The organism is Desulfacinum infernum DSM 9756, assembly GCF_900129305.1.
Classification (GTDB): domain Bacteria; phylum Desulfobacterota; class Syntrophobacteria; order Syntrophobacterales; family DSM-9756; genus Desulfacinum; species Desulfacinum infernum.
On record NZ_FQVB01000009.1, the window covers coordinates 56,649 to 154,688 of the forward strand.

Below are 98,040 nucleotides of genomic sequence, written 5' to 3' on the forward strand. Positions count from 1 at the left end.
CCGAACAGGAGCACCTTCCCGCTCCGGGGCCGCAGCAGCCCTAGGAGGATTTTCAAAAGGGTCGTCTTGCCGCCTCCGTTGGGACCGATGACGGCCGCAAAATCCCGCTCCTCCAACCGCAGGTCCACACCTTCCAGGACCCGGTGGCCGTTGTAGGAAAAAGAGACCCCACGGAGGCTGGCCGCTTCCTTTGTCGGTTGGGAGTTCATCGAAGGGCCTCCCGGATACGGCGGCTTGCGGCACGCAGGTTTTCCGCCCAGTCTTCGGCCAATGGATCCAAGGTTACGAGCTCGGCGCCCACGGCCTGGGCCACCACGCCGGCCGAGCGCGACGAAAACTGGGGTTGCACGAAAAGCGCCTTCACGCCCAGGGATCGCGCCTCGTCCATGAGCTTCTTCAGCTCCGGAGCCCGGGCTTCCTTGCCTTCCAGCTCGATGGCCAACTGCTTCAGGCCGTAGGCGTCGGCAAAGTAGCCCCAGGACGGATGAAACACCACAAAGCGGTTGGCCTGCCCCACGTCCCGGAACCGACGCTGGAGTTCCAGATCCAGATCCACCAGATCCAGGGCGAACCGTTTGTAGTTGGCTTCATAGAAGCCCGCATGCTCCGGATCCAGGTCCGCCAGGGCCTTGAAGACGGCGCGTGCCTGTAGCCCCGCCAGATGGGGCGCCAGCCACACGTGCGGGTCCGGAAAGCCGCCGTGGTCCTCGGGATGGGAGTGGACCGTCTGCCCTTCCTCCTCGTGCACGTGGCGTGGCAGGCTTCTTTTGTGGATCTCCCGGTCGGTCGCCACGATGCGGAGCTCGGGGAAGGCGGAGCGGATCCGGGGAAGCCAGGCCCTCTCGAAGGGAACTCCCACGGTGAAGTAGACCGCGGCCTGGGACAGGGCCTTCATCTGGGCCGGGGTGGGTTCGTAGACGGCCGGGTTGGCCCCCGGCGGAACCAACACGGACACTTGCACGCGGTCGGAAGCGATGCGCTGGACGAAGTATTTCTGGGGGAGGATGCTCACCACCACGCCCATGCGCTCGCCGGCGGATCCTCCCAGGGAGATGGAAAAGAGCGCCGCCACCACCACGAGGGGGCAGGCAATCAAAAGCACGGTTCGAAGCCTCACGCATTTTCCTCCTGCATCGGGCGATTTTTCTCATGCTGAAGTTCTGCCAAATATGCAACTCAATTGCATGTTTGGACAAGGGTGTCAAGCGCATAGGCGGTTGCGATGCAACATGCCGGGATCCATCACAATTACCTATTTGAGCTGCCCGCCCGCGCTGAATAACCTGAAACGCCAAGAACAGGGGATGCGGCCGGGCGCGGCCGGCCCCCGACTGGCTAGGAGGTTGTCTGAGAACGCCGCGGACGACCTTTTTCCTCGTAGCGCAGCCCTTTAGGGCTGCGGAGGAACCCCCGGCCGTCGGATAGGCCATCGCGTATTTTCTTTCGCTTCATGGGGTTACGACGGTCCTTTCCCGCGGGGCTGAAGCCACGCGGCGACGAGGAGGACCAAAATTCCTCGGCCTTGTAAGTCGGAAAGGCATTGTCAGACAGCTAGAAGGGTTTGTTCGGTATGTGGAGGGGGATGGCTTCCAAAGTGCTCAACCGGAATCCGGGGCGCTGGATCTTTGCCGCCGTGCGCGTGGGCCTGGGGATCACCTTCCTGTGGGCGGGCGGGGTGAAGCTTCTGGATCCTTCGGGCTTCGCCGACACCATTTCCCACTATGAGCTGGTTCCCGACTGGGCCCCGGGGCCGGTGTCCGTGGGGCTTCCCTTGCTGGAAGTGGCGGCGGGGGCGGGAGCCCTTTGGAACGCGGCATGGAGTCTTTGGATCATGGCGGGTCTTCTCGTCCTCTTTATCGGCGTCCTGTGGTTCGGGATTCTTCAGGGGCTCGCCATCGACTGCGGGTGTTTTTCGGCCGATGAATTGGCGTCCCAGGAATCCCTCCGGCAGGCGTTTTACCGGGACTGGCTGATGCTCGCCATGCTCGCGGCGCTTCTCCTGTGGAAGCGATGGAACGGAAAGAATCGTTGGGTGGAGGAAACGCGAAAGGAGTCGGTATGAAACGAACGGTTCTTGTGTTGGTGGGTTTTGTGGCGTTGGGTTGGCTTGCTGCTCCGGTACGGGATGCGCGCGCATGGGGCAAAAAGGAGTTGGAAACGGAGAAGGTCGCCGTTACCTTCCACCGGGAGGTGGAACGGGGCGGCTATCAAGTGGTGACCACGGAGGAGCTCAAGCAATGGATGGACCAGGGGCGAGAGATGCTCATCGTGGACACCATGCCCTATGAGGCCAGCTACAAAAAGCAGCATATTCCCGGTGCGGTCCAGATGGAATTTCCCATCCCGGAGATGGAAAGTCTGGATCCGGCCCAAAGGGACGCTCTCACCGAGCTGTTGGGGCCGGAAAAGAACCGGCTGATCGTCTTCTACTGCGGCTTCACCAAGTGCACGAGAAGCCACAATGGGGCCATGTGGGCGGTCAAGCTGGGCTACACCAACGTGTACCGGTGCCCGGGCGGGATCAAGGGCTGGATGGAAGCGGGTTACCCCGCGGAGAAGGTGCGGTAGAAGGCCGGCGACCGGAACCGTCGGTTTCGGGTGCCAAGGATGATTCACCGCTCCTGAGGGTTTCCTATAGGCTTCCCAGCCCTTACTTTGAACGATGCGTATGGGGATGCATCCCAAGGAGCCTGTCCGACAACGCTGGGGGTGACCGGTTTTTCTCGTAGCGCAGCCCTTTAGGGCTGCGGAAGAGGGGCGGGCCTTGCCGTGCCCTTTCGGGAATCTGAAGTGACGCGGTTGAGCCTTCGGCTCCGACCATGGGAAGGACGTAGGGATGAAGACGCGTAGCGCCGGCACGGTCTCCGATCTTCCGGAGCTTTTCCGCAAAAAATCGGAAAATCTCTACCGGCACCACCGGTGGTACTGTTCGGAAGCGGTCCTATTGACCTTTAACCGGGCCTTCGGCTGCGAACTTCCCGATGAAGTGGTGGTCGGCCTGGCCTCGGGCCTGCCGGAAGGGCTGGGGGGGAGCGGCTGTGTGTGTGGGGCCGTGAGCGGCGCGGCGGTGGCTCTAGGGCTGGTGGTGGGCGCCGCTAAGGGACTTAGGAGCCGCAAGGACGTTCGGGCGGCCGTGGCCGAGCTTCACGAACGGTTCAAGGAACAGTTCGGAGCCACCTGCTGCCGCACGCTAACCCGAAAGGTTCGCCACGATCCGAAGCTCCACTTCGACCACTGCGCGGGGGTGACCGGTGCTGCGGCCGAGTTGGCGGTCCGGATTCTCCTGGAACAATGGCCGGAATTGGCTCGCCGTGCGAACAAAGGCTACCTGCGAAAGACCGAAGGCGCCCTTTCCGGCCGACTCAAAAAAGCCGCCCTGCTCCTTCCTTGAGGGACAAAATTCCGGGAATGCCCTCTGCACCTTCCCGCAAAGGATTTCCACGGGAAACAACCTCCTGGTCCGGCGACTCTTTTGCCGGATTCTTTTATCATGACGGGATTAGCGGGCGTGGATCAACCCCGCCCCTACCCAGCAGGCTCCTCTCATTTCGTAGGGGCGGGCTTTACGCCCGCCCGCGCCAATCCCTCGACGAGAAAAGACGTCCAGTCTATAGGAAACGCGGCCTCGGCCGTCCGTGATGGGGTTTATATGAAAGAGCAGTGCTTTCGGTCCATTGCAGGAACGACCTTGGCCCGGTGCGTTGCGGGCAGGGCACGAAACCGAACCAATGTCTGTAGGAACGGTGCAAGCCTCGAGGAGGGTATCCTGTTTCGATAGGGATGGTGGCGACCCCGGTTAACCGTGGTTGTGGGCCTTCAGGTGGGCTTCAAAAGAGGCGCACAGGGGCGAGGGCTCTCGGCCCCGGCGTTTGACCAGAAAAAACGGGCGCTCCATGACCAGGCCGCGGAGGGGGACGATGGCCAGAAGCCCGTGGGCGGCATCCTCGGCCACCGCCTGCCGGGACAGGATGGACACCCCGATGCCCGCCTTGATGCTCTGACGGACCGCCTCCGTGGTTCCCATCTCCGCCACAACCTTGAGACGCCGGGGTTCCAGCCCGTGCTGTTCCAGGTAGTGGTAGGCCACCATGCGGGTGCCCGATCCCCGGTGACGGGCGATGAACGGCTCTTCCGCCAATTCTTCCACGGCCACCTCCCGGCGCCCGTTCCAACGGTGCCCTTTGGGAACCGCCAAAACCAGCTCGTCGGAAAAGATCTGCTGGAAGTCCAAGCGCCGGTCCTTCCATTGGGATCCCACCAGCCCCAATTCGTGGCGGCCGTCCAGAACCCCCTCCGCCACTTCCGCGGTGCTGGCGATGTGCACCCGGATCTGCACCTCCCTGTGTTTCTCCTTGAAGGTGCCGATGAGGCGCGGCAGGATGTAGGTGCCTGGGATGGTGCTGGCCCCCACGGTGAGCTCCCCCGCCAGGTGGCCCCGGTAGGCCGCCAGCGCCTGGAGCGCCTCGTCTTTCAGTGCCAGGATCTTACGGGCGTATTCGTAAAGGATGGTGCCCGCCTGGGTGGGAAGGACCTCCCGGCCCAAGCGGTCCACCAGCCGTTCGCCCACCAGCTCTTCCAGGGTGCGGATGTGTTCGCTGATGGTGGGCTGGGACAGGAGAACCGATTCCGCCGCCTTGGTGAAACTTCCCAGTTCCACCACTTTGCAAAAGACTTCCAAGCGCCGAAGATCCATGATGGCCGTTCGCCTCAATCGGAATGATCGATAAATGAAATCGGTCCTGTATATACGCGAGTTCCCTGGCCCGTCAACCACTTCCAACGTCTCCGGGCCTTGAGATCGCTTGGGCTTTCAATGCGACGCCTTACCCTGTTATGGTGTCCCAAAGGTCAATCCAAAAGGCAGATCGGGATCTTTCAACTCTTTTCCAAAGCAAAGGCTGCAAACCAGGGAGGTGCGCCGTGTTTCGAATGCCCGAATACCATCCGCCGGACTTTTCCGATCCGCTTTTCGCCGAGGCTCCCCTGGTCGCCTTCCGGGAAGTGGCGAAGGCCGGAGTGGCACCCGAGGGCTACCATGCCACGTCGGTCTTTCCGGAATACTTCCACGTGGAACCGGGCCGCTGGGAGCTGCTTCGGGAGTCCCGCATGGACTGCGTGGTGGTGCAGCGACCGGACGGGTGCCTGGACGTGGTGGAGTTCCGGCGGCTTCAGCCGGGGGATAGGGTGGCCGTGGGCCGCGGGGAGAACGCCGAGGAGGGCATCTATGTGCATGCGGATGCCTTTCAGGACATGTCCGCAACCGGGGACAAGTTCGCCTTCCGCACGCGCCTGACCCGTGAGACGTCCTTTTCCATCGACTACGATGAATTCTACGACCTGCTTTCCTACGAGCGGGATCACGGCACCATCGTCTGGGTTTTGGGACCCGCCGTGGTCTTTGACCAGGACGCTCGAAGCGCCTTTGCCTCCCTCATCCGCCACGGGTACGTGCACGCCCTGCTGGCCGGAAATGCCCTGGCCACCCACGATCTGGAAGGGGCCCTTTTCGGGACCGCCCTGGGCCAGGAAATCTATTCCAAGCGATCCGTGCCCTTGGGCCACTACCACCATCTGGACGCCATCAACCGGCTGCGGGAGGTGGGTTCCATCGAGGAGGCGATCCGGCGGGGGATGGTGAAAGACGGCGTGATGCACGCGGCGGTGAGCCAGGGAATCCCCGTGGTGTTGGCGGGCTCCATCCGGGACGACGGTCCGCTTCCCGGCGTCATCGCGGACGCCTATGAAGCCCAGGACCGCATGCGGGACCAGGTGCGCCGGGCCACCACCATCGTGGCCCTGGCCACCCAGCTCCATGCCATCGCCACGGGCAACATGGCTCCGTCCTATCGCGTGCTGGAAGACGGCACCGTGCGGCCCGTCTTTTTTTACACGGTGGACATGTCGGAGTTTGCCGTGCAGAAGCTAGCCAACCGGGGGTCCCTCACCGCCCGGTCCATTCTCACCAACGTGCAGGATTTCGTGGTCACCGTGGAACGCGGCCTCCGCCGCCGGGAAGAAGGTTAGGAGCCTGTCCGAGAACGCCGCAAACCGTCACTCCCGCGCAAGCGGGAGTCCATAAGATGCCGGAAATTCTGGATCCCCGCTTCCGCGGGGATGACGGATGGACGTTGCAAGGGGCAAATAAGCCATTGTCGGACAGGCTCCCGGGGGGTGAGGTTTTCGAGTGCGTTGTGGAACGGCCTGCTCCACCGGCCATCGCCGACCGGGCCTGCAAACGGCCTTTGGGCTCACGCCTGACTCTTCAACCGTTATCCGTTACCCGTTACCCGTCACTCATCACTCATCACTCATCACTCCGCCCAAATCCGGGTGCCCGCCCTTCCTTCCACCGCCGCTTCGATGGCGTCGATGGACGTGATGACGGCTTCTTTTCCCGTGGCCCGGACGAACTCCACGGCCGCTTCCACCTTGGGCCCCATGGACCCTTGCGGAAAATGGCCCTCCCGGGCCAGCCGTTCGGCTTCCTCGGCGGAAAGACGCTCCAAGAGCCTCTGTTCGGGCCGTCCGTAATGGACATAGGCGCCGGGGACGTCGGTGGCGATGCAGAAAAGATCCACGCCCACCTCCCGGGCCAGCCGGGCGCTGGCCAGGTCCTTGTCGATCACCGCATCCACGCCGGCGAAGCTCCGCCCTTCCCGCACCACGGGAATGCCCCCTCCGCCGCAGCAGATCACCACGAAGTCCATGGCGATGAGCCGCTGGATCTCGCGTCGTTCCACAATATGGAGCGGCTTGGGTGAAGCCACCACCCTCCGGTATCCCTTGGCCGTCTTTTTCACCGGAAAAGGCAGCTCGGGCACCACCTCTTCGGGATAGACCGGCCCGATGGGCTTGGTAGGGTTGCGGAAGGCCGGATCCTTCGGGTCCACCACCACGTAGCTGATGAGGCTCACCAGGTGCTTCTGGGTGACGATCCCCAGGTCCATGAGGGCGCTGTCCAGGGTGGATTCGATCATGTAGCCGATCTGTCCCTGGGTCTGGGCCACCAGGATTTCCAGGGGCAGCCGGGGCACGTGGGGGCAGCACTCCTGCTGCAGCAGAAGATTTCCCACCTGGGGGCCGTTTCCGTGGGTGATGAGGATCCGGTGAGACTCGCACAGCCGGGCGATCTGACTCATGGGAACGCGGAGGTTTTCGAACTGCTCCTCGATGGTTCCTTCCTGGCCCTTTCGAATGAGGGCGTTTCCGCCCAGGGCCACCAGCAGGACGGGCTTGGGAGGAGTGGACGGGCTCATGGGTTGGGCTCCGATTCGAAAAGGGACGGCAGTCGGCGCTTCAGGGCCTCTTCCAGCGAGGGACTTCCGTGATCCCGGTATTCGTAGCGCACCCGTACGGTGGGATGTTTCAGGGTGACGATGCGGGTGAGCTGGATAGGCGTGGCGAAAAGAACCAGGTCGCAGGGAACGGCGTTCAGGGTCTTTTCCAGGTCCGCGATCTGGCGCGGGCTGTAGCCCATGGCCGGAACCACGGGGCCCATGTGCGGGTAGCGTTCGTAGGTTTCCCGAAGGCTTCCCGCCGCATAGGGCTTGGGATCCACCACCTGGGCGGCGCCGAAGGTTTGGGCCGCAATCATGCCGGCTCCCGTGGGCATTTCGCCGTGGGTGAGGGTCGGGCCGTCCTCCACCACGGCCACCCTCCGTCCCCGGATCTTCTCTGGGTCCGAAACGAGCACGGGGGATTCGGCCAGGAGGATCTCCGCCTGCGGGGCGATCCGCTCGATGTTTTCCCGCACCTGCCGAATCCCTTCGGCTGGAGCCGTGTCCACCTTGTTGATCACGGCGATGTGGGCCATCCGCAGGTTCGTCTCGCCGGGATAGTAGGTGAGTTCATGGCCCGGCCGGTGGGGGTCCAGGAGCACGATGTGCACGTCGGGAAAGTAGAAGGGGGTGTCGTTATTTCCGCCGTCCCAGACGATCACGTCTGCTTCCCCTTCCGCCCGGCGAAGGATCTTTTCGTAGTCCACGCCCGCATAGACCACGATGCCCTGGTCCACCAGGGGCTCGTACTCCTCGCGCTCCTCGATGGTGCACCGGTGCCGGTCGAAATCGTCGTAGGAAGAGAACCGTTGCACCTCCTGGCGGCGGATGTCCCCGTAGGGCATGGGATGGCGAACGGCCACCACCCGCAATCCCCGGTTTCGAAGGATTTCGCACACCTTGCGGGTGGTCTGGGACTTGCCGCACCCGGTCCGCACGGCGCACACGGCCACCACGGGCTTCGCGGACCTGAGCATGGTGTAGGTGGCGCCGATCAGGATGAAGTCCGCCCCTTCCGCCATGCAGATGGACGCCTTGTGCATCACTTCCACGTGGGGCACGTCGCTGTAGGAAAAGGCCACCAGGTCGATCTTGTGGCGGCGGATGAGTTCCGCCAGTTCCTCTTCCGGGTGGATGGGGATGCCTTCCGGATAGCCCGGGCCGGCCAGTTCGGGCGGATAAAGGCGTCCTTCGATGTCGGGGATCTGGGCCGCCGTGAACGCCACCACCCGGTACCGGGGGTTGTTGCGGAAATAAACGTTGAAGTTGTGGAAGTCCCTGCCCGCCGCCCCCATGATCACCACCTTTTCCACCATGGCCGTCGCCTCCTTGCGGATGAGTTCGGATCTGCCCCATCTTAACGGCCCTGGGAAAGGGGAATCAACACGGCCCGTTTGCCCGGTCCCGCTTTTCCGGCTATGGTGGCGGAAAGGATTAGAGGATTAAGGATTAAAGGATTGAAGGATTAAGGGGGCATGCGTATGGGGTGTGGGCAGCGATACATTACCCACCCGTCACTCATCCCTCATCACTCGTCACTCATTTCACGGCTCACGGACCACGGACTACGGACCACGGACTACGGACTACGGACTACGGATTACGGATCACGAACTACGGGAGGACGCGATGAAGACGCTGTTGGGCTTGGTGGCGTCACCGAGAAAGCATGGAAATTCGGAACTTTTCATCAAGGAGCTTTTCCGCAACCTTCCGGACGGATGGCATCTCAGGATGCTTCGGCTTCCCGAACTGGACATCCGGCCGTGTATTGCCTGTTACCAGTGCCTGTTCGGGGAGATGCGCTGCGTGCAAAAGGACGATATGGAGCTTTTCCTGGGGGAACTGGCCGCGGCGGACGCGGTGGCCCTGGCCGTTCCCACCTACTTTCTGGGGGCCAACGCCAGCCTGAAGCGGGTTCTGGACCGGGGCTTGAGCTTCTACGCGCGCATGGACGATCTATGGGGGAAACCGGCGGTGGGCGTGGCCGTCGCCGGAGTGCCCGGCCTGGAAGGCTACACCAAGCTCATGGTGGACAGCTTCCTGAAGCTCATTTTGGCCGATCACCGCGGATCCGATGTGCTCTACGGGGCCCTTCCCGGGGAGATCTTCCTGGGCGAGGCCGCCAAGGCCTGCGCCCGGCGCCTGGCGTCGGCGCTCACCGACGGGGCTGCCGCTGACGTGGTGCCCCGGTGCCCCCTGTGCGGCGGAGACACCTTCCGCTTTCTGCCCCGGAACGATGAAACCCCGTCGGGGTGGCAGCGGGTCCGCTGCATGGTCTGCAGCAATGAAGGGACGATTGGCTGGGAAGGCGGTTCGCTTCGCGTGGAAACCCGGCGGGGACTTCACCCGCTCTTTCTCACCTACGAGGATGCCAAGGCCCACCTGGAATGGCTCCGCACCATGAAGGACGCCTTCCTGGCCAAGAGGAAGGAACTGAAGGAGATCACCCGGCCCTACACGGCCGTGGGCCAATGGGTTCGACCGGAAAAGACGAAACGGGAGGAAACATGATGACGCAGGCTCAGACGCAGAACCTCAAGGCATGCGATCCCCAATGGACCCGGATCGGCTGGATAGGCACGGGGGTCATGGGGGCGGCCATGTGCGCCCATCTTCTCAAGGCCGGCTATTCCGTGGCGGTCCACAACCGTACCCGGGAAAAGGCGGTGCCCCTCCTGGAACAGGGAGCCCGCTGGGTGGAGTCCCCGGCCGAAGCCGCCCGGGAAGCCCACGTGGTCCTCTCCATGGTGGGTTTTCCGGAAGACGTGTGGGAGGTGTACCTGGGGAAGGAAGGCGTCCTGCAGACCGCCCGGGAAGGCACCGTGGTGGTGGACATGACCACCACCGAACCCCATCTGGCTCAGGAAATCCACAAGTACGCCAAAACCAAGGGCGTCTATGCCGTGGATGCCCCCGTTTCGGGAGGCGATGTGGGCGCCCGGGAGGGGACCCTTTCCATCATGATCGGCGGCGATCCGGAGGCGGTGGACGTGGTTCTGCCGCTGTTTCGAATCCTGGGGAAGAATATCGTCTACCAGGGGCCCGCCGGTGCGGGGCAGCACACCAAGATGTGCAACCAGATCGTCATTGCGGGCACCATGATCGGGGTGTGCGAAAGTCTCCTCTACGGTGCCCGGGCGGGGCTGGATCTGGAAACCATGCTTCAGTCCATCAGCCGGGGAGCGGCGGCTTGCTGGACCCTGGACAACCTGGCCCCGCGCATCCTCAAGAAGAATTTCGACCCCGGCTTTTTCGTGGAGCACTTCATCAAGGACATGGGTATCGCCCTCAAGGAAGCGGAACGCATGGGCTTGTGCCTCCCCGGCCTGGCCCTGGTCCATCAGCTCTACCTGGCCGTCAAAGCCCAGGGCCACGGTAAGAAGGGGACCCACGCCCTCATGCTGGCCCTGGAGCAGCTGGCCGGGTCACGCCCCTGATGTCAGGCGTCCCGGAGACCTCTGAGGAGCCATTTTTTCATCGGGCATCTCAGGCGTGAATGCCTCGCGGGCGAGGATAAACGCCGCCCCTACCTGAAAGGTCAGTCCGCTCTTGTAAGGGCGGGCTTTATGCCCGCCCGTCGGGACTGCACCCTGAGAAAGCATCGTCCAATCCGGGCACGCTTGTAATCACGACTGGATGTTATCTGGGAAATGCGGAAATGCGACCTTGTTCCGTACGTGCGCGTGGCCAGCTTCCCGAAGGGGCGTTTCATCCTTCATTGTCACGGGCTCCCCGTGATGGGGGTTCTGGTGAAGGACAAGCGCGAATGAACGCGAACAGACGCGAATCGTTTTAATTGAAGGAGCGGCCTTGGCCGCCATTCGGATCGCCGTCAGGCTTCCTCCTGGCGGGAGTCGCTTCAGCCGTACAAGGCCTGGTGGACGGCCCGGGCCAGCTGTTCAATGGTGTAGGGCTTGGCGAGACATCCCGAGGCTCCCAGCCGAAGAATTTCTTCAATTCGTGCATGATCCGCATAACCGGTCACAACCAATGCTTTCTGGTTCGGATAGGTTTTGAGGATTTCCCGGTAAAGCTGGTCCCCTCTCATCCCGTTGCCCAGCATGAGATCCAGCAGGAGCAGGTCCGGGGCTTCCCGTCTGAGGTGTTCCAGGGCCCGGGCCCCGTCGTCCACCGAGGTGACTTGATAGCCGAGTTTTATCAAGGCCTTTTCCGCCAGAATCCGTTGATCCTCCATGTCTTCCACGATGAGGACCTTTTCCCCCCGGCCCGAAAGGGTCTCCCTATCGGTTGAGGGTTCCTCGCGGGAAGGAGGTTCCTTCTCCGGCAGGTAAAGGGAGATGACGGTTCCTCGGCCCACCTCGCTTTTCAGGTCAATGAACCCCCCCATGTCCTTTACGGCATGCCACACGATCGGCATGCCCAATCCCGACCCGCTCCGGCCCATCTTCTTCTTCGTGTAGAACGGTTCAAATATGCGCTTCAGTTCCTCACGGGGAATCCCCATCCCCTCGTCTGAAACACTGAGAACGACGTAGCGCCCCGGTCTTACGGTTTCATAACCCTTCCGGGGTTCTGTGAGCTCCACGCGGGTGGTTTGTATGGTCACGCTCCCGGAACCCTCGATGGCTTCCGCGGCATTGCGGACAAGGTTGGCCAAGGCTTTGCTGAGGTGCACGACCGACCCGATGCAATAGGCTTCCCCTATTTGCTCTTCGCGGCGGAAGCGCACGGAGGGATGGAGCCGGCGAAGACTCTTGAATTCGGCGGAGGCCATGAAGGAGTCCACCAGGTCGTTCACCTCGATGAAGTCCTCGCCCTTGACGCCTCGGCGGGCCAGGGTGAGAAGGTCCAGAACAATGATCCCCGCCTTTCGGCTTGCGTCCCGAATGGTCACGAGGGGTTCGTAAAAGGGATGTTCCCTGTCGATTTCGCTCAACAGCATGTCCGGATAGCCCACAAGAGATGTAAGTAGATTGTTTAAATCGTGGGCCACCCCGCTGGCCACAAGCCCTACGATTTCCATTTTCTTAGCCCGATCCAGCTCGGTTTCCAGTCGCTTCTGATGCCGGAGATCCATGGCCGCTTCCAGCAGGTGCGGACGTCCTCGGAAGGACAGCTTCGCAACGCTTCTCAAAACGGGAATCGGTTCCTCACCTTTGCCGGGGAGAACAGATTCCGTTTCCAGGCTCCACGAGCCTTCGTCCAGGGCGGGACACCCACCGTCGGGCGACGGACAAAACAGGGCTTGGCAGGGAATGCCGGCTGCTTCTTTGCGTGTTCGCCCGATGAGTTCAAGTGCTTTGGAATTGGCCCAACTGAGGGTTCGCGTTTCCCGATCGATCAGGAACAGGGCGACCGGGCTGCATTCCAGGATCTCTTGGATTTCCGATTCCATCCGGGTCCGCTGCTCGATGGCCTGGTCCAAAGTCTCAATGAGGCGGTCAAGGGATGCGGAAAGAAGCCCGATCTCGTCCCGTGGGCGTCTGGGATCGGAGCGGGCTTCCATCCCGCGGATCGGGCTAGCCTTCTCCACCAAGGCGAAGAGTCTGCGGAAAAGCTTGTGATCGATGGAATGCCAGAAAAGAAACCCCGCGAGAAGCACCACGATCAGCAGCGAGAACGCATAGATGGCGAGAGTTCTCCTTGCTTGTTTGTGGATGATGCGAGGGATTTGGGTTCCTATGGAGCAGACGGGTTGGTTGCACAGATCGCGAAAAATGACCCGCCCGGAGTATTCTTTATCATTCTGGTCCAAAAGCTTTCTCGCGAACTCCTGCTGTCTTGCCCCGTCGGCAGGACTGTGCAGGGAGAAGTGCAAGCGCTTGTTGGTGTTTTTGGCAACCACATCCAGGACTTGACCGTCGAGAGGACGGAGGAAGACGACCGCCCCGCGGATGGGGCCGTCCGCAGTGCTGGTGAGGATGGGACGGGAGGCGGCAAGGAAAGCGTGCTCTTCGAAGGCCAGAATGCCCCGGATGTTCCCGTTTCCGTGCTCGTGGCGGTAGAGTTCCGGATGCGATTGTATATGAGCGAGGAAGGAGTGGGACAGCATGATGCGAGTGACCGAGTCCAAGTCAACCGCATAATAGTACCGCAGCGACCCGGACGCGTCGAAGAAGAGAATCGCCTTCACATGAAGATTGGCCAAGGTCTCCGGGGTCAGGTTGGATTCCACGTAGTGGCGGTTCAGGTCTTCGATGAACGCATAGGTGTCGTCCCAGATGGCCCAGTCCCCCGTGAGCCGGCTGAGCTTGTTCAGCTCTTCCTCCATGGAGCTCTCGATGGTCCGCAGGGTGTCCTGCGCGTATTGGTGCTCTATCTTGTCCAGCTCTGCAACGAAAGTGAGCCGTGCCATGGCGAAAGCACCGCCGAGCACTGCGATCGCAACAACGAGGAGAAGGAAGAAAATTCGGCTTCTTAGCATAGGATCTCCAGTCAGAAAGAGGGAGTCGCCAGTACAATCGGTCCGCACGCCAAGAGCCTTGAAAGAAATGTTTTTCATCTTACCCGGAGGCAAGGGGGGCGAGCACAGGAGGACGCGGCCTTGATTTTTGGTGGGCTGTGCACCATCTTCTCTAAGAAGGTCCAACGCGTTCATCAATCCACTGAGTCTTTCGGAAGGCGGGAGGTGAAGGATCATGTTACGTTGCGATGCATGCGGCGCCACGGTGAACCGAGACGAACAGTATGAACATGCCGGTCAGACCTTGTGCGAGGACTGTTATCTGGATCGCATGGCCACCCCCAAGGTGTGCGATCCCTGGGCGGTTTACAGCGCCAAGAAGACGGGCGAAGGCCAGGGGGGTCTGACGGAACTCCAGGAAAAGATCCTGAAGCTCCTCAAGGAAAGAGGCCCGGTGCCGCTGGAAGAGATCGAGGCGGAACTGGGGATCGACGAGAGCGAATTCCGAGCCAACTTCGCCACGTTGCGCCATCTGGAGCTGGCCAAGGCCACCAAGGTGGGCGATAAGGTGTGTTATACGCTTTTTTCGTGAGGTTAAAGGGGAAAGGCTAAAGGTGAAAGGGCGGGGGCGGTCGCTTTTACGGGAGGCCATCGGCCATGCGTTGCAGCTTGCGCCCACTGGTTTCCCGGAAGGCCCGAAACCTGTAGGGGCGAAAGATTTTTCGCCCCTACAGCCGGGCGTTGCCTCGAAATCCGCAGAGATTCTCCTGGAATTGGCGAATTCGACGCCCATCCCAAAGGGTCCTATTGGCTCTTCTCTGTTTTTTCTGGCGGCGCGTCGGGAACCAGCACCCGGGTGCCGTCGGCTTCCGTTTCCACCCGGAATCCGAAGACCTGCACCAGGTCGGCAAAGCTCCTTCCGAAGACCAGTTCCATCTGGGAACGGGGTATGTTGAGTTTTTCCGCCACGAAGTTCCGGAAATGGTCCTCGTAGGCCAAAAGCTCCAGCACCTGGTCCACCGTTTGCCCCCGCGTTTCCTCCAGGGCCTTGAAGGCGGCGCTGAGCTTTTCGAAGGCGCATTGCCGATCGTGTTCTTCCAGAAGGTCCCACAGGATCTCCACTTCCGAAAAGATGTCCCTGCGGGTCAGGTAGGGCTGGGCGGTCAGCTCTTCCCCCGGCTTGGGATCCCAGCAGGCCTGAGCTCGGCACTGCAGGGGCCGGTCCGCATAGATGGTGCATTCCTGGGTGTCCCCGTCCAGGAAGAGGCATTCGCGGCCGCCCGGCTTTTCCCGCAGCTTGATCCGTTCGTCCAGCAGGAAGAAGAGCTCGTCCTTGAAGGGCGAATGGACCGGCTCTCCGCGCCGAAGCGTGTAAAGGGCGTCCCAGGGGATCTTCCCCTCCCGCAGCAGGCTTAAATCTTCCACGTGCAGGGTGGGGCTTCCGCGGCGGCAGCACTCCCCGCACATGAGGCAGCTGGGCAGGATCTCCCGGGCGTGGGTTTCCGCCAGCTCCAACACCCGCTTCCAATCCCGCACCTTTTCCGCCCCGCACAGCCTGTGCCACTTCTGCAGGATCGTCTGAAACTCGGGATCCCGGTCCAGCTGCAGAAGCACCCGTTCCTTGGGAACGGGGTTGTCCGGGTCGTCCGTGAGTTCTTCGGCGTAGCGAAAGACGTTTTCCCGAAACTGCTCGATATTCCACAAGGCGGGCGAATGGCCTTCCCCGCCTCCCGGATGGCGCCTGGACTCTCGATCGCTCATGGTGCTCTCGTCTCCTTCATGGGGATTCTTTCGGCCGGGCTGCGACCGAAGGGCTTCTTCATAGCAGGCCGGGCCGAAGGGGCCAAGGGCTTTTCGGAAAGGGAGATTTCCGGTTGTGGCGGAGCCGCGCCCGTGGTAAGGTCTAACGCCTTAATAACTAACGAAAAGTCGATCGACAGCCAACGAGGAGGTCCGGTCCATGCGCTACAGCAGGTATTTTGTGCACACGCTCTTCGAGGTTCCCAAGGAGGCGGAAACCCCGTCCCACATCCTGCTGCTTCGGGGGTCCTACATCTATCCGGCGGCGGCGGGCATCTATTCGCTCCTTCCTCTGGGGCACCGGGTGGCGGAAAAGGTGAAGAAGATCATCCGCGAAGAGATGGACGGCATCGACGGAATGGAAGTGACCATGCCGGTGCTGAACCCCGCGGAGCTGTGGAAGGCCACCAAGCGCTACTACGACATCGGACCGGAGCTCTTCCGCATTCGCGATCGGCGAAACCGCGAATTCGTCCTGGCCATGACCCACGAGGAGATCGTCACCGACATCGCCAAGAAATTCCTGCGCTCCTACCGGGATCTTCCGGTGATGCTCTACCAGATCCAGACGAAGATCCGCGACGAAGCCCGCCCCCGCGCGGGACTCCTGCGGGTACGTGAATTCCAGATGAAGGACGCTTACAGCTTTCATCCCGACTTCGAGGACCTGGACCGCTACTACCCGCGCATCTACAACGCTTATCTTCGCGTCTTCGCCCGCTGCGGCCTCCAGGCCGTGCCCATCGAGGCGGACACGGGCATCATGGGAGGGACCGGATCCCACGAGTTCATGCTGGAATCGCCCCACGGCGAAGACCAGTTCGTGGTGTGCGCGACGTGCGGCTACCGGGCCAACACGGAAAAGGCCGTGGGTGTGAAGCCCGTCGTGGACGATCTTCCCGCGGATCCGCCGGCCATGGAACGGGTGGCCACGCCGGGGGTTAAGACCATCGCCCAGCTCATGGACTTTTTCGACACCTCCGAAGACCATTTCCTCAAGACCGTGGCCTACGAAGCGGACGGCGAGCTGGTGCTGGCCGTGGTGCGGGGAGATTTCGACGTGTCGGTCACCAAGCTGGCCAACCACCTGAAGGCGGTCCACCTGGACATGGCCTCCGAAGAGGCCCTGGAAAAGGAAGGGCTGCACGGCGGGTTCCTCTCCCCCGTGGGCCTGGATGGCAAAAAGATCCGCGTGGTGGTGGACACATCCGTGGGCGAGCGCACCCTCTACGTGGCGGGCGGAAACGACGTGGACGTGCACCTCAAAAACGTGGTGGCGGGCCGCGATTTCACCATTACGGACCGGGCCGACATCGCCGAGGTCCGCCACGGGGACGGGTGTGCCCAGTGCGGCACCGGAACCCTGGAGATCCGGCGGGGCATCGAGCTGGGCCACACGTTCAAGCTGGGCACCAAGTACACGGCCCCCGACACCATGGACGTGACCTTCCTGGACGCCGAGGGGGAAAACCGCCGGGTGGTCATGGGCTGCTACGGGATCGGTGTGGAGCGGCTCATGGCTTCCGTGGTGGAGCGCTGGCACGACGAGACGGGCATCATCTGGCCGGTGACCATCGCCCCGTTCCAGGTGGTGGTTTCCACGCTGGGCAAAAAGGCCGATGTGGACGCCACGGCCGAGGAGATCTACCGGGAGTTGGGCGAACGCTGGGAGGTGCTCTACGACGATCGGGACGAATCCCCGGGCGTGAAGCTCAAGGACGCCGATCTTCTGGGCATTCCCGTTCGGGTGGTGGTGAGCCAGCGGGGCCTCAAGCAGGGCACCTTCGAGGTGAAGGTGCGCCAAACCGGCGAGGTCCATTTCTTCCGCCGCGAAGAGCTTTCCGGGGCCCTGGAACGGATCCTCGGGGAACTTGCCCCGACCCTGGACGGCCTGCCCTTCATGGACGAGAACGTGTGAGGGACCCGGCAACCAGGGAGAAGAACGCGTTGGAGAGTGCAGGCCCAATGGGCGGGCGTAAAGCCCGCCCCTACAAGAGTCGATTGATCTATCGGGTAGGGGCGGGGTTTATCTCCGCCCGATAACTGCGCGGTAATGGAGAAGCCCAGGTGGGAAATCGCTACGTTTACGTTGATGTAGGGGCGAATCACGATTCGCCCTCGCCATGAAAGGCCCATGAAAATGGAAAAAAGTCGCGAAAACCCATCGGGAGGTGACGGCGTGGCGGCATCGGACCCGGTCTTGCTGACCATGGGGGAGATGAGGGTTTTGCGCTTCGTTCTGGGGCCTTACCAGGTGAACGCCTACGGCCTGGTCTGCCGCGAAACCGGTGAGACGCTTCTCATCGACGCGCCCCGGGGGATCCTGGCCGCCCTGGAGGATGTTCTTCCCAAGGCGGTGGTGCTCACCCACGGACACGGGGACCACACGGAGGGGCTGGCGGAACTGGTACACGCGCTGGCCGTCCCGGTCTTCTGCCATGGGGAAGACGCCCCCCGCGTTCCCGTCTCCGGCCTGAAGCCGCTTGGGGACGGCGACTCCCTTTCCGTGGGATCCCTCACCGTGCGGGTTCTCCACACTCCGGGCCACACGCCGGGGAGCCTCTGCCTTCACAGTGGAAACGTCCTCTTTTCCGGCGACACCCTTTTTCCGCGAGGCCCCGGGCACACGGACAGCCCCGCCGCTTTTCGCCGGATCCTCCAATCCCTGGAAGAAAAGATCTTCGTCCTTCCCGTGAGCACCCTGGTCCTTCCCGGCCACGGCCCGCCCACCAACGTGGGCATGGAACGGGATGCCTCCCGGGCCTTTCTGGCGCGGGGCCTTCCGGAAGATCTCTGCGGAGACGTGGACTGGGGCCGCTGAAACGGGGCTTTGGCCCCCTATTCCGGAAGCACCACGCGGTGAAATCCTTCCGCATAGGTGTAGGGCGTGCCCTCCGCCAGCCTGCGGCACCGGTCTTCCACCCACCTTCGGATGTCCGCCACGGGATGCTGGTTCCACTGGCTGGCGTGGCACTGCAGGGCGGCGATCTTGGTTTCGAACAGATCGGAGATGTCCACCCGGTGGTTGATGTCTTCCGCCGCCCAGAACCACACCTCCCGCACCTTGTGGGGTTCCAGGCCTTCGGCCAGAAGGTCCGGGTAGGCCAGATGGTCCCGGGCGTAGGGGAAGAGGGCGTCCATGACCACCTGGCCCACGATCCGATGGTCCCGGTGCCAGAGGTACCGGCGGTAGGGGTCGGAAGAGAGCACCAGCCGGGGGCGGAAGGTGCGGATCCAGCGCACCAGTTCCTTTCGGAATTCCGGGGTGTCTTCCAGACCCTGGTCCGGATGGTGCAAGAAGATCACCGGCCCCACCCCCAGGGTGTCCGCAGCGGCCCGCTGCTCCTTTTGTCGCATCCGCGCCAGCTCGGCGGGATCCATGTTCCGATCGCTGGTTCCCTTTTCTCCGTCCGTGCAGATCACGTAAGCGACCGTCTTTCCTTCCCGGGTCATTCGGGCGATGGTTCCCGCCGCCCCGAAATCGGGATCGTCGGGATGAGCGGCAATCACCAGCACGTCAACAGGTTCCATCATCGTCGGTTCCTCAGAGTCTCACTGCCATCCCACCTGGGGAAGATTTAAGCCATGTTCCGGTGCCTCGCCCGTCCACGGGACCGAGGCTTCCTCCTTCATTTCATAAAAGCAGGCCTCCAGCCTTCGGGCGGCTTCCCGCCACCGGTAGGCCACGGCTGTCGCCCGGATGCGCTCCCGGTCCGGGACGACTCCCTGCCCCGCCAGTCCCCGGCGGATGCCCCGCGCCAGGGATTCCGGAGCGTTGTCCGGTGTGAGCAGGGCGGCTCCGCTGTCTTGGGGGATCTCCCGCAGCACGCCCACGGGCGGTCCCACCACGGGAGTGCCGCAGGCCATGGCCTCCAGGATAGCCAGCCCGAAGCTCTCATAGAAGGACGAGACCACGAAGAGATCCGCGGCGTTGTAGTAGAAGGGAAGATCTTCCTGTTCCACCCGTCCGAGAAAGGAGATGCGGCAACCCGGCGCCAGCTCCTCCGCCCGATGCGTCATCTCCTGCCAGGAGGAACCGTCTTCCTCGGGATCTCCCCCCACCACCAGGAGCCGGATGGGTCGGGGGGAATTCACAAGCCCCACCGCCCGGAAGAGTCGCTCCAGGCCCTTGATCGGGTCGAACCTCCCGACGAAGAGAAGGACGGCCTCCTCGGGCTTTAAGCTTAAGCGCCGGCGGCAGGCCGGCCGGTCCAGAGGCCGGAAAAGGCGTTCGTCCACGCCACAGGGGATGACCACCGTGCGGTCCTCCGAAACCCCATACTGTTCCCGCAGGGCCTCCCGCTCCCGATTCGTGGCGGCGATCACGCGGGTGCTTTTGCGGGCCACGCGCCTTTCCGCGCACAGCCTGCAGGGAGAATCCACGCTTTTCCCCAACGCCCGTCGCTTCAGCTCACTCAGAGTGTGGAACATGGCGGCGTGGGGCGCCTGGAGCCGTTGGGAGGCCTGAAGGCCCGCCAGGGCGGAAACCCAGTAGTGGCTGAAGATCACATCGTAGGGCCGCTCGCGCAGGCCGTGGCGGAAGACGGCTTCGGCGAAACGGTCGGCGATCTTGCGGACCCGGTCCGGGTCGTTTCCATGGGCGGGGGGCGCAGGGACTCGGATGCCGCGCACGGAGCCACCCGTTCGGGAACCCTGGGCGGTCGGAGCCTGGCGGACAACCTTCGAAGGGGCCTCTTCCGGGGCCGTGGTCCCGGCAAAAATATCCACATCGTGTCCCAGGCAGGCCAGGGCTCGAGAGATCTCCCGGATATAGACGCTCATCCCGCCCGTGTCCCGGCGCCCCAGGGGCCCCGTGGGGCTCGAATGGGCGCAGATCAGAGCGATGTGCAGCCTTCCGCCGCCGCTATCCTTCTCCGAATCCCTCATCTTTCCGTTCCCGCGCATCTCCCTGTCGTGACAGCCTCGAACGTTCAGCCGAGCAGGTGGATTCGAACCCGAACCAGTTGAATTTCCCGGCCTCCCAGTCGGAACTTGTAGATTTCGTCGCCCCGGAGGAAATCGTAGCGCCTGCGTCCCAGTTCCACGGCGTCTCGGATGGTGAAGACCTTGCTCACCAGCCCCGCGCTCACGGCGCCGTAGGCCGCATCGTAGCCGTTGTTATACAGGTAGATGGTGCGGCCGTCATCAAAACAAAGGGTGGCGGCCACGGGATCGCCGTTGAGCTCCAGCACCGAAAGGCGCACCATGCCCTCCCGGCTCAGGGCGCGGCACAGCTCTTCGAAGTAGGCGCGCATGGGCGGCGTGAGAAACCCGGCCTTGTCCTTTCGGTTGCTCTTGAAAAGCTGAAAGAAGACGGGAAGGGCCCGCTCCACGTCGCCCGGATGGGTGTGGACGCGAAAGGCGGTCGCTCCGGCCTCTTGGAAACGGCGGAGTTTTCGGCGCACTTCATGGCGCTGCTTTCCGGAAAGACTTTGGAGATAGGCGTCCCAGGTGTCCGGAAGGTCCATCTCCACGGTGACGGCTATCGGCTCAACGGAAACCTCCAAACCTTGCCGGCGCGCCGTTTCGGCCAGGTGGGTGTGTACGAAGGATTCCGGGCGAACCGGCCCCAGGTCCAGGATTCCAATGCCTTCCCGCCGTGCCGCTTCCAGCAATAGCGACGCGGTCTTCATCTCTTCCCCCGGAGCCACCACGGCGTCAAAATAGTCGAACACGTCCGGATCACCGGCAAAGCGCCCCTCGTTTCCCGCCTTCATGAGGGGCAGGACGCCGCAGAGGGATTTCCCCTCCCGGGCCGAAACCGTGAAGATCTCCGCATCCGTTCCCAGGGTTTTCTTCCAGGCGTCGATCCAGGCCGGCGTCACGAACGGATTGGGCCAGCCAATGCCCAGGCTGTTTCGCTCTTTCCACAACCGCCGCAACTCGTCCAACAGTTCCGCTCTCCTTTTTCCTCTTACCGTTTGAGCCGATTCCCCCGGCCTTGTTCAAAAACGCTGGGGATGGCCGCTGTCCTCACTTATTTCCTGGGGAACGAAGCCCCGCTCCTCCAGGCCATGAGAGCCATTGGCGTTGATCGGTGTTCATTCGCGGTTTTCTTTTCACCGAAGCCGCCATCGGGGCCCGTGCGGGGTGTCTTCCACCACGATGCCGCCCGCGGCCAAGGCGCCCCGCAGAGCGTCGGCGGTCTTCCAATCCCGCCGATTTCTGAGTTCCTGCCGCAGTTCGAGCAGCCGTTCCATCACCGGAGCCAGGACGGCCGTCTTGTCCTCTTCCAACAGGGCGAGCTTCTGGGCCAAAGCCACCACCCATTCCCGGAAGATTTCACGGGCCTGGCTCACATCCCCCGGGGACAGGCCCCTTTCATGGGCCCGCCAGAGAAGCCCGTCCAGGGTCAGGAGGGCGGCGGCCGCACCGTGGGGGTTGCGGACGTCCAGGCTCTCCCGAAAGCTCGATTCCAACCGCCGAAGCCGGTCCCGGAAGGGTGCTTCCTCACGCAGTTCAGGGGGCCTTCCTTTCTCGTCGTCCCCTCGGAATTCTCCCTCCCGAGGAGCGGCACACGTGCCTTCGGCGTCCAATTCCGGTCCTTGTCGGAGAACTTCCAGCCTGAACGTGTCGCCCGATGAAAAGATGCGTTCCGTGGGCTGGGGCGACGGTCCGTAGGGCGGCCGCCGGAGCGTGAACTTCCCCACTCCGTGCACGGTCCCCCTGCCCGCTTCCAAGTCGAGCAGCACGGCCGTGTGTTCGTCGATCCCCAGCACGGTCACGTCGTCCGGGAGCATGGCCTCCAGGGCCCGGAAACGTTCCCGGCCCATGTAGCAGAAGCGGGTGTCGTGAGTGCCTCCCTCCGCGTTGTTCCAGTGCGGAACCGCCACGGCCCGGATCCCCAGGGTTCCCAGGATATCCAGGCCCGGCGCCCAGTGAAGATCTTCGCCCACCTTGTAGATTTCGTAGACGGGAAGGGTGTGCACGCCCAGCGTGAGGGCGGCGGCGCTGGCGGCCGTGAGCACTCCTCCCTTGAGCAGGCAGTTCCTGAAGATCTCCGGAACCGGCGTGCCGTCCCACTGGCGCACGGCGTAGGTGGGACTTCCCGGCCCCACCAGGATGTAGTCCGCCGCCCGGAGCCGTTGGAGCGCCTGCGTTCCTTCCGGGGTTTCCAAGGCATCCCGGGATTTGATCGACACCACCTCAAGCGGGTATCCTACGTGCCGGGAAAAGTAGTCCCGGGCGCGCCGGGAGATTTCGTCCGCGTTGAGCTGGAACCCGGCGGGCGTGTCCAGGAAGACGGCCAGAGGGCGGGGACCGCAGCGGCGCAGAAGGGCCTTATGCACCTCCACCATGGAGGAGGTCAGTTCTCCCGAGCCCATGAGGGCCAGTATTCCTTCGGCTTTCGCAAGACCCGGCCGGGGCCGGACGGATGAGGCCATGCCTTTCTTCCCTTTCCACCACGGAAAATGCGACACGAGGCAAGAACAATAGCAAATCTAAGGATTTTTCAAAAGGACGCCACCCCATGCAGGATCTGGAAGCGGTGATTTTCGATTTCGGAAGAGTGATTTCGGCCCAGAAGCCCGAATCCCTTTTTCGAAGCTATGAAGAGGCTCTGGGAATTCCGCAGGGGACCCTCAACACCATCATGTTCGACCATCCCGCCTGGGAGGAGGCCCTGCTGGGGCGGATCACTCCGGGCGAATACTGGAGGCGGGTGGGGCCGGAACTGGGACTCGCCACGCCGGAAGCCGTGGAGGCCTTTCGTCGCCGGTACGATGCCGACGAGCGGCTCAACGAGGATGTGGCCGCCATCGTTCGTGCCCTCCACGGCCGCCTGCCCTTGGCGGTCCTTTCCAACGCGCCGCTTGGGCTGGAAAGATGGCTGGATCGGTGGGGCCTTCTTCCCCTTTTCGACGTGGTTTTCTGTTCCGCCAACGAAGGCGTTCGAAAACCCTTTGCGGAAGCCTACCAGCGGACGCTGGCACGGCTGGGAGTTCGCGCCCAAGGGACCCTCTTCGTGGACGACGCCTGGGAAAACGTGGAAGCCGCCCGCAATCTGGGCCTCCAAGTCCACCACTTCCAGAACGCCGGTCTCCTGGCCGAGGACCTTCGCTCCCGGGGGCTACTATCTTGGATCGACGCGGGAAAACCGCTTCGCCGAAATTGACAAGGCCGCCCCATCGGGGTTAATCGAATTCCTATCCAGAGCTCCAAAGCACCTGCTTGAATCGGCGATTGTAGGGGCGAATAATCATTCGCCCCTACAGGGCAATGGCATGGCGCGAGCCCGTGGAACGTCAAAGACCTTAGGATCCGTGGTGCGAGGCTTCAAGATCGGCGTTACCAAGTGGTTTCGACAAAATACAAACATTCGAACCGTCTGGCAGCGGAACTACTGAGAACACGTCATCCGAAGCGAAGAATCCCTTCAGGAAATCCGCGAATACATTCGAGACAACCCGATCCGCTGGGCCTTGGATCCTGAAAATCCCAATGCACTGTCGTAGGTTGGCAAAGAGAAGGTTCAAAGCAGGGGTGAGGATGGTTTGCCTGGAGGTCATTTCCACCGATCGAAGGGAGCATCCGGAAAGCAAAGCAGGATAGAAAGGAGGTGTTATGAGTCGGTCGGCCAAGTCCTTGGGAAGCCTCTTGCTGGTGGTGGTCTTCGGCGCGCTAATCTTGGGATGTGCCACCACATCAGAAACGGGAACATCGGGATTTTCCGTCAAGAAGCTGACCATTCCCGAAACAGTCAGCACCAAGTCACCCTACCCGGCCGTCATGCACTGTGTAGGCCTTGAAAAGGTGGACATTCTCCAAGGGCATTTTTTCTGGAATGGAGAGGGGCCTTATGCCTATGAACCCACCCGCGTCGATCCCCAGTCGGGTGAGGTGGTCTTCATGCTTCACACAGGTAGACCGGGTACCTACCGCATAACGGGCTATGTATCCTTTTGGGACAAGGCGACCTCGAAGGTGGGAAAAACGAAACCGGTCTCGGCGGGCTTTGTCCTCGCAAGGTGACACCAAGGCCCACCCCCATATCTCCGCGGCCTGCCTTTTGGCCAACCGGATTGAGCAGCCGAATTGCCATGGCCTTCAAAACGGCTCTTATCCCCTTGACAAAACAGGCGCTCGATTGGATGGTGCCTGCACTTCCAGGCCCGCGGGCGCGAGGGCCTGGAAATCGGGGGCAAGGCGTTTTCGTAGGGGCGGGCTTTATGCCCGCCCGTGAAGACCGCACAATCAAAAGGAATCGTTCAATTCAGTTATGTTTTACGCCGGGGGCGGATCATCCTCCGCCCCTTTTTCGATGGAAGGATGCCACAAAAGGGAGGCCGTGAAGGGATGAACGTTGCTTTGGGGATTCGGCGGGAAGACAAGAACGAGTGGGAACGGCGGGTGCCTCTCACCCCGGACCAGGTGGGGAGCCTCATTCGGGACCACGGCCTATCGGTGATCGTGCAGCCTTCGGAACTCCGGGTCTTTCCGGACGACGCCTACCGGGAGGCAGGGGCCCTGGTCCAGGAGGACCTCTCCCCGTGCCGGATCGTTCTGGGCGTCAAGGAAATGCCCGCCTCCCTCTTTCGCCCGGGGACCCTCTACGTCTTCTTTTCCCACACCATCAAGGGCCAATCCTACAACATGCCCATGCTCCGGGCCCTCATGGGCGCCGGGGCCCATCTCATGGACTATGAGCGGATCGTGGACTCCGCCGGGCGCCGCCTGGTGCTTTTCGGCCGCTACGCGGGCCTGGCCGGCATGATCGAATCCCTCCACGCCTTGGGGCGTCGCCTGGCCTGGGAAGGATGCGATCCTGGGCTCAATCCCTTCCTCTCCGTTCAGCAACCCTACCGATATGAAACCCTGGAAAACGCCCTGGGCCGCCTCAAGGAAGAGGCCGCGGCGGCCCTGGAAAAGAGCGGAGTTCCGGAAAGTCTGGGGCCTGTGGTGATCGGCGTGCTGGGCTACGGGAACGTGGCGCGCGGCGCCCTGGAAATCCTGGACTCCTGCTTTCCAGTCCGCCGATGGAAGCCCCGGGATCTCCTTTCCGGTGCGGTGGCCGACGCATCCCGCCGGATGCTCCACGTGGTGGTCTTCGGGGAAAAGGACACGGTGCGGCGTTCCGACGGCGGCTCCTTCGACCTGCAGGACTACTACGCGCATCCCGAAAAGTACCGGCCGGCCCTGGCGCCCTACCTTCCCCACTTAACCGTGCTCATCAATGCCATTTACTGGGATCCACGGTATCCGGTGCTGGTGACGGCGGAAAACCTCCGGGAAGTCTATGCCCATCCGAAGGCCAAGCTCCAGGTTATCGGCGACATCACCTGCGACATCGAAGGTTCCATTGCCGTGACCCGGAAGGCCACCAGTCCGTCCGATCCCTGTTACGTCTACGACGTGGAAACGGATGGCTTGCTGGACGGCATGGAAGGCGGCCGCGGTCCGGTCATCATGGCCGTGGACAACCTGCCGTGCGAATTCCCCAGGGAGGCGTCGGAAGATTTCGGAAAGGCGCTGATGCCGTTTCTTCCAGAGCTTTGCCGGCTGGACCTGAACGATCCCGGGGCGCCCGCCGCGCTCCCCGACCCGCTCAAGCCGGCCCTCATCGTCCACCGGGGAGAGCTCACGCCCGACTATGCCTACCTGAAGCCGTTTCTGGCCTAAGGGCTTGTCCGAGAATCCTCCTCCGGCTCAAGAGGCCGGGGAATTTCCGTCCTCTTCGTAGCCGCGGGGCTTCAGCCCCGCGGAAAGGTCCATCGTAACTCCATGAAATAACAGAAAATACGCGATGGCCTATCCGACGGCCGGGGGGTCCTCCGCAGCCCTAAAGGGCTGCGCTACGAGGAAAAAGGTCGTCCGCGGCGTTCTCAGACAGGCTCTTAGAAGGCTGCCCGAGATCGCTGTTTTCCCGGGAGCGCGGGCGTCTCGCCCGCTACTTGTGCGGGCCGGAGGCCCGCGCTCCCAGCGGAAAGAACTTTCGGACACATTGTCGGACACCCTGGGCCCGGCGGCCGGGAATTACGCACGAGAGGGATCGACATTTCGGGGAGGGGCGGGGGTTATCCCCGCCCGCCAAGCGCACGGTGACAAAAACCGGGTTGTCGCCCATTACGGACGGGGCCGCGGCAACGAAGGATGAAGCGCACCCTGAAAAGCAGGCCCTCGTGGGGGCGAATGACTATTGCTCCTACAGGCCGCGTTTCATGAAAAGGGATCGCTCCGGCTGAGTTTTTCCGATGGCTGCAGGGATCGGGGGGCCGCCTTCGGTCGGTTTATGGACGCAAGGAACGCACCACCTGGTAGGCCCACGAGACGGCGTCCAGGTCCATGCCGGAAAAGAGGCCGCTGGTGGTTCCGAAGATCCATCCGGTTCGGTCGGGAACCGATTCCAGGAGAGCGGTCACGTGCCGCTCCACCTCCTCCCGAGCGGCCTCTCCCGTGAGCCATGCGGGATCCAGGTTGCCCCACAGGCACAGTCGGTCTCCGTATTCTTTCTTGACGGCGGCAAGATCCATGTCCGAGCGGGGATCCAGGCAGTGCAGCCCGTGGATGCCGGTATCCGCGAGGTCTCCCATGAGCAGATTGAGATTGCCGTCCGAATGGAAAAAGACGGTCAAACCCGCATCCCTTGCGGCGGACGTCGCCCGCGAAATCCATGGGAAATAGCTCTTTCGAAGGCGTGCGGGAGAAACGAAAGGACCCTTGCCGTAGGCGATGTCATCGGCCAGCACAAGACCGTGGGCCCCCTGCTCGGCGGCATGGCGGATTTGGGCCAGAGCCTGTTCCAGGGAATTCTCGAAGATTTCCCGGACGGTCTCGGTTTCCCTCTCGAAGGCCGTCAGAAAGGGCATCCACCCCAGGACCCGGCATCCCCACCCGAAGGGACCGTTTACTGTGACGAAAACGAAAAGATCCGTCTCCCGGACCCAGCAGGGAAGGTCCGGCCAGGGCGTCTGAACCTGCCGGGTTCCGAGTCCGCTCGGGTCCGCTGGTGATTCCGGAGGCGGCAGGCACACCAGGTCCGCGCCCAGGTGATGCAGCAGGGCCCGCCGCCTTGGAAAACCAGGCGGAAGCGACGGTGCGAAGGCGTCGGCCAGGGCCTCGTCGATGCAGAGCTCCCCCACGGGCAGGCGGTCCACGGGCTCACAGCGGACGGCCCGTTCCACACGGTGTCGGGACGTCACGGCAGGGGCCTCCCGTTCGAAGCCGCCTCCCTGTATTTCGGCGCCTCGTTGGCGATGCGTTCCATGAGAGGATCCAAGGAAGGGAGTGCGTCCAGGTTCCGCACCACCTCCACCACCGCCCGCCTTGCGGCCGGATCCAGGACGGGTCCGGTGAGCCGGTGGAATTTTTCTTCCAAGGCTTCGTTGGACATGGGGTGATCCGGATCTCCCAGGGGATCCACGATGGTCTTTTGGAAGGTCGCTCCGGAGCCGGTTTCCACGGTAACCCGGGCGGGGGTGTGGGCGGGAAAGAGGGCGTCCAGCGATTCGTCCCGGCCCAGTTCCACCCGGCGGGCGAAATGGACGACCGCCGCATCGCCCAGGGTCTCTTCCCCCAGGGGCAGCAGAGCATCCCTTCCCCGCACGGCCGCCACGGCCAGGCAAAACGGTACGCTGTACTGGGCCGATTCCAGGGACGGCGGGTCGGGGTAGTTGTTCAGTGTGAGCGCCCGGCCGAAGGTGGCCACCCGCACCCGGCGGATCCGCTCGGCGTCCAGGCCGTGCTCGTCCATGATCTCGCACAGAGCGTCCACGGCGCTGTGGATCCAGCGACAGCAGGAATAGGGCTTGAAGTAGGTCCTTTCGATGGCGAAGGATTCCTTCAGTTTCGATCGGATCCGCACCGCATCGTAGTAGGCCGGGTGGTCCAGGATGTCGGTGGGGCCCGTGTATCCTTCCACGGCCAGATCCAGCGCCACCAGGCCCGTGAAAGTGGCCCAGGGAATGCCTTCCTTCACGCTGTTTCCCATCACCTTGCTGTATCCCGCGGCGGAAAGCCCCGGAGACTGCACACCGGCCACCGCCATGGCTTCCGCCACGTGGTGCGGGGTCAGGCGGCGGAGTCTTCCCGCAGCCGCCACCACTCCGTAGGCGGCCCAGCGTCCCGTGGACAGGGTGTCCAGGGCCGCGAAGTCCCGTGCGGCCGCCACGCGAACGGCCACCTCGTAGCCCACCACCACGGCCGCCAGAAGTTCCTTTCCCGAAACCCGGGTTTCCTCCCCCACCGCCACGGCCGCCGGGATGATGGCCGCTCCGGGGTGCCCTCCGGCCGCCCGGTGTCCGTCGTCCAGGTCCAGGGCACTGGCAGCGGCGCTGTTGGCCATGGCCACGGCGGGCGCCGGGTGCTTCAGGCCGTGGAACCACACGGTGGCCTGGCCCGAAACGGAATAGCGGTCGAAGACGCGCCGGACGGCCCGGGCCGGCAGGCTGGAGACTCCCGCCGCCGCGGAGCCCACCAGGTCCAGCACGCACCTCTTGGCCGCATCCAGGGCGGACGCCGGAAGGGCGTCCGATTCCAGGTTGATGGCGAAATCGGCTAGAACGTCGGTGGTTCTGGTTTCAGATGCCGGTTCCGGCCCCATGGTCTTCCACCTCTTTTTGAACGGTCATGCCCCGCCTTTTAAGTTCGCTGAGCAGGACGTCCGGTGGCACGTCCCGGGCCGGGTTGAGCAGTCCCCGCCTGGTGATGGTGCAGTTCAGGATCAGTTGCGCTCCGATGGCGGCCGTGTAGCCCACGGTGCGGTTCATGGCGAAAAGCCCCGTTTCCAGGTCCCGGTAGTCGATGAGCCAGTAGGAGACGCGCCGGGGTTCGCCGTCCTTCAAACCCCAGGCTCGGGCGAGCAGGATCACCACGTCCCGTTCGTCGTCGGCGAAGGTGAGGCGCGGAGTCAGGTGATGGACCAGGAACTGGCGCGGCGACACGCTGCATCCCCCCACGTCCACCGGGGCGTCTTCCAGGAAGCCCAACTCGGACAGGGCGTTCACGAGGGCGTTGTGGCCCGGCCATCGCAGGGCGAACCGCCCCATGGCCCGAACCTCACGGCCCAGCCCGAAGGTGTCCATGTAGGCCACGGCGTCCCCGTTGGGATAGGCCTCCAGGGTTCCCAGCCCGGGAACCTCCACCGTGTGACCGTATTCGGGCCAGAAGACCTTTCCTTCGGCCACGCGCACTTCCCGGCCGTCCGCCAGGAATCGGGCGGGTCGCTTGTAGGCCTTGAGGACTCCGTCGAATGTCCAGCTGATCTTGTAGCGCAGGGGATTGTGGTCGGCGCACGCCGGCTCGGGCACCCCGGCCCCGTAGGAATGGAGACCATGCACCTGGTCCAGCTCTTCCAGGGCCAGCCGGCACAGCACCAGGTCGATCCCCGGATCCATGCCCATCTCGGGCAGAAGGGTGACGCCCGCCGATCGGGCTGCCTGGTCCAAACGGACGAGATCCCCCGTGTAGCTGGAACTGACGAAGTGCACGCCGCACACCACGGCCGCTTCGGCCACCTTGAACCCGAAGTGGGGCGGCAGCATGCAGATGACCGCATGGGGCCGGACGGACCGCAGGAGCCGCTCCAGGTGCTCCGTGCTGGTGGCGTCCAGATGGACGACGCTGGTCTTCCGGTAGCCTTTCCGCCGGATGTGGTCTTCGGCGGCCTCGGCGTTCATGTCCGCCGCGACAATCTCCCGGACCTGCTCCGATCGTTCCAGATCGTGGAGCACCGCCTTTCCCTGCAGGCCCACCCCCAAAACCAGGATCTTCATCGTAGGAACCTCCGCTGCCGTCCAAGAAATAGCGAGTGATATGGTTTCCTGTTTCCGCGATGGAGGTCAGATGTTTCGAAGCCGCGGATCCAGCGCATCCCGCAATCCGTCTCCCAGCAGGTTGATGGAAAGGATGGTGAGCATGATGGCCAGGCCCGGGAAGGTGACGAGCCACCACGCGTCCGTGATATACACCCGGCCTTCGGCCAACATGCGCCCCCAGGTGGGCGTGGGCGGCGGGGCGCCCATGCCCAGGAAAGACAGGCCGCTTTCCCAGATGATGATATTGGCCACGCGCAGGGTGCCCAGCACCAGCAGGGGGGAGATGACGTTGGGAAGGATGTGCCGAAGCAGGATCACCCGGTTCGGAGTTCCCACGGCCCGGGACGCCTCCACGAACTCCTTTTCCTTGAGCGACAACACGCTGCCCCGGATGGTCCGGGCGTACGTGACCCAGTCCGAAATGCCCAGCACCAGGATGAGGTTGAAGAGGGAAGATCCCAGGACGGCGATCACGGAAATGGTGAGCAGCATGAAAGGATAGGCCATGAAGACATCGGCGATGCGCATGATGACGCTGTCCAGCCTTCCCCCGTAGTAGCCGGAGATGAGGCCCAGCACGATTCCCAGAAGCTCCGCCACCAGCACGGCGCTCAGCCCCACGGTGAGGGACACGCGGCTGCCGTGGAGGATGCGGGCCAGGATGTCCCGGCCCAGGTTGTCCGTTCCCAAGGGATGCTCCCAGCTTCCGCCCTCTTCCCAGGCGGGCGGCTGGAGCCTGGCGAGCAGATCCTGTTCCAAAGGGTCCACGCCGTAAAAGAGGGGAAACGAAAGGCTGGTGAGCACGATGGCCAGGAGTAGAATCCCTCCCACCAGGGCGCTGGGACGCCGGGCCACCTCCCGGGTCGTTTCCCAAAGGAGGCGGAGTCGCGGCTGGATTTCTTCCGTGAAAGCCGTGGGGAATGTGGCGTTGGCGCTGTTCATTTTTCCTCGAGATAACTGATTTGGGGGTCCAAATGGACGTAAAGCAGGTCCACCAAAAGATTCACCACCACAAAGATCACCGCCAGGACCAGCACGCACGCCTGCACCAGCGGGTAGTCCCGGTTGAAGATGGCCTGCACCACCAGCCGGCCGACCCCCGGCCAGGCAAAAACCGTTTCGATGATGACCGTACCTCCAATGAGGAAGCCGAACTGCATGCCCGCCACGGTGACCAGGGGAATGAGGGCGTTCTTGAGGGCGTGCTTGCCGATGACGAGCCGCTCCTTGAGGCCCTTGGCCCGGGCGGTCCGCACGTAATCCTGGCCCAGGACTTCCAGCATGACGGACCGGGTGAGCCGGGCGAACATGGCCATGAGACCCATGCCCAGGGCCAGGGACGGCATGACGAGATGAGCCCAGGACCCGCGTCCGGACGTGGGAAGCCAGCCCAGTTTCACGGAAAAGAGCAGAATCAGCATGATTCCCAGCCAGAAATGGGGCATGGAAAGCCCCAGGAGCGCCCCCAGCATGCTGCCCATGTCCAGCAGGGAATTTCGCCGCACCGCCGACACGATGCCGATGGGTACTGCCACGCTCAGGGCGATCACCATGGCCGCCACCGCCAGCTCCAGGCTGGCCGGCAGCCGCTCCAGGATGAGCTCCATGGCGGACACATGGTAGTAGAGCGATTCGCCGAAGTCACCTCGGACTGCGTTGGACGCAAAGCGCAGGTATTGGACGGGGATGGGATCGTTGAAGCCCAACCGTTCCCTCAGCTCCTCGATCTCCTGGTGGGAGGCGTCGGCGGGCAGCATGAGCATCACCGGGTCTCCCGACAGGTGGATGAAGAAGAAGCTGATCATGGAGATCCCCACCATGACGTAGACGGCGTGCCAGAGTCTTTTGAGGATGTAGCGTCCCATGGAGGTCAAAGGTCAAAGTTAAGGGTTAAAGGCAAAAGGCAAAAGGTAAAAGGCAAAAGGTAAAAGGTTAAAGGTTAATGGTTAATGGTTAGATGGGTTGAGGGTGAAGGGGACGAGGGAAAAGGTTCAGGCACGGACCCCTTGGGTAGGGGCGGGGTTTATCCCCGCCCGCTAGCCACGCGGTGTAAGAGACACCCGAAGAAAAAACCGCTCAGTCTAGGGGAAAGGAACAAGGCGTGAATGGACGGTGAAGCGAATGGCTTGTTCCTTTCCCTTTTCGCCTTTAACCTTTCCTCCTTCCCCTTTCCCCTCCCTACTTCTTGGGTTGGGCGTAGCGCATGTTCAAAAAGCCATCCCGGCGGCCCTGGTAGTCCACGTCGTTGGCCACCCCGAACACCTCCGGAATGACGTACAGATAGACCCACGGAGCGTCTTCATACAGGATCCGGTCGATCTCGTTGTAGACCTTGGCCCGGTCGTCCCGGTTCATGATGGTCCGGCCCAGGTCCAGGAGCACGTCCACGGTGGGGTTCTTGTAATAGTAATCGCGGCTCTTGGAATGGAAGAGCGAATACATGTAGCGGTCCGGCTCGGGCGCATCGTCCCACCAATAGATGTACATCTGGTGCTGGCGGCCCTTGTAGCGTTCCCACATGACAGCCCGCTCGAACGGTTCCAGCTTCACCTGGATCCCCACCTTGGCCAGATCCGCGGCGATGGCTTCCGCCTGTTCCTGGATCTGGGACATGTAGGTGGGGTAGGCCAGCCGGGCTTCGAAGCCGTTGGGATAGCCCGCTTCGGCCAACAGCGCCTTGGCCTTTTCCGGATCGTAGGGGTACGGCTTCAGATTGGGATTGGCGCCGAAGGTCCGGGGGCTGATGGGGCCGGCGCACAGGATGGCCTTGCCGCCGAAAAGGGCCTTGTTGATCAGTTCCCGGTTGATGGCGTAGTTGACCGCCTGGCGGACCCTGACGTCGTCAAAGGGCTTGTGGTAGGTGTCCAAGCCCAGGTACGGCATGACCCCCATCTGGGGGGTGAGGTAGGCCTTGCCGGATTCTTCGATCTTCTTTCGCTGATGGACCGGCACGCCGGCGATCACGTCGGCTTCGCCCGTAAGGAGCGCCGCGATCCGGGACGCCTCTTCCGGAACGCCCTTGAAGATCACCCGCTTGTAGGCCGGCTTGGGCCCGTAATAGTTTTCGTAGCGCTCCAGAACGATCTCTTCTCCCCGGACCCATTTCACCAGCTTGTAAGGGCCGCATCCCACGGGTTTCACGTTGTATTCCGTATCGCCCACTTCCTGCACGTACTTGGGCGGCACGATGGGCAAATAATAACCCAGGATGTAAAGGCCCGGCGCATAGGGCTTGTGGGTGCTGATGGTGAAGGTGTAGTCGTCCAGCACCTTCACTTCCTTGAAGGCGGACATCTTTCCCTTGTGGGGGCATTTGATGTCGGGGTTGAACACCCGGTCGAAGGAAAACTTCACCGCATGGGCCGTCACAGGCTCCCCGTTGTGGAAGGTGACGCCTTTCCTCAGGGTGATCTTCCACGTGGTGTCGTCCACCTTTTCCCACTTTTCCGCCAGGGCCGGCTTCACGCTGGCGTCTTCCTGGGGATGGAACAGGGTGTCGTGGATGTTGTAGCAGACACTCATGGTGGTCTGGATGGAGCTTTGCATGAGATCCAAGCCCACCGGTTCCGCTTCCTGCACCACCACCAGGGTGTCGGCGTCCTTCGCCTGAAGGGGCGTCGAGCCCACACCGAACACCACGGCCAGGGCCAGAACGGCCAAGAGCACTCGTTTCATCACCTTCCTCCTCTCGTTTGTGGTTTTTGGGAAACCCAACAATCCCAAAAAAACCGTTTCCAGACAAGTGGCCGGGAGACGGCCCGGCAGGCGGCCTCAGGCCGCTCCGGACCAGGACGGTTCCCACAGCCTGCCCTCCCCGTGGAGATGGCAGGCCACGCGACGACCATCGCCCATGTCCCGCATGGGCGGTTCTTCCCTGGGACACACGTCCAGGCGCCGGGGACACCGCGGGTGAAACCGGCACCCGGAAGGCGGATGGAGGGGGCTCGGCACATCGCCCGCGAGCACGATCCGTTGCCGCCGCCGTCGGGGGTCGGGCACCGGCACGGCGGAAAGAAGCGCCTGGGTGTAGGGGTGGAGCGGTTCCCGGTAGAGGGCGTCCGCCGGGGCCAGTTCCACGATCTTCCCGAGATACATCACCGCCACCCGATGGCAGATGTAGCGGATGACGCCCAGATCGTGGGAGATGATGACGAGGGAAAAGCCGGCTTCCCGCTGCAAGCGTCCCAGCAGGTTGAGGATCTGGGCCTGGACGGAAACGTCCAGGGCGGAAACGGGTTCATCGCCGATGATGAGGCGGGGCTTCAGGATGAGCGCCCGGGCGATCATGATCCGCTGGCGTTGGCCTCCGGAAAACTCGTGGGGGAAGCGGTGCATGTGCTCCGGAAGGAGCCCCACGCGCTCCAAAACCTCCTCCACCGCCCGCCGCCTTTCGGCCCGCGTGCCCATCTTGTGGGTCAGCAGTGGTTCTTCCAGGATCCGGGAGACCGTGAGGCGCGGGTTCAACGATCCGTAGGGGTCCTGAAAGATGATCTGCATCTCTCGGCGAAGTGCCTTGAGTTCCCGGTGCTCCATTCGGAAGATGTCGCGGCCGCGGAAGAAGACCTCTCCCGACGTGGGTTCGATGAGCCGAAGGATGGTTCGTCCCGCCGTGGACTTGCCGCATCCGGATTCCCCCACGATCCCCAGGGTTTCGTGGTTCTTCAGGGAAAAGGAAATGCCGTCCACGGCGTGCACCGCCCCCTTCACGCGTTGCAGCCATCCCTTTCGCACCGGAAAATGCTTCACCAGGTTGCGCACTTCAAGCATGGGCGCCTCCGTCGATCATCCAGCAGGCGGCCCAGTGCCCGGGCCGAACTTCCATCAGATCCGGCGCACGGCTCCGGCAGATCTCGCCGGCGATAGCACATCGGGGATGGAAAGAACAGCCCCGGGGAAGGTCCGTGAGACTGGGGACCACCCCGGGAATCTCGTAGAGCTCCCCGTCGGCCATGGACATGTCCGGGCTGGGAATGGCCTGCATGAGGCCCCGGGTGTAGGGGTGCAGAGGATGGTCGAAGAGTTCCAATGTGTCCGCCCGCTCCACCACCCGGCCCGTGTACATGACCGCCACCTCCTGGGCCATTTCGGCGATGACCCCCAGATCGTGGGAAATGAGGATGATGGCCGTGCCCATCTCTTCTTTCAGTTTTTCCATGAGGTCCAGAATCTGGGCCTGAATGGTCACGTCCAGAGCCGTGGTGGGCTCGTCGGCGATGAGCAGCTTGGGTCGACACGCCAGGGCCATGGCGATCATGACGCGCTGGCGCATGCCTCCGGAAAGCTGAAACGGATATTCCCGCACCCGCGATTCCGGTGCCGGTACCCCCACCCGTTCCAACATGCCGATGGCCCGCCTCCAGGCTTCCTTCCGGGAAAGGCCGCGATGGACCCGGTAAACCTCCGCCAGCTGATCGCCCACGGTGAAGACGGGATTGAGGGCCGTCATGGGTTCCTGGAAGATCATGCTGATCTCGTTTCCGCGGATGGAGCGGAGTTCCTCCAGGGAAAGATCCAGCAGGTTGCGACCCCGAAAGACGATGGCGCCTCCGTCGAAAAAGGCGGGCGGCATGGGAAGAAGGCGGAGGATGGAAAGGGAAAGGACGCTCTTTCCACATCCCGATTCGCCCACGATGCCGAGCACTTGACCTTCGTGCACGTTCAGGGAGACCCCGTCCACGGCCCGGGCGATGCCCGCCGGGGTTTGGAAGCAGGTGCGCAGGGACTGGATGGTGAGAAGGGCGTCGTTGTTCATCATTGGATTTTGGCTTCGGAAGCCTCTTGTCCTCGCAGCTCGCCGATCGGTTGACCCCTGGTGTGAAACGGGACCAACAACCATCCGGGGCCTTTGCATGGGCAGGGTGTCCCGACCTGCGCATCTCCCCGGCCTGAAAGGGAGCCGGGAGTCATGGCCGACGGAAAGTCCCCGGTCCGCGCCGTGTTGGGGATGGCCGTCGAAAAAAGTGATATTGGGTCTTGAAGCGACCCGGCCATAGGGGCACGATTGGACCGACAGGTCAAGGTGTTTTCCGAAATATTTCACTTGACACAACCCGAGCCCTGATTCTACATAGCAGAATCATCTATTGCAAGGCGTAATTTTCCACCCCCACCGAAAGGGTCGAACGATGAAGCCGAAAGTGACCATCGTGGAAGATCCGTCCCGGGCGTTCATCAATTCCCTGTCCCGAGGCATGGCGGTGCTGGAGGTCCTCTCCCAGGCGTCCAGGCCCCTCAACCTCACGGAATTGGCCGAAGCCGTCGGGCTCAACAAGGTCACCGTCTCCCGGTTCTGCTACACCCTGGTTCGGCTGGGTTATGTGCACCGCAGCAAGCGAAAGCGCTACAGCCTGACCCCCAAGATCCTGGGACTGGGCTACGCCGCCCTGAGCCAGATGGATCTTCGCCAAGTGGGGGAGTCCAACCTTCGGGAGTTGTCCCGGGAATTGGGCGAGACGGTGAACATGGCCATCCTGGACGGCGGCCAGATCCTCTACGTGGCCCGCTACGTCACGGAACCCATCATGCAGCACCCGCTGAGCATCGGCGCTCGCCTGCCCGTCTACTGCACGTCCATGGGAAAGGCCATCGCGGCCTATCTTCCCGAAGACGAGCTGCAAGAGGTGCTTGCCGAGCAGTCCTTCGCTTCCCTGACCCACCGCACCATCGTCTCGGTGTCGCGCTTCAGGGAAGAGCTCGCCCGGGTGAGAAACGACGGTTTCGCCGTAAACGACGAAGAGCTTTCGGTGGGCCTGCGCTCCATCGCCGCTCCCATCCTTCGGGACGGCTACCCGGCGGGGGCGATCAACGTGGCGGTGCCCACCACCCGGTACAGCCTGGAGCGATTGGTTGGCCAGCTGTCGGGCCCGCTGCTCCGAACCGCTCGGGCCATCTCCGAGCTGCTGGAAAAGCAGGTTTCCGTGGCCCGGGTGTGACCCCCTGAGAAAGGCAGCTCCATGGAGAAACTGATCATCACCGTGGCTCCCACCGGATCGCTACCCTCTCGGGCCAAAACCCCCCACGTCCCCATCACGCCCAAGGAAATCGTGGAGTGCGCCGTACGGTGCGAATCGGCGGGAGCGGCCATCGTGCACGTGCACGTGCGCGATCCCAAGGATGAATCCCCGTCGCCGCGGTTTGATCTCTTTCAGGAAGTCATGGAGGGGGTGCGGTCCCGGACCCGGCTCATCACCCAGATTTCCACGGGTGGCCGTGCCGGCATGGGCTACGAGGAGCGAAGTGAGCGATTGAAGCTCCGCCCCGAAATGGCGAGCCTCACCACCGGTTCCGTCAATTTTCCCAACGCCGTCTATGCCAACGGCCCGGACCTCATCGACAAGCTCGCCGCCGACATGCAGCGGTACGGCATCAAGCCGGAAATGGAGATCTTCGACACCAGCATGATTGCCAACGCCCTGGATCTGGCCCGGCGGGGGCTGGCGACGCCGCCGCTTCATTTCAACTTCGTCATGGGCCTCAAGGGGGCCATCCCGGCCACGCTGGAAAACCTGGTGCACCTGAAAAACAGCATTCCTCCGGATGCCACCTGGACCGCCTCGGGCATCGCCGCCGCCCAACTTCCCATGAACGTTCATGCCATCCTGGCCGGCGGCCACGTGCGGGTGGGCCTGGAGGACAACATCTACTACCGCAAGGGCGAACTGGCCTCCAACGAGCGGCTGATCGAAAGGATCGTGCGCCTCGCGGGGGAGCTGGGCCGGGAAGTGGCCACGCCGGACGAAGCGCGGGCCATCCTGGGCCTGAACGGGAAGGCCCAGGCCGCCGCCTGAAGCGCTCCGGCGTTCTTCACCAATACCCCAACGTTCATGGCCCGTTTTACGCTAGCCCGAATGGACGAAAGAGTGGACCTGGCAAGGGCCTTTTGCGGGAGCGCCGCAAGGCGCGATCTTCTTTGCGTGACCGCGCGGTTGTTGGATTTCCGGCCATCCTCATGGCGGTTTGCGCCGATCCTGCAGATTGCAACTCGGGCTTAGTCCGTTCTTCCATAGAAACCCCCATCACGCGGGGCGTGACTATGAAGAATGAAACGCACCTTTGGAAAGCAGACCCCTGTAGGGGCCAATGATTATTCGCCCCTACAGGCCTTGCGCACGAACAGGACAAGGTCGCGTTCCGTATAAATTTTCTATCACCACGGGATAGGCGGACGGGGATAACCCCCATCCTCACCCAACAGCTTCGACTGCCTTCGTAGGGGCGGGCTTTGGGCCCGCAAGAACCGCATGAGGGGGAGGAATCGTCCCATTTGGAATCGCATCGTCCTTTTTGTTTACGCGTATTGTAGGGGCGAATGACCATTCGCCTACAGGTCCTTTGCTCCTTTGTGGGCCTCAATAGAGCGATTTTCGTCTGGTTTCTGGGGCGCCGCGCGCCTGGCGGGCGTAGCCTTTCCATGGGTCTTGGGTTTTCCCTAACCGGCCGCCCGGGAAAAAACGGGGGCCGCAGCCGAAAAGGAGGCGAACATGCGTTGGAAGGGAACGTGGACCGTTGTGCTGGGGTTGGCTTTGGCCGGGCTTTTGGCGGTCGGGACCGTCCAGGCGGAGGACGTGATCAAGATCGGCGTGGTGGGCCCGCGGACCGGGCCGGCGGCGGCCACCGGAAAGGCCTTTGAGGAAGGCATCGCCCTGGCGTTGGATGTGATCAACGGCCAGCAGGGCGGCGTCCTGGGAAAGAAGGTGGAGGTGGTCTTTGAAGACACGGGCGGTACGCCGGAAAAGGCTGCGTCCGGCTTTGAAAAACTCATCACCAAGGACCAGGTGGTGGTGACCGTGGGCGAAAGCCATTCGTCCTGCGCTCTGGCCGAAGTGCCCATCGCCGACCGGTACAAGCACCCCCTCATCATTGCGGAAGCCTGGGCCGACGACATCACGGCCAAGAACTCCCGGTACGTCTTTCGGGCCGGTCCGTGCAACAGCGGCGTGGTGAACGACAACATCCTGGGCTTTGTCAAGGACTACGGGTTCAAGCGGGTGGCCATCGTGGCGGAAAACACCGACTGGGGCCTGGGAATCAAGAAGCTGGCCGAAGACGGCCTGAAGGCCATGGGCGTGGAATACATGACCGTGGAAACGGAGCGAAAGAGTCAGGACCACTACACGGAACTCAACAAGATCGCCAAGTTCAAACCGGATCTGGTTCTGGCCTTCGTTTACGGCTTCGGCGTGCACTACTTCATCGCCCAGGCCAACGAAGTGGGGCTCTTCCCCCAACAGGCGCTGATCCTGGAAGGCGCGGGTCCCCCCAGCCTGTGGCCCGAATTCTGGCAGAATGTGGGCGATGCGGGCAACCTGGAGCTCTTCGTCTCGCGGATGCACGCCAAGGTGGAATTCAACGAGGTCTCTCGCCAGTTCCGGGAAGCCTACGTGAAGAAGTTCGGCAAAGAACCCACCGATTACAAGTCCCGTTCCATCTATGACGTGCTGTTGGTGGCCGCGGACGCCGTCCGCCGGGCCGGAAGCACGGACCCCGAAAAGATCGTGGACGCCCTGGAAAAGACCCAGCTCAAGGTGGGAAGCGGCGTGGTCCAGTTCGGCACCGAAAAGGGCACCTACCGCTACCACCAGTGGCAGCCGCCCATGCTGATCGTCCAGTGGCAGAACAAGGAGCAGGTGGTGGTCTATCCCCTGGACGTGAAGACGGGCGAGCTGAAGAAGCAGTAGGAAGAGCCCGTCCCACGGAAACCGAAGCCTAAATGGAGCGATTCCTTGGCTCCGCGAGACGAGCGGGCGGGGATAAACCCCGCCCCTGCTCAACAGGTCCATCTGCCTCGGTAGGGGCGGGCTTCACGCCCGCCCGCCGGAACCTCGCGGTGGGGAAGAATCGTCCAATTCCGTATGAAACGCGACGTCGTTCCGTTCGCGCGCAAGGCCTGGTAGGGGCGAATCATCACTCGCCCCTAAAGGGGGGCGCTGCCCAAAAGTGCGTTTCATCCTTCGTTGTCACGGGCTCCCCTTGAAGGGGGTTGATGTGAAAGATGATGTGAAAGAGAACCGCGAACGAACGCAGATGGACGCAAGATGGAAATGACTGGGCCCACTCTTCCATCCATGCAGGGTGACACAGGGAGAGCCACGACCGTTAAAAAAATCTCGTGAACCGTCATCCGGCGGCTCTTCCGCGCCCTATCCCAGAGGGAAGGGTCGCCCGCGATCGCAAGGCAAAGGAACCACCTCCCATGGACGACTTTCTGCTCTACCTCACCAACGGATTGCTGCTCGGCGTCATCTACGCCCTGTCGGCATTGGGCGTCTCGCTCATCGTGGGCATCATGAACGTGATCAACTTCGCCCACGGGGAACTCTACGTGCTGGCGGGCTACTTCAGCGCCCTCTTCGCCCATGCCCTGGGCCTTCCCATCCCTGTGGCCATGGCCCTGGCGGTGGGGCTGGTCTTCGTCTTCGGCCTTCTCATCGAAAGGACCCTCATCCAGCCCACCTACGGCAACGACATGTATTCGCTCATCATCACCTTCATTCTGTCCATCGTTTTGCAAAACGCCTATCTCTTCATCTTCGGGCCCTATCCTCAGAAGCCCCCCAACTGGGTGACCGGCTCCACCCATCTGTTCGGCCTCTTTTATTACGGCAACCAGCGGTTGGCTTCCTTCTTGGCCGGCGCCGCCGTGATCGCTCTACTGTTTCTTCTCATCAAGAAGACCTGGTTCGGCAAGATGGTGCGGGCCGTGGCCCAGGACCGGGAGATGGCGTCCATGGTGGGAGTGAACTCCACGCGGGTGAACATGCTCTCCTTTGCCCTGGGATGCGCCCTGGCGGCAGCGGCCGGCGTCATCCTGGCGCCCATCTTTCCGGTGAACCCCACGGCGAGCGTAGGAATCAGCCTCACCGCCTTCGTGGTGGTGGTTCTGGGCGGCATGGGCAGCCTGGAAGGGTGTGTGGTGGGCGGCATCCTTCTCGGGGTGGTCCAGAACCTGGGAGCCGCCTACGTTTCATCCGGCTACAAGCACTTTTTCGGGTTTCTCATCCTGGTGTTGGTGCTCACCGTCCGTCCGTCCGGCCTTTTCGGCCGGAAGGAAATCTGATCGGGCGCTCAACAGCCGGTCGCCTTGGCGTTCCGCCTTGCGCGAAGGAAGACTCACGGCCCGTTGTCTTTTCCAGCGAAGGAGTTGTCCGTGCCCCGTTCTCTTGTCTGGTTGCTGTCCCTCGGTCTTTTTGGTGTTCTGGCGGTGCTGCCCCTGGTGGCCGGTGATTACTGGCTCCATACGGCCATTCTTTGCCTTTTCTACGTCATGATGGCCGCCAGCTGGAACCTTCTGGCGGGCTACACCGGCCAGGTGTCCTTTTCCCATGCGGCCTTTGCCGGCATCGGAGCCTACGTGTCCGGCATGTGCGCCATCTACTTTCACCTTCCGCCGCTGCTGGGAGCCCTGGTGGGCATGGCCGTGGCGGCGGTTTTGGGCCTGCTTTTGGGAGTGCTCTGCATCCGCATGGGCGGCATCTACCTGTCGCTCACCACGCTGGCCTTTTCCGAGATGCTCCGGATCGTGATCGACAACGAATACGAAATCACCCGGGGGACCATGGGCCTGTCGGTCCCCTTCGTTCTGCCGTTCTATTCCAAGGCGTGGGCCTTCTATCTCATGGGCGCGGTCACCCTGGGCCTGCTCTACGTGATCCACCGGATCATCCGTTCCGATCTGGGGACCGCCTTCCGGGCGGTGCAAAACGACGAGACGGCCGCCGCGTCCCTGGGAATCCACGTGGTGAAGATCCGCGTGGCGGCCTTCGTCATCTCCAGCACCATGGCGGGCCTGGCGGGGGCCCTTTACGGGCACTACCACCAGCTGATCACGCCGGAAATCCTTTCGCTCAACCTCATGTTCCTGGTGCTGGCCATGACCATCATCGGCGGGCTGGGAACCTTCGCGGGTCCTGTCGTGGGGGCCGTCTTCCTGGAGGTCCTTTCGGAATACATTCGGATTTACGGGGAATTCCACGTGCTCATCTTCGGGCTGGTGGCCCTTTTCATCAGCCGGTTCGCGCCGGAAGGCCTCGTGGGCCTGTGGAGGAAGCGATTTCCCACCCTGGACGCACAACGCTAAAGGAAACGCCATGGCCTTTTTGGACGTGCAACACGTAACCAAGCGGTTCGGGGGGCTCACGGCCGTTGCCGACGTGAGCTTCCAGATGGAGCAGGGAGAGATCGTGGGTCTCATCGGCCCCAACGGAGCGGGCAAGACCACGCTCTTCAATTTGATCGCCGGCACCTTTCCCTTCGATGAGGGCCGCATCGTCTTTGACGGCGAGCCGCTGAACGGACTGAAGCCCTACCATGTGTGCCGCCGGGGCATCGCCCGCACCTTTCAGATCACCCGCCCGTTTCTGGAGATGACCTGCTATGAGAACGTGGTGGTGGGGTTCATCGGCCGGGACGGCTTCACGGGGGAGACGCCGGAAAGGCGGCGCCGGGCCGAAGAAATCCTAAAGCTGGTGGGGCTGGACGAGTTCCTTCACACCCAGGCCCGCCATCTCAATCTCATCAACAAGAAAAAGTTGGAGATCGCCCGGGCCCTGGCCACCCGGCCCAAGCTCATTCTTTTGGACGAGGTGCTGGGGGGGCTCAACACGGGAGAAATGGTCCAGGCTTTGGACCTGATCCGGGCCATCCGGGACCGGTTCGGCGTGACGGTTCTCTGGATCGAGCACGTGATGGGCGCCTTGATGCAGGTGGTGGAGCGGCTGCTGGTGCTGGACGGCGGGCGCCTGATCTGCCAGGGAGATCCGCAGACGGTGGTGCGGGATCCGCGCGTGATCGAAGCCTATCTGGGGGAAGCGGATGATTGAGGTTCAGGATCTGCATGTCTTCATCGGTGAAAACAAGGTTCTGCACGGCGTCTCACTGGACGTTCGCCCCAAGGAAACCGTGGCCGTGGTGGGCGCCAACGGCGCGGGAAAAACCACGCTCATCCGCACCTTAATGGGTCTTCTCAAACCCGCCCGTGGAAAGGTGCTCCTGGACGGAACCGACATCGGCTCACTGGCGCCCCACGAAATCGCCCACCGGGGAATGGCCTGCGTTCCCGAAGGCCGCCGGGTTTTCAAGGACCTCACCGTCAGGGAAAACCTGGAAATGGGCGCCTTCCGAAAGGAGGCGCGAAGCCGCCTTTCGGAATCCTTCGAGTGGGTGACCGAGATGTTTCCCATCCTGCGGGAGCGTTGGAACCAGCGGGCGGGGACTCTTTCCGGCGGCGAACAGCAGATGCTGGCCATCGGCCGGGCGCTCATGGCAAGGCCCGTGGTGCTTCTCATCGACGAACTGTCCCTGGGCCTGGCGCCTTTGATCGTGAAGGACATCTTCGAGCAGCTCCGGCGGATCCGAAAGGAGATGACCGTGCTGCTGGTGGAACAAAACGTGGAGATGACCTTGAAAAACAGCGACCGCGCCTACGTGATGGAAACCGGGCGGCTGGTCCGCCACGGGCCGTCGGCGGAGCTTTTGGGCGATCCCAAGATCCGGGAAGCCTACCTGGGGCTGTAACAGGGCCTCGACTCGGATCGCGCCCGGGAGCTTGTCCGGGAATGATTCTACGAAACCTTCAAGGCCGGGGAATGTTTGTTCTCCTCGTAGCCGCGGGGCTTCAGCCCCGCGGAAAGGCTCATCGCAACTCCATGAAGTAACAGGAAATATGCGATGGCCTATGCAAGGCTCGGGGGTTCTTCCGCAGCCCTAAAGGGCTGCGCTACGAAAAAAGCGCTCACTCGCAGCGTTCTCGGACAGCCTCCTAGGAGCCTGTCCGACAATGGTACATTTGCCTCGTCCAACGCCCATTCGTCATCCCCGCGAAAGCGGGGATCCAGGATTTTCAGTGAGTTATGGACTCCCGCTTGCGCGGGAGTGACGGTTGCGGGAGTTCTCGGACAGCCTCCTAGAGGCGCTCCCGCAGCGTCTGCTCGAGCCTTCGGGCGCCTCGTTCGCGGTTCTTTTTCGCGCGAACCCACGTCACGGAGGTCCGCCATACGGAAGGATGAAACGCGCCCTTTAGAACCAGGGAGCTGTAGGAAGCCTAAACTGAGCGATTTTTTCTTCGGGAGTCTCTTACACCGCTTGATGAGCGGGCAGGGATAAACCCTGCCCCTACCCAATGGGTGGTCCGTGCCTTTTTGTAGGGGCGGGCTTTATGCCCGCCCTTCAGGACCTGTCCATGAGAAAGAATCGTCCAATTCAGGTGAAAGGCACAAGATCCTGTTGAACAAAACACGCGGCCGCCGGGTGGGTGAAAGCGGTCGTAGGGGTTTGGGACACGATCCCTTTAGCCCCCTTCCAGGGGAGGGAAAAAGACCAGGTGGTCGCCTTCCTTGAGGGGCGTGTGGGCGGGGCGGGCCCGGCCGTTCACGATGAGGATGATGGGTTTGTCCATGGGAACGCCCAGGGTTTCCAGCACGTCCCGGATGACGGCGCCTTCGGGAACCTCCATCAACTTGTCTTGAGGCAGGTGTTCCGTGTAGGTTCGATAAGTGGCGAAACTTTCCACGCGGATCTTCATGTCGGCACCATTCGGGTGATGGGTTGGTTCATTTGGGGGCGAGCCCCTTTTCGGAGTTCTTTATAGCCGGAGGCCGCCGGGTCCGTGAACTGTAAACCGGAATCCGTGAACCGTGAGCCGTAGGACGTAATCCGTGAACCGTAGTCCGTGTTTCGCCCTTTGGGGAAAGGGACGGGCAAAGAACGACGGGTGACGGGCCTATGGATCCTCGGATTACGGACAGCGGATCACGGGCCATCCCCCACGGCCTCCCTTTTGAAAAAAGGGGAGAATCGGCCCCGGGTTGCCCTTTGGGACGAGGGGTCCGTCCGGCGTACGCGGATTCTCCCGCAGCCCTGAAGGGCTGCGCTACGAAAAAAGCGGCCATCGCCGGCGTTTTCAGATTAGGGGCAACGCCTTGCGGGCCTCGGACCCCGGATCCCGGACCACCGATCCCGGCGAACGGATAACGACTCACGACTCACGGTTCCCGGACAACGGTTCCCGGACAACGGCTCACGGACAACGGATCACGGATAACGGACAAGGAGGACGCTCATGGGATGGATGGGAAAAATCCTTCGGGTCAACCTGACGGAAGGCGCCACGGCGGTGGAGGAACTGGATCGGCAGAAGGCCGTGGATTACGTGGGAGGCCGCGGTCTGGGCACCCGGTTCCTGCTGGATGAGGTGGATCCCACCTGCGATCCGCTTTCTCCCGAAAACAAGCTCATCTTCCTCACCGGGCCCCTGACGGGCACGGGAACCCCCACCGGCGCCCGCTACATGGTCATGACCAAGTCGCCGCTCACCGGCGCTCTCACCTGCTCCAACGCCGGCGGCCAATTCCCCACCATGCTCAAGAAGGCCGGCTTCGACGGCATCATCTTCGAGGGGCGTGCTGAAAAACCGGTCTATCTCTGGGTGGAAGAAGGCCGCGCCGAACTGCGCAGCGCCGAACACCTGTGGGGCCGCGACACCCACGAAACGGACCGGATGCTCCGGGAAGAAACCCGAAAGGAGGCCCGCACGGCCGTCATCGGACCGGCGGGAGAACGGGGAGTTCTCTTTGCCTCCATCATGAACGACAAGGACCGGGCCGCCGGCCGATCGGGCGTGGGAGCCGTCATGGGTTCCAAGAACCTCAAGGGCGTGGCCGTCTTCGGCACCCAAAAGGTTCCCATCCACGATCCGGAAGGGTTCAAGAAGGTGGTCAAGGAGATCATGGCGGGTTTCAAGGAGCAGACCAAGGACGGACCGCCGCCCCTTCGCATCTACGGGACGCCCATCACGTCCACGGGCACCCAGAACGTGGGGGCTTACCCCACCCGGAACTTTCAGCAGGGAACCTTTGAACACTGGCAGGACATCGGCGGCGAGGCGCTCACGGAAAAGTACCTGGTGCGGGCCAAGGCCTGCTTCAGCTGTCCCATCGCCTGCGGGCGGGTGACCCGGGTGGCGGAAGGTCCCTTCCAGGGCGAAGGGGAAGGCCCCGAATACGAAACGGTGTACGCCCTCGGGAGCAACTGCGGCGTGCGGGACCTGGCCGCCGTGATCAAGGCCAACTACATCTGCAACGAAATGGGAATGGACACCATCACCATGGGGGCCACCATCGCCTGCGCCATGGAGATGTTCGAAAAGGGCATTCTGGACGAAAAGACCGTCGGGCGGCCGCTTCCCTTCGGCGATGCGGAGGCCATGGTGGACATGGTCCGGAAGACCGCCGCCCGGGAGGGCTTCGGAAACGACCTGGCCCTGGGCAGCCTGCGGCTCGCCGCCAAATACGGATGTCCGGAACTGGCCATGGTGTCCAAGGGGCAGGAGTTCGCCGGCTACGAACCCCGGGCGGAAAAGGGCATGGGGCTCGCCTACGCCACTTCGCCCATCGGAGCCAGCCACATGCGGGGCGATCCCGCCTACATCGAAATCATCGGCGTGCCCATGCTGGTGGATCCCTTGAGCTGGGAGGACAAGCCCCAGATCGTGAAAGACTGGCAGGATGTGTTCGCCCTCATCGACTCGGCGGGCCTGTGCGTCTTCTTTACCGTGCGCAACCTGGTCTCCAAGACCAAGGATATCCGGCCGGTGCGCATCCTGGAACTCCTCAACACCGCCACCGGGGCCGGCTACACCATGGAATCCCTCATGACGGCCGCCGAGCGGATCATCAACGCGGAAAGGATCTTCCTCAACAAGGCGGGCCTGGACGCCAAGGACGACACGCTGCCTCCGCGCATGACCCGCGAACCCATGCCCACGGGGCCCGCCAAGGGCCACGTGTGCGAGCTGGACAAGATGCTCCCCATCTACTACCGACTGAGAGAATGGGACGAAAACGGCCGGCCCACCCCCGCCCTGCTCCGGCGGCTCGGGCTGGCCGACTGATGGCCCTGGGATGGGGCAAGAAGGGGGGACGTCGTGCACGGACTGCGGCGAAAGGATCGGGAGATGGAAACGGCGAAAGCGGAACGGTTGCTTGCGGAAGGGGTGTACGGCGTGCTTTCCACGGCGGACGGGAGCGGTCAGCCCTATGGGATTCCCTTGAATTATGTGTTCCGGGACGGGGCCGTCTACTTTCACTGCGCCCGGTTCGGCCACAAGCTGGACAACCTGGCGGCGAATCCCCGGGTGTCCTTCTGTGTGGTGGGTAAAGCCCGGGTGCTGCCGGAGCAGTTCAGCACGGAATACGAAAGCGTGGTGGCCTTCGGGGAAGCGCGGGAGGTGGAGGGCGAGGAGAAGGAGCGCGCCCTGGTGTGGCTCCTGGAAAAGTATTCGCCCGATTATCTGGAAGAAGGCCGGGCCTACATCGCCCGGGAGGGCGCCGCCGCCAAGGTGATCCGAATCGACGTGAGCCGCCTCACGGGAAAGGCCGCAAGTTAGGCACGGAAAGGCACCGCAGAGACGCAGAGGGCACGGAGAGGACGCACAAGTGCCGGGGCGCTGAGACGCCGCCCCGGCACGCGCTTCGCCCCTTCGGGGAAGGCTGATTGGTCCGACGGCGTCCCAAAGGGCGGAGCTTGAGCCGCGCCGCCCTTCTCAGCGGTGCGGCTCAAAAGGGGCTCCTCTGCGGTCTCTGCGCCTCTGCGGTGAGTTTTTCCCACCGCTGCGACCGCTACAGGTTCCGGCCCGCCTCGAATCCCTGATGGACGGCGTCGAAGGCCTTGCCCACCCGGCCGGCGTCCCCCACCACGTGCACCGAAAGGCCCTTTGCCCGGAGTCGCTCCTCCAGGGGGTTGAACGGGCGGGATCCGGCGGCCATCACCACCGTATCGCACGGCACGTCCCGCGTTTCCCCTTCCGGGGTTTCGATCCGGACTCCCTCCGGCGTGATCTCCAGCGCCTTGGTGGACTTGTAAACCTTCACGCCGTGCAGAGCCATGTTTTGCAGCATGGCCCACCGGGTGCTTCGGCCGATGTCTTTTCCCACCGAATCGAGCATCTCCACCACGGCGATTTCCTTGGTGCCGCGAACGGCCAGCCGGAAGAGTTCCTGGGGATCTTCGGCTTGGGCCAGGGCCAGGAACTTCAGGGCCTCGCCGGAAAGGGTTCCCCGCTGGGCCAGGTAGAGGGCCGTCTCTACGCCCACGGCGCCGCCGCCGATGACCATCACCCGGCGTCCGGCAAAGACCTTGCCCGCCAGCACGTCCCAGGCCTGGACCACGTGCGGCAGATCGCTTCCAGGGATGGGCGGGGTCAGGGGCTCCGCGCCGGTGGCGAGAACCACCTCGTCGGGCTTTTCCTCATCGATCACGGCTTCCGTCACTTCCGTGTTGAGCACCACCCGGACGCCCCGCACGGCCAGTTGGGCCGCCAGGTCCTTGGCCAGCTCCGAAAATTCGGATCGGCCCGGAGGGGCCGCCGCCAGCCACAACTGCCCGCCCAGGCGGTCGGAACGTTCGTAGAGCACCACGTCGTGGCCGCGGTCGTGGGCCGCCAGCGCGGCGCTCATGCCGCCCGGGCCTCCGCCCGCCACCAGCACCTTCTTTTTCGCCGGGGCCTTCTCCACCCGCCGGTCCCTTTCATGGCCCGCCAGGGGGTTGCACAGGCATTCCACGGACTTCATCTTGAACAGGTTGTCGAAGCACCCCTGAGCGCAGGCGATGCAATGGACGATCTCGTGTTCCCGGCCCGTTCTCGCCTTTTCTGGAAGACGGGGGTCGGCGATGAGGCTCCGGCCCATGGCCACCAGGTCGCACATGTCGTCGGCGATGAGCTCCCGGGCCACCCGGGGATCATTGATCCGGTGACCGGCGATCACGGGAACGGTGACGCGCTCCTTGATGAGCCGGGCCAGGTAGGCGAAGGCGCCCCGGGGGACGTCCGCCACGATCTGCGGCACCCGGGCTTCATGCCAGCCCACGTTGATGTTGAGCGCATCGGCGCCGTGGCCCACCAGAGCTTCGGCGAAGGCCGCCAGATCCTTTCGGCCCACCCCTCCCGGCATGAAGTCGTTTCCGTTGGTGCGCACCAGAATGGGAAAGTCCGGCCCCACGGCGTTTCGGACCGCGCAGATCACTTCCAGGCCGAAGCGCATCCGGCCGTTCAGGTCCCCGCCGTATTCATCGGTCCTTTGGTTGGTGAGCGGCGAGAGAAACTCGCTGATGAGGTAGCCGGTGCCGCACAGGATCTCCACGGCGTCGAAGCCGGCTTCCTTCACCCGGCGGGCGGCCTGGGCGAAGCGATCCACGACGGCCTGGATTTCCTCCACCGTGAGTTCCCGCGGGGTCTCGCCCGTGAGGCGCGAAGGCACCGGGGACGGAGCCACCGGCTGCTTTCCGCCCATGAAGACGCTGGGGTTGTAGCGCCCGGCGTGGTTGAGCTGCACGGCGGCGAGCGATCCGTTTTCCCGGATGGCCCTGGCCAGTCGCGAAAGGCCGTCCACGAAGGCGTCGTGGTGGGCGCCGATGTTTCCCGGGCTTCCCGACTGCTCGTCCACGGTGGCGTAGCCCACGCAGATGAGGCCCGGGCCGCCCCGGGCCCGTTCGGCGTAGAAGTCCACCAGGCGGTCGGTCACCTGGAAGTTTTTGGCCATGTTGAGGTGCATGGCCGGCATGACGATGCGGTTGGGAATCTCCAGCGTGTTGATGCGAATGGGTTGAAACAAGGGATCTTTCATCGGCTTCCCCTCCTTGGAATGAGCCTCAATGCGGCTGTGACATGCGCCGGCCACCCGCCCCTCCCGGGCCCGGCGCCCAGCACCGTAGATCATCGTCCGCCGATTGACAAGACCGGCGCCACCCCTTTTCCTTCGACGCCCGTACCGGTGCCCCTGTGGATCCGGAGGCTTGACGGCCGGAGGATTTCGGATATTATGTCATGCCTGACATATATGGTGCGGTGGCCCGCGGGCCGCACCGGGGCTCAACGCTCTTAAAGGGAGATACCCATGAACGGAACCTTTCGACTCAACGGCAGGCAGGTGGCTTTCGAACCGGGCCAGACGATTCTCGATGCCGCCATATCCCTCCAGGTCCAGATCCCCACCCTGTGCCATCTGGCGGGCACCACCCCCACCGGGACGTGCGGGGTGTGTGTGGTGGAGGTGAAAGGCCTCCAGGAGACGCAGCCGGCTTGTGCCACCCCGATCCGCGAGGGCATGGAGGTGTGGACCGACACCCCCAAGGTCCGTCTGGACCGGCAGGCGGCCATCCGAAGGCTTCTCCTTTCCGGGCATCACAACTGCTTCGTCAACGATCTTGATGTGGACCGATGGACCGATTTTCAGCTGGAGACGCTCCGTAGACCCTGGCACGGTACCCTGTGCCCGTCCTACGGCGACTGCCGGCTGCAGGACCTGGCGGTGGCTTACGGCGTCAGGACACAGGGGCATGTCCCCCGGCCGCCCGCACACATCCCCCTGGACGACCAACATCCCATGTTCGTGAGGGACTTTTCCCGGTGCATCGGCTGCGGCCGGTGTGTCAAGGCCTGCAACGAGGTGCAGGTCCAGGGAGCCCTTGCTGCGGCAGTCCCGGAAACGGGCGGCGGGAAGGGAAAGACCTGGTTTCCCGCGGCGGACTATGACAAGTGCGTCCATTGTGGAGAGTGTGTCCAGGCGTGCCCGGTCGGGGCTCTTTTCGAGAAGAAATCTTACGGGAAGGCCTGGCCGTATGAGACGGAAAGAATCCGCACCACATGTCCCTACTGCGGAGTGGGCTGCCAGCAGTGGCTCCACGTGAAGGAGGGTAGGATCGTCAGGGTGACGGGTGTGGACGGGGCCCAGCCCAACCAGGGGCGCCTGTGCGTCAAGGGACGTTTCGGCTATGAGTTCATCTACTCCGAAGAGCGCCTGAAGACCCCGCTGATCAGAAATGGGACGGGGTTCCGGGAGGCATCCTGGGACGAAGCGCTGGACCTGGTGGCGGGGCGCTTCCAGGAGATCCTCCGGGCCCACGGGCCCGACGCCGTGGCAGGGGTGAGCTGCGCCCGCAGTATCAATGAGGATTCTTACCAGATGCAGAAATTCTTCCGGGCGGTGATCGGAACCAACAACATCGATCACTGCGCCCGGACCTGACACGCTCCCACCGTCGCCGGTCTGGCGGCAGCTTTCGGTTCGGGAGCGATGACCAATTCTTTCGCCCATTTCTCGCAGGCGAAACTTTTCCTTGTGATCGGGTCCAACATGACCGAGGCCCATCCTGTGGCGGCTACCTTCGTCAAACAGGCCGTGAAAAAGGGGGCTCGGCTGATCGTCGTGGACCCGAGGAAAACGGGCATTGCGGAACACGCCACCATCCACCTTCCCCTTCGGGTGGGAACGGACGTGGCGCTGCTCAATGCCCTCATGCATGTTCTCATCCAGGAGGGCCTCTACGATCGCGAGTATGTGGAACGGCGCACGGAGGGGTTCGAAGACCTGGAGCGGAAGGTGCGGGAGTATCCGCCGGAGCGGGCGGCGGGGATCTGCGGCATCGACGCGCAAACCATCCGGGAAGTGGCCAGATTGCTGGCCTCGGTCAAACCGGCCATGCTCATCTACACCCTGGGGATCACGGAGCATACGTGCGGCGTCAACAACGTGCTCAGCTGCGCGAACCTGCAGATGCTGCTCGGCAATGTGGGCTTCCAGTGCGGAGGGGTGAATCCTTTGCGCGGTCAGAATAACGTGCAGGGGGCCTGCGACATGGGGGCCCTGCCCAACGTCTATCCCGGTTACCAGCGGGTGGATGTGCCCGAGATTCGAAAGAAGTTCGAATCCTTCTGGGGGACCTCCCTGCCCTCCCGTCCGGGGTTGACCATTCCCGAGATGCTGGACGGGCTGGTGGATGGCACGGTGAGGGGCTTCTACGTTTTCGGGGAAAACCTTGCCAACACGGAACCCCACATCCGCCATGTGGAGCGGTGCCTTCAGGCGGCGGAATTTCTCGTCTGCCAGGATATCTTCCCCACCGAAACCACCCGGTTTGCCCACGTGGTGTTTCCTGCGGCAGCCTGGAGTGAGACCGACGGGACCTTCACCAACAGTGAGCGCCGTGTCAGCAGGGTCCGTGCGGCGAGCCGACCGCCGGGTTCGGCCATGCCCAACTGGTGGATCTTCAAAGAGCTGGCCCGCCGGTTCGGGCACCGCTGGGATTCGGACAGCGCCCGCGACATCTGGGACCGGGAAATCCGCCTCCTGGCTCCCCAGCTGGCAGGAATCACCTATGCAAGGCTGGAGCACGACGGGCTCCAGTGGCCGGTACCCCGGGAGGACCATCCCGGAACCCCGTACCTTCACAAGGACGGGCTCTTTGTTCGTGGGTTGGGCCGGTTCCACGCCGTGGATTGGACCCCGCCCGCGGAATCCCCCGATGAGGAGTATCCGTTTGTGCTCAGCACCGGCCGACGCCTGTACCACTATCACACCCGCACGCAAACGGGCCGTTGCGGGGGACTGGATGAACTGCTGCCCGAGGAGACGGCCGACATCTCCCCTGCGGACGCCCAGAGCCTGGGGATCCAGGACGGGGATCGGGTGAGGGTCCGGTCCCGCCGGGGCGAGGTGGTGGTTCGCGCCAGGGTGACTTCCCAGGTGCCCCGCGGGCTGGTGTGGATGGCTTTTCATTTTCGAAACGGCAATGCCAATTGGCTGACGAACCCCGTCTTCGACCCGGTGACCAAGACGGCTGAGTATAAGGCTTGTGCGGTGCGTATCGACAAGGTGTCGGAAGACGGTGGAGGGGTGGAGGCGGCGTGAGCAGGGTGCGCAGAGCAGGTGAGGAGCGGGGGCCGGCCACGTGCCGTCGCAAGGCGGCCAGGGTGTCGGGCGGTGAGATCCGCTCCTGCGCCAGCGTGCTGGCCGTGGAGGAACCGCTGGAGGTCCATGTGGACGGCCGCCCCGTCACGGTCCTCATGCGGCTTCCGGGCGATGACATTCATCTGACGGCCGGCTTTTGCTTCAGCCGGGGGCTTGCGGGGTCCTGGGACGATTTCCGCGCCATTCATCCGTTGCCCCCACAGGGGGGCGGGAGCCGGATCATGGTCCGGCTCGCCGGGGAAAGGATCAGGGGGGCGGGGAGCGTTCCCCCCGGCGCCGGCCCGAACAGCCTCCTTTCGCAAGGATCCTTTTCGGGGTGGGGGTGCCGGGGCGCACCGAACGGAGAGCAAACCATCACTCTGGACGATTTGTGGCACAGCAAGGAGGAATTCGACGCGAGGCAGGCGCTCTTCGAGACGACCGGGTGCACCCATTCGGCTTCGATCTTCGACCGGCGGGGAATCCTTCTCGCCTTCGGCGAGGACGTGGGGCGCCGGAATGCCTTCGACAAGGCCGTGGGCCGACTGCTCCTTCGGAGGTCCCTGGAAAGGAGCCATCGGGTGATCGTCTCCTCCAGGGTGAACCGTGAATTGGTCGCCAGGGCCGTGCGGTTGCGCGTCCGGATCCTGTGCGGCCTGTCGGCGCCCACCAGTGGAGCGGTTTCCCTGGCCGAAGAGGCGGGCGTGACCCTCATCGGGTTTCTGCGCCATCGGAGCCTCACTCTCTATACGCACCCGGGGCGTATCCGGGATTTCACCGCAGCCTGCGACATATGTTTCTTGTAGCATATGGAAATTCATAAAAAAACCCTTGACCTCCCGAGTTGGGCGATATATGTCGCACGTGATATAATGGTCCGTCCAAACAAAGAGGAGGGGTGCCATGAAGATGAGCCGCCGAGACTTTCTGAAGGCCACGAGCGCGGGCATCGCCTGTTTCGGCCTGGCCCAGCTGGGTTTCGATCTGGAGCCTCTCCGGGCTTACGGAGCCCGGCTGAAGATCTCCGGCGCCAAGGAGGTCGTCAGCGTCTGTCCCTTTTGTTCCGTGAGTTGCCACGTGGTGGCTCACGTGAAGGACGGGCGGCTCGTGAACGTGGAAGGCGATCCGGATTACCCCATCAACGAGGGGGCCCTTTGTGCCAAGGGGGCCGCCATCCTTTCCCTGACCAACAACCCCCATCGGGTCACCAAGCCCCTCTATCGCGCGCCTTTCGGCGACACGTGGGAAGAAAAGGATTGGGAATGGGTCCTGGATCGCATCGCCCGGCGCGTCAAAGACCTCCGGGACCGGGATTTCCTGCCCACCAACGGACGCGGACAGCGCGTAAATCGTCTGGAATCGCTTTTTTCGCTCGGTACGTCCCATATGGACAACGAGGAGTGTGCGCTCGTGCACCAGGCGATGAGAATGCTCGGCGTGGTGCACATGGACCACCAGGCCCGCATTTGACACAGCGCTACGGTGGCGGCTCTGGGAGAGTCGTTCGGGCGCGGCGCGATGACCAATCACTGGATTGACATCAAGAATGCGGACGCCATCCTCATCATGGGGAGCAATGCCGCGGAACACCATCCCATCTCGTTCAAATGGGTGCTTGAGGCCAAGTCCCGCGGGGCGGTGGTCATGCACGTGGACCCTAAATTCTCCCGGACCTCCGCACGCTCCACCTTCCACGTGCCTCTCCGTTCCGGGACCGACATCGCCTTTCTCGGCGGCATGATCCATCACATCCTGGAAAACGGGAACTATTTCAAAGACTATGTGGTTCACTACACCAACGCCTCCTTTATCGTCTCGGATTCCTATGGATTTCGCAACGGTCTTTTCTCCGGCTATGACCCCCGCACCAGCAGCTACGACCGGAGCAGCTGGTCCTTTGCCGTGGACGCGCAAGGGCGGGTGCGTAGAGATCCGAGTCTCCGGCATCCCCGTTGTGTCTTCCAGCTGCTCAGGGAGCATTACACCCGTTACTCCCTGGAGAAGGTTGCCGATATTACGGGGGTTTCCAGAGAGAACCTTCTGAGAGTCTACGAGGCCTACGCGGCGACGGGGGTTCCCGACAGGGCCGGAACGATCCTGTACGCCCTGGGTTGGACCCAGCATACGGTGGGCGTGCAAAATATCCGTGCCGCGGCGATCATCCAACTGCTCCTGGGCAATATCGGCATGGCCGGAGGCGGGATCAACGCCTTGCGGGGCGAACCCAACGTCCAGGGATCCACGGACCACACCCTCCTCTACCACTTGGTTCCCGGCTACATGTCCATGCCCTTGGCCGATTGGCAGACATTGGAAGACTACAACCGGGCCAACACCCCCGCCTCTTCGGACCCTCAGAGTGCCAACTGGTGGCGGAACAAGCCCAAGTACCTTGTGAGCCTCTTGAAAGGGTGGTTCGGAGAGCACGCCACCCGGGAAAGCGACTTCGGTTACTCCATGCTGCCCAAGCTGGAACGCGGTGAAGATTACTCATACCTGTACCTTTTCGATCGGATGTACCAGGGGCTCATTCGGGGTGGATTCATCTTCGGTCTCAACCCGGCCAACAGTGTCCCCAATTCCAACAAGGTGAGGAAGGCTCTGGACAATCTGGACTGGCTCGTGACCATGGACGTTCACCACACGGAGACCACCGACAATTGGCACCGGCCCGGGGTGGACCCCGCCGCGGTAAAGACCGAGGTCTTTCTGCTCCCGTCGGCCCACCGTCTGGAAAAGGAAGGTTCGGTCACCAACAGCGGACGTTGGCTCCTGTGGCATTACGCCGCCGTGAAGCCCCCGGGGCGGGCACGCAGCTTCGGTGAGATGATCGTGGATCTCGGGAACAGAGTTCGCAAACTCTACCGGAGCGAGCCCGGTGCCTATCCCGATCCGATCCTGAAGGCTTCCTGGCCCGAGGGCTACGATGCCGATGAGGTGGCCAGGCGTATCAACGGGGTCTTTACTTCCGACAAGGTGGTCAACGGCAGGCGTTACCGCAAGGGCAACCTGGTGCCCGGCTTCGGCGCACTGAGCGATGACGGGTCCACGAGCTGCCTCAACTGGCTCTATTGCGGGAGCTATACCCAGGAGGAGGGAAACAAGGCCAAGAGGCGCGACCCCAGGCAGACTCCCATGCAGGCGGCCATCGGCCTCTATCCCAATTGGGCCTGGTGCTGGCCCCTCAACCGCCGCATCCTCTACAACCGGGCTTCCGTGGATCCGCAAGGGCGCCCCTTCCACCCTTCCAAGGCGGTGATTGCATGGGAAGAGGGCTCATGGGTCGGAGATGTCCCAGATGGCGGATGGCCTCCGCTCAGCTCCGGCAAGGGCAAACATCCGTTCATCATGACGGTCCACGGTTTCGGTCAATTGTTTGGGCCCGGACGGGTCGACGGGCCTTTTCCGGAGCATTACGAGCCTGTGGAGACCCCGGTGAACCGACACCCCTTCTCCGGCCGCCTCCACAACCCCTGCTACAAGGCGGTGACGGGGGATCTGGATCGGCTGGCGGCGCCGGCGGATTCCCGCTATCCGATTGTCCTGACGACCTACAACATGACCGAGCACTGGTGCGGCGGTGGCGAAACCCGCAACGTACCGAATCTTCTGGAAGCCGAACCCCAGCTCTATGTGGAGATGAGTCCCGAGCTGGCCGAGGAGAAGGGCATCCGGAACGGCGACCCGGTCATTGTGGAAAGCGCTCGTGGCCGTGTGGAAGCCATCGCCATGGTCACGGTGCGCATGCGACCGCTTCGGATTCAGGGCCGAATCGTCCACGAGATCGGCATGCCCTTTTGTTTCGGGTGGACCACCCCCGGTTGCGGCGACGCCACCAACCGGTTGACCCCTTCGGTGGGAGACCCCAACACCTCGATTCCCGAATTCAAGGCGTGCCTGGTGGACGTGCGTAAGGCGGACAGGCTCGAGGAGCTTGCCCGGTAGAGCTGCAGACGGTGGAGATGTTGCACCCTGCCGGAGGGCTTCCAAGGAGGACGTCATGGCGAAAGCGTTTCTGATCGATACCTCCCGGTGCACCGCCTGCCGGGGTTGTCAAGTGGCCTGCAAGGAATGGCATGGGCTGCCAGCCAACAGGACGCGGCAGCGGGGCAGCCACCAGAATCCTCCCGACCTCAACGCCTACAACTACAAAGTGGTTCGCTTCCATGAGGATCTGAAGGGAGGCAACATCCGCTGGTTCTTTTTCCCCGACCAATGCCGCCATTGCGTGGATCCGCCCTGCAAGGCGGAGGCGGAAGGATATGTGGAAGGGGCCGTGGTCCGGGATGAAGCCACCGGCGCCGTGGTTTTCACTTTGCTCACGGCAAAGCTGTCTCCCCAAGCCTGCGAGGCGGTTCGCAGTGCCTGTCCCTATGATATCCCCCGCCGTGACGAGAAAACCGGGCGCCTGACCAAATGCGATATGTGCATCGATCGGGTGGCGGCCGGCATGGCCCCGGCCTGCGTGAAGGCCTGCCCCACGGGGGCCATGAACTTCGGAGAACGCTCAGAGATGCTGAAGCTGGGTGAACGACGTCTCGCACAAGCGAAGAAGGTCTACCCGGAGGCCGCCCTGGTGGATGCGGACACGGTCCATACCGTCTTCCTGGTGCCGGATCCCCGTGTGGATTTCGGCCCGCCCCCGGGGATCGATCTCCATGCATTCCTGGGCGAGCCTCGATCGGCTTCGATCTCAGAGCCGTCTCTTCGGTAGCCCGGACGCGATGGAAGCGCTCCACGGGGCAATGATGGGCGGTGGGAAACGGACGACTTGTAGGTTGCGAATCCGGGGGATCCCCATGGACCCTGTGTTGGACAAGGCCGTGAGCCGGCGGCCGGTCTTGGAGCCGATCCTTCGAGCGTTCTGGAGCGTGCACGAAGCCTCTCTGGCGTTGGCGCGCGCCCTGGAGGATCGATGGCGCCCGGAATTCATCGAGGTGGATGCCCGCCGACTGCGGGAAGGGGTGCCCGTGCTGGTCGGGCATTCCCTGCAAGCGGCCGAAGGGGCGCTCGAGGGGGCCTTTCGGGGGTTCATCCCGGTTCTGGGGGATACGTTCCCGCACCTGAGAAACGACTTGGACCGTATGGCGTCGCTTCACGATGGCCGCGGGGTGGATCTCGCTTCCGTCTGTCGTGCCTACCTGGAAGGGGATCTTTCAGGAATCGGGCGTGCGTTTCGTGCTGCGGGAGTGGAGCCCGGCTCGGTCCTTCTGGTGTTGCACGAGACCCTTTCAGCGGCTCTGAAATCCCTTGACCGATTGGTGGGGCAAAGGCTTCCGGACGCGGATTGGTGGCGCGGCTACTGTCCTTTGTGCGGCGCCCTCCCCGTGGCCGCTTACCTGGCGGAAGGCGCCGATCCGAGTTCCCGGTTCCTCTCGGGGGGCGGCGGCCAGAGGTATCTGCATTGTGCCGTGTGCGGCCATGACTGGCGTTTCCCGCGAAGGATGTGCCCGGCGTGCGGCACGGAGGACAAGGACGTGTATGTCTATTTTCAGGTGGAAGGTGAGCCGGCGGAGCGGGTGGATGTGTGCGGCAACTGCGGGGGGTATCTGCCGTGCATTGATTACCGGGAGGCATGGGAAGGGCTGCCGGTGGATTTGGCGGTGGTCGCCATGCTGCATCTGGACATGTGGGCCTGCCTGAAGGGCTATCACCCTTTGATGTGGACGCCCTGGAACGGGGTGGGCCCTTGCGACGGGCCCGCTTCGAGCCGCGTCCATTGAGCCTTTGCGGGGCATGATCCGGCGGCCTCCGGCCCGATGCGAGGGCAAGGGGGGCGTGTGCGTTGGCGGTCGGGTGCGGAAGGGCCTCGAGGCGTGTGCAGGCCCACGGCCGCAATCGGCGGGTTCTCACGTCTTCTTTGGGTTGACGGAAGTTTTTTTTGTTTTTATATATGCTACCTTTGACATATACAGGAGAAGGAATCCGATGAAAATAGGGCCCTATGATTTTGATCAGTTCCTGGACCTGGTGCGCCGTTTCCACGGCTACGCCGCTCCGGGGGTGGTGATGGGCGGCTGCATGGTGGAGATGGCCCTCCAATCCATGCCCCCAGATGTTCTTTACGACGCCGTGGCCGAGACCCGCAAGTGCCTGCCGGATGCCGTCCAGTTGCTGACGCCCTGCACCCTGGGCAACGGCTGGCTCCGGGTGGTGGACTTGGGCCGATTCGCCGTGAGCCTCTACGACAAGGACCGGGGCCACGGGGTGCGGGTATCCGTCGACGTGGAGGCCCTGAACGGATGGAGTGAGGTCAAGGCCTGGCTCCTGAAGCTCAAACCCAAGGCCGAACAGGACACCCGCTTGCTGTTGGAGCAGATCCGGGAGGCCGGTTCCGCCCTCTACCGGAGGACGGCTGTGCGCCTGCGCGGCCGTTTCCTCCAGCGCAAGGGGGGCGGCGAGATCCGGGTGTGCCCCCTGTGCGGCGAGGCCTATCCCCAAGAACACGGCCGGATCTGTCGAGGCTGCCAGGGCGATTCCCCCTATGAATCGGATCCCAACGCTACGGAAAATCCCATGCCCCCTCCGTTTCTTCGGGCGATCCCCGTGGAGCAGGCGGTCGGACGGGCGGCCCTCCACGACATGACCCGGATCGTCCCGGGCGTGCTCAAGGCGCTCGCGATCACCCACGGTCAAAGGATCGGTGCCGGAGACGTGTGCCGGCTCCAGCAGATGGGCCGCCGCACCATCTACGTGGCGGACCGGGGTGTGCCTTCCGATGGGTTCCTGCACGAGGACGAAGCCGCCCGTGCCTTTGCCCAGGCGATGGCGGGCCGGGGGGTGGGTTTGCGGCTGCCGCCCCGGGAAGGCAGGGTCAACTTGGTGGCCGAGCAAGAGGGGCTGCTGGTGGTGGAAGAGGAGCGCTTGGAGCAGTTCAACATGGTGGCGGGGGTCATGTGTGCGAGTCGCAAAAGCTATTCCTTGGTCGGCCGTCAGAAGGTCGTGGCCGGCACCCGCGCCATCCCCTTGTTTCTCCCCCGGCAACAGTTTGATCGGGCCATGGCGGTGCTGGACAGGGGCCCGCTCTTCCGGGTGCTGCCCCTGCGCCGTGCCCGGGTCGGGATCCTGGTCACCGGAACCGAGGTGTTCCAGGGGTTGATCCGGGATCGGTTCATCCCCGTTGTGACCGCCAAGGTGGAAGGTTTGGGGTGCCGGGTGGTGGGCCGGCGCATCGTTCCGGACGACCGGACGGCGATCTGCTCGGGGGTTGGGGATCTCATGGCGGCGGGATCGGATCTGATCGTGACCACCGCCGGGCTGTCGGTGGATCCGGACGACGTGACCCGCCAGGGCCTGATCGATGCCGGCGCCCGGGATATCCTCTACGGCGCTCCCATCCTGCCGGGGGCCATGACACTGCTGGCCCGTATCGGCCCGGTGTCGGTGATCGGAGTTCCCGCCTGCGCCCTGTACTTCAAGACGACCAGCTTCGATCTGATGCTGCCGCGCCTTCTCGCGGGGGTGCCGGTCACCCGACGGGACCTGGCCCGGCTTGGCCATGGCGCTCTGTGTCTAGAGTGCAAGAGGTGCACCTATCCCAAGTGTTCCTTCGGGCGTTGAGTCGTTTCAGTGCCAGCTCCGCGAGGCGCCCGCACGAACCGGCACCGTCCGGCTCGTTCCCCACCGATGGGGGGAGCTGGGCGGTGCCGCGTGAGAAGGTTGCGTGAACGGGGGCGGAGATCTCCATCCCCGGTTTCGAATAAGCGGATGCTGAGGGTTAGAATGGATATTGCTTGACCCCCTTTTGAATGGTGAGCCACTTCAGGTCCGTATAGGCTTCAATCGAGAAACGACCACCTTCCCGGCCGTGGCCGCTTCCTTTGAGCCCGCCGAACGGGCAGCACGCTTCCGCGTGGATGGTGCTGTCGTTGACGTGCACCATTCCGGCTTCCAATCCTTCGGCCAAATGGAGCGCCTTGTGAATGTCTCTTGTCAGCACAGCCGCGGATAGCCCATATTCGTTGTCATTCGCCACGCGCAGGGCCTCTATTTCATCTTGGACGGGGATTATTGAAGCCACGGGGCCGAATGCTTCCTCATGATAGATTCTCATCCCGGGATTGACCCCCAGTAGGACGGTGGGATCATAGACGCGTCCTTCGAAACGGCCTCCATGAAGCAGCTCCGCTCCCTTGTCCACGGCATCCCTCACCAATTGGTCGACTTTCCGTACCTGTTCATCGTTGATCAAAGGTCCCACCACAGTCTGGGGAAGGGCAGGGTCGCCTTTGGCAAGGCGGGCGGCCTTTTTCGCCAGCTTTTCGGCGAAGGCCTGAGCCGCTTTGGCCTCGATAATGATTCTGCCCACAGACATGCAAATCTGACCCTGGTGCAGAAACGTCCCAAAGGCGGCTGTGCTTACCGCCAAGTCCAAGTCGGCATCGGATAGAATGATCAATGGATTCTTGCCACCCAGCTCCAAGACCGTTTCTTTCATCCTTTCGGCCGCCTTTTTCGCCACATGCCGGCCGGTCTCTGTGGATCCTGTCAGGGTCACAAGAGAGCAGCGCTCGTCGGCTATCAAGGCGTCTCCCAGTTGTCTTCCGGGCCCGGTCACCACATTGAGCGCACCCGGCGTCAGACCGGCCTTCTGGAACAATTCTCCGATTTTCAGTCCTATTACGGGCGTTTCGCTCGACGGCTTGAGCACGACGGTGTTGCCTGTTCCCAAGGCGTAGGCCACTTTGTACATGGAAAGAATCAATGGAAAGTTCCATGGACTGATGGCGACCACCGTCCCTTTGGGACTGCGGACGGTGATGGAAAGTTTTTCCGGATCGGTTTGGTACGTACTGCCCAGAATCGCCTTGCAGTCTGCAGCAGCCGTATGAAGGAGATCCATGGTTTGGGAAATCTCGAACAGGACCTTGTTAGAAGTTCCGCCTCCTTCCGAGGTGAGCACCTCGGCGAATTCCCGCCTCTCCGCCTCGAGAATGGCTGCTGCTCTGGAGAGTACCGCCGCCCTTTGTGCGGGAGGGGTCGAAGCCCAAGCTTTTCTCGCTTCATACGCGGCAGCCATGGCCGAGTCCGCATCTCTTTCATCCCCTTTTGCCACATGTGCGTAAACCTCGCCCGTGTAGGGATTGATGTCGTCAAAATACTCCCCGGACCGGGCGTCAACCCATTTGCCGCCAATGAACATCGGATAACGTTTCATCTTTTCCTCCTTGTACCGTTTCTGCAGATGGAGAAAAAATTGGGAATCTGGACCAATTTTAAATGCCAGTTCCTTGTCGAGCGTGTCTATTATCCGAAAGTGGAATTTTTAGGATGGGGCAGGTCTGGCCGAGCCAATGGGGAGATCTCTATTTTGTCAACATGGAGTGTATCAGGGCCGTGCGGCTTTTGACTCCAACCTTGGAATATATATTTTGCAGATGTTTCTTGACTGTTACCTCGGAGATGAACAGTTTCTCGGCAATCTCCGCATTCTTCATTCCCTTATATACATGGATCGCCACCTCCAATTCTCGCCTGCTTAGTTGAAATGCCTCGATCAACTGGTTGAAATCCAAGGGTTGTGGGGCCATTTCTTCAATGCTGACAACAAAGAAGGGCAGCTCTCCCTGGAGGGTGGCAAGGGTGACCATCTGGGATTTGACAAGATAACGGTGATGTTCGGTGTCCAGAATGATTCGTCTGCGTGGGGGAGCGGTTTTGTGATGGGGTCCCGTTGCCGGGCTTGCCGCCATTTCTCGACAATCCTGCAATAGTCTCGAATAGGCCTCGTGCTCGTCATTGTTACAAGCGGGCCCGCACAGGCGGCGCAGCGTTTTCGTGGCTTTGGCGTTCCTGTGGATCACGCGCAGGGAAGGATCAACCAGCAGGATGCCGATGTCCGACCAACTCTCGACAAATTGCAGGATCGTGTCCTTTAGTCTGATGAGTCGTCGAAGTTCGCTATGGGCAAGCGCATGGGAGAGATAGGGAGACAGCCTCCGGGCCGTCGTCACCTCTCCATCGGCGAAACTTCGAGATTTCTTGGGGCGGGTCAGCACAATCCTTCCCATCAGGCGGCGGCCGTGGGTCAAGTTCACGACAAGCTTATAGTGGATTCCCTGGGGCTCCAGGAATTCTTTATAATATCGGCTGGATTCGATAAGTTTGTAGTCAACGGCCTGCACGGGGCGTCTGACCGTGAGCTCATCGACGCCCCGGCGGCCTAGCTGTAAAGGATCGAGTTTCCAGTAACAGCGTTGATAGTCTTGATTATATTTCTCCTCAAGGTTCCTCAGGATCACTGGAGAAAGCCGTCTTTCGGTCTCCCACGTCGACATTTCATCGGGAAGAAAGAATACGGCCCCCTCCGCCGGGATGCTGCGCCACAGAGAATCCAGTACTTCCTGACTGACCAGGCGCGGATCTTCAGATTCCTCCGCGATTCGAAGCACATCGGCCACCACGGACAAGAGAGGAGAGCCCATGGATCCCATTTGCCCATCTCCTTGGTCCCATTGAAACCGGCTGATCCAATGGGTCTGCGGCGAGACTGGCCGCCTTCTCTGCAGCGGCGGTAAGCGCGGGCAATCGCCCTGCCCATCGGGAAGGCTGGGCGGGGCCGCTAGGCGTCGGGGATCTTTCGCACACGGACGAAATGCTCCTGCATGGCCAGGGCCCCGCCCGCCGGATCCCAGAGACGCAACCCCCCGGGCATCAAGAGGTTGTCGGCCGCACCCTTGCCGAAGGCGCGGGATTCCACGGGAAGCGTATGGCCGAATCCGTGGACCAGGAAGACGGCTTCCGGGTGGATGAAGTCGGTGATGTTCACCTTGATGCGGGCCGTGCGGCCATTGTTCGATATCTCCACCTCTTCGCCGTCGGCGATCCCCATGGCGGCGGCCGCCTCCCTGTTCAGCCACAGGCGGTTTTCCGGCATCTGCTCGTGCAGCAAGGGGTTGTTCACCGTGTGGCCCTGGGTGTGCACCGGGCATCGCCCGAAGGTGATGCGGAACATCCCCTCGGGCGGCCTGGCGGGCGGGGTGTAGGGCTTGAGCGAGGGAAGGCCCTGCGCTTCCAGCCGCTCGCACAGGATTTCGATCTTCCCGCTGGGCGTCTTGAACCGAAGCTCCTCCATGCTTCGGTACACCGGTTTGTCCGCCAGGGCCACCATGCCGGTGGCACGGAAGTCCTCCATGCTCACCCCTGTGCCCTCCAGTTGAAATTTCCAGATGTCTTCGACGGATTGGAAGGCGAGCGGCTTCAGATCGAGTTTTTCAGCCAAAGAACAAAGGATCTCCCAATCGGCCTTGGTGTCGTACCGGGGTTCCTGGACCCGCTGGCGAAGGAAGAAATAGGGTTTGAGCCCATTCTTGCACGCCAGGATGGATTCCCGTTCCAGGTAGGGAGACAGGGGCAGCACCACGTCAGAAAACCAAGCGGTGTCGCTCCAGCTGAAGGTGACCGAGACCAGAAAGTCCAGCTTCCGCCAGATTCTCTTGAGCGCGTCCTGGTCCGGGAAGCCCATCAGGGGGTCGTGGCGATAGGCGATATAAGCTTTCACGGGATAGGGATCTTCCGTTTCGATGGCCTGGAAAGCCAGATGCAACAAGCCGGGGCCGGAGTCGAAGTGTCCGTAGCGCCATCCCACCCCGTCGGCCCTCTTTTCTTGCGGTTTGGGAAACAGGTCGGCGAGCTTTCTGAGACCCTTTCGGCCTACGTCCGCGGGGGTGTTGGCCAAAGGGAGTCCGCCCTTGGCGCCGATGGAACCCAGGAGCGCGTTGATGATGTAAGCCGAGCGGCAGACGTAGAAGGAATCGGAGTAACGCGCCGTCATCCAACCCGGGTGCCACAGGACGGCCGGCCGGGCATCGGCGAGCTCCCGGGCCAGGGCGATGATCCGGTGGGCGGCGATCCCCGTCTCGCCTTCAGCCCATTCGGGTGTATAGGGGCGGACGAACTCCTGCAGGCGGTCCAGGTCCTTGATCCAGCGCCTGGCGAACTTCTTGTCGTAGAGGCCGCGGGTCAGAAGCACATGGATCACCGCCAGATTGAAAGCATAGTCGGAACCCGGTCGGACCAGGAAGAAGTGATCCGCCTTGGCGGCCGTTCGGGTGGCCCGGATGTCGATTACCGTGAGCTTGGCGCCGTGGTCCAGGGCGGTCATCAGGTCGTTGACTTCTTTGACGTTGACGGCTTCCAGGATGTTTCTCGTCTGGAGCACCACATGCCGAGCGTTTCTGAGGTCATAGACGAGACCCTTGCGTCCGAAGCCGAACAGGGACTGGGCGGCGTGCTGGACGTTGCGGGCGCACGAAGCGTCATGGTTGGAGTAGTTGGGGGACCCCAGGCCGCGGACGAAGGCCTGGTGAAGGTCCCGGAAGGGGCCGCCCCGGTCGGAAAAGAGAACGGTTCGGGGGCCGAATTGTTCCATGACCTGCTGAAGCCGATGCGCCGTATAGTCCAGGGCCTCCTCCCAAGAAACACGGCGCCACCTGCCCTGGCCCCTTTCCCCGGTCCGGATCATGGGCGCCTGGGGGCGTTCATCGTCGTTGACCAGCGCAAGTCCGGCCGCCCCCCGGGCGCACAGGGCCCCCTCGATGCCGGAGGCGTGTGGATTGCCTTGAATATCCGTGCACATCCCGTCTTCGACGCATGCCTGGATGGGGCAGCGCACGGAACACATGCCGCAGATGCTGTAGATCTTCCCGCCTGCCATCATGGTCTCCCGTTGATCGTCCTGTTCGGTCCGTCTCAAGGCTGTTCACCGGGGGATCCTTCCTGCGCGTGGGATCGCCCGCTTTCCATATGTCATACACGACATAATAGATAGCGGATTTCCGCCCCCTTTGTCCAGGGGCATTCCCTTTCTCGGGGTCCCGAACCCCCGCAGGACGCGCGGTGAACCCTCTTGGTCTTCAGATGACGTGGATCGCTTCGGGGGGAACGGCCACGGTCACCCGCCTTCCTGCACAAAGCCCCATCCGGTGGGCTTCCCTTGCCGGCAGGTGGGCTGTGAGGCGCACGGAGTCGACGGACACGGTGAGTCGGCAGGTGAAGCCGTGGTCCAAGCATTCCGCGATGGTGCCCGAAAACAGATTGGGGTGGGGTGCCCGGGCGGATTCCGGCCATATCTCCACATGTTCGGGCCGGAACGCCACCTTTCCCGACTCCCGGCCCTGGGGCCGCGGGAGTCGCATCCGCAGATTCCGCACCAGGGCGTGGGGGCCTTGAAAGCGAGCCCGGAACAGGTTTTTCATGCCCACGAAGCGGGCCACGAAGGGGGAGGCGGGTCGTAGGAAGATGTCCCGGACCTCACCCACCTGTTCCAGGCGCCCCCGGTTCATGACCGCCCCCCGATTGCCCAGGGCCAGGGCTTCGGTGAAGTCGTGGGTGACCATGAAGAACGTGGCGCCCGTGGAGTTGCGGATTCTCCTGAGCAACCCCCCCATCTCCTCGCGAAAGGCCGGATCCAGGGCGGAAAGGGGTTCATCCAAAAGAAGCAACGAAGGCTGAACGGCCAGGGCCCGGACCAGGGCCACGCGCTGCCTTTCGCCGCCGCTCAGGTGAAGGGGGCGTCTTTCCAGCAGATGCCCGATGCGAAGCTCTTCCACCAGACGGTCCAGAAGGGCCTCGGTCCCCGGACCCGTCCGATTCTTGAACCTGAGGCCATACCGGATGTTTTCACGGACCGTAAGGTGCGGGAAAAGGGATTGGTCCTGGTAGACGATACCGACCTCCCGTCGTTCAGGGGGCAGCCGGGTCACGTCGCGGGCGCCGATGAAGATACGACCGTCGGCGACGGGCACCAATCCCGCGATGGCCTCCAGGAGCAGCGTCTTGCCGGCGCCGGTGGGGCCCATGAGGACGAAGAAATCCCCCTCGCCCACCGTGAGACAGAGTGGGCCCATTGGGAAGGACGAAACCGAAAGGCTCAGATTGTCGAGGCGGATCATTCTTCCTTCCGTTGCCGGAGGGTGAGCGCGCGCAGCGCCGCGAACAGTACAAGACACACGCCCACCAGCCAGACCGCCACGGGCTGGGAATAGCGCAGGCCGTAGCCCTCGAAACGCTCGTAGATCAACACGGGGGCGGTCATGGGGTGGTAGGCCACGATCACCACGGCGCCGAATTCGCTGATGGCCCGGGCGCTGCTCATGATCAGGCCCGCCACCACGCTGCGCCAGCTCAAGGGCAGGGTGATGCGCAGGAAGGTTTCGGCCATGGAGGCCCCCAGGCTCCGCGACACATTTTCCAGCCTCGGAGAAACCGCCTCGAAGCCGTCCCGCACCGTATTGATGTAAAAGGGCAGCCCCACAAAGGTGAGCACCACGATGATCCCCGTCACGCTGCCCAGGATCCTCACGCCAGCCTGGAGGAGGATTCGGCCCAGGGCATGGTCCCGACCCGCCACGCCCAGCACGGCGATTCCCACCACGGGATGGGGGATGACCACGGGCAGGTCGACGATGGCTTCCAGCCATCGCTTTCCCCTGAAATCGAACCGGGCCAGCAGATAGGCCAACGGTGTTCCCAGGATGAAGGCGATGGCGGCGGAGGCGCCCGAGGCGAGGAGGCTCAGGCGGATGGCACGGACCACCTCGCCGTCTTTCAAGGTCCGGGCAAGGGCTGCGGGCGGCGAGGATGTCATCAGTTCCCACAAGGGAAGCAGGATGAAGGCCAAGACGAGGCCCCCGCAGCACAGGGTCAGGTGGTGAAAGGGGCCCTTGTAGCGCATGGCGGATCCCTACTCTCTGACCTCCACCAGGGGTTTGAGGACTTGGGGCAGCCGGTCCCACATCTCCTCGGACGGGACCCGGCAAAGGACGAAGGGGGGCTGGCCCATGGTTTTCAGGATCTTCAATCCCCCTTCGGGATCCAGCATGTACGACAGAAAGGCCACGGCCGCTTCCCGGTTGGGGGAGGATTTGACCAGAGTGACTCCGTACGTACAGGACTTGCCCCGCATCTCCATGAAAGTACCGGGCTCCTTGCCGGCGACCTTGACCACGGCCTGGGCATAAAAGGAATCGTGGGCGTAGTTTCCCAGGTTGATGCGATCGGGCAGGGTGACGTACTTCAGGCGGTGTTGGACGGCCACGGAGAGATACTCCCAGGCGTAGTCCATGTTGCCGGTCTGGAGCAGGCTGATGAGTTCGACGGACTTGGGTCGGATGTTTTCCCGGGGACGGTTGGCGAGTAGCTTGTCGTAGAGACCGGGGACGCCGTAATGCTTCTCAGCCAGTTGCAGGACCATGAGGGCGCGATAGCCGCAGGGGTCCAGATCGGGGTCCGAATGGCCCCAGACGACGCCCTCGCGCTGGAGAATCCGATACCAGTTCTGGGCGTTCACTTCCCCGGCGAAGCGGCTTTTGTCCGTGTAGCAGAGCACGAGCTGGTTGGAAGCGAATCGGATGTTCCAATCGGCATATCGGGGGAAGAGGATCTTGTCGATCACCTGGTAGTCGGCCGAGGCCATGATGTCACAGGGCTTGTGCAACTCCGAGATCTTCCGGGCCGCCTTTGAGCTTCCACTGGCTTCCCGAAGGATGTCCACCTTGGGGTGCTTCGCTTCAAAGGCCTTTTCCATGGCTTCGAAGGGAACGGAAAGGCTGCCGGCGTGAAAGATGATCACCTTTCCTTCCAGTTCGGCCGCCGCGTGGGAAGGCATTGCGGCGAGCAGGATCGCCAGGAGCAATCCCCTCCATTGAATCGGGTTTTCGAGCCTTCTCATGGCCTACGCCTCCTTGTTCGAGTATTGGCCGCCTTGGAACCGTTGACACATCCCTTGCCTGAAAGGCCTCAGGCCGCCTCCTTCCGACATTTACACACAGATGTCAATGGACATGCACAATTAGGATATATGTCGCATAGAGCACATACCATCGGGCCCTGCCCCTGTCAACGGAAATCCACGCACTCTTGAAGCCTCCGGCCGCTTGGAAAGGCGCCAGGGCAAGGGCCTTTCCATTGACGGTGCGCAACCGCGATGCTAGCAGTTATGTGGATGGGGACAAAGCTGTCGCCGCTCCGGTGATCCTCCCTGGTGGGGGGCGCGGCCGGGCGGGTCGGCATAGGGCGAAACGCGGGGCTTACCGGGAGGTGTCTGTGCAGGATGGAGGGAGCAGGGAGTGGAGACCGCGCATGCGGCTCCACCTGTGGCTGGAGACCGAAGACGGGCAGATTTTCGGGCTCGGCCGGGCGCAACTCCTGGCGAAGATCGCCGCCTACGGTTCCCTGAAAAAGGCGGCGGAAGATTTGGGCATGTCCTATCGGGCCGCTTGGGGCAAGATCAAGAAGACGGAGAACGTCATCGGTTCCAAGTTGATTGTTCGCAGCGGGCCTCGAAGGGACGGCTACGAGTTGACGGATCTGGGCAAGGCGCTGCTGGAGGCATTTGACGTCTGGTACGGCGAAGTGGAGCGGATGGCGCTGGAGAGGGCTCGGACTCTTTTCCCTTGGCCCATCGAGGGCTTCGGGAGGGATCCCGAGAGATCTTCGGAGCCGGGAACCACCGAGGTCGATTCCGGATAGGGCGCCTCAGGAGAACCACGCCACGTCATGGGCCGGGAAGATGAGTTCCACGCGCTGACCGGGATAGAACGGGGCGGGGCGCAATCCCCGGGAGGGGGGGAGTGTGGCCGTGAAGAGACTTCGGCCCACGGCCACGGTGGCCAGGATGTGCCCGCCGGCCCGTTCCAGGGTGAGTCGGAGCAGGGTTCCTGCAATGCGACAGGCCCCGTCGTACGGAGCGGAGGCGGGCGAGGAGTCCGAAGAGTCTTCCAAGACATGTTCCAATGCGAGGCGGTCGGGGGGAATGAGGGCCATGGCATTGGGCCCGGGGGCTCCGGGCAGGACGAGCTCCTGGCCGTCTTCCAGGCGCTTTGCCCAAAGGTCCTGACCGCACTGCCGCCAGGGGCCCAGGATGATGTTTTCCGCTCCGGTGCCCGCCAGGCGGCCCTTGAGAAGGTGAAGCATGCCGTCGCAGACCTCGAAGAGCCAGTGGCGGTCGTGGCTGGCCACCACGATGGTGGTGCCCCATTCCCGCTGGGCCCGCAGAGCCGCCTCCCGGATCCTTTGCGCGCTTTCCATGTCCACGCTGGCCGTGGGCTCGTCCAGCAAAAGCACCTTGGGCCGAAGGACCAGGCGGGCCGCGAGAGCCACGCGCTGGGCTTCGCCTCCCGAAAGCTCAAACCAGCGGCGCCGAAGAAAGGCCCGGGGGGGAAGTCCCACCCATTCCAGGGCCTCGGCGGCCCGCTTTTCCAGGCTCTCGGTATCTCCCCGGACCTTGAGGCCATAAGCCACGTTGGCCAGAACCGTCCGTTTGAGGAGATAGGGCTCCTGGCCCAGAAGGGTTACCTGGAACCGGGCGTCTTCGTTTCCCGCGTTGCCTTCCTCGGGATAGTAGACGATCCGCCCGCGGCTGGGAGGTTCCACGAAGGCCAGCAGCCGGAGCAGGGTGCTTTTGCCGCTTCCGTTGGGGCCGATGAGGCCCACGATCTTGTGGCGCTCGATGGTCAAACGATCCAGGCGCAGGACCGTCTGGGTGCCGTAGCGATGCCGCAGCCCTTCCACAAGGTAGATCATCGCGGCGGACTCACGCTCTTTTTCTCAGGATAGCCAGGGATACGTTGACCACGAAGGCGATGGCCATGAGCACGAGGCCCAGGGCCACGCCCATGGCGAACTCCCCCTTGCCCGTCTCCAGGGCGATGGCGGTGGTCATGGTGCGGGTGTGCCACTTGATGTTTCCGCCCACCATCATGGAGATGCCCACCTCCGTGAGGACCCGGCCGTAGGCGGTCAGGGCCGCCGCGATGACCCCGTGGCGCGCTTCCCAGATGCTGGTCAAGAGCACCTGGCGGCCGCGGGCTCCCAGGCTGAGGAGGCTGATGCGGAGCTGGCGGTCCAGGCTTTCGATGGCGGTGGCCGTGAGGGCGATCACCACGGGGAGGGCCAAGATGGTCTGACCCACGGCGATGGCCGCCGGGGTGAACAAGAGGCCCAGCTCCCCCAGCGGGCCGCGGCGGGAAACGAAGGCATAGACCAACAGGCCGATGAGCACGGTGGGAAAGGCCAGACACGTGTCCACCACCGTTCGTACGGCCCGTTTCCCCCGGAAATCGCGATAGCCGAGAAGAAACCCCGAGGGGATGCCCAGGATGAGGCTGGCCGCCATGGACCAGCTCGTCACCGTGAGCGTGGTCTCGATGGCGGAAAACGTTTCCGGATGGCCTCCGACCAAGAGGTGCAGGGCCTTGATAAAACCTTCGGTCAAATAGTCCATGGGCCGTGTTCAGAATCTTACCCGGTTTCTGTGTCAAGGCGCTTGGCGGGCGGGGATAAACCCCGCCCCTACCCGACAGGCCAAGGTCTTTCCTGTAATGGCGGGCCTTGTGTCCGGCCGCCGGGGCTTATAACATGGATTGCCCCGGCGGGGAAACAACTTCCAGGAGTTTTGCTGATTCCAGGGGATTTCCCCGTCTCACCTTTCCGCGTTGGGAGTAAAGAGGCTCTTTCCCAGCATCTTGTAGTCCGCGATGGCCTTCTGAGTCGCGGGGGAGGTCAACCAGTCGATGAAGGCTTTGGCCAGATCCGCCTTCACCTGGGGGCATCGCTGGGGGTTCACGATCAGGGCGCTGTACTGGTTGAAAAGATTTCGGTCGCCCTCCGCCAAGATGACCAGGGGGGGATCGCCCTTCAGGGTGTGCTCGTACTTGATGTAGGTGCCCCGGTCGGTGAGGGTGTATCCCCGGCGTTCCGCCGCCACGTTGATGGTGGCCAGCATGCCCTGGCCGGTCTGAATGTACCAATCGGCCTTGTCCTCCACGGGGATTCCGGCCGCCTTCCACAAGGACAGCTCTTTCTTGTGGGTGCCCGAACTGTCGCCGCGACTGACGAAGGGGATCTTCTCCATGGCCAGCGTCTTGAGCGCCGCCGAGGCGTTCATTCCCCGGATGCCCGCCGGGTCGTCCTTGGGGCCGATGATGACGAAGTCATTGTACATGATCCGGGTGCGCTCCACCCCGTAGCCTTCCGCCACATACTTTTCTTCCGCCGCCGGCGAGTGGACCAGGAGCACATCCACGTCGCAGTTCTTCCCCAATTCCAGCGCCTTTCCCGTGCCCACGGCCACCCAGCGAAGCTCGATGCCGGTCGCTTCCTTGAACATGGGCGCCAGATAGTCCAAAAGCCCCGTGTTGTCCGTGCTGGTGGTGGTGGCCATCTGCAGGACCTTGTCCGCCGCCTGCGGCGCGCCTCCCGCGCAGGCGAAAAGGGCCAGGAACAGGGCCGGAACAAGAAGCGTGTTTCGGAGTTTTCCTTTCATCTTCAGCCTCCTTCGGGGTGTCCATGCCATGCACGAAAGGTTCATGACGAACAACGCAGCCCATGCATCCGCGCTCAGTGGGCGAACTGGGCGGCATAGGCCGCGTCGTTGTACAGGGGCTCGCCGTATTGCTCGACCCCGTAATGACGGATGATCCGCTGGCCTTGGTCGGAAGCCAGAAATTCAATGAACCGCCGGGCCAGCCGGGCGCCTTCCGTCGTTTGGGGTGGAGCGCACAGTGCGTGATAGACGTTGACAAGGAGCGGGTCGCCGCGGAAAAGAACCCTCAGGCCCCGGAGATCCTTCCTGGCGGCCACCCACGTACTGCTGTCCGTCATGAAATAGCCGCCCACTTCGTCGGCCTTTTTGAGCGTCGCCCACATGAAGGTCCCCGTCACCATGTACCAACGGCCCCGAGGCTGGATGCCCGCCTTGGACCAGATCATCCTTTCCTTCTTGTGGGTGCCCGAATTGTCCCCCCGGGAAAGGAAGACGGCTTCGGCTTCGGCGATGCGCCGGTAGGCGTCCACCACGTCGGTTGCCCCCCGAACGGATGCGGGATCGGAAGCCGGGCCGACCACGTAAAATTCATTGGAGGCGAGAAGGGTTCTCTGGGTTGCCCAGCCTTCCGACACCGCCTTCTTTTCCGCCTCCGGCGCATGGACCATGACCATGTCCACCCGGCCGCTTCGAAGCAGCTGCAAGGACTTGCCCGAGCCCGCCTTGATCCAGCACAAGCGCGAGTCATGGTCGGCGTTGAATGCGGCGGCCAGTTCTTCCAGAAGGCCCAGCTCCCCCGGACTTCCCGTGGCCAGGCGAAGGAGATGTTGCCCGTTTCCGTAGACCGCCGTGCAGGGCGGATCCGCCGCGGCCGCCGATGTGCTGAGCCAAACAAGGAGAGCGAAAAAAAGAGCGCGGGTTCGTCTCATGTGGGTTCCCTTCCGTTTGGGGTCGCCTTCCCGGATGCAGGGTTTGTGCACCATGTTTCACGTGAGCGGGAGTCTAGCGGAGGGCCATCGCTATGTCAAGAAAGACATAGCGCCCCGGCCCCCCCTTTCCCCGGCGCCACCCAAGGTCGGGGACGACGGCCGGGTGCGGGCGTGCTTTCGGGCTGGAAGAAATCAGCCGGGCGTGGCATGAAAAGGGGGCGCACCGCCGAGGCGGTGTCTCGGACCATTGGTCGAACCTTTTTCTTGCGGAAGGAGTGAAGGAATGTTCCAGAAGACACGGGAACTTTTTCCCGTAAAGGAGGAGGGGGTTTTTCTGGCCCACTGCGCCATCTCTCCCGTTCCCGAGCCGGCCTGCAGGGCCATGACGGCGGCCGTGCGGGACCAGATGCGTCGGGGGATGTCGGGTCTTTCCGGTTATTTCCAATCTGTGGAGAAGCTGCGCGCCGCGGCCGCCCGGCTTCTGGACACCGACCCCGACAACCTGGCCTTTGTCAAGAATACCTCCGAAGCCATGGGGATGATCGCCAACGGCTATCCCTTCCGGCTCGGTGACCGGATCATCAGCTACGTGCACGAGTATCCCGCCAATCACTATCCCTGGAGGCTTCAGGAAAAGAGGGGCGTGGAACTGGTGCTGCTTCCCGACCGCCACCTGGCGGACGCCGACACGGGGGAGCGGCCCTGCGGCTGGTCTATGGAGGACGTGGAGCGGCTCGTGACGGACAGAACCCGGGTCATCGCCGTGAGTCACGTGCAGTTCACCAGCGGGTTCGCCGCGGACCTCAAGGAACTGGGGGCTTTCTGTAAGGAGCGGGGGATCGATCTGGTGGTGGATGCGGCCCAAAGCCTGGGCTGCCTTCCCGTGAGGCCGGAGGAGTGGAACATCGCGGCCGTGGTGGCTTCGGGCTGGAAGTGGCTTTTCGGGCCCACCGGCACCGGTCTTTTCTACACGGCTCCCGAATTCCGCCAAAAGCTTGCCGATGTTCTGGTGGGAGCCGAATGCATGGTGCAGGGCGACGACTACCTGAACCACACCTGGCAGCCCCATGCCACGGCCCGCCGGTTCGAATACAGCACCACCCCCACCCTGCTGGCCGTCGCCCTGGAAGCGAGTCTTACTTCCGCCGTTCTTCCCTACCCGCCGGAAGCGGTGGCCGCCGAGGTCTTTCGCCTGCAGGACCGGATTCTTGCCGGCATCGACCGGGACCGCTACAAGCCCGTTCTCTTTTCGGGGGCCCACCGTTCCGGCATTCTTTCGTTCATCTGTCGGTGGAATCCGGACGAGATCATGAAACGGGCAGCCCAGGAGGGCGTTTTTGTGTCGTCCCGGTGCGGCTATCTTCGTCTGGCGCCCCATTGGTGCACCACCGATGAGGAAGTGGACCGGGCCGTGGAGGTGCTCAACGGGATCGAGCCGGGTTGATGGTGGGGGCGGGCGTGCGCGGGCGGCGGGGGAAGCTGTCAGGCGGTTGCCCTGCGGATGGTACGGAACTCCGCCTCCAGTACGGATAGACATTCACGGGAAGGATCCTCAAAGGATACCCCCACGTGGAACTTGCGGATATCTTCCTCGTATCGAGCCCATTGAAACCGTATGGGGGCGGCGAAGAGGCCTTCCGAAAGGAGGATTTCAAGGACGAGCCGGGTCGGCTGACCCGCCAGCACATGCTTGGAACCCGTCAGAAGCGAAGGCATCTCCAGGCGTGCACCCGCCAGGCTCACTTCCACGACGGTAACATCCATGGCCGTTTTTTCTTCATTGAAATCGGCGTGCAACACGGCTTGCCAGGAGACTTCGTACCTTCTCTTCTTGCGCCGGTCACTGAAGGGCCACATGGTGATTCCTCCCTTTTTTTCCGTAGCCCCCGTTCGTGCTTCGCTGCGGCGGAAACACGCGCGGGGGTGTCTCCTTTCCTTCGTGTCACGGATCCCGGGGTGGAAATGAGCCGTCGTAGACTGGTCCTAGAATGCCGTGAAAAGACCATCCTCGCAACACTTTGTGTAACCACATGGTATTTTCTCCGCTCAAACCGCTCCGCGGCATGTAGATATAACTGTGTTTAATTTCTTGAAACACGCTTCGTTTTGAGGCACAAGGGAGCGGCGCCAAAAGTGGGAGCGGGGCGGCCGTCCACGGGGACGGCCGCCCCGGGGAAAAACCTTTGGAAGCAAGGAGGGATCATGAAAAGACTGGTTGCTTTGCTGATGGTCGTGGCGGCGGGCCTCTTCTTCATGGGAACGGCCCATGCGGGAAAACTCACGGTGGCCACGGACACCAACTTCCCGCCTTTTGAGTTCAAAGACCCCAAGACGGGCGTCCATACCGGCTTCGACGTGGAGCTCTGGGCGGCCATCGCCAAGGAAATCGGCGTGGAATACGATCTGCAGCCCATGGATTTCAACGGCATCATTCCGGGCCTCCAGTCGGGCCAGTTGGATGTGGGCATCGCCGGCATCACCATCAAGCCCGAACGGGCCAAGGTGGTGGACTTTAGCGACCCCTACTACAATGCGGGCCTCCTCATCCTGGTGCGGGCGGACAACGAAGACATCCAGAAGGTGGAGGACCTGAAGGGCAAGATCGTGGCCACCAAGCTGGGCACCACCTCCGAGGACTTCGTCAAGAAGAACGCCCAGGCCAAGGAAGTGAAGCTCTATCCCAACAACGACGCCATGTTCATGGAGCTTCTGAGCGGAGGGGCCGACGCGGTGGTCTTCGATTCTCCGGTGATCGCCGACTTCATGAACAAGCGCGGCAAGGGCGTGGTCAAGGTGGTGGGCCCGCTCTACATGGGCCAGTCCTACGGGATCGCCTTTCCCAAGGGAAGCCCGCTGGTTCCCAAGGTGAACGCCGCCCTGAAAAAGCTCAAGGACAATGGCACCTACCGGGAACTCTACCTCAAGTGGTTCAACACCGAGCCCAAGTAAGGCCCTGTCCTTCCAAGGGAATCAGGGAGCTGGTCCGGCAATGGCTCTCTGTTCCCGAGTATCGAAAGCTTTGGGCTCTCTTCGTAGCCGCGGGGCTTCAGCCCCGCGGAAAGAGATCCCCGTAAGGCCTGATCGTACGGGGCATATCCGAACGCCCGTCCGTCACCCGGGGATCTTTTCGCAGCCCTGAAGGGCTGCATTGCGTGGCGGCACTTGGGCGTTTGCGGACGGGCAAGGGAGACGCAACCATGGCTTTTCAGTTCGAACCCGGCGTTGTGGTGGAAACCTTCCCCATGCTCCTGCGGGGATTGAAGCTTACCGTGGTCATCACCATCGGCGGGCTCTTCTTCGGCTTCATCCTGGGCTCCGTCGCCGGACTCATGAAGATCTCCCGAAGCCTGTTTCTCCGCAAGCTGGCCGGAATCTACATCGAAACCATCCGCGGCACGCCCATGCTGGTCCAGGCCATGTTCCTCTACTACGGCGTGCCTATGGCCTCGGGAGTGCGCATCCCGCCCATCGTGGCCGGGATCATCGTCATCGCGGTCAACTCCGGGGCCTACATCGCCGAGATCGTCCGGGGCGCCATCCAGTCCATCGACCCGGGCCAGATGGAAGCGGGCCGCTCCATCGGGCTCACCCGGTCCCAGACCATGCGCTACATCATCTGGCCCCAGGCGTTCCGGCGCATGATCCCCCCGTTGGGAAACCAGTTCATCATCAGCCTCAAGGACACCTCGCTTCTCATGGTGATCGGCGTGGGGGAATTGCTGCGCACCGGTCAGGAAATCGTGGCCGTGAACTTCCGGGCCTTCGAAGTCTACATGGCCGTGGGGATCGTCTATCTCGTCATGACCCTGGGGATCGCCAAGGCCCTGCGGGCGCTGGAACAGCACTTGCGCGTCCTTCCGGAAAAGTAGGCCTATGATACGCATCGAGAACCTTCACAAGTCTTTCGGCTCCCTGGAAGTGATCAAGGGGATCGACCTGCACGTGCGGCCCGGCGAGGTGGTGTGCATCATCGGGCCCTCCGGGTCGGGAAAATCCACGGTGCTACGCTGCATCAACCGGCTGGAACAGCCCACGTCGGGGCGGATCGTCGTGGACGGAAAGGACATCACCGATCCCAAGACCAACATGAACCTGGTGCGGGCCGAAGCCACCATGGTCTTTCAGCAGTTCAACCTCTTTCCCCACATGACGGTTCTCCACAATGTGACCCTGGGGCCGGTGAAGGTGCGGGGCCTGAGCAAGGCGGAAGCGGAAAAGCGGGGCATGGAGCTGCTGGCCAAGGTGGGCCTGGCCGAAAAAGCCCACAACTACCCGGACCAGCTTTCCGGCGGCCAGAAACAGCGGGTGGCCATCGCCCGGGCCCTGGCCCTTCAGCCCAAGGTGATTCTCTTCGATGAGCCCACTTCCGCCCTGGATCCCGAGCTGGTGGGAGAGGTGCTGGAGGTCATGAAGCAGCTGGCTCGCGAAGGCATGACCATGGTGGTGGTGACCCACGAGATGGGATTCGCCAAGGAGGTGGCCGACCGGGTGATCTTCATCGACGGCGGCCGGATCCAGGAAGAAGGGCCGCCGGAGGAATTCTTCTCCAATCCCAAGAATCCCCGCCTGAGAGATTTCCTGGGCAAGGTCATCGCTCACTGACCCGCGGCAACGCCTTCCGGTGGACCAAAGGTCATGGCGACGCTCGCCCCCCCGCCACATGGACCCTCATCCCGGAACGCCCGTGAAAACGAAGGATGACCCCCCTTTGGGAAGCAGGCCCCTGTAGGGGCGACTGATCATTCGCCCCTACAGGCCGCGCACTTGACGGGCGGGGATAAACCCCGCCCCTACCCAAGATGCCCATCCGCTTTTGTAGGGGCTGGCTTCATGTGCGCCCGTTGCGATTCGTTCCCACCCGGATCCGCGGGTGTGAAGCCCCGGGGCTAAGAATGCCTCGGTCCCGAACTAGCGGATGTAGCCCCACTGGACCAGCCGCCGGTAGCAGTATTGGGCCATGGGGCCCTTCTTCACCTTCTGGAGCACCGCGTAGTAGGCCCGGGCGGCCTGGTCCCGCCGGCCCAGCGCTTCCCAGTTTCGCCCCATGTAGAAGGTCACCGGCGGCTGCTCGGGAACGAGCCGGTCCGCCGCCTGCAAGTGCTGCAGGCTTTCCCGGTGCGCGCCGCTGTTGAAGGTGATCACCCCCGCCACGTACCGGGCGTGGTAGAGGTCCGGATAGAGCTCCACGGCCTTTCGGGCGGCCGAAAGGGCCTGCCGTTCGTTGTCTTCCAGATCCTCGGCCACCGCCCGATACACCCACAGAAGGGCCTCGCGGGGAGCCTGGGACGTGGCTTGGCGAAGCAGCCCGAGCGCCTCGCGGGACCGCTTTTCCGAAAGGGCCTTTTTGGCCCGGTCCATGAGCTCATAGGCCGGCTGCACCCGCCTCAGGTAGGATGTTTTCTGAAGAAAGGTCTCCCTTTTGAGCGCTTCGGGGGTGCGCAGTTCCGGCCCGTAGCGCGCCAGTCGCCGGTTGGCTTCCGCCACCCGCTCGGTGGTGAGCGGGTGGCTGGAAAAGAAGCTTTCCAGCTGGGAGGGCTCCCGGTCCTTTTCGTCCATGAGGATGGCCATGGATTGCACGAACCCGGCCGGGTTGTAGCCCGCCCGCACCATGTACTCCATGCCCAGCTCGTCCGCTTCCCGTTCCTGGTCCCGGCTGTACTTCATGAGGGTCAGGTTGGTGGCCAGGAGGCCTGCCTGGGAGATGAGGTCCCCACCGGGCACCCCCGCCGTTTGCAATACCAGCGAACCCACGGACGTGAGGAGGCCTCCCAGCACCTGCCGGGTGTAGGTGCTGGTGGGATGGAGCGCCGCCACGTGCGCGATCTCATGGCCCAGGACGGAAGCCAGCTGGGCCTCGTTTTCCATCTTGGCCACCAGCCCGCGCGTGATGGAGATCTTGCCTCCAGGAAGGGCGTAGGCGTTCAGGTCGGAGCTGTTCACCACGTTGAATTCGTAGGCCATGTTGGGCCGGTGACTCACGGCGGCCAGGCGCCGTCCGATATCCTGCACATAGGCCTGCAGCTCCCCATCCTGGAAAAGGCCGTAGGACATCTGGGTGTAGAGGGGATAGAGCTTTTGGCCCGTGGCGATCTCCTGCTGCTCGCTCATGAGCGAAAGCTGACTCTGGTGGGTCACCGGATTCACGGCGCAGGCCGCCAGGGCCGCAAGAAGCGCCAGAAAACCGAGAATCCGCCACCCGCTCTTCCCCATGCTTTTGCTTCGTGAACATGCCATGATCCGTCTCTCCATCCGTCCTCGATGTCGAACCCAATCCTCCCTTGGAACCCTTCGGTGATCCAGGCCATCACACCGGTGCCCGACGGAATAGAAAGGCTCGCCCTGGCTGTTTGTCGCCGTTCAAGAACATGATCTACATCCCCTTGTTCCATGCGAATGCCGTGGATCGCCAGATCACCCATCACTGGAGAATCAAGAGGTTCTTCTCGCTTGCCCCTTTCACGGCGCCGAGGGTGATGCGTCGGTCGAACGTTACCAGCCTGCCGTTGTGGCGGACCGCCAAGGCCAAGAGATAGATGTCGGTGACTTGGCGATGACCGACAAGGCTTGACCAGTCGAAGACCGGCGAACTCAAGAGATTGATATCATCCGGCCAAAATTCATGGGCGGGATTTTCCACGGCTTCCCGAAGCCGGAGCGCCACCTGCGCGGCGGGTAGCGGATTGGGATAGGCAGGATGGGATAGGATTCGGATGCACCCATTCTGGGTGATCGGGCAGGAGGCCCAGCCGTGTCGGATTTCCTGCTGAAGCCACGAGACGGCCTGGCGATGGTGGACATGGGCGGCATCCAGGAGAGCGATCAGTACGTTCACGTCCAGGAGCGAACGCATCACAGCCCTTCCCGGTCTCGAAGCTCATCGATCAACTCATTGGTCACGACGACGCCCCGGGGGGGAAACGGACGGAAACCCGCCACAGCCTCCTCTCCCTCATCGAGGCGAGCTCCCGCCGTTTCGCCGGTCAGAGCCTGACGCGCCAACCGGGAAAGGACCCGTCCAACGGCCACACGTTCTCGACGGGCCAATTCCTTGACCGCCGCCAGCACATCATCGTCGATATCCAGGGTGGTCCGCATGGTTTCCGCCTCCCATGGCTCGGGAGCCTAGCTTCTCTTGTTGCCCCCAACCGGATGATCCCGGTTTGCGTCCCTTGCGCCGTGATGCTATCGCATCATAACGTCACGGTCAATCGCCTCTCCTTTTCAGGCGGTGGTCCGGGGCGTTGAACCTGCTGCGGGGGGTTGCGGTGGACGACCTGGACGGCGGCACCGACGACCAGAAGGGATACCGTTCCCTGCTGCACGGCGCAGTCCCGCATTGGTTGTCACGGGCCGTCTGTGATGGGGGGCGATGCGAAAGAGAACCGCGAATAAACGCGAATAGACGCAAATGGAAATGCCGGGTGTGTGGGAGCGGCGAAAGCCGCGATGGGCTCGGCCGGGGAGCGAGCCGGGTTTCGGGCATGGAGGGGCGTCAGCGGCGGATGAGGCGGAATCCCTGGTCCTGACTCCTGCGGCCCGGGAGGCTCAGTTGGTCGCGACTGGCCGAACGCACGTACCGGGGCCGGCTGTACCAGCTGCCGCCCCGCACTACCCGCGCCGTGCCGCCCTTTTCCACCACGGGGTTCTTCTCGGCATGGTTCCTGTACCCGTCGGGGTCGTACACGTCGGCACACCATTCCCACACGTTTCCCAGCATGTCGTAGAGGGCGAAGCCGTTGGGCCGGAAGGATCCCACCGGGGCGGTGAAGACGAAGCCGTCCGAGCATGGGTGCGTTTCCCAGACGGGGAATTGCTTTCGGGCCGTTTCGTCGGCCACGTTGGCAAAGGCGCAGGCGTCCTCGGGGTCTTCCCCCCAGAACCGGGCGGTTACCGTGCCGGCGCGGCAGGCGTATTCCCACTGGGCTTCCGTGGGAACGGCGAAGGTCCCCGGCGACTGCTCCGAAAGCCACCGGGCCATGGCCAGGGCGTCGTTCAGGGAGACGTGCACCACCGGATGGTCGTCGTCTTGGGCGAATCCCGGCCGGCGCCAGGAATATCCCGGCTTCTTTTTCCACTTGCCGTCATAGACCCAGGAAAAGCCTTCCCGCTCCGCATCGGTCACATAGCCCGTCTTTTCCACGAAGGTGCGGAACTGACCCCGTGTGACCTCGTATTGGCTCATCCAGAACCCGTCCAGGCAAACCTCGTGCATGGGCCCTTCGTCCCGATCCCGGCCGGTTTCTCCCGCGTCGCTGCCCATGCGAAAGCACCCGGCGGGAATGCGGACGAAGTGCATGCCCGTGATCGGTTCCTCCCAGACGCTGACCGATGGGCCATTGTCCTGGCCGGAGGTGGGGGACTCCGGCTGGTGGTCCGACCGGGAGCGAGGCAGAAAGCGTCCCAGGGCCTTGCGGGCCGTCTCCTTCGCGTCCAGAAAACGCTGAAAAAAGGAGATTCCCCGGCTTTCCCATTCCCGGGCGGGGTGTTCTCCCAAGATGAAAAGGATTCCTGCCGCCACCAGGGCGGCCAAGATGATCCAAACGAGCCATCGTTTCATGAAATGAGCGGTTCCTCCCGCGATTGGGACCATGAGGTGTGGGCGCAGCGCCCGGGCGAACCTTGCCGGGGCTTTGGGCCCGGCGGGGGCCTTTTAGCAGAGCCGCCGTCGGTCCGTAAAGGATGACATGGCGGCGGTGCGCCGGATTCCGTGGCTCCCAGTTCCGCCCTACGTTCGCATCACGTCCACGGGCTGGATGGCCAGGGCCCGCCGGGACGGGTAGATGCCCGCCAGGATCCCCACGGTGACGGACGCCGTGAAGCCCAGGGCGAAGCCGGGCCACGAGGCCACCAGGGGGTAGCCCAGGAGATGGAAAATGGCAAGGCTGGCCCCCAGGCCGAAGATCGCCCCCAGGATCCCTCCGGCCAGGGCGATCACGGAAGATTCCAACAGAAACTGGGTCACGATATCCCGGCGCCGGGATCCCACGGCCCGGCGAAGACCGATTTCCATCCGGCGCTCGTTCACCATGAGGATCATGATGGAAAGGATTCCCAGCCCGCCGATGCCGAAGGAGACGGCCGCGGCGATGCGTCCCAACAGGGCGATCATGCCCATGGCCTGGCTCTTGAGCGACATCACGTCCCGGAGATCCACCACGGTGAAATCGTCCCGTTCGCCCGGCTCGATTTTGTGGCGGGTCCGCAGCAGGTCCTCCATGGCTTCCTTGGCGGCACTCAACGCCTCTTCCCGCACCACCTTCACATAGACGGTGGAGACATAGGTCTGGTTCACGAAGCGTTTGAGGAAGGTGGACAAGGGGACGAAGATCTGGTTGTCCTGATCGAATCCGGAGACGTCGGAGCCTTTGGGTTCCATCACCCCCACCACCCGGCACGGAACCCGCCGGATGAGCACGGTCTTTCCCAGCGGATCCCCTTGGGGAAAGAGCTTGTCGGCGATCTTCCGGCCCAGGACCGCCACCCGGCGAAGATTCTTTTCATCCTCCGGCGACAGAAAACGCCCCTGCTCCGGGAAAAAGTTCCGCACCTGCGGGTAGTTGGGCGCGGCCCCGGTGACCATCACGTCGTTCAGGATAACGGGTCCGAATCGCACCGGAAAAGTCTTTCCCGAGGAAGGGGAGACATCGATCACCGAGGGGATGGATCCCCCAATGGCTTCGGCGTCTTCCAGAGTCAGCGTGGTGGCCTGGTTCATGAGCCGCGCGCGGTTTCCGAAGGTTCGGACGATGCCGCTCTGGACGATGAGGAGGTTTTCCCCCAGCGCGGCCACTTCCTGTCGGGTCTTCAGGGCCATGGAACGGGTGAGACCGGAAACCACCACCAGCGAGAAGGTTCCCAGGAAGACGCCCAGAATGGCCAGCGCCGTTCGAAGTTTGAAGGTGGCCAGGGATCGCTGGGCGATGCGAAGATTCAGGAGGATGCGCATCAGGTTCATGGGACCACCGGTTTCATTGTTTTTTCACCGCAGAGGCGCAGAGCACGCAGAGGGAAGGCTCGGGAGGAGGATGCATGCCGGGGCGCTGAGACGCCGCCCCGGCATGCGCCCTGCGGGCCGAAGATGCCCATGGGTTCCTCGCGTCTCTGGGTTGCATCGGAAAACCTCCCATCGTTTGGGCCCGTTGGGGGTGTTCTTTGCCGCTATCCGTTGCGGATGGCCTGGATGGGGTGGATGGCGGCGGCGCGTCGGGCCGGCTGCAGCCCGAAGATCAGGCCCACCAGCGACGAGAGTGCCAGTCCCACCGCAAAGGCCTTCCAGGAAAAATAGATGGGAAAGTCCGCCACGAACTTGAGCAGGGGCCCCGCCGCCACTCCCAGCCCGAATCCCAGGACGCCGCCCGCCAGGGTGAGCGCGGTGGCCTCGAAGAGGAACTGGAAGAGAATGTCGCGCCGCCGGGCTCCCACGGCCCTCCGGATGCCGATTTCGGGAATCCTTTCGTTGACCGACAGGAGAAAGAGGTTGGCCAGGACGAATCCGGCCACCACCAGACTCATGACGCCCGTGATTCCGATGAAGATCACCAGGGATCCCGTGAGGGCCACCAGAAACCGGATGATCTCCTCCGAGGAAAGCAGGCGGAAGTCATCGGGCTGGCCCGGCTTGAGCTGATGGCGGTCCCGCAGGAAGGCCCGGACCTCCTCCCGATGTCGGGCCATGTTCCGCACGTCCATGAAGCGGATGCGCACTGCGTTCACGTACGTTTTTTCATTCATGAGCTTCTTCATGACCGTGGTGATGGGCATGACGATGCGGTCGTCCAGATTGTGGCCGGCCCCGGTGGTTCCCCGCTCTTCCAAAACCCCCACCACACGCACGGCCAGGTTGCGAACGAAAAGGAACTTTCCGATGGGATCGGTGTCGGGGAAGATCTCCCGCACCACCTGGGCGCCGATGAGGGCCACGTTGCGGGCGCCCTTCACGTCGGCTTCCGTCAGGTCGCGGCCGTCCACCACGGGCCAAGACCAGCTCCGGCTGTAGCCTTCGGTGGTGCCCGTCACCCGGGTCTGGTGCCGGCGGTTGCCGTAGGAGACGTTAACTTCTCGCACGGAACTCATGGGCACCAGCAGGTAGGCCGTGGGAAAGGCCTGTCGAAGCGCCTCCACGTCCCCCACGGTGATGGTCTTGTCCCGGCGGCCGATGGCACGGGCTTCTTCGCTTCCGCCCAGGACCAGCATGGCGTCGGGGCCGAACCGGTCCACCATCTCGTAGGCCTTTCGGTAGGCGCCTTCGGTGGCCGCCACGATCACGGTGATGGCGCTGATGCCCAGGGCCACGCTGGAGATGCAGAAAGCGGCGCGGAGCTTGAACGCCCGGACCGCCTGCAGGGCCTGGAGGATGGCAAAGAAAAAACGTCTCATGGCGTCACGGGGGCTCCGGCGTTAAGGGGCCGGGGATCGCGACGGACGCTTTCCTCCGTGGGCACGCCGTCCCGCATGCGGATCACCCGCCGGGCATAGGCCGCCACTTCCGGGTCGTGGGTCACCACCACGATGGTCTTTCCCCGTTCGTTGAGCGAAGAAAGGAGACGCATGATCCCGGCGGCCGTGGCGGTGTCCAGGGCTCCCGTGGGTTCGTCGGCCAGGACCAGCTCCGGATCGTTCATGAGGGCCCGGGCGATGGCCACCCGCTGCTGCTGACCTCCGGAAAGCTGGCTCGGCCGAAAGTTCGCCCGATCCTCCAATCCCACCAGGCTCAGAAGCTCCAGGGCTCGTTTCTTCCTCCCGTCCGGGGGCCGGTCCAGGTACAGGGTGGGAAGCAGCACGTTTTCCAGGGCCGTGGCGTAGGGAAGCAGATGGAAGCTCTGGAAGATGAACCCGATGTGTTCGCTTCGCATGCGGGAAAGTTCATCGTCGTCCATGGCCGTCACGTCCTTGCCGGCCAGCAGGTACCGGCCGGAAGACGGAACGTCCAGGCAGCCCAGGATGTTCATGAGGGTCGTCTTGCCGGATCCGGAAGGCCCCATGACGGCCACGAACTCCCCCGGCTCGATGGTGAGATCCACTTGACGCAGGGCCCAGACCACCATGTCGCCCGTGGTGTAGGTCCTGCTCACCTTTTCCAGCACGCAGAGGCTCATGGCCTCACCTTTCCGTTCGTCCAACGCAGCATCGTGCGACTAATTAAAGGCGGCGGATGATCGCTTTTCCCGTAGCGCAGCCCTTCAGGGCTGCGGAAGAACCCCCGGACGTTGGATAGGCCATCGCATACGGCTTTGGGACTTCATGGGGTTACGATGACCCTTCTCCGCGGGGCGGAAGCCCCGCGGCTATGAAAAGAGCGGCAATGCCCCGGGCTTTCGTGTCGGAGAGCCGTTGCCGGGCAAGCTCCCCGATTCAGCTTCCCCGCGGGCCCTTGGCCGGCGGCACGAACTTGGTGGCCACCACCTGGCCTTCCCGAAGCCCGGAGAGGATCTCCGTTCGGTCTTCGCCCCGGATCCCCAGTTGAACCTCCTTCTTGGCCACGGCGCCCGCCTCCTCCACCACATAGACCACCTGCTTGCCGGCCTCGAATTTCACGGCCGAATTGGGCACGCTCAGCACGTCGTCCTTTTGGGTCAGCACCACGCGGCAGTAGGTGGTCATCTCGGGGCGAAGCTGGAGCGCGTCCTTTTCGGGGATCTTCACAATGGCCAGGTAATACACGATGTTTTCGCGCACCACCGGCTGGGGGTAGATTTTTTCGACGGTTCCGAAAAAGGTGTGTTCGGGGTAGGTGTCCACGGAGTATTCCACGGATTGGCCCGGCACGACGCGGCCCACATCCGTTTCGTCCACGTAGATCTGCATTTCCAGCCGGGTGGGATCCATGACCGTGACCAGGTTGGCCACCTGAAGGCCGGTGACCACCGTTTCGCCTTCCTGTCCCGTCACCTCCATGACCACCCCGTCGATGGGGGCGGTGATCCGGGTGTAGCTCCACCGGATTTCGTCCTGCTTCAGGCGGGCCTCGGCTTCCTGGATCCGGGCGAGGGCGATGGCCTTCTGGGTTTCGAATTCGTCGCGAAGGCGCTGGAGCACCGCCTCCGCGGCGTCCAGTTCCGACCGGGCTCGGTCCACGGCTTCCCGGGTGGTGTAGTCTTCCCGGATGAGAGCGGTCTCCCTTTCCCACGTGATCCGGGCCAGGCGCCGGCGGGCTTCCGCCTCCCGGATCCTCTCCGGGTAGGTGCGTTCCACCTCTTCCAGGGTCTTCCGGGCGGCTTCCAAGGCGGCCCGGTCCGTTACCAGGGCCTTTTGGATCTCCCGGTCATCGATTACGGCGATGAGATCCCCCTTGCGGACCCTATCGCCCACCCGGACCCGCATCTCCACGATCGTGCCCGTGGCCCGCGCCCCGATCTTGATCTGGGCGCCCACCTGGGGCTTGATCATGCCCGTGGCCACCAGCACATCCCGGATGGAAGCCTTCTCGGCCTTGGCCGTCTCCAGGATTTCGAACCCCTTGGGAGCCTTCCACTTGCGATAGGCCAGGGTTCCCCCCAAGGCCACACAAGCCAGCAGAACCAGGATGAAAAGTCGTTTCACCGTGTCTCTCCACGCATGGGCCTAAATCCGACGATTCCTTCTCTCGGAGCGGTTCCGACGGCCGGGCGTAAAGCACGCCTCTACGAAAGCGGATGACCCCTTTGGGTAGGGGCGGGGTTTATCCCCGCCCGCTATGGCGTGCGGTGATAGGCAAACCCACGATCCGCTCGGATCCGGCGGCTCGTTCCAGCTCGATCCGGGCGGTCCAATAGTTTTGCAGCGATTCGATCCGTCGGATCCGGGCGGAGGCCAGAGCGCTTTCCGCCTGCACCAGGGCCAGGATGCCGCCCTTTCCCACGCGGTATTCCCCCAATGCCTGGCGGTAGTTGTGAAGCGACTGCCGGAGGGCCTCTCGTGCCGCCGCCACGCTGCGTGCCGCCGTCACCACGTCTTCGTACCGGTTGTGGCATTCCAGGCGGACCCGGCGCAGGATGTCGGCCCGTTGGGCCCGGGCGGCGTGGACCTGGTAGGATGCCGCCCGTCGGTCGTAGAACTTGTCCAGGCGAAAAAGGTTCCACGTGGCGGTCAGTCCCACCTGGCGTTGATCGTCCACGTTGTCGTAGGTGCCGCTTCCCTCGGTGGCGGCGTAGGAAGCCTCCGCGCTCAGGGTGGGAAGAAAGGGCGCTGCGGTCCCCTTCTTTCGGGATTCCGCCGCCCTCACGTCCTGATCGGCACTCAGGACCACCGGTCTCTTTTCGGACAGGGCCAGGAAATGGTCCCGGTCCTCCAGGGGAGGAAGCGGTTCCAGCGAGCCTGCGAGTTCCGCCTCGCCCGTCAGGGGCCGGCCCAGCAAGGACCAGAGCTCGGCGGCGGCTTTGGTCCAATTTCCCTCGGCCCGGACCTTCTCGAATCGGGCCTCTTCCAGCCGAACGGAGGCTTGAAGCACGTCCGACTTCAGGGCCACCCCCAGCCGGTGGCGGCCTTGGGCCACCTCCAGGTCCGTCGTGGCGTCCCGGACCTGCAGGATGCGCTCTTCCAGGATTCTTTTTCCGGCCAGCGCCCGGACAAAGGCCAGGGAGATGTCCCGGGCCACGTCCAGCCGGATTCTTTGCAGATCCAACCGGGCCTGGTCCAAGCGTGTTGCGGCCACGTCCCTTTCGGTTCGCCTGCGTCCCCCGTCAAAGAGCGTGTAGGACATGGAAAGGGAGGAGCGCTCCACGTGGTCGCTCTCCCCGTCCGTATGGACCTCGTCGGCGGAGGCTGCAAGATCCAGGGACGGCAGATAGGGCGAAAGCGTGGACCGCCATTGGGCTTCCGCCGCCTCCAACTCCCGGCGGGCGGCCGTGACCGCCGGATGGACTTCCAGTCCTTCCCGCACGGCCTCCTCCAGGGTCAGGGCAGGAGCCGAAGCCGCCGGAAGACCGATCAGGAGGAAAATCGCGTGGGCGAAAAGGAGTGTTCGGATCGTTTTGGTTGTCATGATTCCATCCGAGAACCGAGAGCTATATTCTCCGCGCCCAGAGCTGGAGGGCGCTCCGTTTCCGGGGCGATGGTTGCCGATTCGCGTCTGCCGCAGGGGCGGTTCGCGAACCGCCCCTACGTGAGCATCCCGCGGTATCCGATTTTCCCCGAGACTGAGTGGAACCTACCGGAGCGATTTTTCCATCGGGTTTTTCTACCGCCACGCCATGAGCGGGCGGCGATAAACCCCGCCCCTACTCTAAGGGTCGATGACAGAAAATCGTCCCATCCGGTTGCAAATCATCCTATCCCCGGCAAGTCTCCGCAAGGGCGGCGGCTTTGTGGAGCACCTCTTCCATGGCCGGATGCAGCTTTTCCGGGGCCGTTTGCCTTAGGGCTTGCAGGATTTGATCCACGGAAAAGATCCCCGCTGTTCGGGCGATGAGGACCAGGGACGCCAGGGCCCGGTCTTTCTTTCCGATCCCCGCCGCCTTGAAGTCCACGTCCAGGCAGCGGGCTCTGCAGGACGGAATGTCCACGTCGGCCGCCCGGATGACCAGAGTCCGTTCCTCCGCCGCCGCAAACAGATCTTTTCGCCGGGCCACGCCGTCCGAAGCCAGGGCGACGATCACGGCCGGATCCTCGATGCCGGGAAAAACGATGGGCTGAGGGGACAGAAGCACCTCCGTGATGGAAGGCCCGCGCATGACGGTGATGTTGTAGTCGTTTTTCTGAGTCACATGAAGCCCTCCCCGCAGGGCCGCTTCGGCCAGGAGGTTTCCGGCCGAGATGACCCGCTCCCCGGCGGCTCCCAGGAGCACCACGCCGAACGGTTCCGAAAGGGCGGCTTCAAAGGACGGTTCCGTTCCCTGGGGAATCGGGGCAGGTGTGGCGTTTCCCATTTTGAGGGCGTAGGCGCTTCGGTATTCTTCTCGGGCATTTTCCTGCACGACGCCGTCCCAACGGCCCGCGGCCTCCACCAGGCCTTCCAGCTCTTTGGGGGGGAGCGGGTTTTTCTTCATGTAACGGCCCGGGCAGCCGCCCCAGACGTCCACGATGGAAAAGCCCGGGTACTCCAGAGCTTCCACCAGCTTCTGCCGGAGATCCGGGTCGAAAACGGAGCGACGCACCACGAAGGGGGCTCCCGCCGCGGCCGCCACACGGCACACGTCCATGGGGTGTTCCAGCTCGTTGAGAAAGCCCGATCCCACCCGGGCGGAAGGCGGGGTGGTGCAGGAAAACTGGCCGCCGGTCATGCCGAAGTTGAAGTTGTTGAGCACCAGAAGCGTCAGGTCCACGTTCCGGCGGCAGGCGGCCAGCAGGTGGGCGCCCCCGATCCCCAGACCTCCGTCGCCCATGGTGACCACCACCTTGAGGTGGGGCCGGGCCATCTTGATGCCGGCCGCATAGGTGAGGGCCCTTCCGTGCAGGCCATGGAAGGCGTGGGTGTGGAAAAAGACGTCGAAAAGGCCCGAACAGCCGATGTCACTGACGATCACCACGTCTTCGGGGCGAAGCTCGAGATCCTGGAAGGCCTTGTCCAGAACGTGCAGGCTTCTTTCGTGGGAACAGCCCGGGCAGAAGACCGGCGGTCGGGAAGGGTTGAGCAGGCTAGTCACGGCACACCTCCTGGACGATCTCGCTGGGGCGAATGAGTCTTCCGCACATGAGGCCGAAAAAGTCCACCCGCTTGGTGCAGACCACCCTTCGGACTTCGTGGACCACCTGGCCCAGGTTCATCTCCACCACCAACACCCGGTCCGCCTCCTCAGCCGCCTCCCGGATCACTCTCTCCGGCACCGGCCAGAGGGTCTTGAGCACCAGCAGAGAAACCCGGGTGCCTCGATCCCGAAGACGCGCCACGGCAGCCCGGGCCGCCCGGGCCGTCACGCCGTAGGACACGATGAGGGTTCGGGCTCCCTCCTGCACGTCCAGCTCATGGAAGCTGAATTCGTCCGCGTGGGCTTCCACCTTGTTCTTGAGGCGCTCCACCAGAGTCTGCATGACCTGGGGGTCGGTGGTGATGTAGCCGTCCGGGCCGTGCATGGAGGAGGTCTGGCGCACCGGGACGTCGCCGCCGATGGGAAGAAAGGCCGGCACCCCGTCGGGACCTTGGGCCGCGAAGGGAAGGTAGTCCCCCTCCCGGTGAATCGTCCTCCCGATCGCCGGAGGCCGCTCCAACGCGTCCAGATCCACCGTCTCCCGGGTCATGCCGATTTCCTTGTTGCTGGCCACGAAAACGGGACAGCGGAACCGTTCCGCCAGATTGAAGGCATGGGCCGTGAGGGAAAAGCAGTCGGCGGCGCAGGTGGGGGCCAGCACGATCACGGGAAGCCCCCCGGAATTGCCCCAGCGCATGAAGTGCACGTCCCCGTCGGCGCCCCGGGTGGCCGCCCCGGTGGACGGCCCCTGGCGCATGACGTTCACGATCACCAGCGGGATTTCACTTCCGATGGCAAAGGAAATGTTTTCGCTGTAGAGACTGATGCCGGGGCCGGAAGTGGCCGTCATGGCCTTCAGGCCGGCCATGGAAGCCCCCAGGCAGTACCCGATGGAGGCGATTTCGTCTTCCCCCTGCATCACGATGCCTCCCGTCGGAGGCAGCGCTTCCAGCATGCCCGACAGGATGGAGCTGGCCGGGGTGATGGGATACCCTGCAAAGAAGCGGCATCCGGCGTACAAGGCTCCCCGGACCACCGCCTCGTTTCCGTCCATAAGGATACGTCCCATGGTGTGTCCAACCTCCATACAATCGCGTGGATGTGTTCGTTTTCGGTCTTCCCGACTCGCCCCTTTCCTATAGCATAGAGGCCGTGCGTTGTCCCCGAGGAACCGGTGTTCGTGGTCCGTGGTCCGCGATCCGTGAGGGGTTTTTCGGCTTGATCAAATCCTAGGAAATCCGTATGATTGCGCATCCTGTTTCGTAATTCCACAAGATGTTTAGCAAACTTTGGAAGACCCAGGCCTGAAGGGAGGTGGTAGGCGAGAATCGCTTTCGTGTGACGGCTGTCAGGAATATGGAGCCGCGTCCGCTAACAGGCACCAACAAGGAGGGAAAACCCATGAAAAGGATCCGTATCTTTGTCGTCCTTTTGGCCGTTCTGGCTTTGGCTTTGCCCGCAAACGCCGGCACGCTCGATGAGGTGAAGGCCCGCGGATACCTCATCGCGGGGGTCAACGGCAGCGTGTTCGGTTTCAGCATGCCCGACGAAAAGGGCGTGTGGAAGGGCCTGGACGTGGACACGGCCCGGGCCATCGCCGCGGCTGTTTTCGGAGATGCCAATAAGATCAAGTTCGTTCCCCTGACGGCCGTTCAGCGCCTGCCTGCCCTTCAGTCCAAGGAAATCGACGTGTTGTGTCGAAACACCACCCAGACCCTCACCCGGGAAACCACCAACGGGCTTAACTTCGTCCATGTGAATTTTTACGACGGGCAGGGCTTCATGGTGCCCAAAAAGCTGGGTGTCAAGAGCGCCAAGGAACTGGACGGCGCCACGGTGTGCGTCCTTCCCGGCACCACCACCGAGCTCAATGCGGCCGACTTTTTCCGCAAGAACAACATGCAGTGGAAGCCCGTGGTGATCGAGCAGGCCGCGGAGCTCAACAAGGCCTTCTTCGCCGGCCGCTGCGACGTGCTCACTTCCGATGTGTCTCAGCTTGCCGGCCATCGCGCCGTGGCCCCGGATCCCAATGAATACGTGATCCTGCCGGAAGTGATCTCCAAGGAACCCCTGGCTCCGGTGGTCCGGCACGGCGACGACCAGTGGTACGACATCGTCAACTGGACGGTCATGGCCCTGATCCAGGCGGAAGAGTTCGGCATCACGTCCCAGAACGTGGACGAGATGCTCAAGAGCAACGATCCGGAAATCCAGCGGTTTCTGGGCGTGACCCCGGGCATGGGCGCGGCCCTCGGGCTGGACGAGAAATGGGCCTACAACATCATCAAGCAGGTGGGCAACTACGGAGAGATCTTTGAACGCAACGTGGGTCCCAACACTCCGCTGGCCATGGAGCGCGGCCTGAACGCCCTGTGGACCCAGGGAGGCCTCATGTACGCGGCCCCCTTCCGTTGATATGGGATTATCGGTTGACAGTGCCCCCTCCGTGGGGCACTTTTTTTGTCCCTTGATCCCGGGTGCCGTGCCCTCTCACGCTGCCCTATGTTCTTCCCCGCCCGGTTCACCCGTTCGCCCGTTGGCTCCCGGGATCCTGAAAGAGCATCCATATCCCTCGTCGTGCCAAGATCCCGGAGACGGATTTGGGAACTTGAGAGGATAGAATGGCCTTGAACACATCCCGAACCGATGCCGCCGCGCTTCATGAAAAGCCCGAGCCGTTCTGGCTCGACCCGAAAAAGCGCGCCGTTCTCTTTCAGATTCTCGTGCTGGGCGTCGTGGGACTCATCGCCTGGTACCTCATTTCCAACACCGTGGCCAACCTGCAGCGCCAGAAGATCGCTACCGGATTCGACTTTCTGGGCAAGGAGGCGGCCTTCGAGATCGGCGAGTCCCTCATTGCCTACGACGCCTCCAACACCTACGCACGGGCCCTCGTGGTGGGCGCCCTCAACACCGTCAAGGTCTCCTTCATCGGCATCGTCATCACCGTCATCCTGGGAACCTTCATCGGCATCGCCCGCCTTTCCAGCAACTGGCTCATTTCCCGGTTGGCCGCCGCCTACATCGAATTCATGCAGGACATTCCCGTCCTGATACAGCTCTTTTTCTGGTACGCCATCTTCTATGAAACCCTGCCCAGTCCCCGACAGGCCTTGAACCCCATGCACGGCGTCTTCTTGTGCAACCGGGGGCTCATCATGCCGGTCCCGGAATTCCATCCGGCATACCGCTACGTCTTTTTGGCCTTTGTGGCGGCATGCTTCCTGGTGTGGGGCCTGCGGCGCTGGGCCCGCAAGCGCCAGGACGAAACCGGAAAGACCTTTCCGGTCTTCCGCGTGTCCCTGGGGCTTTTGGTGGGCCTCCCGCTGGCGGTGTGGATGGCCCTGGGATCGCCGTTTTCCCTGAACGTTCCCGAGCTTCGGGGCTTCAACTTCCGGGGCGGGACCACCTTGAGTCCCGAATTCATGGCGCTCCTGCTGGGCCTCATTCTCTACACGGCGGCCTTCGTGGCGGAGGTGGTCCGGGCCGGGATCCAGTCGGTGAGCAAGGGGCAGCGGGAGGCGGCCATGTCGTTGGGGCTTCGGCCGGCCCAGGTGCTCCGGTTGGTCATCCTTCCCCAGGCGCTCCGGGTCATCATTCCTCCACTCACCAGCCAGATGCTCAACCTGACCAAGAACAGCTCCCTGGCCGTGGCCATCGGGTATCCGGACTTCGTTTCCGTGGCCAACACCACCATCAACCAGACGGGGCAGTCCATCGAAGGCGTGGCGCTCATCATGGTGGTCTATCTTTTCTTCAGCCTGTCCACGTCCGCCTTCATGAACTGGTACAACAAGAAAGTTAAATTGGTGGAGCGTTGATCGCGCTTTGAGCGAGGAGAGGGTTTTCATGTCGGAACATGCGGAGGTGGTCAAGCCGCCGGTTACGTCCATTGGCGTGGTGGGCTGGCTGCGTCAGAATCTCTTCAATACGCCGCTCAATTCCCTGCTGACGCTGGCGACCCTCTATTTCCTGTGGACGGTCCTGCCGCCCTTTGTGCGCTGGGCCTTTCTGGACGCGTCCTGGTTCACTCCGTCCCAGGTCTGCCGGGACGGCGCCGGCGCCTGCTGGTCGGTCATCACTCAGAACATCCGCTTCATCCTTTTCGGTTTCTATCCCTACGACCAGCAATGGCGACCCATGACGGCGGTGGTGTTGCTGCTGGGGCTGCTCTTCTATTCCCGGGATCGCAAGAACTGGTCCAAATGGCTGGGCTACGCCTGGGTCGTGGGCCTGGCCTCCATGGGGGTCCTCATGGCGGGCGGCGTGCCGGGGCTTCCCGCCGTGGAAAGCACCAAGTGGGGCGGCCTGCCTTTGACGCTCCTCCTGTCCGTCTTCGGCCTCACGGCGGCCTATCCCTTGGGGGTCATTCTGGCTCTCGGGCGGCAGTCCAAGATGCCTGCCGTCAAGGTGCTGTGCGTGGTCTACATCGAGATGATCCGGGGCGTTCCCCTCATCAGTCTTCTCTTCATGGGCTCCATCATCTTCCCGCTCTTTCTCCCCGAGGGGATCACCATCAACAAGATCCTGCGGGCTCAGGTGGCCATCATTCTCTTCACGGCGGCCTACATCGCCGAGGTGGTGCGCGGCGGCCTCCAGGCCATCCCCCGGGGCCAGTACGAAGCGGCCGAATCCCTGGGGCTCAACTACTACCTCACCATGCGGCTGGTGATCCTGCCGCAGGCCTTGAAGATCGTTATTCCGCCCACGGTGAGCATTCTCATTTCCGCCTTCAAGGACACGTCCCTGGTGGTGATCATTGCGCTCTACGACGTGCTGAAGACTTCCCAGACGGTGCTCTCCAATCCCGAATGGATGGGGTTCAGCCGGGAGGTCTATATCTTCTTGGCCATTCTCTATTTCCTGGGTTGTTTTTCCATGTCCCACTACAGCCGCAAGCTGGAAATGGAACTGTCCACGGACAATCATTAGGATGCGGCCGACGGGGGAGGTCGCCGCGGGAAACCGACGGCGCGGGAGGAGTTGAGAAGAATTGCACCGCAGAGACACAGAGAGCGCAGAGGAGAAGGCTTTGGGAGGACGCGTGCCGGGGCGCTGAGACGCCGCCCCGGCACGCGATCCGCCCCCTTCGGGGGAACGGCACGGGAACATCCCGAAGGGCCGGCCTTGATCCTCGCCGCCTTTCTCAGCGGCGAGGATAAAAGAAAGAGTCTCTGCGGCCTCTGCGTCTCTGTGGTGACATCCAACGAGAGGAACAGGGATCCATGACCGAAAAAGCCGAAAGCCGTCCCAGACCCGATTCCGAAGTGATGGTGGAGATCATCGACCTGCACAAGTGGTTCGGTGAATTCCACGTGCTCAAGGGAATCAACCTGAAGGTGAACAAGCAGGAGCGGATCGTCATTTGCGGCCCGTCGGGCTCGGGCAAGTCCACCCTCATCCGGTGCATCAACCGACTGGAGGAACACCAGAGAGGGCGGATCATCGTGGACGGCATCGAACTGACCAACAACATCAAGAACATCGAAAAGATCCGCTCCGAGGTGGGCATGGTGTTCCAGCACTTCAACCTCTTTCCCCACCTGACCGTTTTGGACAACCTCACCCTGGGGCCCATCTGGGTTCGGAAGGTGCCGCGCAAGGAAGCGGAAGAGACGGCCATGTACTACCTGGAGAAGGTGCACATCGCCGAACAGGCCCACAAGTATCCGGGGCAGCTTTCCGGCGGTCAGCAGCAGCGGGTGGCCATCGCCCGGAGCCTGTGCATGTCGCCCAAGGTGATGCTTTTCGACGAACCCACCTCGGCCCTGGACCCCGAGATGATCAAGGAGGTCCTGGACGTCATGATCGAGCTGGCCCAGGAGGGAATGACCATGATCGTGGTGACCCACGAGATGGGATTCGCCCGGAGCGTGGCGCACCGGGTGCTCTTCATGGACGGCGGCCAGGTGGTGGAGGAAAACACCCCGGAAGAATTCTTCAACAACCCGCAGCACGAACGCACCAAGCTCTTCCTGAGCCAGATCCTACACTGAGACGCCGTCCGCCCCTGCCCAATGGGTCCGTGCCTTTTTGTAGGGGCGGGCTTTATGCCCGCCCTTCAGGACCTGTCCATGAGAAAGAATCCTCCAATTCAGGTGTAAGGAATGTCGCCCATGGAGGGAAAACGCTGGGACGTGATCGGGGTGGGGCAATGCGCCCTGGACTATTTGGGCCGGATCGATGCCTACCCTCCACCGGACGTGAAGTGCGAGTTTCGGGATCTGACCATCCAGGGCGGAGGGCCCACGGCCACCGCCCTGGTTGCTTTGGCCCGATGGGGCCTGCGGACGGCCCTGTGCGGCGTGGTGGGGGGCGACGCCTTCGGGGAGGAGATCCTGGCGTCGCTTCGCCGGGAGGGTGTGGACACCCGCCATGTGCTGGTCCGCAAGGGGAAGACGTCCCAGTTCGCCTTCATCGTGGCGGAAGCCGGCACGGGGCGGCGCACCATCTTCTGGCAGCGGCCCACGGGAGAGGCGTTGCGGTCGTTTGAAGTTCCGCTGGACGAGGTGCGGGCGGCCCGGGCGCTCCTTACGGACGGCCTTTTCATGGATGCGGCCCTCCGGGCGGCGGAAGCGGCCCGCCGGGCGTCCGTTCCGGTGGTGGTGGACGCGGGAAGCCTCCGGGACGGCATGTTGGATCTGGCCCGGAAAAGCGATCATTTCATCACGTCCGAAACCTTCGCCCGGTCTCTCGTGGGAGGATCGGATCCCGAAGGGGCGTGCCGGAAACTGGCCGAACTGGGCCCGAAGGTGGTGGGGGTGACCCTGGGCCCCCGGGGGTCGGTCTTCCATGCCGATGGGCTCTTTTTTGCCTCTTCGCTACTTCAAATGGATAGCCAAATCTAACTTCCCGGCAATGAGGTAGACCATCGTGATGAGATTCTGGCTGTTGCGGTACCCACGGGCCTTTCTCTTCGCCGCTTGGATCAGGCCGTTGATGGCCTCGAGAATGCCATTGGTGACTCGAGAACGGAACCATCGCAAGATTCCCTGCCAATGATTCTTGATCGTGTAGGCTGCCTTGATAATCGGCTCTAAGCGGCTGTGGGTTGCCCAGAAAAACCAGCGCTTAAGGTACTCTTCTGCGTGTTCGAGGGGCTGTTCATAGAACTGCTGGAAAGCCAACTTGATGCGGTAGGCACGAGCCGTTTTCAGGTGAAGCCTTTTCATGCTCAACGCTTCTCGCAACTCTTTCTGCTTGGGGGTGAGGTGGATCTCATTCTTCAACCAGAGGAAACGACTTCCTTTCAACTCCGGCCGTTCCTTCTGCTCCTGACGCCGGACTTGGTCGACGGCATCGTTGAGGATCTTGACCACATGGAATTTATCGAAGGTCAGCTCAGCATCGGGGAAGGTTTCGGACACGCCGCTTATGTAGGCCGAAGACATGTCACAGCAGACTTCAACGATGTTTTCCGTCTTGCCTCCGTGGGCCCTGAGGTCATCACGAAAGGCTTTGACGGTTTGGGAGTCTTTGCCCGGTGCGACGAAGATCACCTTTCGTCTGTCGAGATCGACAAAGACCGTAATGTAATTGTGGCCCCGCTTGGACGAAGTCTCGTCGATGCCGACCTTTCGGACTTTCGAGAAATCCTCTCTGGTTCTGGCCTCTTGCACATAGTGATCGATCACCCGCCAGATGCGGGTATCGTGTTCTCCGATCAGTCGGGCCACGGCATTGACGGGCATCTCTTTTGCGAGCTGCAAGATGAAAGCTTCAAATAGAAGGGTAAAACCGCTTCCAGGTCTGGCCCAAGGCACATTGAGGGTCTTAACGCCGCAGTGGCCACATCGGACCCTGGGAAGGCGCGCATGCAGGTAACATTCGTGTTGGAAGAAGTTGAGGTGTCTCCAGGTTTTTTGCGAGCTGTCGTAGACCTTGCAACCTTCTGAGCCGCACACCGGACAAGGGAACTGGGCTCCCGGCTCGAAGTTCAGCTCGATGTCGAGAACCTGCCGCTCGGGATCAAAGGTAATCTTATGAACATACCAAGGTGGGGTGAGCGACAAAGCAACCTGGAAGAGCTCTTCAGTTTTCATCCGGGAAAACACCTCTTGCGCCTTGTGTCAACAGATGTGATCGTCGAGCCCGCATGGCCGAACACCGCTAACATCCTTGAGCCGGAGGCTGGAGGAGGCCATCCTCTCGCCGTCGGCCTACTTTCCACACAGCATGGGCAAGGAGGTGATGTCAAGACTGCGATAGCACCCGAAGGGCTTGGTCTTGACATCACCTCCGCCCATGCTAGCGTCTTTGGAAAGGGGGCCGCCGAAGCTAACGCTTTCGCATCAGTTTTTTTGCGGTTTCCACACAAAACAGCGAAGAGCC

General features: G+C 62.8%; 81 protein-coding genes (1 of these 81 cut by a window edge). 37 read left to right on the plus strand and 44 right to left on the minus strand.

What is annotated here, in order from left to right; translation table 11 throughout:
* Together BUB04_RS05530 and BUB04_RS05535 are read right to left on the minus strand one after the other, a co-directional pair.
* Positions 1 to 209, minus strand: the start of a protein-coding gene (locus BUB04_RS05530) for a metal ABC transporter ATP-binding protein (protein ID WP_073037747.1). The gene continues 577 nt to the left of window position 1, outside the view; only the first 209 of its 786 coding nucleotides appear in the window; the start codon lies at positions 207 to 209; its stop codon lies beyond the left edge, outside the window.
* Positions 206 to 1,117 (minus strand): metal ABC transporter solute-binding protein, Zn/Mn family, encoded by a 912-nt coding sequence (locus tag BUB04_RS05535; protein WP_143156365.1) that lies wholly within the window; start codon positions 1,115 to 1,117, stop codon positions 206 to 208. The genes BUB04_RS05530 and BUB04_RS05535 overlap by 4 nt, the downstream gene beginning before the upstream one ends.
* 465 nt (positions 1,118 to 1,582) lie before the next feature.
* Here BUB04_RS05535 and BUB04_RS05540 point away from each other — a divergent pair, with 465 nt between their 5' ends.
* The 3 genes from BUB04_RS05540 to BUB04_RS05550 all read left to right on the plus strand — a co-directional run bounded on the left by BUB04_RS05540 (position 1,583) and on the right by BUB04_RS05550 (position 3,391).
* A complete protein-coding gene (locus tag BUB04_RS05540) occupies positions 1,583 to 2,062 on the plus strand; it encodes a MauE/DoxX family redox-associated membrane protein (protein ID WP_073037750.1) in 480 nt (159 codons plus the stop codon).
* A complete protein-coding gene (locus tag BUB04_RS05545; protein ID WP_073037752.1) occupies positions 2,059 to 2,568 on the plus strand; it encodes a rhodanese-like domain-containing protein in 510 nt (169 codons plus the stop codon). Before BUB04_RS05540 ends, BUB04_RS05545 begins: the two co-directional genes overlap by 4 nt.
* Before the next feature lie 268 nt (positions 2,569 to 2,836).
* Complete coding sequence (locus BUB04_RS05550) at positions 2,837 to 3,391, plus strand: C-GCAxxG-C-C family protein (RefSeq protein WP_073037754.1); 555 nt, start codon at positions 2,837 to 2,839, stop codon at positions 3,389 to 3,391.
* A 405-nt stretch (positions 3,392 to 3,796) separates the two neighbouring features.
* Here the strand turns inward: BUB04_RS05550 and BUB04_RS05555 are convergent, their stop codons facing one another.
* Positions 3,797 to 4,693, minus strand: a complete 897-nt coding sequence (locus tag BUB04_RS05555; RefSeq protein WP_073037885.1) for a selenium metabolism-associated LysR family transcriptional regulator — start codon at positions 4,691 to 4,693, stop codon at positions 3,797 to 3,799.
* Between the two features lie 236 nt (positions 4,694 to 4,929).
* Between BUB04_RS05555 and BUB04_RS05560 the strand changes: the two genes are divergently transcribed.
* Positions 4,930 to 6,024 (plus strand): putative NPN-dependent ornithine cyclodeaminase, encoded by a 1,095-nt coding sequence (locus BUB04_RS05560; RefSeq protein WP_073037886.1) that lies wholly within the window; start codon positions 4,930 to 4,932, stop codon positions 6,022 to 6,024.
* A gap of 287 nt (positions 6,025 to 6,311) precedes the next feature.
* Here BUB04_RS05560 and arcC read toward each other — a convergent pair whose 3' ends face one another.
* Positions 6,312 to 7,256, minus strand: coding sequence for a carbamate kinase (arcC, locus tag BUB04_RS05565; RefSeq protein ID WP_073037756.1), 945 nt, complete (start codon positions 7,254 to 7,256; stop codon positions 6,312 to 6,314).
* Entirely contained in the window at positions 7,253 to 8,593 is a 1,341-nt protein-coding gene (locus tag BUB04_RS05570) for a cyclic 2,3-diphosphoglycerate synthase (protein WP_073037758.1), read from the minus strand. Before BUB04_RS05570 ends, arcC begins: the two co-directional genes overlap by 4 nt.
* A 313-nt stretch (positions 8,594 to 8,906) precedes the next feature.
* Here BUB04_RS05570 and BUB04_RS05575 point away from each other — a divergent pair, with 313 nt between their 5' ends.
* Positions 8,907 to 9,791, plus strand: coding sequence for a flavodoxin family protein (locus BUB04_RS05575; RefSeq protein WP_073037760.1), 885 nt, complete (start codon positions 8,907 to 8,909; stop codon positions 9,789 to 9,791).
* Positions 9,788 to 10,717 carry an NAD(P)-dependent oxidoreductase gene (locus BUB04_RS05580; protein WP_245795132.1) on the plus strand — a complete coding sequence of 310 codons (930 nt, stop codon included), beginning with the start codon at positions 9,788 to 9,790 and terminating at the stop codon, positions 10,715 to 10,717. Before BUB04_RS05575 ends, BUB04_RS05580 begins: the two co-directional genes overlap by 4 nt.
* A gap of 422 nt (positions 10,718 to 11,139) precedes the next feature.
* Here BUB04_RS05580 and BUB04_RS05585 read toward each other — a convergent pair whose 3' ends face one another.
* Positions 11,140 to 13,596, minus strand: coding sequence for a CHASE4 domain-containing protein (locus BUB04_RS05585; RefSeq protein WP_178371915.1), 2,457 nt, complete (start codon positions 13,594 to 13,596; stop codon positions 11,140 to 11,142).
* 283 nt (positions 13,597 to 13,879) lie between these two features.
* Between BUB04_RS05585 and BUB04_RS05590 the strand changes: the two genes are divergently transcribed.
* Positions 13,880 to 14,236 carry a hypothetical protein gene (locus BUB04_RS05590; protein ID WP_073037767.1) on the plus strand — a complete coding sequence of 119 codons (357 nt, stop codon included), beginning with the start codon at positions 13,880 to 13,882 and terminating at the stop codon, positions 14,234 to 14,236.
* 212 nt (positions 14,237 to 14,448) lie between these two features.
* On the opposite strand, the gene BUB04_RS05595 is transcribed toward BUB04_RS05590, so the two are convergent.
* A complete protein-coding gene (locus tag BUB04_RS05595; RefSeq protein ID WP_073037769.1) occupies positions 14,449 to 15,405 on the minus strand; it encodes a YkgJ family cysteine cluster protein in 957 nt (318 codons plus the stop codon).
* Positions 15,406 to 15,604: 199 nt separating this feature from the next.
* Between BUB04_RS05595 and BUB04_RS05600 the strand changes: the two genes are divergently transcribed.
* Positions 15,605 to 17,362, plus strand: coding sequence for a proline--tRNA ligase (locus BUB04_RS05600; protein ID WP_073037770.1), 1,758 nt, complete (start codon positions 15,605 to 15,607; stop codon positions 17,360 to 17,362).
* Positions 17,363 to 17,578: 216 nt separating this feature from the next.
* Positions 17,579 to 18,265 carry an MBL fold metallo-hydrolase gene (locus BUB04_RS05605; RefSeq protein ID WP_084076225.1) on the plus strand — a complete coding sequence of 229 codons (687 nt, stop codon included), beginning with the start codon at positions 17,579 to 17,581 and terminating at the stop codon, positions 18,263 to 18,265.
* Positions 18,266 to 18,282: 17 nt separating this feature from the next.
* On the opposite strand, the gene BUB04_RS05610 is transcribed toward BUB04_RS05605, so the two are convergent.
* The 4 genes from BUB04_RS05610 to BUB04_RS05625 form a co-directional block, all read right to left on the minus strand.
* Positions 18,283 to 18,978, minus strand: a complete 696-nt coding sequence (locus BUB04_RS05610; RefSeq protein ID WP_073037772.1) for a PIG-L deacetylase family protein — start codon at positions 18,976 to 18,978, stop codon at positions 18,283 to 18,285.
* 18 nt (positions 18,979 to 18,996) lie between these two features.
* On the minus strand, positions 18,997 to 20,331 hold the full coding sequence (locus tag BUB04_RS05615) for a glycosyltransferase (RefSeq protein ID WP_178371916.1): 1,335 nt from the start codon (positions 20,329 to 20,331) through the stop codon (positions 18,997 to 18,999).
* 44 nt (positions 20,332 to 20,375) lie between these two features.
* Entirely contained in the window at positions 20,376 to 21,335 is a 960-nt protein-coding gene (locus tag BUB04_RS05620) for a GNAT family N-acetyltransferase (protein ID WP_073037776.1), read from the minus strand.
* 168 nt (positions 21,336 to 21,503) lie between these two features.
* On the minus strand, positions 21,504 to 22,829 hold the full coding sequence (locus BUB04_RS05625) for a CysS/YqeB C-terminal domain-containing protein (protein WP_073037777.1): 1,326 nt from the start codon (positions 22,827 to 22,829) through the stop codon (positions 21,504 to 21,506).
* 86 nt (positions 22,830 to 22,915) lie between these two features.
* Between BUB04_RS05625 and BUB04_RS05630 the strand changes: the two genes are divergently transcribed.
* The 3 genes from BUB04_RS05630 (at position 22,916) to BUB04_RS05640 (ending at position 26,064) form a co-directional block, all read left to right on the plus strand.
* Entirely contained in the window at positions 22,916 to 23,560 is a 645-nt protein-coding gene (locus tag BUB04_RS05630) for an HAD family hydrolase (protein ID WP_073037779.1), read from the plus strand.
* 482 nt (positions 23,561 to 24,042) lie between these two features.
* A complete protein-coding gene (locus BUB04_RS05635; RefSeq protein WP_143156367.1) occupies positions 24,043 to 24,417 on the plus strand; it encodes a hypothetical protein in 375 nt (124 codons plus the stop codon).
* Between the two features lie 324 nt (positions 24,418 to 24,741).
* Positions 24,742 to 26,064 carry a bifunctional lysine ketoglutarate reductase /saccharopine dehydrogenase family protein gene (locus BUB04_RS05640; RefSeq protein ID WP_073037782.1) on the plus strand — a complete coding sequence of 441 codons (1,323 nt, stop codon included), beginning with the start codon at positions 24,742 to 24,744 and terminating at the stop codon, positions 26,062 to 26,064.
* A gap of 608 nt (positions 26,065 to 26,672) precedes the next feature.
* Here the strand turns inward: BUB04_RS05640 and BUB04_RS05645 are convergent.
* From BUB04_RS05645 to BUB04_RS05680, 8 genes are all read right to left on the minus strand, one after another.
* On the minus strand, positions 26,673 to 27,584 hold the full coding sequence (locus tag BUB04_RS05645) for a uroporphyrinogen decarboxylase family protein (protein WP_073037783.1): 912 nt from the start codon (positions 27,582 to 27,584) through the stop codon (positions 26,673 to 26,675).
* Positions 27,581 to 28,984 (minus strand): MmgE/PrpD family protein, encoded by a 1,404-nt coding sequence (locus BUB04_RS05650; RefSeq protein ID WP_073037786.1) that lies wholly within the window; start codon positions 28,982 to 28,984, stop codon positions 27,581 to 27,583. Before BUB04_RS05650 ends, BUB04_RS05645 begins: the two co-directional genes overlap by 4 nt.
* Positions 28,962 to 30,155 carry a saccharopine dehydrogenase family protein gene (locus BUB04_RS05655; protein WP_073037787.1) on the minus strand — a complete coding sequence of 398 codons (1,194 nt, stop codon included), beginning with the start codon at positions 30,153 to 30,155 and terminating at the stop codon, positions 28,962 to 28,964. Before BUB04_RS05655 ends, BUB04_RS05650 begins: the two co-directional genes overlap by 23 nt.
* A 66-nt stretch (positions 30,156 to 30,221) precedes the next feature.
* Complete coding sequence (locus tag BUB04_RS05660) at positions 30,222 to 31,139, minus strand: ABC transporter permease (RefSeq protein ID WP_084076228.1); 918 nt, start codon at positions 31,137 to 31,139, stop codon at positions 30,222 to 30,224.
* On the minus strand, positions 31,136 to 32,062 hold the full coding sequence (gene nikB / locus BUB04_RS05665) for a nickel ABC transporter permease (RefSeq protein ID WP_073037789.1): 927 nt from the start codon (positions 32,060 to 32,062) through the stop codon (positions 31,136 to 31,138). The genes BUB04_RS05660 and nikB overlap by 4 nt, the downstream gene beginning before the upstream one ends.
* Positions 32,063 to 32,375: 313 nt before the next feature.
* Positions 32,376 to 33,872, minus strand: a complete 1,497-nt coding sequence (locus tag BUB04_RS05670) for an ABC transporter substrate-binding protein (RefSeq protein ID WP_073037791.1) — start codon at positions 33,870 to 33,872, stop codon at positions 32,376 to 32,378.
* 96 nt (positions 33,873 to 33,968) lie between these two features.
* Positions 33,969 to 34,964, minus strand: coding sequence for an ABC transporter ATP-binding protein (locus BUB04_RS05675; protein WP_073037792.1), 996 nt, complete (start codon positions 34,962 to 34,964; stop codon positions 33,969 to 33,971).
* A complete protein-coding gene (locus BUB04_RS05680; protein WP_073037891.1) occupies positions 34,957 to 35,949 on the minus strand; it encodes an ABC transporter ATP-binding protein in 993 nt (330 codons plus the stop codon). Before BUB04_RS05680 ends, BUB04_RS05675 begins: the two co-directional genes overlap by 8 nt.
* Positions 35,950 to 36,322: 373 nt before the next feature.
* Here BUB04_RS05680 and BUB04_RS05685 point away from each other — a divergent pair, with 373 nt between their 5' ends.
* From BUB04_RS05685 to BUB04_RS05715, 7 genes are all read left to right on the plus strand, one after another.
* A complete protein-coding gene (locus BUB04_RS05685; RefSeq protein ID WP_073037793.1) occupies positions 36,323 to 37,129 on the plus strand; it encodes an IclR family transcriptional regulator in 807 nt (268 codons plus the stop codon).
* A 21-nt stretch (positions 37,130 to 37,150) separates the two neighbouring features.
* Entirely contained in the window at positions 37,151 to 37,984 is an 834-nt protein-coding gene (locus tag BUB04_RS05690; protein ID WP_073037794.1) for a beta-keto acid cleavage family enzyme, read from the plus strand.
* A gap of 693 nt (positions 37,985 to 38,677) precedes the next feature.
* Positions 38,678 to 39,874, plus strand: a complete 1,197-nt coding sequence (locus BUB04_RS05695) for an ABC transporter substrate-binding protein (RefSeq protein ID WP_073037795.1) — start codon at positions 38,678 to 38,680, stop codon at positions 39,872 to 39,874.
* A 515-nt stretch (positions 39,875 to 40,389) separates the two neighbouring features.
* Positions 40,390 to 41,253 carry a branched-chain amino acid ABC transporter permease gene (locus BUB04_RS05700; protein WP_073037796.1) on the plus strand — a complete coding sequence of 288 codons (864 nt, stop codon included), beginning with the start codon at positions 40,390 to 40,392 and terminating at the stop codon, positions 41,251 to 41,253.
* 90 nt (positions 41,254 to 41,343) lie between these two features.
* Positions 41,344 to 42,273 carry a branched-chain amino acid ABC transporter permease gene (locus tag BUB04_RS05705; RefSeq protein ID WP_245795133.1) on the plus strand — a complete coding sequence of 310 codons (930 nt, stop codon included), beginning with the start codon at positions 41,344 to 41,346 and terminating at the stop codon, positions 42,271 to 42,273.
* A 10-nt stretch (positions 42,274 to 42,283) separates the two neighbouring features.
* A complete protein-coding gene (locus tag BUB04_RS05710) occupies positions 42,284 to 43,015 on the plus strand; it encodes an ABC transporter ATP-binding protein (RefSeq protein WP_073037798.1) in 732 nt (243 codons plus the stop codon).
* Entirely contained in the window at positions 43,008 to 43,709 is a 702-nt protein-coding gene (locus tag BUB04_RS05715) for an ABC transporter ATP-binding protein (protein WP_073037799.1), read from the plus strand. Before BUB04_RS05710 ends, BUB04_RS05715 begins: the two co-directional genes overlap by 8 nt.
* Before the next feature lie 772 nt (positions 43,710 to 44,481).
* Here the strand turns inward: BUB04_RS05715 and BUB04_RS05720 are convergent.
* Entirely contained in the window at positions 44,482 to 44,715 is a 234-nt protein-coding gene (locus BUB04_RS05720) for a MoaD/ThiS family protein (protein WP_073037800.1), read from the minus strand.
* A gap of 537 nt (positions 44,716 to 45,252) precedes the next feature.
* On the opposite strand from BUB04_RS05720, the gene BUB04_RS05725 reads away from it, so the two are divergent.
* Both BUB04_RS05725 and BUB04_RS05730 read left to right on the plus strand, forming a co-directional pair.
* Complete coding sequence (locus BUB04_RS05725; RefSeq protein ID WP_073037802.1) at positions 45,253 to 47,082, plus strand: aldehyde ferredoxin oxidoreductase family protein; 1,830 nt, start codon at positions 45,253 to 45,255, stop codon at positions 47,080 to 47,082.
* Positions 47,083 to 47,115: 33 nt separating this feature from the next.
* Positions 47,116 to 47,577 carry a pyridoxamine 5'-phosphate oxidase family protein gene (locus tag BUB04_RS05730; protein WP_218588377.1) on the plus strand — a complete coding sequence of 154 codons (462 nt, stop codon included), beginning with the start codon at positions 47,116 to 47,118 and terminating at the stop codon, positions 47,575 to 47,577.
* 232 nt (positions 47,578 to 47,809) lie between these two features.
* Here BUB04_RS05730 and BUB04_RS05735 read toward each other — a convergent pair whose 3' ends face one another.
* Positions 47,810 to 49,813, minus strand: coding sequence for an oxidoreductase (locus tag BUB04_RS05735; protein WP_073037804.1), 2,004 nt, complete (start codon positions 49,811 to 49,813; stop codon positions 47,810 to 47,812).
* Between the two features lie 270 nt (positions 49,814 to 50,083).
* Here BUB04_RS05735 and fdhF point away from each other — a divergent pair, with 270 nt between their 5' ends.
* The 6 genes from fdhF to BUB04_RS05775 all read left to right on the plus strand — a co-directional run bounded on the left by fdhF (position 50,084) and on the right by BUB04_RS05775 (position 60,475).
* Positions 50,084 to 52,876, plus strand: a complete 2,793-nt coding sequence (fdhF, locus tag BUB04_RS18685; RefSeq protein WP_084076229.1) for a formate dehydrogenase subunit alpha — start codon at positions 50,084 to 50,086, stop codon at positions 52,874 to 52,876.
* On the plus strand, positions 52,873 to 53,721 hold the full coding sequence (locus tag BUB04_RS05750) for a formate dehydrogenase accessory sulfurtransferase FdhD (RefSeq protein ID WP_178371917.1): 849 nt from the start codon (positions 52,873 to 52,875) through the stop codon (positions 53,719 to 53,721). The genes fdhF and BUB04_RS05750 overlap by 4 nt, the downstream gene beginning before the upstream one ends.
* 97 nt (positions 53,722 to 53,818) lie before the next feature.
* The gene (gene fdnG / locus BUB04_RS05760; RefSeq protein WP_143156369.1) at positions 53,819 to 56,860 is read left to right on the plus strand and encodes a formate dehydrogenase-N subunit alpha; all 3,042 of its coding nucleotides are present in this window, start codon (positions 53,819 to 53,821) and stop codon (positions 56,858 to 56,860) included.
* Positions 56,861 to 56,915: 55 nt separating this feature from the next.
* A complete protein-coding gene (locus BUB04_RS05765) occupies positions 56,916 to 57,629 on the plus strand; it encodes a 4Fe-4S dicluster domain-containing protein (RefSeq protein WP_073037813.1) in 714 nt (237 codons plus the stop codon).
* 85 nt (positions 57,630 to 57,714) lie between these two features.
* A complete protein-coding gene (locus tag BUB04_RS05770) occupies positions 57,715 to 58,638 on the plus strand; it encodes a formate dehydrogenase accessory protein FdhE (protein WP_178371918.1) in 924 nt (307 codons plus the stop codon).
* Positions 58,639 to 58,843: 205 nt separating this feature from the next.
* Positions 58,844 to 60,475 (plus strand): FmdE family protein, encoded by a 1,632-nt coding sequence (locus BUB04_RS05775; protein ID WP_073037815.1) that lies wholly within the window; start codon positions 58,844 to 58,846, stop codon positions 60,473 to 60,475.
* 157 nt (positions 60,476 to 60,632) lie between these two features.
* On the opposite strand, the gene BUB04_RS05780 is transcribed toward BUB04_RS05775, so the two are convergent.
* The 6 genes from BUB04_RS05780 to wtpA all read right to left on the minus strand — a co-directional run bounded on the left by BUB04_RS05780 (position 60,633) and on the right by wtpA (position 68,585).
* Positions 60,633 to 62,072: an aldehyde dehydrogenase family protein gene (locus BUB04_RS05780; protein ID WP_073037816.1), complete on the minus strand. Its 1,440-nt coding sequence runs from the start codon at positions 62,070 to 62,072 to the stop codon at positions 60,633 to 60,635.
* 148 nt (positions 62,073 to 62,220) lie between these two features.
* Positions 62,221 to 63,348, minus strand: a complete 1,128-nt coding sequence (locus BUB04_RS19575; RefSeq protein WP_073037818.1) for a helix-turn-helix transcriptional regulator — start codon at positions 63,346 to 63,348, stop codon at positions 62,221 to 62,223.
* Between the two features lie 128 nt (positions 63,349 to 63,476).
* Positions 63,477 to 65,570, minus strand: coding sequence for a molybdopterin-containing oxidoreductase family protein (locus tag BUB04_RS05790; RefSeq protein ID WP_073037897.1), 2,094 nt, complete (start codon positions 65,568 to 65,570; stop codon positions 63,477 to 63,479).
* A gap of 199 nt (positions 65,571 to 65,769) precedes the next feature.
* A complete protein-coding gene (locus BUB04_RS05795; protein ID WP_073037820.1) occupies positions 65,770 to 66,807 on the minus strand; it encodes an ABC transporter ATP-binding protein in 1,038 nt (345 codons plus the stop codon).
* Positions 66,804 to 67,589, minus strand: coding sequence for an ABC transporter permease (locus BUB04_RS05800; protein ID WP_073037822.1), 786 nt, complete (start codon positions 67,587 to 67,589; stop codon positions 66,804 to 66,806). The genes BUB04_RS05795 and BUB04_RS05800 overlap by 4 nt, the downstream gene beginning before the upstream one ends.
* 9 nt (positions 67,590 to 67,598) lie before the next feature.
* The gene (gene wtpA, locus BUB04_RS05805; protein ID WP_073037824.1) at positions 67,599 to 68,585 is read right to left on the minus strand and encodes a tungstate ABC transporter substrate-binding protein WtpA; all 987 of its coding nucleotides are present in this window, start codon (positions 68,583 to 68,585) and stop codon (positions 67,599 to 67,601) included.
* Between the two features lie 410 nt (positions 68,586 to 68,995).
* Between wtpA and BUB04_RS05810 the strand changes: the two genes are divergently transcribed.
* Positions 68,996 to 69,385 (plus strand): winged helix-turn-helix domain-containing protein, encoded by a 390-nt coding sequence (locus tag BUB04_RS05810; RefSeq protein WP_073037826.1) that lies wholly within the window; start codon positions 68,996 to 68,998, stop codon positions 69,383 to 69,385.
* 6 nt (positions 69,386 to 69,391) lie between these two features.
* On the opposite strand, the gene BUB04_RS18985 is transcribed toward BUB04_RS05810, so the two are convergent.
* From BUB04_RS18985 to BUB04_RS05830, 4 genes are all read right to left on the minus strand, one after another.
* Positions 69,392 to 70,438, minus strand: a complete 1,047-nt coding sequence (locus BUB04_RS18985) for an energy-coupling factor ABC transporter ATP-binding protein (RefSeq protein ID WP_073037827.1) — start codon at positions 70,436 to 70,438, stop codon at positions 69,392 to 69,394.
* A gap of 10 nt (positions 70,439 to 70,448) precedes the next feature.
* A complete protein-coding gene (locus BUB04_RS05820; RefSeq protein ID WP_073037829.1) occupies positions 70,449 to 71,138 on the minus strand; it encodes an ABC transporter permease in 690 nt (229 codons plus the stop codon).
* A gap of 198 nt (positions 71,139 to 71,336) precedes the next feature.
* Positions 71,337 to 72,179 carry an ABC transporter substrate-binding protein gene (locus tag BUB04_RS05825; RefSeq protein WP_073037831.1) on the minus strand — a complete coding sequence of 281 codons (843 nt, stop codon included), beginning with the start codon at positions 72,177 to 72,179 and terminating at the stop codon, positions 71,337 to 71,339.
* Positions 72,180 to 72,253: 74 nt separating this feature from the next.
* Positions 72,254 to 73,108 (minus strand): ABC transporter substrate-binding protein, encoded by an 855-nt coding sequence (locus tag BUB04_RS05830; protein WP_073037899.1) that lies wholly within the window; start codon positions 73,106 to 73,108, stop codon positions 72,254 to 72,256.
* A 283-nt stretch (positions 73,109 to 73,391) separates the two neighbouring features.
* Here BUB04_RS05830 and BUB04_RS05835 point away from each other — a divergent pair, with 283 nt between their 5' ends.
* Positions 73,392 to 74,552, plus strand: a complete 1,161-nt coding sequence (locus BUB04_RS05835; protein WP_073037833.1) for an aminotransferase class V-fold PLP-dependent enzyme — start codon at positions 73,392 to 73,394, stop codon at positions 74,550 to 74,552.
* 38 nt (positions 74,553 to 74,590) lie between these two features.
* Here the strand turns inward: BUB04_RS05835 and BUB04_RS05840 are convergent, their stop codons facing one another.
* A complete protein-coding gene (locus BUB04_RS05840) occupies positions 74,591 to 74,965 on the minus strand; it encodes a PilZ domain-containing protein (protein WP_073037835.1) in 375 nt (124 codons plus the stop codon).
* Positions 74,966 to 75,310: 345 nt separating this feature from the next.
* Here BUB04_RS05840 and glnH point away from each other — a divergent pair, with 345 nt between their 5' ends.
* The 3 genes from glnH (at position 75,311) to BUB04_RS05855 (ending at position 77,710) form a co-directional block, all read left to right on the plus strand.
* Entirely contained in the window at positions 75,311 to 76,057 is a 747-nt protein-coding gene (gene glnH, locus BUB04_RS05845; protein ID WP_073037836.1) for a glutamine ABC transporter substrate-binding protein GlnH, read from the plus strand.
* Positions 76,058 to 76,305: 248 nt separating this feature from the next.
* Complete coding sequence (locus BUB04_RS05850; RefSeq protein WP_073037838.1) at positions 76,306 to 76,977, plus strand: amino acid ABC transporter permease; 672 nt, start codon at positions 76,306 to 76,308, stop codon at positions 76,975 to 76,977.
* Positions 76,978 to 76,981: 4 nt separating this feature from the next.
* Entirely contained in the window at positions 76,982 to 77,710 is a 729-nt protein-coding gene (locus tag BUB04_RS05855) for an amino acid ABC transporter ATP-binding protein (RefSeq protein WP_073037840.1), read from the plus strand.
* 306 nt (positions 77,711 to 78,016) lie between these two features.
* Here BUB04_RS05855 and BUB04_RS05860 read toward each other — a convergent pair whose 3' ends face one another.
* The 11 genes from BUB04_RS05860 to BUB04_RS05910 form a co-directional block, all read right to left on the minus strand.
* Positions 78,017 to 79,342 (minus strand): M48 family metallopeptidase, encoded by a 1,326-nt coding sequence (locus BUB04_RS05860; protein WP_178371919.1) that lies wholly within the window; start codon positions 79,340 to 79,342, stop codon positions 78,017 to 78,019.
* A gap of 184 nt (positions 79,343 to 79,526) precedes the next feature.
* Positions 79,527 to 79,958, minus strand: coding sequence for a TA system VapC family ribonuclease toxin (locus BUB04_RS05865; RefSeq protein WP_073037844.1), 432 nt, complete (start codon positions 79,956 to 79,958; stop codon positions 79,527 to 79,529).
* Positions 79,958 to 80,203: a hypothetical protein gene (locus BUB04_RS05870; protein WP_073037845.1), complete on the minus strand. Its 246-nt coding sequence runs from the start codon at positions 80,201 to 80,203 to the stop codon at positions 79,958 to 79,960. The genes BUB04_RS05865 and BUB04_RS05870 overlap by 1 nt, the downstream gene beginning before the upstream one ends.
* A 397-nt stretch (positions 80,204 to 80,600) precedes the next feature.
* Positions 80,601 to 81,665: a formylglycine-generating enzyme family protein gene (locus tag BUB04_RS05875; protein ID WP_178371920.1), complete on the minus strand. Its 1,065-nt coding sequence runs from the start codon at positions 81,663 to 81,665 to the stop codon at positions 80,601 to 80,603.
* Positions 81,666 to 81,833: 168 nt separating this feature from the next.
* The gene (locus tag BUB04_RS05880; protein WP_084076234.1) at positions 81,834 to 83,063 is read right to left on the minus strand and encodes an ABC transporter permease; all 1,230 of its coding nucleotides are present in this window, start codon (positions 83,061 to 83,063) and stop codon (positions 81,834 to 81,836) included.
* Between the two features lie 203 nt (positions 83,064 to 83,266).
* Positions 83,267 to 84,484: an ABC transporter permease gene (locus BUB04_RS05885; RefSeq protein WP_073037847.1), complete on the minus strand. Its 1,218-nt coding sequence runs from the start codon at positions 84,482 to 84,484 to the stop codon at positions 83,267 to 83,269.
* Complete coding sequence (locus BUB04_RS05890; protein ID WP_073037849.1) at positions 84,481 to 85,203, minus strand: ABC transporter ATP-binding protein; 723 nt, start codon at positions 85,201 to 85,203, stop codon at positions 84,481 to 84,483. Before BUB04_RS05890 ends, BUB04_RS05885 begins: the two co-directional genes overlap by 4 nt.
* Before the next feature lie 256 nt (positions 85,204 to 85,459).
* Complete coding sequence (locus BUB04_RS05895) at positions 85,460 to 86,647, minus strand: efflux RND transporter periplasmic adaptor subunit (protein WP_073037850.1); 1,188 nt, start codon at positions 86,645 to 86,647, stop codon at positions 85,460 to 85,462.
* Positions 86,648 to 86,765: 118 nt separating this feature from the next.
* Complete coding sequence (locus BUB04_RS05900; protein WP_073037852.1) at positions 86,766 to 88,067, minus strand: TolC family protein; 1,302 nt, start codon at positions 88,065 to 88,067, stop codon at positions 86,766 to 86,768.
* A 286-nt stretch (positions 88,068 to 88,353) separates the two neighbouring features.
* Positions 88,354 to 89,667, minus strand: coding sequence for a thiamine pyrophosphate-dependent enzyme (locus tag BUB04_RS05905; protein ID WP_073037854.1), 1,314 nt, complete (start codon positions 89,665 to 89,667; stop codon positions 88,354 to 88,356).
* Positions 89,660 to 90,778 carry a transketolase C-terminal domain-containing protein gene (locus tag BUB04_RS05910; RefSeq protein WP_073037855.1) on the minus strand — a complete coding sequence of 373 codons (1,119 nt, stop codon included), beginning with the start codon at positions 90,776 to 90,778 and terminating at the stop codon, positions 89,660 to 89,662. Before BUB04_RS05910 ends, BUB04_RS05905 begins: the two co-directional genes overlap by 8 nt.
* A gap of 332 nt (positions 90,779 to 91,110) precedes the next feature.
* On the opposite strand from BUB04_RS05910, the gene BUB04_RS05915 reads away from it, so the two are divergent.
* From BUB04_RS05915 to BUB04_RS05935, 5 genes are all read left to right on the plus strand, one after another.
* Positions 91,111 to 92,124 (plus strand): amino acid ABC transporter substrate-binding protein, encoded by a 1,014-nt coding sequence (locus BUB04_RS05915; protein WP_073037857.1) that lies wholly within the window; start codon positions 91,111 to 91,113, stop codon positions 92,122 to 92,124.
* Positions 92,125 to 92,336: 212 nt separating this feature from the next.
* Complete coding sequence (locus BUB04_RS05920) at positions 92,337 to 93,530, plus strand: amino acid ABC transporter permease (protein ID WP_218588378.1); 1,194 nt, start codon at positions 92,337 to 92,339, stop codon at positions 93,528 to 93,530.
* 28 nt (positions 93,531 to 93,558) lie between these two features.
* Positions 93,559 to 94,641, plus strand: a complete 1,083-nt coding sequence (locus BUB04_RS05925) for an amino acid ABC transporter permease (protein ID WP_073037861.1) — start codon at positions 93,559 to 93,561, stop codon at positions 94,639 to 94,641.
* A 293-nt stretch (positions 94,642 to 94,934) separates the two neighbouring features.
* Positions 94,935 to 95,705 carry an amino acid ABC transporter ATP-binding protein gene (locus BUB04_RS05930; protein WP_073037863.1) on the plus strand — a complete coding sequence of 257 codons (771 nt, stop codon included), beginning with the start codon at positions 94,935 to 94,937 and terminating at the stop codon, positions 95,703 to 95,705.
* A gap of 120 nt (positions 95,706 to 95,825) precedes the next feature.
* The gene (locus BUB04_RS05935) at positions 95,826 to 96,557 is read left to right on the plus strand and encodes a PfkB family carbohydrate kinase (protein ID WP_073037865.1); all 732 of its coding nucleotides are present in this window, start codon (positions 95,826 to 95,828) and stop codon (positions 96,555 to 96,557) included.
* On the opposite strand, the gene BUB04_RS05940 is transcribed toward BUB04_RS05935, so the two are convergent.
* Positions 96,531 to 97,751 (minus strand): ISL3 family transposase, encoded by a 1,221-nt coding sequence (locus tag BUB04_RS05940; RefSeq protein ID WP_073037867.1) that lies wholly within the window; start codon positions 97,749 to 97,751, stop codon positions 96,531 to 96,533. The two genes, BUB04_RS05935 and BUB04_RS05940, sit on opposite strands and share 27 nt — an antisense overlap.
* Between the last annotated feature and the right edge of the window lie 289 nt (positions 97,752 to 98,040).

Coding starts and splice junctions, on each gene's coding strand:
- BUB04_RS05870 (WP_073037845.1), bottom strand. CDS start 80,203: ATGCGGACCACCCTGGATATCGACGATGATGTGCTGGCGGCGGTCAAG.
- BUB04_RS05660 (WP_084076228.1), bottom strand. CDS start 31,139: ATGAACAGCGCCAACGCCACATTCCCCACGGCTTTCACGGAAGAAATC.
- BUB04_RS05710 (WP_073037798.1), top strand. CDS start 42,284: ATGGCCTTTTTGGACGTGCAACACGTAACCAAGCGGTTCGGGGGGCTC.
- BUB04_RS18985 (WP_073037827.1), bottom strand. CDS start 70,438: ATGATCTACCTTGTGGAAGGGCTGCGGCATCGCTACGGCACCCAGACG.
- BUB04_RS05835 (WP_073037833.1), top strand. CDS start 73,392: ATGTTCCAGAAGACACGGGAACTTTTTCCCGTAAAGGAGGAGGGGGTT.
- BUB04_RS05725 (WP_073037802.1), top strand. CDS start 45,253: ATGGGATGGATGGGAAAAATCCTTCGGGTCAACCTGACGGAAGGCGCC.
- BUB04_RS05935 (WP_073037865.1), top strand. CDS start 95,826: ATGGAGGGAAAACGCTGGGACGTGATCGGGGTGGGGCAATGCGCCCTG.
- BUB04_RS05900 (WP_073037852.1), bottom strand. CDS start 88,067: ATGACAACCAAAACGATCCGAACACTCCTTTTCGCCCACGCGATTTTC.
- BUB04_RS19575 (WP_073037818.1), bottom strand. CDS start 63,348: ATGGGATCCATGGGCTCTCCTCTCTTGTCCGTGGTGGCCGATGTGCTT.
- BUB04_RS05670 (WP_073037791.1), bottom strand. CDS start 33,872: ATGAAACGAGTGCTCTTGGCCGTTCTGGCCCTGGCCGTGGTGTTCGGT.
- nikB (WP_073037789.1), bottom strand. CDS start 32,062: ATGGGACGCTACATCCTCAAAAGACTCTGGCACGCCGTCTACGTCATG.
- BUB04_RS05640 (WP_073037782.1), top strand. CDS start 24,742: ATGAACGTTGCTTTGGGGATTCGGCGGGAAGACAAGAACGAGTGGGAA.
- BUB04_RS05860 (WP_178371919.1), bottom strand. CDS start 79,342: ATGGCATGTTCACGAAGCAAAAGCATGGGGAAGAGCGGGTGGCGGATT.
- BUB04_RS05680 (WP_073037891.1), bottom strand. CDS start 35,949: ATGAACAACGACGCCCTTCTCACCATCCAGTCCCTGCGCACCTGCTTC.
- BUB04_RS05540 (WP_073037750.1), top strand. CDS start 1,583: ATGGCTTCCAAAGTGCTCAACCGGAATCCGGGGCGCTGGATCTTTGCC.
- BUB04_RS05675 (WP_073037792.1), bottom strand. CDS start 34,964: ATGCTTGAAGTGCGCAACCTGGTGAAGCATTTTCCGGTGCGAAAGGGA.
- BUB04_RS05770 (WP_178371918.1), top strand. CDS start 57,715: ATGGACCCTGTGTTGGACAAGGCCGTGAGCCGGCGGCCGGTCTTGGAG.
- BUB04_RS05585 (WP_178371915.1), bottom strand. CDS start 13,596: ATGGCACGGCTCACTTTCGTTGCAGAGCTGGACAAGATAGAGCACCAA.
- BUB04_RS05930 (WP_073037863.1), top strand. CDS start 94,935: ATGACCGAAAAAGCCGAAAGCCGTCCCAGACCCGATTCCGAAGTGATG.
- BUB04_RS05580 (WP_245795132.1), top strand. CDS start 9,788: ATGATGACGCAGGCTCAGACGCAGAACCTCAAGGCATGCGATCCCCAA.
- BUB04_RS05840 (WP_073037835.1), bottom strand. CDS start 74,965: ATGTGGCCCTTCAGTGACCGGCGCAAGAAGAGAAGGTACGAAGTCTCC.
- BUB04_RS05685 (WP_073037793.1), top strand. CDS start 36,323: ATGAAGCCGAAAGTGACCATCGTGGAAGATCCGTCCCGGGCGTTCATC.
- BUB04_RS05695 (WP_073037795.1), top strand. CDS start 38,678: ATGCGTTGGAAGGGAACGTGGACCGTTGTGCTGGGGTTGGCTTTGGCC.
- BUB04_RS05560 (WP_073037886.1), top strand. CDS start 4,930: ATGCCCGAATACCATCCGCCGGACTTTTCCGATCCGCTTTTCGCCGAG.
- BUB04_RS05690 (WP_073037794.1), top strand. CDS start 37,151: ATGGAGAAACTGATCATCACCGTGGCTCCCACCGGATCGCTACCCTCT.
- BUB04_RS05940 (WP_073037867.1), bottom strand. CDS start 97,751: ATGAAAACTGAAGAGCTCTTCCAGGTTGCTTTGTCGCTCACCCCACCT.
- BUB04_RS05780 (WP_073037816.1), bottom strand. CDS start 62,072: ATGAAACGTTATCCGATGTTCATTGGCGGCAAATGGGTTGACGCCCGG.
- BUB04_RS05735 (WP_073037804.1), bottom strand. CDS start 49,813: ATGAAAGATCCCTTGTTTCAACCCATTCGCATCAACACGCTGGAGATT.
- BUB04_RS05810 (WP_073037826.1), top strand. CDS start 68,996: ATGCGGCTCCACCTGTGGCTGGAGACCGAAGACGGGCAGATTTTCGGG.
- BUB04_RS05630 (WP_073037779.1), top strand. CDS start 22,916: ATGCAGGATCTGGAAGCGGTGATTTTCGATTTCGGAAGAGTGATTTCG.
- BUB04_RS05825 (WP_073037831.1), bottom strand. CDS start 72,179: ATGAAAGGAAAACTCCGAAACACGCTTCTTGTTCCGGCCCTGTTCCTG.
- BUB04_RS05875 (WP_178371920.1), bottom strand. CDS start 81,665: ATGAAACGATGGCTCGTTTGGATCATCTTGGCCGCCCTGGTGGCGGCA.
- BUB04_RS05615 (WP_178371916.1), bottom strand. CDS start 20,331: ATGAGGGATTCGGAGAAGGATAGCGGCGGCGGAAGGCTGCACATCGCT.
- glnH (WP_073037836.1), top strand. CDS start 75,311: ATGAAAAGACTGGTTGCTTTGCTGATGGTCGTGGCGGCGGGCCTCTTC.
- BUB04_RS05610 (WP_073037772.1), bottom strand. CDS start 18,978: ATGATGGAACCTGTTGACGTGCTGGTGATTGCCGCTCATCCCGACGAT.
- BUB04_RS05880 (WP_084076234.1), bottom strand. CDS start 83,063: ATGAACCTGATGCGCATCCTCCTGAATCTTCGCATCGCCCAGCGATCC.
- BUB04_RS05890 (WP_073037849.1), bottom strand. CDS start 85,203: ATGAGCCTCTGCGTGCTGGAAAAGGTGAGCAGGACCTACACCACGGGC.
- BUB04_RS05830 (WP_073037899.1), bottom strand. CDS start 73,108: ATGAGACGAACCCGCGCTCTTTTTTTCGCTCTCCTTGTTTGGCTCAGC.
- BUB04_RS05550 (WP_073037754.1), top strand. CDS start 2,837: ATGAAGACGCGTAGCGCCGGCACGGTCTCCGATCTTCCGGAGCTTTTC.
- BUB04_RS05720 (WP_073037800.1), bottom strand. CDS start 44,715: ATGAAGATCCGCGTGGAAAGTTTCGCCACTTATCGAACCTACACGGAA.
- BUB04_RS05885 (WP_073037847.1), bottom strand. CDS start 84,484: ATGAGACGTTTTTTCTTTGCCATCCTCCAGGCCCTGCAGGCGGTCCGG.
- BUB04_RS05850 (WP_073037838.1), top strand. CDS start 76,306: ATGGCTTTTCAGTTCGAACCCGGCGTTGTGGTGGAAACCTTCCCCATG.
- BUB04_RS05795 (WP_073037820.1), bottom strand. CDS start 66,807: ATGATCCGCCTCGACAATCTGAGCCTTTCGGTTTCGTCCTTCCCAATG.
- BUB04_RS05765 (WP_073037813.1), top strand. CDS start 56,916: ATGGCGAAAGCGTTTCTGATCGATACCTCCCGGTGCACCGCCTGCCGG.
- BUB04_RS05775 (WP_073037815.1), top strand. CDS start 58,844: ATGAAAATAGGGCCCTATGATTTTGATCAGTTCCTGGACCTGGTGCGC.
- BUB04_RS05925 (WP_073037861.1), top strand. CDS start 93,559: ATGTCGGAACATGCGGAGGTGGTCAAGCCGCCGGTTACGTCCATTGGC.
- BUB04_RS05715 (WP_073037799.1), top strand. CDS start 43,008: ATGATTGAGGTTCAGGATCTGCATGTCTTCATCGGTGAAAACAAGGTT.
- BUB04_RS05800 (WP_073037822.1), bottom strand. CDS start 67,589: ATGCGCTACAAGGGCCCCTTTCACCACCTGACCCTGTGCTGCGGGGGC.
- wtpA (WP_073037824.1), bottom strand. CDS start 68,585: ATGAGAAGGCTCGAAAACCCGATTCAATGGAGGGGATTGCTCCTGGCG.
- BUB04_RS05915 (WP_073037857.1), top strand. CDS start 91,111: ATGAAAAGGATCCGTATCTTTGTCGTCCTTTTGGCCGTTCTGGCTTTG.
- arcC (WP_073037756.1), bottom strand. CDS start 7,256: ATGAGCCCGTCCACTCCTCCCAAGCCCGTCCTGCTGGTGGCCCTGGGC.
- BUB04_RS05650 (WP_073037786.1), bottom strand. CDS start 28,984: ATGGGGCCGGAACCGGCATCTGAAACCAGAACCACCGACGTTCTAGCC.
- BUB04_RS05605 (WP_084076225.1), top strand. CDS start 17,579: ATGAAAATGGAAAAAAGTCGCGAAAACCCATCGGGAGGTGACGGCGTG.
- BUB04_RS05790 (WP_073037897.1), bottom strand. CDS start 65,570: ATGGCAGGCGGGAAGATCTACAGCATCTGCGGCATGTGTTCCGTGCGC.
- BUB04_RS05555 (WP_073037885.1), bottom strand. CDS start 4,693: ATGGATCTTCGGCGCTTGGAAGTCTTTTGCAAAGTGGTGGAACTGGGA.
- BUB04_RS05570 (WP_073037758.1), bottom strand. CDS start 8,593: ATGGTGGAAAAGGTGGTGATCATGGGGGCGGCGGGCAGGGACTTCCAC.
- BUB04_RS05820 (WP_073037829.1), bottom strand. CDS start 71,138: ATGGACTATTTGACCGAAGGTTTTATCAAGGCCCTGCACCTCTTGGTC.
- BUB04_RS05545 (WP_073037752.1), top strand. CDS start 2,059: ATGAAACGAACGGTTCTTGTGTTGGTGGGTTTTGTGGCGTTGGGTTGG.
- BUB04_RS05865 (WP_073037844.1), bottom strand. CDS start 79,958: ATGCGTTCGCTCCTGGACGTGAACGTACTGATCGCTCTCCTGGATGCC.
- BUB04_RS05575 (WP_073037760.1), top strand. CDS start 8,907: ATGAAGACGCTGTTGGGCTTGGTGGCGTCACCGAGAAAGCATGGAAAT.
- BUB04_RS05655 (WP_073037787.1), bottom strand. CDS start 30,155: ATGAAGATCCTGGTTTTGGGGGTGGGCCTGCAGGGAAAGGCGGTGCTC.
- BUB04_RS05600 (WP_073037770.1), top strand. CDS start 15,605: ATGCGCTACAGCAGGTATTTTGTGCACACGCTCTTCGAGGTTCCCAAG.
- BUB04_RS05855 (WP_073037840.1), top strand. CDS start 76,982: ATGATACGCATCGAGAACCTTCACAAGTCTTTCGGCTCCCTGGAAGTG.
- BUB04_RS05595 (WP_073037769.1), bottom strand. CDS start 15,405: ATGAGCGATCGAGAGTCCAGGCGCCATCCGGGAGGCGGGGAAGGCCAT.
- BUB04_RS05590 (WP_073037767.1), top strand. CDS start 13,880: ATGTTACGTTGCGATGCATGCGGCGCCACGGTGAACCGAGACGAACAG.
- BUB04_RS05625 (WP_073037777.1), bottom strand. CDS start 22,829: ATGGCCTCATCCGTCCGGCCCCGGCCGGGTCTTGCGAAAGCCGAAGGA.
- BUB04_RS05700 (WP_073037796.1), top strand. CDS start 40,390: ATGGACGACTTTCTGCTCTACCTCACCAACGGATTGCTGCTCGGCGTC.
- BUB04_RS05910 (WP_073037855.1), bottom strand. CDS start 90,778: ATGGGACGTATCCTTATGGACGGAAACGAGGCGGTGGTCCGGGGAGCC.